This is a genomic window from Enterococcus sp. DIV0546 (assembly GCF_051712785.1).
Taxonomy (GTDB): Bacteria; Bacillota; Bacilli; order Lactobacillales; family Enterococcaceae; genus Enterococcus; species Enterococcus faecalis.
The window spans coordinates 1,068,187-1,183,529 of the sequence record NZ_JBIOPO010000001.1 but is presented as its reverse complement, the minus strand read 5'-3'; the positions used below and the strand labels follow the sequence as shown (position 1 = coordinate 1,183,529).

101 protein-coding genes, 3 tRNA genes, 1 pseudogene and 2 riboswitches (1 of these 107 running past the window's edge) are annotated in these 115,343 nt (G+C 36.9%); of the genes and pseudogenes, 23 read left to right on the top strand and 82 right to left on the bottom strand.

From position 1 onward, the window contains the following. Positions 1-60 precede the first annotated feature (60 nt). From IGJ24_RS05710 to IGJ24_RS05670, 9 genes are all read right to left on the bottom strand, one after another. Positions 61-1,089, bottom strand: coding sequence for a lysylphosphatidylglycerol synthase transmembrane domain-containing protein (locus IGJ24_RS05710; protein ID WP_002360426.1), 1,029 nt, complete (start codon positions 1,087-1,089; stop codon positions 61-63). Between the two features lie 19 nt (positions 1,090-1,108). After that, positions 1,109-1,375, bottom strand: coding sequence for a DUF1294 domain-containing protein (locus tag IGJ24_RS05705; protein WP_002377631.1), 267 nt, complete (start codon positions 1,373-1,375; stop codon positions 1,109-1,111). A gap of 145 nt (positions 1,376-1,520) precedes the next feature. Then, the gene (pepT, locus tag IGJ24_RS05700; protein WP_002384579.1) at positions 1,521-2,750 is read right to left on the bottom strand and encodes a peptidase T; all 1,230 of its coding nucleotides are present in this window, start codon (positions 2,748-2,750) and stop codon (positions 1,521-1,523) included. Between the two features lie 28 nt (positions 2,751-2,778). After that, entirely contained in the window at positions 2,779-3,897 is a 1,119-nt protein-coding gene (locus IGJ24_RS05695; protein WP_289865815.1) for a Nif3-like dinuclear metal center hexameric protein, read from the bottom strand. Then, a complete protein-coding gene (locus tag IGJ24_RS05690) occupies positions 3,881-4,597 on the bottom strand; it encodes a tRNA (adenine(22)-N(1))-methyltransferase (protein WP_096397727.1) in 717 nt (238 codons plus the stop codon). Before IGJ24_RS05690 ends, IGJ24_RS05695 begins: the two co-directional genes overlap by 17 nt. Positions 4,598-4,799: 202 nt before the next feature. Beyond that, a complete protein-coding gene (alaS, locus tag IGJ24_RS05685; protein ID WP_289865816.1) occupies positions 4,800-7,442 on the bottom strand; it encodes an alanine--tRNA ligase in 2,643 nt (880 codons plus the stop codon). A gap of 348 nt (positions 7,443-7,790) precedes the next feature. Further along, the gene (locus tag IGJ24_RS05680; protein WP_010712401.1) at positions 7,791-8,471 is read right to left on the bottom strand and encodes a helix-turn-helix domain-containing protein; all 681 of its coding nucleotides are present in this window, start codon (positions 8,469-8,471) and stop codon (positions 7,791-7,793) included. 547 nt (positions 8,472-9,018) lie between these two features. Next, on the bottom strand, positions 9,019-10,377 hold the full coding sequence (locus IGJ24_RS05675) for a DEAD/DEAH box helicase (protein ID WP_002385937.1): 1,359 nt from the start codon (positions 10,375-10,377) through the stop codon (positions 9,019-9,021). Between the two features lie 53 nt (positions 10,378-10,430). Further along, on the bottom strand, positions 10,431-11,612 hold the full coding sequence (locus IGJ24_RS05670) for a VanZ family protein (RefSeq protein ID WP_289865818.1): 1,182 nt from the start codon (positions 11,610-11,612) through the stop codon (positions 10,431-10,433). Between the two features lie 55 nt (positions 11,613-11,667). On the opposite strand from IGJ24_RS05670, the gene IGJ24_RS05665 reads away from it, so the two are divergent. Further along, positions 11,668-12,066, top strand: coding sequence for a hypothetical protein (locus tag IGJ24_RS05665; protein ID WP_002382283.1), 399 nt, complete (start codon positions 11,668-11,670; stop codon positions 12,064-12,066). A gap of 60 nt (positions 12,067-12,126) precedes the next feature. Here the strand turns inward: IGJ24_RS05665 and IGJ24_RS05660 are convergent, their stop codons facing one another. The 5 genes from IGJ24_RS05660 to IGJ24_RS05640 form a co-directional block, all read right to left on the bottom strand. Then, entirely contained in the window at positions 12,127-12,465 is a 339-nt protein-coding gene (locus tag IGJ24_RS05660) for a zinc ribbon domain-containing protein YjdM (RefSeq protein ID WP_002357741.1), read from the bottom strand. Positions 12,466-12,578: 113 nt separating this feature from the next. Continuing rightward, positions 12,579-13,532 (bottom strand): DHH family phosphoesterase, encoded by a 954-nt coding sequence (locus IGJ24_RS05655; protein WP_129193616.1) that lies wholly within the window; start codon positions 13,530-13,532, stop codon positions 12,579-12,581. A gap of 13 nt (positions 13,533-13,545) precedes the next feature. After that, positions 13,546-14,865, bottom strand: coding sequence for a DRTGG domain-containing protein (locus tag IGJ24_RS05650; protein WP_002357743.1), 1,320 nt, complete (start codon positions 14,863-14,865; stop codon positions 13,546-13,548). Positions 14,866-14,874: 9 nt separating this feature from the next. Beyond that, positions 14,875-15,549: a metal-dependent hydrolase gene (locus tag IGJ24_RS05645; RefSeq protein ID WP_002361745.1), complete on the bottom strand. Its 675-nt coding sequence runs from the start codon at positions 15,547-15,549 to the stop codon at positions 14,875-14,877. Between the two features lie 204 nt (positions 15,550-15,753). Continuing rightward, complete coding sequence (locus IGJ24_RS05640) at positions 15,754-17,187, bottom strand: MFS transporter (protein WP_002369482.1); 1,434 nt, start codon at positions 17,185-17,187, stop codon at positions 15,754-15,756. A gap of 191 nt (positions 17,188-17,378) precedes the next feature. Between IGJ24_RS05640 and IGJ24_RS05635 the strand changes: the two genes are divergently transcribed. The 5 genes from IGJ24_RS05635 (at position 17,379) to IGJ24_RS05615 (ending at position 22,114) form a co-directional block, all read left to right on the top strand. Beyond that, on the top strand, positions 17,379-17,729 hold the full coding sequence (locus IGJ24_RS05635; RefSeq protein WP_002357747.1) for a helix-turn-helix domain-containing protein: 351 nt from the start codon (positions 17,379-17,381) through the stop codon (positions 17,727-17,729). Between the two features lie 336 nt (positions 17,730-18,065). Then, positions 18,066-19,187 (top strand): baeRF6 domain-containing protein, encoded by a 1,122-nt coding sequence (locus IGJ24_RS05630; RefSeq protein WP_002365588.1) that lies wholly within the window; start codon positions 18,066-18,068, stop codon positions 19,185-19,187. A 296-nt stretch (positions 19,188-19,483) separates the two neighbouring features. Further along, entirely contained in the window at positions 19,484-19,684 is a 201-nt protein-coding gene (locus IGJ24_RS05625) for a cold-shock protein (RefSeq protein ID WP_002357750.1), read from the top strand. A 155-nt stretch (positions 19,685-19,839) separates the two neighbouring features. Then, entirely contained in the window at positions 19,840-21,045 is a 1,206-nt protein-coding gene (locus IGJ24_RS05620; RefSeq protein ID WP_002382277.1) for a YdcF family protein, read from the top strand. A gap of 16 nt (positions 21,046-21,061) precedes the next feature. Then, positions 21,062-22,114 carry an AI-2E family transporter gene (locus tag IGJ24_RS05615; RefSeq protein WP_289865819.1) on the top strand — a complete coding sequence of 351 codons (1,053 nt, stop codon included), beginning with the start codon at positions 21,062-21,064 and terminating at the stop codon, positions 22,112-22,114. Between the two features lie 20 nt (positions 22,115-22,134). On the opposite strand, the gene IGJ24_RS05610 is transcribed toward IGJ24_RS05615, so the two are convergent. Then, entirely contained in the window at positions 22,135-24,546 is a 2,412-nt protein-coding gene (locus IGJ24_RS05610; protein ID WP_002388077.1) for a hydroxymethylglutaryl-CoA reductase, degradative, read from the bottom strand. A 185-nt stretch (positions 24,547-24,731) separates the two neighbouring features. On the opposite strand from IGJ24_RS05610, the gene IGJ24_RS05605 reads away from it, so the two are divergent. Continuing rightward, positions 24,732-25,883 (top strand): hydroxymethylglutaryl-CoA synthase, encoded by a 1,152-nt coding sequence (locus tag IGJ24_RS05605; RefSeq protein WP_002357756.1) that lies wholly within the window; start codon positions 24,732-24,734, stop codon positions 25,881-25,883. Positions 25,884-25,955: 72 nt separating this feature from the next. Here the strand turns inward: IGJ24_RS05605 and IGJ24_RS05600 are convergent, their stop codons facing one another. The 5 genes from IGJ24_RS05600 to IGJ24_RS05580 form a co-directional block, all read right to left on the bottom strand. Further along, complete coding sequence (locus tag IGJ24_RS05600) at positions 25,956-26,738, bottom strand: hypothetical protein (protein WP_002394413.1); 783 nt, start codon at positions 26,736-26,738, stop codon at positions 25,956-25,958. A gap of 123 nt (positions 26,739-26,861) precedes the next feature. Then, a complete protein-coding gene (gene dhaL / locus IGJ24_RS05595) occupies positions 26,862-27,464 on the bottom strand; it encodes a dihydroxyacetone kinase subunit DhaL (RefSeq protein ID WP_010707623.1) in 603 nt (200 codons plus the stop codon). A 12-nt stretch (positions 27,465-27,476) separates the two neighbouring features. Further along, positions 27,477-28,460: a dihydroxyacetone kinase subunit DhaK gene (dhaK, locus tag IGJ24_RS05590; protein WP_016627135.1), complete on the bottom strand. Its 984-nt coding sequence runs from the start codon at positions 28,458-28,460 to the stop codon at positions 27,477-27,479. Then, positions 28,461-28,859, bottom strand: a complete 399-nt coding sequence (gene dhaM, locus IGJ24_RS05585; protein WP_002357762.1) for a dihydroxyacetone kinase phosphoryl donor subunit DhaM — start codon at positions 28,857-28,859, stop codon at positions 28,461-28,463. Positions 28,860-28,871: 12 nt separating this feature from the next. After that, positions 28,872-30,011 carry a glycerol dehydrogenase gene (locus IGJ24_RS05580; protein WP_002363858.1) on the bottom strand — a complete coding sequence of 380 codons (1,140 nt, stop codon included), beginning with the start codon at positions 30,009-30,011 and terminating at the stop codon, positions 28,872-28,874. A gap of 160 nt (positions 30,012-30,171) precedes the next feature. Between IGJ24_RS05580 and IGJ24_RS05575 the strand changes: the two genes are divergently transcribed. After that, positions 30,172-31,158 (top strand): PocR ligand-binding domain-containing protein, encoded by a 987-nt coding sequence (locus IGJ24_RS05575; RefSeq protein ID WP_002382271.1) that lies wholly within the window; start codon positions 30,172-30,174, stop codon positions 31,156-31,158. Positions 31,159-31,270: 112 nt separating this feature from the next. Here the strand turns inward: IGJ24_RS05575 and lpdA are convergent, their stop codons facing one another. The 9 genes from lpdA to IGJ24_RS05530 form a co-directional block, all read right to left on the bottom strand. Further along, positions 31,271-32,677, bottom strand: coding sequence for a dihydrolipoyl dehydrogenase (lpdA, locus tag IGJ24_RS05570; RefSeq protein ID WP_002357765.1), 1,407 nt, complete (start codon positions 32,675-32,677; stop codon positions 31,271-31,273). A 7-nt stretch (positions 32,678-32,684) separates the two neighbouring features. Then, positions 32,685-34,304, bottom strand: a complete 1,620-nt coding sequence (locus tag IGJ24_RS05565; RefSeq protein WP_002357766.1) for a dihydrolipoyllysine-residue acetyltransferase — start codon at positions 34,302-34,304, stop codon at positions 32,685-32,687. A gap of 142 nt (positions 34,305-34,446) precedes the next feature. Next, entirely contained in the window at positions 34,447-35,424 is a 978-nt protein-coding gene (locus IGJ24_RS05560; RefSeq protein WP_002357767.1) for an alpha-ketoacid dehydrogenase subunit beta, read from the bottom strand. 2 nt (positions 35,425-35,426) lie between these two features. Beyond that, positions 35,427-36,542 (bottom strand): pyruvate dehydrogenase (acetyl-transferring) E1 component subunit alpha, encoded by a 1,116-nt coding sequence (gene pdhA / locus IGJ24_RS05555; RefSeq protein WP_002357768.1) that lies wholly within the window; start codon positions 36,540-36,542, stop codon positions 35,427-35,429. 598 nt (positions 36,543-37,140) lie between these two features. After that, the gene (mgtA, locus tag IGJ24_RS05550) at positions 37,141-39,753 is read right to left on the bottom strand and encodes a magnesium-translocating P-type ATPase (protein WP_129193611.1); all 2,613 of its coding nucleotides are present in this window, start codon (positions 39,751-39,753) and stop codon (positions 37,141-37,143) included. A gap of 223 nt (positions 39,754-39,976) precedes the next feature. Continuing rightward, positions 39,977-40,144, bottom strand: a riboswitch (M-box (ykoK) riboswitch). An 81-nt stretch (positions 40,145-40,225) separates the two neighbouring features. Beyond that, positions 40,226-40,807, bottom strand: a complete 582-nt coding sequence (locus IGJ24_RS05545; RefSeq protein WP_289865916.1) for a TMEM175 family protein — start codon at positions 40,805-40,807, stop codon at positions 40,226-40,228. 169 nt (positions 40,808-40,976) lie between these two features. Continuing rightward, positions 40,977-42,590: a glycoside hydrolase family 13 protein gene (locus tag IGJ24_RS05540; protein WP_289865917.1), complete on the bottom strand. Its 1,614-nt coding sequence runs from the start codon at positions 42,588-42,590 to the stop codon at positions 40,977-40,979. A 1-nt stretch (position 42,591) separates the two neighbouring features. Beyond that, positions 42,592-44,217: a glycoside hydrolase family 13 protein gene (locus IGJ24_RS05535; protein WP_289865918.1), complete on the bottom strand. Its 1,626-nt coding sequence runs from the start codon at positions 44,215-44,217 to the stop codon at positions 42,592-42,594. Positions 44,218-44,244: 27 nt separating this feature from the next. After that, positions 44,245-46,011 carry a glycoside hydrolase family 13 protein gene (locus tag IGJ24_RS05530; protein WP_289865919.1) on the bottom strand — a complete coding sequence of 589 codons (1,767 nt, stop codon included), beginning with the start codon at positions 46,009-46,011 and terminating at the stop codon, positions 44,245-44,247. Between the two features lie 259 nt (positions 46,012-46,270). Here IGJ24_RS05530 and IGJ24_RS05525 point away from each other — a divergent pair, with 259 nt between their 5' ends. The 4 genes and pseudogenes from IGJ24_RS05525 to IGJ24_RS05510 all read left to right on the top strand — a co-directional run bounded on the left by IGJ24_RS05525 (position 46,271) and on the right by IGJ24_RS05510 (position 51,291). Then, the gene (locus tag IGJ24_RS05525) at positions 46,271-47,521 is read left to right on the top strand and encodes an extracellular solute-binding protein (protein WP_289865921.1); all 1,251 of its coding nucleotides are present in this window, start codon (positions 46,271-46,273) and stop codon (positions 47,519-47,521) included. An 85-nt stretch (positions 47,522-47,606) separates the two neighbouring features. Further along, the gene (locus IGJ24_RS05520; RefSeq protein ID WP_002357775.1) at positions 47,607-48,950 is read left to right on the top strand and encodes a carbohydrate ABC transporter permease; all 1,344 of its coding nucleotides are present in this window, start codon (positions 47,607-47,609) and stop codon (positions 48,948-48,950) included. Between the two features lie 3 nt (positions 48,951-48,953). Continuing rightward, on the top strand, positions 48,954-49,817 hold the full coding sequence (locus tag IGJ24_RS05515) for a sugar ABC transporter permease (RefSeq protein WP_002360454.1): 864 nt from the start codon (positions 48,954-48,956) through the stop codon (positions 49,815-49,817). Between the two features lie 71 nt (positions 49,818-49,888). Next, a pseudogene (locus IGJ24_RS05510) lies at positions 49,889-51,291 on the top strand (IS3 family transposase). Between the two features lie 79 nt (positions 51,292-51,370). Here IGJ24_RS05510 and IGJ24_RS05505 read toward each other — a convergent pair. Further along, positions 51,371-51,880: a MarR family winged helix-turn-helix transcriptional regulator gene (locus tag IGJ24_RS05505; RefSeq protein ID WP_002365578.1), complete on the bottom strand. Its 510-nt coding sequence runs from the start codon at positions 51,878-51,880 to the stop codon at positions 51,371-51,373. A 124-nt stretch (positions 51,881-52,004) separates the two neighbouring features. On the opposite strand from IGJ24_RS05505, the gene IGJ24_RS05500 reads away from it, so the two are divergent. From IGJ24_RS05500 to IGJ24_RS05490, 3 genes are all read left to right on the top strand, one after another. Further along, positions 52,005-54,344 (top strand): ABC transporter ATP-binding protein/permease, encoded by a 2,340-nt coding sequence (locus IGJ24_RS05500; protein ID WP_289865767.1) that lies wholly within the window; start codon positions 52,005-52,007, stop codon positions 54,342-54,344. Positions 54,345-54,462: 118 nt separating this feature from the next. Then, positions 54,463-54,963, top strand: a complete 501-nt coding sequence (gene camE / locus IGJ24_RS05495) for a plasmid sex pheromone cAM373 precursor (RefSeq protein ID WP_002358931.1) — start codon at positions 54,463-54,465, stop codon at positions 54,961-54,963. A 196-nt stretch (positions 54,964-55,159) separates the two neighbouring features. After that, positions 55,160-55,621 (top strand): phage tail protein, encoded by a 462-nt coding sequence (locus IGJ24_RS05490; RefSeq protein WP_116495049.1) that lies wholly within the window; start codon positions 55,160-55,162, stop codon positions 55,619-55,621. Positions 55,622-55,663: 42 nt separating this feature from the next. On the opposite strand, the gene trxB is transcribed toward IGJ24_RS05490, so the two are convergent. Together trxB and IGJ24_RS05480 are read right to left on the bottom strand one after the other, a co-directional pair. Beyond that, on the bottom strand, positions 55,664-56,578 hold the full coding sequence (trxB, locus tag IGJ24_RS05485) for a thioredoxin-disulfide reductase (protein WP_129193607.1): 915 nt from the start codon (positions 56,576-56,578) through the stop codon (positions 55,664-55,666). 238 nt (positions 56,579-56,816) lie between these two features. Next, positions 56,817-57,179 (bottom strand): cupin domain-containing protein, encoded by a 363-nt coding sequence (locus IGJ24_RS05480; protein WP_289865766.1) that lies wholly within the window; start codon positions 57,177-57,179, stop codon positions 56,817-56,819. 574 nt (positions 57,180-57,753) lie between these two features. On the opposite strand from IGJ24_RS05480, the gene IGJ24_RS05475 reads away from it, so the two are divergent. Both IGJ24_RS05475 and IGJ24_RS05470 read left to right on the top strand, forming a co-directional pair. Beyond that, positions 57,754-58,458, top strand: coding sequence for a LytR/AlgR family response regulator transcription factor (locus tag IGJ24_RS05475; RefSeq protein WP_002399975.1), 705 nt, complete (start codon positions 57,754-57,756; stop codon positions 58,456-58,458). Positions 58,459-58,736: 278 nt separating this feature from the next. After that, positions 58,737-59,768, top strand: a complete 1,032-nt coding sequence (locus tag IGJ24_RS05470) for a sensor histidine kinase (RefSeq protein ID WP_224785632.1) — start codon at positions 58,737-58,739, stop codon at positions 59,766-59,768. Positions 59,769-59,789: 21 nt separating this feature from the next. Here IGJ24_RS05470 and IGJ24_RS05465 read toward each other — a convergent pair whose 3' ends face one another. From IGJ24_RS05465 to IGJ24_RS05430, 8 genes are all read right to left on the bottom strand, one after another. After that, positions 59,790-60,524 (bottom strand): hypothetical protein, encoded by a 735-nt coding sequence (locus tag IGJ24_RS05465; protein WP_002382255.1) that lies wholly within the window; start codon positions 60,522-60,524, stop codon positions 59,790-59,792. Then, positions 60,496-61,209 (bottom strand): ATP-binding cassette domain-containing protein, encoded by a 714-nt coding sequence (locus IGJ24_RS05460; RefSeq protein WP_002378341.1) that lies wholly within the window; start codon positions 61,207-61,209, stop codon positions 60,496-60,498. Before IGJ24_RS05460 ends, IGJ24_RS05465 begins: the two co-directional genes overlap by 29 nt. Positions 61,210-61,217: 8 nt before the next feature. After that, complete coding sequence (locus tag IGJ24_RS05455) at positions 61,218-61,976, bottom strand: ABC transporter permease (protein WP_002382254.1); 759 nt, start codon at positions 61,974-61,976, stop codon at positions 61,218-61,220. Beyond that, positions 61,954-62,898, bottom strand: a complete 945-nt coding sequence (locus tag IGJ24_RS05450) for an ABC transporter ATP-binding protein (protein WP_002363836.1) — start codon at positions 62,896-62,898, stop codon at positions 61,954-61,956. Before IGJ24_RS05450 ends, IGJ24_RS05455 begins: the two co-directional genes overlap by 23 nt. Positions 62,899-62,920: 22 nt before the next feature. After that, complete coding sequence (locus IGJ24_RS05445; protein WP_010777592.1) at positions 62,921-63,793, bottom strand: hypothetical protein; 873 nt, start codon at positions 63,791-63,793, stop codon at positions 62,921-62,923. Continuing rightward, the gene (locus tag IGJ24_RS05440) at positions 63,757-64,890 is read right to left on the bottom strand and encodes a ThiF family adenylyltransferase (protein WP_002379387.1); all 1,134 of its coding nucleotides are present in this window, start codon (positions 64,888-64,890) and stop codon (positions 63,757-63,759) included. Before IGJ24_RS05440 ends, IGJ24_RS05445 begins: the two co-directional genes overlap by 37 nt. A 661-nt stretch (positions 64,891-65,551) precedes the next feature. Next, entirely contained in the window at positions 65,552-66,259 is a 708-nt protein-coding gene (locus IGJ24_RS05435; protein WP_002357800.1) for a GntR family transcriptional regulator, read from the bottom strand. 206 nt (positions 66,260-66,465) lie between these two features. Continuing rightward, positions 66,466-70,713: a 2-hydroxyacyl-CoA dehydratase gene (locus IGJ24_RS05430; RefSeq protein ID WP_289865768.1), complete on the bottom strand. Its 4,248-nt coding sequence runs from the start codon at positions 70,711-70,713 to the stop codon at positions 66,466-66,468. 175 nt (positions 70,714-70,888) lie between these two features. On the opposite strand from IGJ24_RS05430, the gene IGJ24_RS05425 reads away from it, so the two are divergent. Beyond that, positions 70,889-71,500: a TetR/AcrR family transcriptional regulator gene (locus tag IGJ24_RS05425; protein ID WP_002357803.1), complete on the top strand. Its 612-nt coding sequence runs from the start codon at positions 70,889-70,891 to the stop codon at positions 71,498-71,500. A gap of 55 nt (positions 71,501-71,555) precedes the next feature. On the opposite strand, the gene IGJ24_RS05420 is transcribed toward IGJ24_RS05425, so the two are convergent. The 8 genes from IGJ24_RS05420 to IGJ24_RS05385 all read right to left on the bottom strand — a co-directional run bounded on the left by IGJ24_RS05420 (position 71,556) and on the right by IGJ24_RS05385 (position 78,078). Further along, positions 71,556-71,735 carry a hypothetical protein gene (locus IGJ24_RS05420; protein ID WP_002357804.1) on the bottom strand — a complete coding sequence of 60 codons (180 nt, stop codon included), beginning with the start codon at positions 71,733-71,735 and terminating at the stop codon, positions 71,556-71,558. Between the two features lie 154 nt (positions 71,736-71,889). Further along, a tRNA-Gln gene (locus IGJ24_RS05415) sits at positions 71,890-71,961 on the bottom strand. 9 nt (positions 71,962-71,970) lie between these two features. Beyond that, positions 71,971-72,051: transfer RNA gene (locus IGJ24_RS05410), tRNA-Tyr, on the bottom strand. 96 nt (positions 72,052-72,147) lie between these two features. Beyond that, complete coding sequence (locus IGJ24_RS05405) at positions 72,148-72,381, bottom strand: DUF2969 domain-containing protein (protein ID WP_002357806.1); 234 nt, start codon at positions 72,379-72,381, stop codon at positions 72,148-72,150. A 146-nt stretch (positions 72,382-72,527) separates the two neighbouring features. Next, entirely contained in the window at positions 72,528-73,997 is a 1,470-nt protein-coding gene (locus IGJ24_RS05400) for a flotillin family protein (RefSeq protein ID WP_289865765.1), read from the bottom strand. Between the two features lie 16 nt (positions 73,998-74,013). Then, the gene (locus IGJ24_RS05395; protein ID WP_002357809.1) at positions 74,014-74,547 is read right to left on the bottom strand and encodes a hypothetical protein; all 534 of its coding nucleotides are present in this window, start codon (positions 74,545-74,547) and stop codon (positions 74,014-74,016) included. Positions 74,548-74,730: 183 nt separating this feature from the next. Beyond that, positions 74,731-77,367, bottom strand: a complete 2,637-nt coding sequence (locus IGJ24_RS05390; RefSeq protein WP_289865764.1) for an FtsX-like permease family protein — start codon at positions 77,365-77,367, stop codon at positions 74,731-74,733. Between the two features lie 9 nt (positions 77,368-77,376). Further along, positions 77,377-78,078 (bottom strand): ABC transporter ATP-binding protein, encoded by a 702-nt coding sequence (locus IGJ24_RS05385; protein ID WP_002363831.1) that lies wholly within the window; start codon positions 78,076-78,078, stop codon positions 77,377-77,379. Between the two features lie 160 nt (positions 78,079-78,238). On the opposite strand from IGJ24_RS05385, the gene IGJ24_RS05380 reads away from it, so the two are divergent. After that, positions 78,239-78,898, top strand: a complete 660-nt coding sequence (locus tag IGJ24_RS05380; protein ID WP_002357812.1) for a DNA/RNA non-specific endonuclease — start codon at positions 78,239-78,241, stop codon at positions 78,896-78,898. Positions 78,899-78,911: 13 nt separating this feature from the next. Continuing rightward, entirely contained in the window at positions 78,912-79,298 is a 387-nt protein-coding gene (locus tag IGJ24_RS05375; protein WP_002360464.1) for a hypothetical protein, read from the top strand. A 42-nt stretch (positions 79,299-79,340) separates the two neighbouring features. Here the strand turns inward: IGJ24_RS05375 and nagA are convergent, their stop codons facing one another. Then, the gene (gene nagA, locus IGJ24_RS05370) at positions 79,341-80,489 is read right to left on the bottom strand and encodes an N-acetylglucosamine-6-phosphate deacetylase (protein ID WP_002357814.1); all 1,149 of its coding nucleotides are present in this window, start codon (positions 80,487-80,489) and stop codon (positions 79,341-79,343) included. A gap of 100 nt (positions 80,490-80,589) precedes the next feature. Further along, on the bottom strand, positions 80,590-81,417 hold the full coding sequence (locus tag IGJ24_RS05365) for a helix-turn-helix domain-containing protein (protein WP_002381942.1): 828 nt from the start codon (positions 81,415-81,417) through the stop codon (positions 80,590-80,592). A gap of 177 nt (positions 81,418-81,594) precedes the next feature. Here IGJ24_RS05365 and IGJ24_RS05360 point away from each other — a divergent pair, with 177 nt between their 5' ends. After that, positions 81,595-81,771, top strand: a complete 177-nt coding sequence (locus IGJ24_RS05360; RefSeq protein WP_002357816.1) for a hypothetical protein — start codon at positions 81,595-81,597, stop codon at positions 81,769-81,771. A 65-nt stretch (positions 81,772-81,836) separates the two neighbouring features. Here IGJ24_RS05360 and IGJ24_RS05355 read toward each other — a convergent pair whose 3' ends face one another. The 20 genes from IGJ24_RS05355 to mgtA (IGJ24_RS05260) form a co-directional block, all read right to left on the bottom strand. Then, a complete protein-coding gene (locus IGJ24_RS05355; protein ID WP_002357817.1) occupies positions 81,837-83,054 on the bottom strand; it encodes a pyridoxal phosphate-dependent aminotransferase in 1,218 nt (405 codons plus the stop codon). Positions 83,055-83,354: 300 nt separating this feature from the next. After that, positions 83,355-83,438, bottom strand: a tRNA-Leu gene (locus tag IGJ24_RS05350). Positions 83,439-83,506: 68 nt separating this feature from the next. Next, a complete protein-coding gene (locus IGJ24_RS05345) occupies positions 83,507-83,968 on the bottom strand; it encodes a SprT family protein (protein WP_002365561.1) in 462 nt (153 codons plus the stop codon). 26 nt (positions 83,969-83,994) lie between these two features. Continuing rightward, positions 83,995-86,187, bottom strand: a complete 2,193-nt coding sequence (locus IGJ24_RS05340; protein ID WP_289865763.1) for a Tex family protein — start codon at positions 86,185-86,187, stop codon at positions 83,995-83,997. Positions 86,188-86,284: 97 nt separating this feature from the next. Further along, positions 86,285-87,019 (bottom strand): metallophosphoesterase family protein, encoded by a 735-nt coding sequence (locus tag IGJ24_RS05335; RefSeq protein ID WP_010819951.1) that lies wholly within the window; start codon positions 87,017-87,019, stop codon positions 86,285-86,287. Positions 87,020-87,151: 132 nt separating this feature from the next. Beyond that, positions 87,152-87,907, bottom strand: coding sequence for an ABC transporter permease (locus tag IGJ24_RS05330; RefSeq protein ID WP_002388066.1), 756 nt, complete (start codon positions 87,905-87,907; stop codon positions 87,152-87,154). Next, positions 87,879-88,580, bottom strand: coding sequence for an ATP-binding cassette domain-containing protein (locus tag IGJ24_RS05325; protein WP_438775365.1), 702 nt, complete (start codon positions 88,578-88,580; stop codon positions 87,879-87,881). The genes IGJ24_RS05330 and IGJ24_RS05325 overlap by 29 nt, the downstream gene beginning before the upstream one ends. After that, a complete protein-coding gene (locus tag IGJ24_RS05320; RefSeq protein WP_438775364.1) occupies positions 88,558-88,767 on the bottom strand; it encodes an ATP-binding cassette domain-containing protein in 210 nt (69 codons plus the stop codon). Before IGJ24_RS05320 ends, IGJ24_RS05325 begins: the two co-directional genes overlap by 23 nt. Next, a complete protein-coding gene (locus IGJ24_RS05315) occupies positions 88,751-90,001 on the bottom strand; it encodes a radical SAM/SPASM domain-containing protein (protein ID WP_002406332.1) in 1,251 nt (416 codons plus the stop codon). Before IGJ24_RS05315 ends, IGJ24_RS05320 begins: the two co-directional genes overlap by 17 nt. Next, complete coding sequence (locus tag IGJ24_RS05310) at positions 89,994-90,635, bottom strand: hypothetical protein (protein ID WP_010819950.1); 642 nt, start codon at positions 90,633-90,635, stop codon at positions 89,994-89,996. The genes IGJ24_RS05315 and IGJ24_RS05310 overlap by 8 nt, the downstream gene beginning before the upstream one ends. Continuing rightward, positions 90,619-91,149, bottom strand: a complete 531-nt coding sequence (locus IGJ24_RS05305; RefSeq protein ID WP_016615759.1) for a S16 family serine protease — start codon at positions 91,147-91,149, stop codon at positions 90,619-90,621. Before IGJ24_RS05305 ends, IGJ24_RS05310 begins: the two co-directional genes overlap by 17 nt. A gap of 62 nt (positions 91,150-91,211) precedes the next feature. Continuing rightward, positions 91,212-91,355 (bottom strand): hypothetical protein, encoded by a 144-nt coding sequence (locus IGJ24_RS05300; RefSeq protein WP_002384628.1) that lies wholly within the window; start codon positions 91,353-91,355, stop codon positions 91,212-91,214. A gap of 169 nt (positions 91,356-91,524) precedes the next feature. Continuing rightward, the gene (locus IGJ24_RS05295; protein ID WP_002419808.1) at positions 91,525-92,427 is read right to left on the bottom strand and encodes a helix-turn-helix domain-containing protein; all 903 of its coding nucleotides are present in this window, start codon (positions 92,425-92,427) and stop codon (positions 91,525-91,527) included. A gap of 104 nt (positions 92,428-92,531) precedes the next feature. Then, positions 92,532-93,698, bottom strand: a complete 1,167-nt coding sequence (gene dnaJ, locus IGJ24_RS05290; RefSeq protein WP_002361704.1) for a molecular chaperone DnaJ — start codon at positions 93,696-93,698, stop codon at positions 92,532-92,534. 54 nt (positions 93,699-93,752) lie between these two features. Next, a complete protein-coding gene (locus IGJ24_RS05285) occupies positions 93,753-93,875 on the bottom strand; it encodes a hypothetical protein (RefSeq protein ID WP_002357824.1) in 123 nt (40 codons plus the stop codon). Positions 93,876-93,989: 114 nt separating this feature from the next. Then, positions 93,990-95,819, bottom strand: coding sequence for a molecular chaperone DnaK (dnaK, locus tag IGJ24_RS05280; RefSeq protein ID WP_002357825.1), 1,830 nt, complete (start codon positions 95,817-95,819; stop codon positions 93,990-93,992). Positions 95,820-95,878: 59 nt separating this feature from the next. Beyond that, positions 95,879-96,418 carry a nucleotide exchange factor GrpE gene (gene grpE / locus IGJ24_RS05275; protein ID WP_002357827.1) on the bottom strand — a complete coding sequence of 180 codons (540 nt, stop codon included), beginning with the start codon at positions 96,416-96,418 and terminating at the stop codon, positions 95,879-95,881. A gap of 54 nt (positions 96,419-96,472) precedes the next feature. Further along, positions 96,473-97,516 carry a heat-inducible transcriptional repressor HrcA gene (gene hrcA / locus IGJ24_RS05270; protein WP_002357828.1) on the bottom strand — a complete coding sequence of 348 codons (1,044 nt, stop codon included), beginning with the start codon at positions 97,514-97,516 and terminating at the stop codon, positions 96,473-96,475. Positions 97,517-97,733: 217 nt separating this feature from the next. Beyond that, complete coding sequence (hemW, locus tag IGJ24_RS05265; protein WP_174125797.1) at positions 97,734-98,882, bottom strand: radical SAM family heme chaperone HemW; 1,149 nt, start codon at positions 98,880-98,882, stop codon at positions 97,734-97,736. A gap of 243 nt (positions 98,883-99,125) precedes the next feature. Further along, positions 99,126-101,786 carry a magnesium-translocating P-type ATPase gene (mgtA, locus tag IGJ24_RS05260; protein WP_174125737.1) on the bottom strand — a complete coding sequence of 887 codons (2,661 nt, stop codon included), beginning with the start codon at positions 101,784-101,786 and terminating at the stop codon, positions 99,126-99,128. A 113-nt stretch (positions 101,787-101,899) separates the two neighbouring features. Further along, positions 101,900-102,070: riboswitch (M-box (ykoK) riboswitch) on the bottom strand. 252 nt (positions 102,071-102,322) lie between these two features. On the opposite strand from mgtA (IGJ24_RS05260), the gene IGJ24_RS05255 reads away from it, so the two are divergent. Together IGJ24_RS05255 and IGJ24_RS05250 are read left to right on the top strand one after the other, a co-directional pair. Beyond that, a complete protein-coding gene (locus tag IGJ24_RS05255) occupies positions 102,323-103,198 on the top strand; it encodes a LysR family transcriptional regulator (protein ID WP_002382245.1) in 876 nt (291 codons plus the stop codon). A 23-nt stretch (positions 103,199-103,221) separates the two neighbouring features. Continuing rightward, positions 103,222-104,109, top strand: a complete 888-nt coding sequence (locus tag IGJ24_RS05250; protein ID WP_002357832.1) for a LysR family transcriptional regulator — start codon at positions 103,222-103,224, stop codon at positions 104,107-104,109. A gap of 61 nt (positions 104,110-104,170) precedes the next feature. Here the strand turns inward: IGJ24_RS05250 and IGJ24_RS05245 are convergent, their stop codons facing one another. From IGJ24_RS05245 to IGJ24_RS05190, 12 genes are all read right to left on the bottom strand, one after another. Beyond that, on the bottom strand, positions 104,171-105,319 hold the full coding sequence (locus tag IGJ24_RS05245; protein ID WP_104859697.1) for an FtsW/RodA/SpoVE family cell cycle protein: 1,149 nt from the start codon (positions 105,317-105,319) through the stop codon (positions 104,171-104,173). Beyond that, on the bottom strand, positions 105,285-106,460 hold the full coding sequence (locus IGJ24_RS05240) for an FtsW/RodA/SpoVE family cell cycle protein (protein ID WP_002377695.1): 1,176 nt from the start codon (positions 106,458-106,460) through the stop codon (positions 105,285-105,287). The genes IGJ24_RS05245 and IGJ24_RS05240 overlap by 35 nt, the downstream gene beginning before the upstream one ends. A 158-nt stretch (positions 106,461-106,618) precedes the next feature. Further along, positions 106,619-106,879, bottom strand: a complete 261-nt coding sequence (locus tag IGJ24_RS05235; protein ID WP_104859699.1) for a DUF2087 domain-containing protein — start codon at positions 106,877-106,879, stop codon at positions 106,619-106,621. A 25-nt stretch (positions 106,880-106,904) separates the two neighbouring features. Then, a complete protein-coding gene (locus tag IGJ24_RS05230; protein ID WP_142957195.1) occupies positions 106,905-107,246 on the bottom strand; it encodes a DUF1048 domain-containing protein in 342 nt (113 codons plus the stop codon). 3 nt (positions 107,247-107,249) lie between these two features. After that, positions 107,250-107,573, bottom strand: a complete 324-nt coding sequence (locus tag IGJ24_RS05225) for a PadR family transcriptional regulator (protein ID WP_010775788.1) — start codon at positions 107,571-107,573, stop codon at positions 107,250-107,252. Between the two features lie 391 nt (positions 107,574-107,964). Beyond that, positions 107,965-108,561, bottom strand: a complete 597-nt coding sequence (locus IGJ24_RS05220) for a GNAT family N-acetyltransferase (RefSeq protein ID WP_174125739.1) — start codon at positions 108,559-108,561, stop codon at positions 107,965-107,967. After that, entirely contained in the window at positions 108,561-109,511 is a 951-nt protein-coding gene (gene ribF / locus IGJ24_RS05215; RefSeq protein WP_002375028.1) for a riboflavin biosynthesis protein RibF, read from the bottom strand. Before ribF ends, IGJ24_RS05220 begins: the two co-directional genes overlap by 1 nt. Positions 109,512-109,536: 25 nt before the next feature. After that, on the bottom strand, positions 109,537-110,457 hold the full coding sequence (gene truB, locus IGJ24_RS05210) for a tRNA pseudouridine(55) synthase TruB (RefSeq protein WP_174125740.1): 921 nt from the start codon (positions 110,455-110,457) through the stop codon (positions 109,537-109,539). A 153-nt stretch (positions 110,458-110,610) separates the two neighbouring features. Then, positions 110,611-111,735, bottom strand: coding sequence for an SH3 domain-containing protein (locus tag IGJ24_RS05205; RefSeq protein ID WP_289865762.1), 1,125 nt, complete (start codon positions 111,733-111,735; stop codon positions 110,611-110,613). Between the two features lie 118 nt (positions 111,736-111,853). Beyond that, the gene (locus IGJ24_RS05200; protein ID WP_002357842.1) at positions 111,854-112,249 is read right to left on the bottom strand and encodes a phage holin family protein; all 396 of its coding nucleotides are present in this window, start codon (positions 112,247-112,249) and stop codon (positions 111,854-111,856) included. A gap of 23 nt (positions 112,250-112,272) precedes the next feature. Then, positions 112,273-114,042 (bottom strand): hypothetical protein, encoded by a 1,770-nt coding sequence (locus tag IGJ24_RS05195; RefSeq protein WP_289865761.1) that lies wholly within the window; start codon positions 114,040-114,042, stop codon positions 112,273-112,275. Between the two features lie 32 nt (positions 114,043-114,074). After that, positions 114,075-115,343, bottom strand: the 3' portion of a protein-coding gene (locus IGJ24_RS05190) for a phage tail protein (RefSeq protein ID WP_192411197.1). 189 nt of this gene lie beyond the right edge of the window; only the last 1,269 of its 1,458 coding nucleotides appear in the window; its start codon lies off the right edge, out of view; its stop codon occupies positions 114,075-114,077.

Below are 115,343 nucleotides of genomic sequence, written 5' to 3'. Positions count from 1 at the left end.
GTCAATTCCTTTTAAAAAAAAAAGAACGAGAAAAAGAGCGACTCTTTTTCTCGTTCTACCTTATTCATCTGTTTGACGTTTTATTTCTTCAATCTCAATGCGTAATGATTTTCGTTTCTCAATGGCGACATAAACCAAGCCAATCAAAAAGGGTAACACAAAGCTACCAAATCGATACAGTAAAACAGATGCTACAGCATCAACATTGCCGACCAATGGTTTAAACAACAATAAGTAAACAAATTCAAATGGGCCAATGCCAGCAGGTGTTGGAATAACTCCTGAAAGAATAACAGCAAAACTGGTAAAGGACATCACTAATAATAAATCAATATTCGGGTGATTTTCTACTAAAACAATGTAAGGAATAATGTACCAAAATAATAATTTAAATACATTCCATGAAAAGATTCGAAGCAACGCTGAGCGATCTTGTGTAATTGTTTGGACAGCCGCCCGCAAGGAATAGATTTGTAAATTACAATTATCCACCCAATCTCTTAGTTTTGGTCGTTTAAACCAACGATTGGCAAACTTAACCAATAAAACTTGCAACTTTAAGCTACTAGATAAAATAAGCAATGCTGCAATTATTACTAATGTTAAAATAACACCTGCTAAAATGAATGGAATCATCTTAGGCGCATTTTCATAAAACAGGGAAAATTGAATAATCAAACCAATAATTGCTAAAAAAATCACGGCTGCTTTGTACATAATCATATGTAATGCCGTTATCCCCACACTTTTAGAAACAGGAATTCCCTTTTTCTTATAAAAATAAATTTCTGAAAGCAAGGTTCCCGTGCCAAATGAAATAATCCGATAAAATGCTACATAACAAGAAGTAAAAAAACCATCCACTGTCGTAAAGTCTTTGTTAAAATAACGAGCTATTTCCTTGATTGAGCGCCCTTCTGCAAATTGATAAACTACACCAAAAAAAATAACAGCAATCAGCACCAGCCAACTCGTTTCCATCAGTTGAGCAAAAATATCACTTAATGAATTATCCATGACATAAAAGATTACGCCTAAAACGATAATCATTAACAACATATTTAAGCCAATTTTTACTTTTCCTTTCATCGCTTCTCCTTTTTTGTTCTTACTTAAATGTTAGATAGATGCAACTAATCATCGCGATTACGCCAATTGAATAACACAATGCAAAAACTGGTTTTTGGGTTTTATGATGAAATTTCTTTTGTCCCATTAGCCCACCTAGACCGCCACCGACAAGTCCTATCATCAATAAGCGGCGTTCCGGAATACGCCAGTTCCCACGTTTTGCTTGTTTTTTATCATAACCCATCATACTAAACAATACTAAATTAATGACGAGGAAATAAATGATTACTATCCACTGAAGCATTCTTTCTGGCCTCCTAACTAGTTACTGTACTAGGATACCTTGTTCTGATTCTAATTGCAAAAAAATTTTCAATGACTCATGAAACTACAACAGGAAAGTAAGCTCTCGGTTGCCCGTTTTCTTACTTTCCTATTGAGTACCTCATTTATTTTGCATTTAATTCAGCAATTTTAATAATCACATTGGTCGCTTTTTCCATGGCTTGTAATGAAACAAATTCAAAACGGCCATGCATATTTTCGCCACCAGCAAAGATATTTGGTGTTGGAATCCCTAAATAAGAAATTTTTGAGCCATCCGTTCCACCGCGAACAGGTTCAATAATTGGTTGAATTGACAATTCTTCCATTGCTTGTTTAGCAATTTCGACAATGGACATATCTTTTTCAATCACTTCTCGCATATTATAGTATTGATCAAATAAATCAACTTTGATTCGTTCTTCATCAAATGGTGCATTCAATGTTTGCTGAATTTCTTTAATTTTAGCTTTACGTGCTTCAAAAATCTCGCGATTGTGATCGCGAATAATATACGTCATTGTAGCTTCTTCTGGCGTTCCAGCAAACGCTGCTAAATGATAAAAGCCTTCTTCACCTTCTGTTTTTTCTGGAACTTCGTCAGCAGGTAAGGCATTATGGAAATCAATTCCTAATTGTAACGCATTAATCATTGTATTTTTTGCTGTTCCTGGATGAACGTTTTTCCCTTGAATTGTAATTTCTGCTTGCGCCGCATTAAACGTTTCAAATTGTAATTCACCTACTGGTCCGCCATCCATTGTATAAGCAAAATCCACGTTAAATTGAGCGACATCAAATTTGTCGGCACCTACACCAATTTCTTCGTCAGGACCGAAAGCCACACGAATGGTACCATGTTTAATTTCTGGGTGATTAATTAAATATTCCATGGCTGTCATTATTTCCGCAATACCTGATTTATCATCAGCTCCTAATAAAGTGGTACCATCGGTTGTGATAAGTGTTTCACCACGATAATTTTTTAAGTTAGGAAAGTCTTTCGTATTTAAAGTGAATTTGCCTTCTTTATCTAAAGGAATCGTTGATTCTCCGTCATAGTTCTCAACAATTTGCGGAGAAACATTCACTGCATTAAAATCAGCGGTATCCATATGGGCAATAAAGCCGATTGAACGAACATCTTTCTCCACGTTACTAGGTAACGTAGCAATCACAAAACCATTTGTTTCGTTATAAATAACATCGCTCATCCCTAATTCTTCTAATTCTTTTTTTAAGGTTTGTGCAAAGGCTACTTGTGTTTGTGTTGATGGTGTCGTTGTGCTTGTTGCATCTGAGCGTGTTTCTGTTTTCACATAGCGTAAAAAACGAGGTAATAAATTTTCATACATAAAAGAACACTCCTTTAATCTTCATTTTTTATTTAAAACGAAATGGGTTGGTATTCGCTTCTGATTCAAAAATGGATACATCCCACTCATTTTCTTGTTTCCATTGATTCATTAATTCCACAAGTTTCGGCTTACAAAGCGCTTCAATGTAATGACCAGGATCGATGACTGGTAAATCTTCAGCAATCATGTCATGTGCCTTATGATAATACACATCACCAGTAATATAGACATCGGCTTGTTTACGTAATGCATCATGATAGAATTTTTCACCACTTCCACCACAAATGGCTACCCGTTGAATCATTTTAGTGTCATCTTTTGCAATGACCCGCAAGCCATCCAATTGGAAAGCTTCCTTGACTTGCTGTACAAAATCAGAAAATCTCACAGGCTTGTCTAATACTCCAACCCGACCTAAACCAAATTCTTTTGATTGATTTTCAATGGTATAAACATCATACGCCGGTTCTTCATAAGGATGCGCCTGTAACATAGCTGCAAGAACTTGTTCTTGCTTAGTTTCAGGGAAAATCACTTCGATTTTTGCTTCTTGGACGACACTTTCTTGACCAATTTCGCCAATCGTGGGATTTGCTCCTTGTGTTGGTGTAAAACGTCCTGTTCCAATTAAAGAGTAACTTGTTTTAGAATAATCACCTTGAGCTCCAGCGCCAGCTAGACCTAAAGCTTCTCTCATTTGCGGAGCTTCATCAATTGGCACAAAAACGGCTAATTTTTTATAAGGAACAGTATGTGTTTTAGTTAAAAAGGTGGTCTGTTTAATTCCCAATAATTCACAAAACCAATCGTTTAAGCCATTGTCAATAATATCCATATTAGTATGCGCTGCGTAAACAGCAATATCGTGTTTTAATAAATCAGCGTACATTTTTTCTTGAAAATTATCTGTGGTTAATCGCTTAACTGGGCGGAAAATAGGTGGGTGTTTCGCAATAATTAAATCAACCTGCTTCTCAATTGCTTCTGCAACGACCTCAGGACGAACATCTAAGGTAACCATCACATTTTCAATTGGTTTATCTAACGTACCAATGTGCAAGCCCACAGGATCTCCCGTTTCAGCTAACCACTCGGGACAATAGTCATTGAAGCGTCGAATCAATGTCTTACCGTTCACAGCCATTGGCCAGCACCTCCTCAATTAATTGTTGGTCTTGCTGTAGTTTCGCTTGTTTTTCAATATGTTCTCCACTTGCTTTTGCTAGTTGTGCAAGAACAGTTTTGCGCTGTTTTAATTCTCGATGCCATTTTTTGGTAAAAACCGGTCCTTGTTTTTTAATTAAAACTGGCCCAAATAGTAATTCTCGGTCCGTATAAGAAACGGATTGCTCTGTTTTTTCGGCTACGATAATTTCATACAACTTACGGTTTTCTTCCACGATTGTTTCATCAACAATACTGTAGTCATTTGCCATTAACCAGCGGCGTAAAGTTGGTTCACCAATATTCGGTTGTAAAACAAGGCGTTCCTTCCCTGTTAAACGATTTTTTTTGCGTCCAGCTTCTAAAATATCTCGGATTAATGTGCCGCCCATTCCACAAATACTAATGACGTCTATTTGATCTTCAGGTTCAATTGCATCTAGCCCGTTCGCTAAACGTACGATAATTTTATCCGTCAAATTGGATTTACTGACTTGGGTTTTGGCAGATTGATAAGGGCCTTCTACCACTTCCCCAGCCACAGCAAAAGACAGTTTATTTTCTAACATTAAAGCAACTGGTAAATAAGCATGGTCTGAACCAATGTCTGCTAAGCGACTTCCTCTAGGGATTAAATCACCAACCGTTGCGAGACGTTTTGATAATTGATTTTCATTCATATTTTTGATTCCTCCGTTGCTTATTATACCATTGTCAATTGAAGATGAAAACTTACACATTCGTGCAATCTACTGTTTCCTCTCCTTAATCATTTATAAAAAAGAACCCCCTTCAAAATCAATTTCATAACTTTGAAGAGGGCTGTCATTATTGCTATAAAGAGCATTCTCCTTATATTAATAATAGGGAAAACATTTTTAATTAGGCCTTTGCCAACCAGTTTTCAACTTCTGCTAAGGCATCCGCAATACCTGCTGGATTTTTCCCACCAGCTTGAGCCATATCAGGACGACCACCGCCGCCACCGCCAACTTTTGGCGCAATTGCTTTGATTAAGTCACCGGCTTTTAGGCCTTTCCCGTTCATGTCTTTTGTCATAGCCGCTAACAAGCTTACTTTTTCATCTTGTGCAGTTGCTAGAACTAGTACATCAGACAATTCTTTTTGTTTCCATTGGTCGGCCAATTGGCGTAATTGATTCATGTCTTTAACATTGACTTGAGCGGTAATATAACGAACACCGTTGACGTCTTTGACATCTTTAAAAATGTCACCAGCTTGTTGGTTCGCTAATTTGCCTGCCAATTGTTCGTTTTCTTTTTGTAGATCACGTAATTGTTGTTGCAATTGCTCTGTTTTCGTAACCACTTCTTTTAATTGAGGTGATTTAACTAATGTAGCAATCTCTTTCAATTGACGTTCTTCTTCTTGTAAAAGTTGATACGCTTCTTTACTCGTCACTGCTTCAATACGGCGTACTCCTGCACCAATTCCAGATTCAGAAACAATTTTGAAAATCCCGATATCTTCTGTATTAGCAACGTGTGTTCCACCACATAATTCGATAGAGTAATCCCCAATATTAACTACACGGACTTCTTTGCCATATTTTTCACCAAATAACGCCATTGCGCCCATGTTTTTCGCTGTATCAATATCTGTTTCAATTGTGACAACAGGAATAGCTTCCCAGATTTTTTCGTTAACGATGGCTTCCATCCGCGCTAGTTCTTCTGATGTAACTTGCCCAAAATGAGTAAAGTCAAAACGTAGATGTCCTGGTGCAACTAATGAGCCTGCTTGGTTGGCATGCTCCCCTAACACATCTTTTAAAGCACGATGCAATAAATGGGTTGCCGTATGGTTTTTCAAAATACGTGTCCGCATCCGTTCGTCCACTTGCAATTGATAAATTTGACCTTCTGCTAATGGCGCCAAAACTTCTACTTTGTGTAAAAATTGACCGTTTGGTGCTTTTTTCACATCCACCACGTTGGCAACGACTTCCCCTGCGGTATTTTTTACATAGCCGCGGTCAGCAATTTGTCCACCCATTTCAGCATAAAATGGTGTTTCAGCAAAAATTAATTCGGCTGTTCCTGCAGATGCTTCATTTACTAGTGCGTCACCTTGAATAATAACAAATAATTCACTATCATGTGTTAATTCTGTATAGCCAACAAATTTACTTTCTACTTTAATATCTGTTAATAAAGCAGATTGAACACCCATTGAAGTTTCTTTACTGCGGGCAGAACGAGCACGTTCACGCTGTGCTTCCATTTCTGTTTCAAACCCAGCATGGTCGACTTTCAAGCCTTCATCTTCTGCAACTTCTTCCGTTAATTCTACTGGGAAGCCAAAAGTATCATAAAGTTTGAAGATAATTTTTCCATCTAATGTATCGCCTTTTGCATCTTTAACTTCTTTAATAACCTCATTTAACATGCTTAAACCTTCATTGATGGTTTCATGGAAACGTTCTTCCTCTGTTCGAACCACTTTTTCGATGAAGTCTTTTTGTTGTAATACTTCTGGATAGTAGCTTACCATGATTTCGCCAACAACAGGCACTAATTTGTATAAAAAGGCTTCATTAATGCCTAATTTTTTCCCGTGCATTACCGCACGACGTAATAAACGACGTAACACATAGCCACGACCTTCATTTGAAGGAAGCGCACCATCACCAATTGCAAAGGATAAAGCACGAATATGGTCAGCAATCACTTTAAAGGAAACATCCGTTTGTGGTGCATCTCCATATTTCACGTTAGTTCCTAAAGCTTCTACCGCATGAATGATTGGCATAAATAAATCAGTTTCAAAATTTGTTGGCGCATCTTGAATGATAGATACAACACGTTCCAAGCCCATGCCCGTATCAATGTTTTTATGTGGTAATGGTTCATACGTATCTTCTGGTGTATGGTTAAATTCAGAGAACACTAAGTTCCAAATTTCTAAATAGCGTTCATTTTCGCCACCAGGATAATTTTCTGGATCATCTTCTGGAATATCTAAAAATTCTTCGCCGCGATCATAAAAGATTTCCGTATCCGGACCACTTGGACCAGCACCGATATCCCAGAAGTTATCTTCTACATCAATAATATGATCTTCAGATAAACCAACTTCATCACGCCAAATGCGTTTTGCTTCTGTATCTTTCGGATAAACAGTCACATATAATTTTTCTGGGTCAAAAGCAAGCCATTCAGCACCAGTTAAAAATTCCCAAGCCCAGTGAATCGCTTCATTTTTAAAATAATCTCCAATTGAGAAGTTCCCTAACATTTCAAACATTGTATGATGACGAGCCGTTTTCCCAACATTCTCAATATCATTTGTACGAATAGATTTTTGAGCATTCGTAATTCTTGGATTTTCTGGCACAACAGAGCCATCAAAATATTTTTTCAAGGTCGCAACACCAGAGTTAATCCATAATAATGTTGGATCGTTTACTGGTACTAAAGAAGCGCTTGGTTCTACTGAATGTCCTTTAGACTTAAAGAAGTCTAAATACATTTGGCGAACTTGACTACTTGTTAATTCTTTCATTGATTTTCCTACTTTCTATTAATAATTAACTATTTATATTTTGTACCCTCTTAAGTGGCAGATTGTGAACACAAAAAACACCATTGCAGTCAAGGACGATTGCTCGCGGTACCACCTTGATTGCAATGATGTTGGATCATTACCTCTTAAGCTCTATAACGCAGAGTCGCGTTGATATTTCTATCAAGTCCATCTAAAGGGAGCAAGTAAATTTATCTGATGCCCTTCTCTCAGCAATGAACGGCTTTCTGTGATCAAAATAAGATTCCTCATATCCTTTAGCTTATAGTCAAAAGTATAAGAAAGATCTGCTAAAAAGTCAATTGTTTTCGTAGGAATCTTTCCTTACTAAGCTGTTTCAAACAACGTTTGCTCTAAATAAGGCAAAATTTGTTCATTTATTTGATACCCTTTTCCCCAAGAGGTCGTAATAATCTCTTCATTCATACCTGCATCACTAAATTTTTGTTTCACTCGTTTACATACAAAAGACAGCTGCGATTTTGTAGAAGCATCTGGTTCTTTCTGCCAAAGCAAGCGACAAATTTGATCACGATCCAACCCTTCGTGGGCATGCTGATACAAGATTTTTAAAAAGCGTTGTTCGTTTTTTGTAAAGCGAATCTTTTTTACTTGGTCATCAAGCAGCTCGGCTGTTACTTCGGCAAAACTTTGATCGACCGTGTCAATTTTTTCACGAATATCTTCCAATGAATCTTTGAGGCCTAACCACCGGATAATACCTCTTTCCTGCCAAATCTCCGCTTCACGTTTATTGCACATCGATTGTGAACGTCGATAAATCGGCTTCTCTAACGAGGAAAGACTTCCTAATAATCTCAAGCAATCGTTCTGAGAAAGTGTTTCGCTTAATACAATTGCATCAAAATAATTAAAAAAAGTTAACTCATGTTCTATAGTTTCTTCACAGCAGTTCGTACAAAAGACTTCATAATTTAAATGTTGTAATTGCTGCTGAAATGTTTGCTCAACTAAAATGTTCTTTGTTAATACCAAAATCCTTCTCATTTCTTCTTTCCTCCTAGAACTCTTTCTGCTACCAATAACTAAACGCACCAATCAAACTACGTTACCAAATCGCGTGTTTTCTCCATCGATTGGTTAATAAACACCTTTTTATCTTCATCTCTCTTCGCTCCTTTATTCTTTATTTTGGTGGTTATTTATATTATATTAGAAAATGATTTTTTTTGTGTGTAAAATTTTTTTATCCTCCGTAAAAAAAAATGAATTTCCTTTAATATCAACTAATAAAGCTGATTTTTTAACAAAAAAAGGGCCGAAACTTCCTACTTTTTGCTAAAACTCGCCAAAAAATCTGTAATTTTATTATTTTTTTCTCGAGAAAACATCAAAATGTTGGTTCTAAACACCAACATTTTGATGTTTTTAACAAAAATCTTTACAATTAATTGGTAAATTTCTCTACTTTTAGCAATAGTCACTTTAAAAAAAGAGTTATTTTAAAAGTGACTTAAATATTTATCATATAAAAAAGTAAGGGACGAGAATCGTGAAGATTCTCGTCCCTTACTTTAAATAATCCACAACAATGTTAGTTAGAAGAATTCTTTTTTGCTTTTCTAGCAGAACGATCTTTTTGACGACGTTCAATTTTACGTTTTTTCTTATTGCTGTCTTCAATTGCCCAATTAATTTTTTTCTTGTATCCTGGTTTAATTTTTTTCTTTTTCTTTTTCACTAAACCAATTAACGTTGGGTCTAATTCTTCTCGAGATTTTTCTCGTTTTGTTCGACGATTGCGATCATACGTTTCTACAATCTCACCATTTTTAATTTCTTTTGGTTTGAAAGAAACACCTAACTGCTCAATCTGAGTAATCGCTTCATCATCCGCTGGTGAATATAATGTTATGGCAGTTCCATTCAATCCATTACGTCCTGTGCGGCCAACCCGATGGATAAAGAAGTCCAATTCATGTGGAACTTCTGCATTGATGACATGTGAAACCCCTTCAATATCAATCCCACGTGCGGCTAAATCAGTAGCTACCACATATTGGTAGTCAAGATTTTGAACTTGACGCATCACACGTTTTCTTTCGCGTGGTGTAATGTCTCCATGAATTTTGGCAACTTTTAGGCCCTGATCTTTTAAGTAATCGGTGATTTCATCAACTCTTTGTTTAGTATTTGCAAAAACAATCGCTAAATAAGGATGCCCGATAGTCAATAATTGATAAATTATTTGATTGCTGTTTTTTCCTTTGGTGGAAATCAACCAATTGTCAATTGTTTCTGAAATAACTGCTTTTGGTTTGATATGTTCAATCACTGGATTTTCTAAATATTTTTTTAAAAATGGTCGTAATTTTTCTGGAATGGTTGCAGAAAAAACGAGCATTTGTAATTTTTCTGGCAAACGACCGGCAATTTGATCGACTTCTGCTAAAAAGCCCATATCTAATGTCATGTCTGCTTCATCGACAACAAAGGCAAAAGCCGTATGCACTTTCAAGGCTTGTTCATTCATCATATCTAAAATCCGCCCTGGTGTACCAATCACCACATGAGGTTGCTGATGCTTTAATTTATTTAATTGACGTTGTTTATCTGTTCCGCCAACAAAATTTGACACTCGAATTTCTGGTTGACTGAAACGAGCCAGTTGCTGCGCTTCTTGATAAATTTGATTGGCTAATTCACGACTAGGCGCAGTAATCACAATTTGTACTTCGTCGATAGTTGGCTTAACTTTATCCATTAATGGAAGTAAAAAAGTATGCGTCTTTCCACTTCCTGTTTGCGATTGTCCAATGACACTTTTCCCTTTCTTAATGATTGGGATTAATTTTTCTTGGACTTCTGTTGGTTCTTCAAACCCTTTTTCTGCGAGTGCTTCGTTGATAAAAGGTTGAAATTGAAATTGTTTAAATGAAGGCACTTGCCTCACCTCTTCTCGTTAAATTCTTTATGCACTTTGGCATTATAACACAAAAACAACTTTTACTCACCTGCTGATTCCTTTGTTTTCGCAACTTCTAATGTACTGACTGTATAAGTGTGGCTGGCTTTTTCATAAAACAAACGCCGTTTTTTACGAATCAAGGTTAACAAAACGTTGATCAAAAACAGTAAATATAAAATTAAACAGAACAAATACAGAAGCAGTGACACCATTTGCAACATCCGATTAGAAGAATTCAATAAATCAGTGGCATTAGCTAGATAAATACTAATTAAACCATACACAAAATACAAATAACCGTAGCGAACAAACAAGGCTTTTAAACGAATTTTTTCATGTCCTGTTTCAACCACCCGAATGCGAACAACTTTTTTCCCTAACGTTTGACCATTTGTCAGTTTCATCATGACGATAAAGACCGCAAACACCATGATAAAGAACCACATCCGATCTGAAAAAATCGGATAATTGGTTGCCCAATTTTTATAAGCTGGAATGAAATTTAGTCCTAAAACGAGCAGGCCTTGCACAAAGCCAATCACCAACCAATCAATCCCCCATGCAAAGAAACGTCTTAACAGGCTAACTGTCTGCCCTTTTTCATAAGAGGTGGCATCAATTTCTTCTCTTGTTGGCAATAAAAAGGTAAAGAGTGGCGTCAACCAATAACCGACCATGCCTCCGACGGTATTATTAATTAAATCATTGACATCCGCCAAGCGATACGAACGTGGATAAATAAAATAAAGGCCAGATAACTGTGTTAATTCAAAAAATAATGACAATAAAAAACTCGCAAGAACTGTTTTTAAAAATGAACATTTGAAATAATACCGTAAATACACACCAAAAGGTAAAACTAATAAAACATTAAACAGTGGTTCTAAAACGGCATGCTGTTTTAATGCTGGCAAATACGTACTAGGATCTTTGAGCGAAAAAACAGTTTCGTTTAAAATCCCTGAAATAAAATGAAAAGGCCGCAGTTCCATTGTCGGTCCTGTGTATTGAGCCACTTCTGCCCGAGATGGCAACGGTAAAATTACCAATAAATAGGCACATAATAAATAAAAAACAAATGAATACAAAATCATTGCTCGTGTCCAAACAAATGAACCATATTTGCGGTATTCATAGATTAATAATGCCCCAGAAATAAAAAATGCTAGAAACGGGAAAATAATGATTGCCCATTTAATTGGTTCGCTATATACTGCCATAAAAATTCCTCCAAGATAAACAATTTCAAGTATGAATGCCTCAATAACACTATACTTGTTTCTAAAAAAATGTACCAACAATAAATTTTATTTTGCAAATCCTCTCCTTTGCAGTATCATTAAGAAAAAGGAGGACGTTCTCATGTTACAGCCATATTTTGCGTTTGGAGTGCCGCTATTTTTACTTGTGCTCTACTTACTCTTTGCACTGATTCACCGTCAAACAACGATTCATTATTTACGGTTTATTTTGTTACTTATTTCAACATTTCTCATGGTTTTTAGTTTCCAAGTATTGCAAGAATCATGGACCATCAACCCTGAAACGTTAAAAGATGCCGCTTATTCTCCGCAATGGTTATGGATTCCTTTAGGTATCGGGTTAATCCTCACACTTTACAACGCTTGGCACGGCCTTCGTACAATGATAAAATACAAGACCGATAAACATTAGTAAGAGTCTAGGACGATGGTTGTGTCCTAGACTCTTACTGTCTCATCATTCAAATGAAATTTAATTTTTCTTAACAAACTCTGATTTTAACTTCATTGGACCAAAACCATCTACCTTACAATCGATGTTATGATCACCTTCCACTAAACGAATGTTTTTCACTTTTGTGCCTTGTTTAATTGCGCCACTGGCACCTTTAACTTTCAAATCTTTGATTACAGTAACACTGTCACCATCCGCTAAAAGATTGCCATTTGAATCCTTAACTACTAAGCCTTCTTCTGCAACTTCTTCTGTTGGTGACCATTCATGACCGCATTCTGGACAAATAAATAATCCGCGATCTTCATAGGCATATGCCGACCCACATTCAGGGCAGTTTGGTAATTGCTCTGTCATTAACGTTCTCCTTTGTAAAAAATAATTCTTTTTCATTTTACCTTATTTTCTAGTGAATGAAAAGTAGTCCTAATGATTTATCAACGTCCGATAACTACTTTCTAATTACTTATTTATTTTTGAGCCCACTCTTGGCAAGCTGCTTGGATTTCTTGGTAAATCACTTCAATTTCAGCCGCATCACGTGCATTAGCGCCACTTGCCAAAGGATGGCCGCCGCCATGATGTTTTTTAGCAATTGTATTAATGATTGGTCCTTTGGAACGTAACCGAACGCGATAATAACCTTCCGGCTGTTCAACAAAGATTGCCCATGAGAGAACATCTTCAATTTTTCCTGGCATTGAAACAATGGCTGCCGTTTCAGAATCGACAATATCATAACTGTTTAAAATACTTTGTGGTAAAACGACACGAGCAGCGCCATTTGCGTCGATTTCTAAATTTTGATAAATATAACCCGCTAATTTAGCAACCTTTAAAGGCATTTGGTCTAACTCACGATTTAAGTCTGCGGCATTAAAGTTAAACGTACGCAATTGCGCAGCGACAGCGAGTGTATGCGCCGAAGTGGAAGGATAAAGAAAACGTCCTGTATCCCCCACAATCCCAGCATACAATAAACGAGCTGCATTATCTGTCATCGTTAATTCTGCTAAATGCTGTTGCCAAAAATCAACAATAATTTCACTACAACTACTTGCATTTGTATTCACCCAAACTAAATCTCCATAAGGTTCATCATTCGGATGATGATCGATTTTAATTAATTGATCGCCTAAAGAAAAACGCGCATCACTAATTCGTGGAGCATTTGCAGTATCTGTTACAATGACTAATGCACCTCGATAGACATCGTCAGTAATAACGTCCATTTCAGCTAAAAACTCTAAGCATTCCACTGGTCCGCCTACTTGATAAATATTTTTTTCAGGAAAGCTCGCTCTTAAGAGTTCTGCTAACCCAACCTGTGAGCCAATTGCATCTGGGTCGGGCCTTTGATGTCTATGAATAATAATTGTTTCATATTGTTTAATTGCTGCCATAATTTCTTTTACTACGTCCATTCTTTGTAGCCTCCTACGTTCTCTCCATCACTTGGCAAACAACAATTGCTTTTGCCACAATGACATTTTCTAAATAAACTTCAATATCTAATTTTGCAGAGCGACGACCAATTTCTAAAATCCGTGGACGAATGTCCAATTCACTTTCCAACTGGATTAGCCGCAAATAATGTAGATTCACTTGTTCAATTAGTACATTTCTTTTTTGATTCATCAACATTGTTCGTTGTGTCACGTTAGAAATAATTTCACTTAGGACACCGAACGAGATGGTACCAACACTGTTAACCATTTGGGGCGCAACCGAAAAACGAAAACGGGTTGTTTCTTTGCCATTTTCTTCAACAGGCATCACTTCCCCGGAAATTTGATCTGAAATTGTATCTGCAATTTGTGGTTGTCGTTGCACCAATTGCATAGCTTTCATCACATCTTGGCGAGAAACAATCCCAACAAGCGCTAAATCATCTTCCACCACCGGCATGACTTCTAGACCATCCCAAATCATTTGATGACTGACACTCGCTACACTCATCATCTTTTTCACAACATTGGGGTCCTTTGTCATGACTTTATCCACGGTTAAATGTTCACTTTTACCAATGACATCTTTGGCTGTGACAATCCCCACTAAACGTAATTTCTTATTTACTACTGGGAAACGAGAATGATGGGTACTTTCAGATAATGCCTGATAATCTGCAATCGTCTGAGTTGTCAATAAATAATTGGTTTTTTCAAGCGCTGTATAAATATCACTGACGAGTAAAATGTCTTTTTTAATCAGCTGATCACTTAAAGCACGGTTAATCATAGTAGCCACAGTAAATGTATCATATGTGGTTCTCAAGACAGGCATACCCAGACGATCTGCTAACTGCGCAATCTCTTCAGATGTTTCAAATCCACCTGTAATTAAAACGGCTGCCCCATTTTCTAAAGCAAGCTTTTGCACGCCTTGGCGGTTACCAACAATCATTAAGGATCCGGGAGTAATATATCGCGTCATCGCGGTTTCTGTCATCGCACCAATTACAAATTTATTAAGGACTTTGTCTAGACCAGAGCTACCGCCTAACACATCCCCTTCAATAATCCGGACCACTTCACCAAATGTTAATTTTTCAATATGTTTTTTTAACTTCCGCTCAATTCGTATCGTACCAACACGTTGAATGGTGGAAACAAGCCCAATATTTTCTGCATCTTTGATGGCCCGATACGCTGTTCCTTCACTAACACTTAAACTTTTGGCAATGCTTCGAACAGAGATTCGATCGCCAATTGGTAATTCTTCAATATGTTTTAAAATTTGATCATGTTTCGTCGCCATAATTTCCTCCTAAACTAGGATCGTCTCTCCTGGGTTTAATACTTTCCCGCCAACTACTTGCTCTACGAATATTGCTGGATTTTGTTGGATAACAGGAAAGGTATTGTAATGAATTGGAATGGTTATTTCGGGATTTAAGTAAGAGACTGCTTCTAGCGCATCCTCTGGTCCCATCGTGTAATTATCGCCAATTGGTAAGAACGCTACATCAATGGATTTGTCTTTTGCAAAAAGGCGCATATCTGAAAACAACGCCGTATCACCAGCGTGATAAATTTTTTTATCTTCTGCTTCTAAAATAATCCCACTTGCTTCGCCCATGTAGGTCATTACGCCGTCTATTTCATAACCGGAACTATGCAAAGCTGGCACAAATTTAACCGAACCAAAAGGAAAGACATAACGCCCACCTAGATTCATTCCATGCGCTTTTACCCCTTGCGACTGTGCATACGTAGCCACTTCAGCTATCGCAATAATCGTTGCCTTGTTGGCTTGAGCAATTGCTAGCATATCGCCAATATGATCGCTGTGTCCGTGGGTGATTAAGATGTAATCAGGGTGTAAATCTTCAAGTGAAACGTCCGCTAAAGGGTTGCCATTAATAAAAGGATCAAATAAAAGGTTCGTGCCGTCGTTTAGACGAATTTCAATACATGAATGTCCATGTCCTATCAGTTCCATTTGTATTCCTCCTACGGTATTTTCTACACACTCTTATGATAATTAATCGTCAAATTCATTCTTAAAAGTAGTACAGTTTAGTACAGTTTACTTTCTTTATTGTAACAGAGAATTAGAAATATACAATCGCATTTGCTTATTTTCTTAGCTAGTAAAGAAACAGACGAGAAAAATCATGAATCTTTCTCGTCTGCTTCTTTTTACTTATTTGGTTGTTTTCCGAAAACGTAAAATCGTTAATATAAAGGCCGCCACACATAATAGAAAGGCGACAAAAAAGGTTTCACGCATTCCCACAATAAATATATCTGGGCGATTAGCCAGATACGTGGTTACTCGTTCACCATAGGCTTCGCTCATACCACGATATAAAATGGTCGTTGACAACGCAATCCCAATGACCATCCCTAAGTTTCTAGCAAAAGAATTCATACTTCCTGCTACACCTAAATCTTGCTTTTCAACACTGCTCATAACCATTGTATTGTTTGGAGACTGGAAAAGTGCATTTCCCAAGCCCATAATGGCCGTTGCAATCACATAATACCAGATGGGCGAATTCATATCTAAAAACATATACATTAACGACGTACAGCACAAAAGCAACAATCCGCCAAATGTTAAAATACCTGGGCCAATTTTATCCGTCAAATAGCCACTCAGAGGAGCCCCAACCACCATTAATAACGGAAATACCATCATTAATAGACCAGCATAACTAGCACTTAGTTTGCGTGCATCCTGCAAATAAAATGGAATGACAACATTTACAAAAAAGTTTGAGGCAAAAATTAAAACGGCGGACAATAAACTTAAAGTAAAAATTTTGTTTTTAAAAATTGCGAACTTAATAAGTGGGCTTTTTCTTTTTCGTTCAACCATTATAAATAATCCTAATGCGATTACTGCAATAATGAACAATAAATAGGATTGTAACGAGCCAAACCCGCTCTCTTGTCCGAGGAAAATCCCGCCGAAGAACGTCATAATCGCAATGGCAATACAAGCAAATCCTGGAAAATCGATTTTTTCTTTTGTTTTTGTAATATCTTTTGGTAGAAACTTTTCGCCAATTAAAATTGTAACTAGCCCCACAGGAACATTAATCCAAAAAATATACGACCAAGAAAAGTTTGATAAGATCAATCCACCAATCCCAGGACCAGCAATCGCGCCTAAAGAGACAAAGGCACCTACTGCACCAAGCGCCCGCCCTCTTTCATTTAAAGGGAATACTTCCGTAATAATTCCTGAATTGGTCGCCATGGTCATGCTAGCACCAATACTTTGAACGACTCGCGCAAATAATAGAAAGCTCAGCGATTGATTAAAGCCACAAAGTAATGAACCAATCGTAAAAATAACCGTGCCAATTCGATAAACTTTTATTTTTCCAAAACTGTCGCCAATTTTTCCAAATAATAATAAACAAGCACAGACAACCATTAAATAAATAGATACGACCCATTCCGCTTGATTCATGGGTACGGACATTTCTTTTGAAATAGTCGGTAAAGCAATATTTACAATGCTGGAATCTAATGTAGACATGAAGGTAAACATAGCCACAGAAACTAAGATCCACCAACGATTTTTCTGCACTTCAGAATCCTCTTGGTAACTTTTAATTTTCTCCATTGATTCATCCCCTCTCGCTCCAAAACAGTTTACTTACTAATAATAACTCTATTTCTTCTTTTTTTCATCGGAAATTTTCTAAAAAATCACTCATGAGATGTTCACCTTCTTATTACACGCTCGCAATTGACAACCATTCGCTTTTACGCTAATTTAAAATTAGCAAACGGAAAACGCAAGGAGGACTTGAAATGACCTTAATTTCTCGCATTAAACAACTAGCTCAGTCAAAGCAATTAACCCTCGCCCAATTAGAAAGAAATGTCGGCATTTCCAATGGACAAATTCGTCGTTGGGATACCTCTTCGCCTAAAGTAGAGAATCTTTTAAAAATAGCAGACTATTTTTCTGTCTCCTTGGACTATTTAATGGGCCGCACCCAACAAACAGAGATCAATCATCAGGCACCTATGACAAGCACACAAAAAGAGTTACATATTCACATTACTACGGAAGAGTTAACAGAAGAAGAAATTACTCAGTTAGAGGAAGAAGCAAATCGTTTCTTGCGGTTCCGTAAATTTGAAATGACAAATTCTTAAAGAACGTTCACTTCTCCTAGTCAATTGATAGCAAAAACTAGAACCTAAACAAAAAAAACCACCACGACCGTCGTCTGTGGTGGAAATGAAGGTTGTTATTTACTCTTGGTAGGAGTAAGTATGAAAAAACCAATTCGGGATAATTGGCATAACGTAAGTATAGTAGTTTGTGCCTTTTTTATCATGAGTTTCAGCTATATTTTTTATAAAACTTTTATTAGAACACCATTAACAGTCCTTTATTTAGATTATTTAAAGCGTTTTCTTTTATTGAACATATTGTTTTAAACATTCGATTTCCTGTGCTACACTTACTTTTAGAAGGGGGATTTTATTATGGCAAATCAAAAAAAAGATAGCTTATCAACATTATTTTCTGAAGAAGTTCATGGACCGTTTGTTACTTTCTTGTTTAACACCCATGTCGCTCATCAAAACGTAGAAAAAGATTCGCTTGTTTTGAAAAATTTTGCAAAAGCGGCAAAAACACGCTTTGAAAAAAAATTTCCTGAGGAAAAATGGTCTGTTTTCCAAGAAAAAATTGACGCACTTCTAGCTGATGCTTCCTTCTGGCGCAACGGCACAGCAAGTGTTTCAATCATCTTATCTCCAGAAAACACCTTTGTTCAACGATTAGATGTGCCCGTTGACGATCAATATTACGTGGACACGATTCCTTATTTACTTGGACTAGTCAAAGACAAACAATTTAACTACCATTATTACCTACTTGCTCTAAATCGCGATTCAATGAAACTTTACAAGGTTGATCATACGACTGTGACTCCTGTTGAATTGCCTAAAGACGCGCCAACAGACGTGGTCACAGCTTTAGGTGATGAATTAACGGGTGGTAATTTAAACTTTTCAACTCAAGGTAGTTCTAACGGTTCTAAAGAAGGTGTCGCTTATCATAGCATCAATACTAAAGATAAAGAAGTTGAAATTGATTGGGTGAACTACTATCAAGCAGTCGATACTTTCTTAAAAGATCAACTGGATAATCCTGAAAAATTACCGCTTTATCTTTATGCTTTACCAGAAAACCAAACACTCTTTAAAAAGATTGCTAAAAATCCTTATTATGATTGCTCAATTTCAGTTGCTGCTTCACCTGCACAAGCAACCATTCAAGATATCCGCAGCGCTAGTGAAAAAATAGCTGCAGAGTTAACAGAAAAAGAAACAGCTTCTTATAACAAATTACTAGATCGTAAATTCTTAGATCAATTTACAGATATTTCGCCAGCGGCAGCTGACGGCAAAATTTCCCATCTTTTTATTGCAACGTCACTCTTTGTTACTGAAAACAATGAAATGTCATCTGAAGAGTATGATCGTCGCAAACTTTTAAACACCATTGCTTACCAAGTCATTCAAAACGGCGGTCAAGTTTTTGTTTTAGACCAAAAAGCTGCACCAGATGAAAAATCTTTAGCGGCTATCCTCCGTTATTAAAAACAGGCAAAAAGCCCATTGTAAGAAAGCGCCTTACAATGGGCTTTTTTTCTGAGCCTTATTGAAACAGCACTATAACAGCCTTATCTTCACTTTCTAGTTTTTAAAAAACATCCGATAAAAAGAAAATAAGGTTATCGCTATACAAAAACCAGTTAGTATGCTATAGTAATAGATGTAGTTTTTGTTCGGTAATATGGGTAGCTGTTTCAAATAAACATCTTCCACATTTTTCACCTTTCAAGTAATTGCAAAATATGAATGTGTTATAACACACATCTAGGAGGATATTTATTATGGAAACAGGTACAGTAAAATGGTTTAACTCAGACAAAGGCTTTGGCTTCATCACTGCAGAAAACGGAAACGATGTATTCGTACATTTCTCAGCTATCCAAGGTGACGGCTTCAAAACTTTAGAAGAAGGTCAAGCAGTAACTTTCGAAATCGAAGAAGGTCAACGTGGCCCTCAAGCAACTAACGTTACTAAAGCTTAATTAAACAATACTGACTCAAAAACCTGACGTTAATCGTCAGGTTTTTTTTATAAAAAAAAGAACAAGAAAACTTTCTGAAACTAAGTGCTTCCTCTATTTTTTTTGAAGAGTTTTCGTTATACTGAAGAGGAAAAATGTTTTAAAGGAGTTTATTTATGCAATTTTATGGTGATTTAACCTTTTTAGGTGTTTATTTATTGGGTCTCTTTTTCATTCCCTCGTGGCGGAAAAAGAAAAAAGAACACGATTGGTTGCCGTGGATGTTTGGCTGGACCGTCTTTATGTTCTTCTCATATGTTTTATATTTAGAAATCATTCGTGGCACAGCCTTCTTTTTAATTCCCATTGCTTTTTTTGGCTTGTTTGCGCTCTTCTACTTCAAAGAAAAAAGGCGTTTACTGAATGGAACATTATTTAATATTTTTCTTGTGGTTCTAGCGACTTATTTAGGGATTACTGCGATTCGTACAAACAACTACTTTCTAATCACCTTAGCAATTATTGCCCTGCTGGCGATTTTTATCGCTTTGGCTTTAGGACTCTATGCCTTAATTATTTTCCTCTATTGGAATGCGGTCGTTGTTATGAGAAAAGAAGGTCGGTCTCTAGGGAACTTGTTGACGTTGTTGCTGGCAATTGGCTTAACATTACTATTAATTTATAATTTCTTTTTTCAATCGTTGTTACCAACTTGGCTCTCCTTACCATTAACTATTGCGCCATTTATTTTGACTTATTTCGCGTTTGTTTTTTATAATTTTTTAACTGTTTCTACGTTGTATCAATTTAATCAGCCAAAATATACACAGGATTATATTGTTGTGTTAGGTTCGGGGTTAATCAATGGTGAGATTGTGCCGCCGTTATTGCAAGCCCGCATCAACAAAGCCATTCAATTTTACAAGGCTCAAAATCGCGCAACGTTAAATCCGCCAAAAATCGTCATGTCTGGTGGTCAAGGCCCCGATGAATTACTTCCTGAAAGTGTCGCGATGAAAATGTATGCTTTGACACAAGGTATTCCTGATGATGATATTTTAGTAGAAGCTCATTCAAAAAACACACTAGAAAATATGCGTTTTTCCAAAGAAACAATGATTGAGGATTTTGGAAATGCTAATTTCCAAGCCATTTTTACTACAAACAATTATCACCTTTTCCGAGCGGGTCTTTTCGCTCGAATGGCTGGCTTAAAAGCTGATGGCATTGGTGCAAAAACCGCTTTTTATTTTTTACCTAACGCGTTTATTCGAGAGTTCATCGCCATTGTAGTGATGTACAAACGTCGCCATATTATTGTTTGCGGCCTAGCTGCCATCGGTATGGTTATGTTATTCTTAACAGGATTGATTATTCAGTAAAGAAGGAGTTTCCCCTATGAGTTTGTATCAAAAATTTATTCAAAATGAACGTTTGCGACGTTTTTGCGTCCTTGCTTTGATTATTTTTGTGCTTTATTTATCCAGAAGCATGATTACAACAATTCTTTTAACATTTATCTTTACCTATTTAGCTGTTCGTTTGGTCCATTTTGTTCAACGCTATATGAAAATCCCGACGATTGTCATCGTTCTCTTAACCTATGCATTGGTTGTTTTTCTAATCTATTTAGCGATTACTAAATATGTTCCCGTTCTAGTTAACCAAACGACTCAAATGATTAATTCTGTAGTTGATTTTTATCAAAGTCCACATACAGATACAAATCAAGTATTGCAATTTATTGATCAATACTTGGAAAAATCTAACTTACTCTCTCAACTCCAGAATGGCGCTTCAATGATTTTACGCTACATTCAAGATATTGGCGCTGTCGGTTTATCATTTGTCATGTCCTTTATTTTAAGTTTCTTCTTTATGATTGAGAAGAAGCAAATGACTGATTTTTCTAAGTTATTTTTAAAAAGTGATTTTGATTGGTTTTTTCAGGATATCTATTATTTCGCCAACAAGTTCGTTAACACATTTGGTGTCGTAATGGAAGCTCAGTTTTTCATTGCTGTGGTGAATACAGTCATTACTACCTTGGCCTTGGCGATAATCGGCTTTACTCAGTTACCTAGTTTAGCCATTATGATCTTCATTTTGAGCTTAGTCCCAGTTGCTGGTGTGATTATTTCTTGCATTCCGCTAAGTTTCATCGCTTATTCCCAAGGTGGCTTGAACGATGTGATTTATATCTTAGCTTTAATTACAATCGTCCATTTATTTGAATCTTACGTGCTAAATCCTAAATTCATGTCTAGTAAAACAGAGTTACCAATCTTTTATACGTTTGTCATCTTATTAGTTAGTGAGCGTCTCTTTGGTGTATGGGGACTTATTGTAGGAATCCCTGTGTTCACTTTCTTCTTAGATGTCTTAAAAGTAAAACCAATTCGTGGCCTGAAACGGCTACCTAATGTGAAAAAAAATAGTTCAGCAGAATAATTTCTGCTGAACTATTTTTTTTATTGTTTTCTTAAATCATTTAAAATAGCCATGGCTCGGTCTTGGTTCATCGTTTTTTGACGTTTTAATTGTTGAGCGACTGCCTCAACTTCTTTACCAGTAGCTCCGACCGTCATCGCTAAAGAACGTGCTTGTAGAGCCATGTGTCCTTTTTGAATTCCTTCAGAGACTAAGGCCCGTAACGCCGCTAAATTTTGTGCCAAACCAACAGCCGCTACTACTCGACTTAGTTCTTTTGCATCCGTCACTGCTAACAAATCAGCGGCTGCTTGAGATTTAGGTAAGACTTTTGTGGCACCGCCAACCGTGGCTAACGCAAGCGGAACTGAAATTTCACCAATTAGTTGTTCGCCATCCAGCGTCCAACTAGTCAAGCCTTGGTAGCGACCTTCCTTCACCGCAAAAGCATGACAAGAAGCGCTAACAGCGCGTGTATCATTTCCTGTAGCTAAAACTACAGCTTCAATGCCATTCATGATTCCTTTGTTATGCGTGACTGCCCGATAAGGATCTAATGAAGCATAGCGTGAAGCTAAAACAATTTTTTTAGCAATTTCCCGGCCATTGCTCCCCTTACTTAAACGCGAAACTGGAATAGCCGTTTTCATCGTAACAACCGACTCCGTTGCGTAATTGCTTAAAATACTGAATAAAATCTTTTGCTCCGCAAACCATTCACGGAACAACTCGGCCACACCTTCCAACATAGCGTTAACGATATTTGCCCCCATTGCATCCTTAACATCTACTAAAAAGTCGACAGATACAAACGATTCATCAAAAGCACGATACTGCAAATCTCTTAAGCCGCCGCCCCGTTTAACGATAGATGGATAACTTAACTCTGCTTGTTGAAAAATTTCCGCTTCTCTTACTTGTAGTTTATCAATCAATGACTCGGGATCTGCAACATCGTAAAAAACGATTTGTCCACGCATTAAGCGTTGTTGATTCACTGTTTTAAATCCTTGTGCTATTTTTGCACCATTACTCAAAGCCGCAATCACTGAGGGCTCTTCTGTCGCCATTGGTACCAAATAATCAGTTTCGTCCACTGTTAAATGTAAGCCAACGCCCATCGGCACTTCTGTTTCACTGATTTGATTTTCAATCATATGATTAGCAATCTGCGAAGATAAAGCCGTATTTTCAAATTCTTTTTTTGTATCAGCAGAAATCTGGCCTTCATTAAGAAGAGAAGCCAGGCGTTCCTCAGGACTCATTTGATAAAATCGGCTGTTTTTTTTTTGCTGAGGTCTCTCTAGTAGCATAGCGAGTCCTAAGCCACCGCCGATACATAAAGAAGCCACTCCATATTTCTTTTCTTTTTGATTTAATTGATAACTTAAACTCGTTAATAAACGAGCACCTGTGGCACCAATCGCATGACCTAACGAAATACCGCCACCATAAATGTTAACCTTTTCCTCTGGTAAAGCCAGTTCTCTTTGGACCACGATTGAAGTTGCTGCAAATGCTTCGTTGATTTCATACAGATCAATTTCTTCCGTAGTAAGTTGATTCCGCGCTAACAGTTTTTGAATGGCTTTAATCGGCGAAATTCCCATATAGGCTGGATCAATACCGACTTCCACACTGTCTCGAATAATAGCTAAATAAGGAAGACCGTGTGCTTCGGCATATTCTTGTGAAGCAATAATCAAAGCAGAAGCCCCATCATTAATGGTTGATGCATTCCCTGCTGTCACAGTACCGTCTTCTTTAAAAACTGTTTTAAGCGTTCCTAGCTTCTCAACGCTCGAATTAGGGCGAATCCCTTCATCTTTCTCCACAAGCGTTCCTGATACTTCTAATGGGGCTATTTCGTCAGCGAATATCCCTTCTGCTTGTGCTTGAGCTGCTTTTAATTGTGAATGTACAGAAAATTGATCTTGCTCTTCTCTAGTTACATGATACTTTTCGGCCACATTTTCAGCAGTTAAGCCCATTGCTTGACCACTAAAGGCATCCGTTAACCCATCGTACATCATACTAGAAAAAGGCGCATCATAGCTTTCTGTTTCGTAATTAAATCGTTGTAATTTAGGTGCTTGGGACATATTCTCAATCCCGCCAGCAATTAAAACTTCCGCTTCTCCTAATTGAATCAATTGTTTCGCCAAAATAACGGCCTTCATTCCTGATCCGCAGACCTCATTAACTGTCATTGCGGGAATTTCATGAGACAAACCGCTGTTTATTGCTATTTGTCGTGCGGGATTTTGGCCATTTCCAGCTTGTAAAACATTTCCAAAGATTACTTGATCAATTTCTTCAGAAATAGTGGAATGTCTTTTTAAAAGTTGTGTTGTAACATGTGTTCCTAAGTCTACGGCACTTACTTGACTTAAGCTGCCTTTATATTTTCCAATTGGTGTTCGTAATGCATCAATAATAACTACTGTTTTCAACTAAATGCACCTCCATCTTGAAATATATCATAAAATCCCAGAATCACAAGTGCCAATTACTGAATGTTAACAGACTTATAAGATATTTTTTAATAATCTATGAAGTTAATACAAAAATTCCCCATTTTGGTTCATTTCGTGCTATTTTATATAATGAATCTATTTATCGTAAAGGAGTTAAAGAAATGACAATTGGGATTGATAAAATTAGTTTTTTTGTGCCCCCTTATTATATTGATATGACGGCACTGGCTGAAGCCAGAAATGTAGACCCTGGAAAATTTCATATTGGTATTGGGCAAGACCAAATGGCGGTGAACCCAATCAGCCAAGATATTGTGACATTTGCAGCCAATGCCGCAGAAGCGATCTTGACCAAAGAAGATAAAGAGGCCATTGATATGGTGATTGTCGGGACTGAGTCCAGTATCGATGAGTCAAAAGCGGCCGCAGTTGTCTTACATCGTTTAATGGGGATTCAACCTTTCGCTCGCTCTTTCGAAATCAAGGAAGCTTGTTACGGAGCAACAGCAGGCTTACAGTTAGCTAAGAATCACGTAGCCTTACATCCAGATAAAAAAGTCTTGGTCGTAGCGGCAGATATTGCAAAATATGGCTTAAATTCTGGCGGTGAGCCTACACAAGGAGCTGGGGCGGTTGCAATGTTAGTTGCTAGTGAACCGCGCATTTTGGCTTTAAAAGAGGATAATGTGATGCTGACGCAAGATATCTATGACTTTTGGCGTCCAACAGGCCATCCATATCCTATGGTCGATGGTCCTTTGTCAAACGAAACCTACATCCAATCTTTTGCCCAAGTCTGGGATGAACATAAAAAACGAACCGGTCTTGATTTTGCAGATTATGATGCTTTAGCGTTCCATATTCCTTACACAAAAATGGGCAAAAAAGCCTTATTAGCAAAAATCTCCGACCAAACTGAGGCAGAACAGGAACGAATTTTAGCCCGTTATGAAGAAAGCATCATCTATAGTCGTCGCGTAGGAAACTTGTATACGGGTTCACTTTATCTGGGACTCATTTCCCTTTTAGAAAATGCAACGACTTTAACCGCAGGCAATCAAATTGGGTTATTCAGTTATGGTTCTGGTGCTGTCGCTGAATTTTTCACTGGTGAATTAGTAGCTGGTTATCAAAATCATTTACAAAAAGAAACTCATTTAGCACTGCTGGATAATCGGACAGAACTTTCTATCGCTGAATATGAAGCCATGTTTGCAGAAACTTTAGACACAGACATTGATCAAACGTTAGAAGATGAATTAAAATATAGTATTTCTGCTATTAATAATACCGTTCGTTCTTATCGAAACTAAGTATTTAAATCCCCCGATTCAATCAACAAAAGAGCTAGACATTCAAGTTTTTGCTTGAATGTCTAGCTCTTTTTATGAAAGCCAAACTTCTTTGACCCCGTCTGTCACGGCGATACCATCTGTCAAAGCTAAACGTTGTGAATAAGAAACGTAGCCATAATAAACATCAACACCGCCGCCATTGTTCCAAGTAACAGTGATTTTAACATTTGGAGTAATCGATTTTGTAGCTGGTTGGGTCGTCGGGCGATAACTAGTCGTATCATAACTTAAAATAGTGCCCGAAGCTCCACTTATTTCGGCTTTTCCTGTGTAAATTTCGCCATTCGTATTCGTCTGCGTGACCGCTCCATTCGCTTCAATGATTAAACCCGCTTGCTTTTGATCTCCTCGTGGATAATAAAAAAGATACGTGGTTGCCCATTTAGCAAATTCATCTGGAATTGGTTTAAGTGATTCCGTTGGTGCCGGACTCGACTTCGTTTGCTTTTCAACCGCGACTTCTTCTTGTCTTTTTAAGCCTTCATTATTTTGATTATTTAGTTTCTCAACCGTTTCTTTAACGATCGAATAGTGTGGTTTCCCTAAATCGCTAACAGGGATCGTAGCTAATTTTTCTTCTGATTCTTTATATTGCCCCTCTGCCGTTAACTTTTTAGCTTCTGTAATAATGGCATCATACTTGGTTTGGTCTACAGAAGAGGATGTGCTTTGTCCCGTAGCTTCGACTTGTTTTGTGACACTGGTTTTTTCCGTGGTCACGTCTGACGAATTTCCACAAGCACTTACAAACATTGAGCTAACGATTAATAAACATCCCACAATCACATGCTTTTTCATCTTTAAATCCCCCATTTGTCTATCTTTGTTATTTTTTGTTACTTAAATTATCCCATAGATGAACAAAAGAAACCATTATTTATAAAAAAGTTTAGCAAGCGCTTCAAGAGAGGCACTTGCTAAACTTTTTTCTCACTGTTATTGATTGATTACTTTGACTAGTTCTTCAAATAATAATGCACTAGATGCTGCTCCTGGATCAATATGACCAATTGCTCGTTCCCCTAAATAAGAGGCACGTCCTTTTTTCGCCACCCAATCTTTTGTTGCTTCAGCAAATTGTTCAATTTTTTCTTCATTAAATTGTTCCGTTCCAATTACTTCAGCAACAGGTGCCCAGACATCAACCATCGTTTTATCTCCTGGTTCAGCTTTGCCGCGCATCTGAATCCCAGCTAGACCTTGCTGAACAATTTCTTTTAATTGCTCTGGCGAACTGATGGTTTCCAAATCTTTTGTCGCTTTAGTCATATTCATAAACGCAGTACCATATAAAGGACCGGAAGCTCCGCCAACTTTTGAAATCAAAGCCATGGATAGGACTTTAAATGTCTCCGTGATTGTTGTTGGTACTTTTTTGTCAAACGCAATTTTGTATTCAGCCATACCACGAGCCATGTTGTTACCGTGATCCCCATCACCAATCGGCGTGTCTAATTCACTTAAATAGTCTTTTTTTTCTTCGATAACTTTTGAATAATTGTCTAACCATGTTTGAATGTCTTTTACTGTTAAGTCCATCTTTTATCACCCTTACCAAGAAATTGTTGTTACATTGCTTTCTAGCGCTGTTTGCCAGTCTTTTGTCGCCAAGTCAATCATCGTTAAAGATAATCCTTGCATGTCAATAGACGTCATATAGTTACCCACTTTATGGAAGGTCACTTGAACACCTTTATCTTCTAATAATGTTAGCACGTCGTTCATAAATACAAATTGTTCCATTAATGGCGTGCCGCCCATGCCATTGACAAGTACCCCCACTGTTTGTGGTTGTTGTTCATAGCTACTTAATATTTTTTCAACTAATTCTTTCGCTAACTCTTTCGATGGTTGGATTTTTTCACGACGATAGCCTGGTTCTCCGTGAATCCCTACGCCAAATTCAATTTCATCTTCTGGTAAAGTAAAACCTGGTTTGCCAACTTCAGGCACAGTGGCTGCTTTTAAAGCCACTCCAATTGTTTTCGTGGCTGCTACAATCTTTTCTCCTAAAGAAACGAGCTCTTCTAAAGAAGCACCTTGGCGGGCATGATGTCCTAAAATCTTATGGACAAGAACAGTCCCGGCAACACCGCGTTTTCCAGCGGTATAGGTGCTATCTTCGACTGCAATATCGTCATCGACAACGACCATTTCTACATGAATGTCTTCCATATCAGCCATATCTTTGGCCATTTCAAAGTTCAAAATATCGCCTGTATAATTTTTTACGATTAACAGAACACCGGCCCCTTGGTCTGCCGCTTGGATCCCTGTTAAAATTTGATCTGGTGTTGGTGAAGTAAAGACATCACCTAAAACTGCGGCATTTAACATTCCATCACCAACAAACCCAGCATGTGCAGGCTCATGACCACTTCCACCACCAGATACTAACCCAACTTGTTTGTTTGAGTCGTTGCGAGCAATCACGCGAGAATCTTCGACTTGATGAACAAGGTTTCCATAGCTTTTCACAATTCCTTGGAGCATTTCTTCGACAATTTTACCAGGTTCATTAATAATTTTTTTCATTTAGTTCCACCCTTTCTTACCAGCATTTTGAGCTTCTGCTAAAATTTGCGTCAAATCATCTGAGACACCTGCAGTAATTGCTGCCGCAAAGGCACCTTCAACCAATGGTGCGTCGACTAAATGATAATGTTTCTGTTGGTCTTCTTCTAGCATATCAAAAGCTAATTCTGAACTTAAAACGGCACTGCCTAAATCGGCAAAAATTAAAAATTCTCGGTCAGAGTCCGCTTCGTTAATCGTGTCAATGATTTTCATTGGATCTGAACCTAATGAACCATCTGATGTGCCACCAAGTGAATGAATCGTAATTTCTTCACTGGCATTCATCTGTTCAATCATCTCTTTAATACCATCTGTAATCATTTTGCTATGTGAAACGAGTAAAATATCTGCTTTCATGTGGACACTTCCTTAATCTAATTTATGTCTTGTTTTATATTCTTGTCCGACTTTATCTGCAACAATGATTGCATTCGCTACTTCTTCAACGACAATTGGGAATGGCATTGAATGAATTGATTCTTCTGGAATGCAAGCAATTTTGGCCACTTCCAACGCTTCTTCATAAGTGATTTCATCGACACCAATGTCTGAAAGCGTTAATGGTAAACCTACAGAAGCGCTAAAGTCTAAAACAGCTTCTAATTCGTCTTTTGCTGCATCTTCTAATACAAGTTGTGCAATCGTTGCAAAAGCTACTTTTTCACCATGTAAATAACTGTGCGCACCAGGTAAGACTGTCATACCGTTATGAATCGCATGCGCTGCAGCTAAACCACCACTTTCAAAACCTAAGCCTGAAAGTAAGATATTTGTTTCGATAATCTTATTCAATGATTCAGTAACCACATTTGCATCACAAGCTAATTTCGCTTTTAACCCATCTTCCTGTAGATTTTCCCAGCAAAGTTTTGCCATGGCTAAAGCTGCATATGTGCCGCTAGCAGCAGGCGTTAAGCCTTCTCTTGAACCCATTGGCAAACTAGCATTAACCCGAGAATATGAATTGTGTGTTGCGCGTGCTTCAAAATATGTGGATAAGGCATCCCCCATTCCAGCAACTAAAAATCTAGTTGGCGCTTTGGCAACCACTTTTGTATCAACCATCACGACGCTCGGACTTTGTTTAAAGTAAGCATAATCATCAAATGAGCCATCTTCATGATATAGTACAGCTGAATGCGAAGTTGGTGCATCTTGAGCCGCAATCGTTGGTACAATAATTAAGTTTTCACCTTCTGCTACGACTTTTGAAGCATCGATTGCTTTACCGCCACCTAAACCAATGATACAGTCTGCTTGTTCTTTTTGTCCAACGTTTTGCAAGCGCTTTGTTTCTTCACGCGTTACTTCTCCACTAAAGCCGCCCTCTACGAAGGTAATGTCAAACTTTTTCGCTGTTTCTTCCAATTGTGGACGTACACGATCAACGTCAGCAGGATTTGCAATTAGTAACGCTTTTTTTCCAAAAGTTGAAACGAAGTAACCTAAGTTTAGTAATTCATCTTCCCCTTGAACATATTTCGTTGGTAAAATCAATGCTTTTCTCATGTTGATAGCCTCCTATATTTTGTTTACATACATAGTATAAAACGCTTTCATACAAAAAGCATTGAACTTTTGGTATCGTTTTCTTGCAAAAAATGATAGAATTATTTTGTGAAATAATAAAATATTATGATTTTTAAACTTTAGATTGAAGGATTGCCTTATGACTGTAGAATTAAAAAATATTTTAGATTTGGAAAAGTGGGAAAAATTGCAAGAATCATTGGCCTTAAGCACTCGTTTAGCCATTATTTTAGTCGATTATAAAGGTCGTCCTGTGACGAAACATAGTCAAGTTCAACCCTTTTGCCAACTGGTACGTCACTCCCCTGAGCTCTCGAAACTTTGTGAAAAATGTGATGCTCGTGGTGGCTTGGAAGCCGTTCGCACTGGTCAGCCTTTTATCTACCGTTGTCACTTTAACATCGTTGATATGGCCATCCCCATTATTGTTGATGACCAGTATGTAGGAGCCATTATGGCTGGTGAAGTTTTGCTCGAAGATCACCAAGAAGAGTTAGAACAGGTTTTAACCATGAATGATGCCTTCATTCAAGAATTTTTAGTAACACACCAAGAGCTGTATCAACAATACCCTGTTTTAGAACTAGCAGACTTAGAAAAGAGCGCGACATTAATCGCAGATTTAAGCCAATATATTATTTCTGAAGCCATCAAAAAAGATTATTTAATCAATACGTACAAACAATCCTTACAGATTAGTTCGCGAAAAGAAGAGCTGGAGCCATTGAATATGATCCAAAAAGATATTCAACAAACTTTATTAACTGCTCAATTAACTCCTTCAAGTGCCTATCAAACTAAAAATAAGCAATTACAACCGGTTTTAGATGCCCTTTGGGAAAACAAATCGCTGCGTTTAAATTTACAAGAACTGGCAGACCTTGTTCATTTGACACCGACGTATTTAAGTCGTTTATTAAAAGAGGAGTTTGGTATTCCCTTTAGTCAATTTTATCGACAATTAAAAATCACATGGGCTAAACAGCTTCTTTTAGAGACAGATAAAACGATCGCCCAAATCAGTGAAGATTTAGGATTTGTTGAAGATAGCTATTTTGTCCGTATCTTTAAACAAGAAACGGGTGAAACACCTCTTAAATACCGTAAAAGAAAGAACAGAGCATAAAAAAACAACGACTCCTAAAAGTCGTTGTTTTTTTACACCTTTTGCTCTTGCTGTGGCTAATGCAACAAGTGCAAAAGACGCATTATATCTGTCGTGCGACAAAGTGATACTATTAAATATGAATTGGTAAACCTAAAGCCAATTCAGCTGTATCCATAGTAATTTCGCCCAATGATGGATGTGGGTGGATTGTTAAAGCAATGTCTTCTGCATTCATGCCAGACTCAATAGCTAAAGCTAATTCAGAAATCATGTCACTTGCACCGACACCGGCAATTTGTGCACCGATGATGACATTGTCTTCTACAGTTGTAACTAAACGCATAAATCCTTCAGTTTTATCTAAAGAGATTGCACGGCCGTTACCAGCAAATGGGAATTTGTAACCTTTTGCTTCGATTCCCGCTTCTTTTGCTTCTGCAACAGTCATACCAACGCTTGCCAATTCTGGATCAGTAAAGGCAACAGCTGGCATTGCTTTGTAATCAACTGCAACTTTCTTACCAGAAATTGCTTCAGCAGCAATTTTTGCTTCGTAGCTTGCTTTATGCGCTAACGCAGCACCTGGTACGATGTCGCCGATTGCGAAGATGTTTTTCACGTTAGTACGTCCTTGGTTATCAACTGGGATTAAACCACGTTCGCCAATTTCAACGCCCGCTTGTTCTAAGCCTAAGTCGTCTGTGTTTGGACGACGTCCAACAGTGACCATTACGTAATCTGCTTCAACACTTTCTTCTTTTCCGTTAACTTCATATTTAACAGTGACGCTATCGCCATTGTCAACAGCTTCTTTAGCCATTGCTGAAGTCACGATTGTTACGTTTTTCTTCTTGAAGTCGTCTGTGACAACTTTAACCATATCTTTTTCATAAGTTGGTAAAATTGATGGGCTACCTTCTAAAATTGTTACTTCTGAACCTAAGTTAGCATAAGCGCCACCTAATTCAGCACCGATGACACCGCCACCGATAATAACGAATTTTTTAGGAACTTCTTTTAAGTTTAAACCACCTGTAGAATCTAACACACGTCCGCCAAATTTGAATCCTGGGATTTCAATTGGACGAGAACCTGTTGCTACAATAGCATTATTGAATGAGTAAGTTTGTGCTGAGTCTGGGTGAATAACACGCAATGTATTTTCGTCAACGAAGAATGCTTCACCTTCAATAATTTCTACTTTGTGTTTTTTCAATAACATGCCAACGCCGCCTGTTAATGATTTAACAACTGTGTTATCTTTCCAGTCTTGTGTTTTGGCAAAGTCTAATTCGACTCCTTTAGCTGTTACACCAAAAGTTGAAGAATCTTGTGCTTCTTGGTAATGATGTCCAGCAGCAATTAAAGCTTTTGAAGGAATACATCCAACGTTTAAACAAACGCCTCCGATGTATTCACGTTCGATAATCGCAACTTTTTGACCCATTTCTGCGGCACGAATTGCAGCAACGTATCCTCCAGGTCCAGCTCCGATTACGACTGTATCTAGTTCAATGGCGAAATCTCCTACTACCATTTGTTAATCATCCTTCCATTAATAGTAATTCTGGATCAGCTAATAAGCGTTTAATGTTGTTCATTGCTTTTTGAGCAGTTGCGCCGTCAACGATACGGTGGTCAAAGCTTAATGATAATTTCATCATGCGTCCCACAACGATTTCGCCGTCTGCATTAACAACTGGTTCTTGTGCAATTGTACCAACGCCTAAAATAGCAACTTCAGGGTAGTTGATTACTGGTGTAAACCAGCCGCCACCGACTGAACCAATGTTACTAATTGTGATTGTACCATCACGCATATCTTGTGCAGTTAATTTACCTTCGATAGCCAATGCTGCTTTTTCGTTGATTTCATCAGCGATAGCAAACATGCTCTTCGTATTAGCATTTTTAACATTTGGTACATATAAGCCATGATCTGTATCAGTAGCGATACCAATGTTAAAGTAATTTTTGTAAACAATTTCTTGTGCTGCGTCATCAATTGATGCATTCAAGATTGGGAATTTTTGAACAGTTGAAGTCAATGCTTTTACAACGTATGGTAAGAATGTTAATTTTGTACCATTTGCAGCAGCAACATCTTTAAATTTCTTACGGTGATCCCATAATTTAGAAACTTCTACTTCATCATGTAATGTTACGTGAGGAGCAGTGTGTTTGCTGTTAACCATTGCTTTAGCAATTGCTTTACGTGTTGGTGTCATTTTTTCACGTGTTTCCATTTCGCCTAAATCAGAAGTAAAGGCTTTTGGCGCTGCTTTAGGTGCAGCTGCTTCCGCTTTAGGTGCTGCTTCTGTTGCGGCAGCTTCAGTAGCTGGTGCTGCTTGAGAACCACCAGAGACAAAGGCATCAATATCCGCTTTAATGACACGGCCACCTTTACCAGTTGCAGTTACTTGTGTAATATCAACGTCTTTTTCACGCGCATACTGACGAACAGATGGCATTGCTAAAACGCGTTTGTTTGGATCAGCGGCTGCAACTACGCCTGTTGAAGCGGCTGGAGCTGATGCTTCCGCTTTAGGAGCGTCAGTAGCTGGTGCTGCGGCTGCCGGTGCTGCTGAATTATGACCAGGTGCGTCAATTTCAACTAACACGTCACCAACGTTTGCAACTGTTCCTTCTGGTACAACGATATTTTTTACAGTACCTGTTACTGGTGATGGAATTTCTTCTACTGATTTGTCATTTTGTACTTCTAATAATGAATCATCTTCATTAATTGTGTCGCCAGCTTTAACGAACCATTTAACGATTTCGCCTTCGGCAATTCCTTCACCGATGTCTGGTAATTTGAATTGGAAAAATCCGCCAGCTGCTTCGGTTGTTGGTACAGCAGCAGGTTGTGCTGGTGTTTGTTCTTGTGCAGGAGCTGCTGGTGCTGCATCGTTATCTTCGTGACCAGGTGCGTCGATTTCGATTAACACGTCACCAACGTTTGCAACTGTTCCTTCTGGTACAACGATATTTTTTACAGTACCTGTTACTGGTGATGGAATTTCTTCCACTGATTTGTCATTTTGTACTTCTAATAACGTATCGTCTTCGTTGATTGTATCGCCAGGTTTTACAAACCATTTAACGATTTCGCCTTCGGCAATCCCTTCACCGATATCCGGTAATTTAAACTGATAAGCCATTTTTTAAGTCTTCCCTTCTTCGTTGGATCTGTCTATTTTCTTAGGAGCAAAACGCGGGGAAACGACTATAGTAGCTGAACATTTCATGCCTATAGCCGTATTCCACCTGTTTAATTCTTCGTTTATCTACTTCGAATAACTATTAAAATTCGACGATTTCTCTAGCTTTTGCTTCGATATCTTTCGCATTTGGTAACCAGATATTTTCTGCTTGTCCGAATGGGAAGATTGTATCTGGAGCAGATACACGTCCGATTGGTGCTTCTAATGATAATACGGCACGTTCAGAAATTTCAGAAACAACCATAGCGCCAACGCCAGCTTGTTTTTGTGCTTCTTGAACGACAACCACACGGCCAGTTTTTTCAACAGAGTTAATAATTGTTTCCACATCTAAAGGAGCCACTGTACGTAAGTCAATGATTTCTGCTGAAATATTGTCTTTCGCTAAGCTATCAGCTGCTTTAATCGCTTCACGAACCATAGCGCCGTAAGTGATGATTGATACGTCTGTTCCTTCACGAGTTACAGCCGCTTTATCTAAAGGCACTTCATAAGCTTCGTCTGGCACTTCCTCACGGAATGAACGGTATAATTTCATGTGCTCTAAGTAGACAACTGGATCGTTGCTGCGAATAGATGAAATTAATAGTCCTTTTGCATCGTAAGGGTTTGATGGAATAACAACACGAACACCTGGTGATTGTGCGATTAATCCTTCTAAGTTATCTGAGTGAAGTTCTGGTGTATGAACACCACCACCAAATGGGGCACGAACAGTAATTGGCATATTACGAGTTCCACCCATACGGTAACGCGTACGAGCCATTTGACCAACGATTTCGTCAAATACTTCAAAAACGAAACCAAAGAATTGGATTTCAGGAACTGGACGGTAACCTTGCAAGGCAAGACCGAAAGCCAATCCACCGATACCAGATTCAGCTAAAGGTGTATCGAAGACGCGGTCTTCACCAAATTTTTCTTGTAAACCTTCAGTTGCACGGAAAACCCCACCGTTGTTACCAACGTCTTCACCGAAGATTAAGACATTTTCGTCTTTCTCTAATTCAAGAGCTAAGGCATCTGTAATTGCTTGGATCATAGTTTTTTGTGCCATTTTTATTTCGACTCCTTCGCTTCATAAAATGCAATTTGTTCTTTAATTGTTTGAGGTTGAACTTCAAACATATTTTTCAAGAAATCAGAAACTTTTTGTTTTGGCGCTTTATCCGCTTCTGCAATCGCTACTTTGATTTCTTCTTTTGTTTTTTCAATAATTTCTTCTTCTTTTGCTTCAGACCATAAGCCTTTATCTGTTAGATATTTACGGAAACGAGTCAATGGATCTTTTTGTACCCATTCGTCATCCATTTCTTTTGAACGGTAACGTGTTGGATCGTCTCCAGATAAAGTATGTGGACCATAACGATAAGTTAATGTTTCAATTAAAACTGGACCATTTCCTGCAGCTGACCAATCACGTGCTTCTTTTGCAATTGCGTAAACTGCTAATGGATCCATACCATCAACTTGAATACCAGGAATTCCTGCTGCAACAGCTTTTTGAGCTAAAGTTTTAGCCGCTGTTTGTTTTTCACGAGGTGTAGAAATCGCAAAACCATTGTTTTGGATAATGAAGACACCGTTTGCTTGGTAAGCACCAGCAAAGTTAATTGCTTCATAGAAGTCCCCTTGTGAAGAACCGCCGTCACCAGTATAAGTGAAGACAACATTTTCTTTTCCACGTTTTTTCAATCCTAAAGCAACACCAGCTGCTTGGATGTATTGAGCACCAATGATAATTTGTGGTGGTAATGCATTTAAATCTTCCGCGTAGTAGTTCCCTGCTACGTGACCACGAGACCATAAGAAAGCTTCTCTTAATGGTAAACCATGTTGTACTAATTGAGGTACATCACGGTAACCTGGTAGTAAGTAGTCTTCTTTTTCCATTGCAAATTGACTTGCCAATTGGCTTGCTTCTTGTCCAGCTGTTGGCGCGAAGAATCCTAAGCGTCCTTGACGGTTTAATGCAGTAGAACGTTGGTCTAACACACGAGACCAAACCATGCGTGTCATTAATTCAACTAATTCCTCATCCGATAAATCAGGTACTAAATCTTCATTCACAATTTTTCCATCTTGATCCAAGATTTGGAAAGTTGGGAAATCAGCGTCGACTTTAGCCATTAGCTCTTTAAAGTCAATAGGTTTTTGTTTCTTAGCCTTTGCCATTTTGTCACACAATCCTCTCTATTACGTTTCTTTAATTTCGATAAAAGTAAAACAGAGTGCGAAACTGTATTACTTTTTATCGACTACACTTAACAAATTATCACTAAATTCGAAAAAGCGCAAGAAAAAAACTCTAATTTCTTCATTTTTTCACAAAAGAGCAAAACCGCATGTTTTTGCGGTTTAGTGATAATTTTCACAAACAAGAAAACGGTTTCTGTTCCACACTTCTTCTGTACTATTTTTCTCCCAACTGTTATATTCTATTTTGAAAATATTATATAACAGTTCTATTAATTCGAGCCCCCTCATCCCCGAGCTGGCTAGTAATCTGATTTCCGAACTTTACGTTTTCATGAAAATTATCTTGAAAAAACCAAAAAATAAAAACCGTCAGCCGAGTAACCTACTCAGCATGCGGTTTTTTATTTTTTAGAGAACAAAGTTTTTTTCGTTAATTTTTATTTTTTTTGGCTCGTTTTTTTGCCAAATACTTTACCTTAGGTTTTATCACGAACATTCATTGCTTAAAATCACCAAATTTTCGCAAAACGAGTAATACAGCTTAGCAAATTCTTTTCTCTTTCAGTAGATTTTACTAAATCCATTCCTTGGTAATTTTAATATATAAACGTTTAGCTACTTCAACAGTTAACATGTACGCAATGATGATTCCAAAGAACCATGGCCAGTAGTTAGCCGGAAGTTTCACAAAGTCAAAAACCTCTCTTATAGGCGTTGCTACAATCAAGAAACCGAGTAAAATTGCGCCTAAACTACTTAACATCACAGGCATTGACGCACGACTTTGAATGAATGGTATTTTCCGCGTCCGGACCATATGAACAACTAACGTTTGACTAACAAGTCCCACCATAAACCAACCTGTTTGGAATAAATGTTGAGTGGCCAAACTATTGGCGCTAAACACAAACCACATGACAAGATACGTTAGAATATCGAAAATACTACTTACCGGGCCAATACATACCGTAAATTTGGCTAGTCCGTTCGTTTCCCACCGAACAGGGCTTAATAACTCTTCTTCATCGACATTATCCCAAGGAATTGTCAACTGAGCCACATCATAAATCAAATTTTGAATCAAGAGTTGTAAGGAAAGCATTGGTAGAAATGGTAAAAAGGCACTGGCTACTAAAATTGAAAAGACATTCCCAAAATTAGAACTGATGGTAATTTTAATATATTTCATCATATTGCTAAATACTTTTCGTCCTTCAATCACACCAGATTCCAGTACATTTAAACTTTTTTCCAGTAAAATAATCGAGCTAGCATCTTTAGTAATATCAGCTGCAGTATCTACTGAAATGCCCACATCAGCTTTTCGTAATGCCGGTGCATCATTAATGCCATCCCCCATAAAACCAACCGTATGACCTTTTGCTTGTAGCAATTCAATAATTTTAGATTTTTGCATCGGATTTAATTTGGCAAATAAATTAGTTTCTTCTACTTGCGCCCGCAACTCTTCATCTGTCATTGCTTCAATTTGAGAACCTAATAACACATGGGAAACTTCAATGCCTACATCTTTACAGACTTTTTTGGCGACAATGTCATTATCGCCCGTTAGCACTTTCACGTTGACACCATGTTCATGTAAGGAGCGGATAGCGCTGACGGCTGACTCTTTTGCTGGATCAAGAAAACCCATAAATCCAATCAATGTCATCTCTTTTTCATCTTCAACTGAATAAACTGCTTCTTTGTGGACATCTTTTTTTACAGCTACCGCTAACACACGCATCCCTTGTTTGTTCATTTGAACATTCACTCGGCGTAGTTCTTCTCGTACAGCACTGCTTAATGGTACAATTTCGCCATTAATTTGCGCATGCGTGCACACTTCTTCCATTTCTTCCACGGCGCCTTTCGTAATCATCAATTGATGATCATCTGCATTCACGACAACCGTTAAGCGGCGTCTGGAAAAATCAAAAGGAATTTCATCAATTTTAGTGACATTTTTAAACGGCGTTTTCCATTGATGCCCTTCATAAAAATTAATAACGGCAATATCCATTAAATTTTTCCAACCTGTTTGATAAGAAGAATTTAAGTAGGCTAAATTTAGAACCTCGTCACTCAAATCACCTAATGGATTCAAATGTTGAACCAAAACTACACGATCTTCGGTAATCGTTCCAGTCTTATCTGTACAGAGCACATCCATACCACCCAAATTTTGGATAGCCGCTAATTCTTTAACAATGACTTTATGTTTCGATAAGGATAATGCACCCTTGGCTAAGTTACTCGTAACAATCATTGGCAACATTTCTGGTGTCAAACCAACTGCAACGGCAATCGCGAAGAAAAACGCTTCGCCCCAAGCACCTTTAGTTAAACCATTAATCAAGAAAACGATTGGAAACAAAATCATTACCATTCGTAATAAAAACTTACTGACTTTTGCTAAGCCTAAGTCAAAACTAGTTTTTCCTCGTTGTGTTGTAGCATTTTTAGCAATATCACCAAAAAATGTATGTTGCCCAGTTTTTAAAATAATCGCTTTTCCTTGTCCACTCAAGACATCTGTGCCCATAAACACTAGGTCTTGCATATCTAATGCAGAAACCTCTGTTTGTTGACGATCCACACCTGCATCCACAAATTTTTCGACAGGCATGGATTCGCCTGTTAGCGACGATTGATTAACGAATAAATCTTTGGTCCAAATCAACACGGCATCTGCAGGAATCATGTCTCCTGTAGCTAAAGTTACAATGTCTCCTGGAACAATTTCGTCCATTGGAATTTCTTTCGTAATCCCTTCCCGTGTCACTGCAGCGGTGTTTTCAATTAATTCTTTTAAATCCAAACTCGCTTTTTGAGAACGATATTCTTGTATAAAAGCAATCAAGACACTGGCTAAAATCATCACGCCCATCACGATAGCGGCTTCGAAATCTTTCGTTAAAGTTGAAACGACCATCAATAAGGCTAAGACATAGACAAACGGATCTTTGAATGCACTTAAAAATAAAATAATTGCTGGGGTTGGCTTTTGTGCAGAAACTTCGTTTGGTCCAAATTCCTCTAATCTTTTTTCGGCATCTTCATTCGAGAGTCCTTTTTCAGATGTCCGTAATTCCATCATTAATTCCCGTTCAGAAAGCAAAGCCAATTTACGTAATTCTTGATCTTTGGTTGCTTTTCTCATATCCATTGTTTTTTTGTTCATCATTTTCTTTTCCTCCAAGGTTGTGGTCACCTGCCGAAAAGAGTGCTAAAATCTTCTCCTTTCATTGGTGACTGTATTTTGTTTCTCTGTTCACTTCCAGGGTCTTCCATGACAGTCATCCTTTCTTTTTCTTATTTATACTTCCAGTGAATAATTGCTTTTTTGCCAAACACACAAAAAAGGACCTACTCAACAATAGAGTACGTCCCAAAATACCATCTTTAAATAAGATTCTCTATCGTTGAGCTTTAGCACTATAGGGCGTAGATAACATGTATCAGCTACATTATGAATAACCTTCACGATTATTCCTGTTCAACCAACTAAGGGTCTCTCGATCCTTTCGCGGCAGCAGCATTTGTCCAAATAGGAGCCTCACCTAACAATTATTCAGTTTTTATCCACTTCTTATAATAGAGGAGTTTGACATTCTTGTCAAAAGATTTATGACTTTTTTGTTATAAATAAAAAATAACTACTTTAAAATTTCCTTTATTTCTGCTTTTCGCTCAGGAATAAACCACATGACTAAAACAATCGTATCAATAATCAGGACAGCGATTGGCGCTACCAGTTTGCCTACAATCAACGCAATAATATTCAACACAATCGAAAGCGTTAATTTTGGATAGTGGTCAAACAAACGTTGTACTTCGGATTTGGGCCCATTTGCCTGAATCAATGCCCACACCACTAGATAATAAGCAACATCAGCTCCTAATACTACTAAGCCATACAAAGCTTGTGGCGGCCAAGAAAACGGATGTTCACCTACCCAACCAGTAACAAACGGGAAAAACGTCAACGTCAAAATTAAAAAATTATTCATCCAAAGGACACGTCCATCAATTTTACGGACACTTTGAAATAAATGATGATGATTGTTCCAATAAATTAATAAAGTAATAAAACTAATTAAATAAATAATGATTTTGTGTCCAGATTGGGTCAGAGCAGACCAATCTGCTTTTTCAGGAATTTTTAATTCTAAAATTAACAACGTTAAAATAATCGCAATGACTGCATCTGTAAATGCTTCTACACGTGTTTTCGGCATCATTTCCCCCTACTTTCATAAAATTAAATAACTTACCCAAAGTAAGTATAACGCATTTCTGCAAAAATTCAATTATTTATGAAGTCTCTCGGTTGTTGAAGTTCCTAAAAACGAGTGCAAGAGCCCCACTTAAAAGTAAGCCTTTTGCACTCGTTATAGAACAAATCAGTTATTGGAAGACCCCTGCTTGATAAGGTGCTAACTGCATCCGTTTCTTCACCGTAAAATCTTGATTCCCTAACAATTGTTGCCACTTTCTGCCTAGTAATTTATTCGGCAAGTCAAATTGGCACTTTTCTCCACTTAAATTGACAATCACTAATGCTGTTGCCTCGGTTGTTTTTCTCAAAAAAGCAAAAACAGACGGATGATTGGGCGCTAATAGTTCAAACTGTCCATCTGTAAATATTGGATTTTCTTTCCGCAGCGCAATTAACTTTTTATAATAATTCAACACGGATTGTTCATCCGTTTCTTGGTCAGCCACATTTATTTCTTTGAAATTGGGATGAATTGCTAACCACGGATGCCCCGAGGTGAATGAACTTGCCTCTTGACTCGTCCACTGCATAGGCGTACGCGAATGGTCCCGCGTCCAATGCGCCACTTCTTTTAATGCTTGTTTCGCATCGTAGCCATTTTCTATAAGCAAACGATAATGGTTATGGGAATCTTTAGCATCTAACTCGTCAATCTGTTGAAACGGATAATTAACCATGCCGATTTCCTGTCCTTGATAAATAAACGGTGTTCCTCGCAAGAGCAAGGCGATTGTTCCAATCGCCTTAGCAGAATGAGAGGTTTCATTGCCTAAAATTGAATTGATTCTGGGATTATCATGATTTTCTACATATAATGCATTCCAGCCTTCTGTCCCTAAATGCTTTTGCCAGCGAGCCATTACTTTTTTATAGCCTAAAATATTTAACCGTTCTTCTCCTGGCTTTCCTTCTCGAACATTGTGCTCTAATTCAAAAATCATATTCAGATAGCCCGCATCATTGGTCCATTCCACCGCTTTTTTACTTGAAACGCCACTAGCTTCCCCCACTGTCATGATGTCATACTCAGCAAAAATAGCTTTCAAATCCAACATATAGTCTTCAATGCCTTTTACATTCATAAAGGGAGCCCATGGATTCGTGGTAATCTTAAAATTCCAAGGTTCTTTTTGGATATGACTAATCGCATCTAATCGGAAACCATCAATTCCCAAATCTAACCACCAGCGAATCATCGCATAAATCTCTTCACGAACTTTAGGATTTTTCCAGTTCAAATCAGGTTGCTCTTTTGCAAACACATGAAAATATGCTTGCTTTGTATCCTCGTCATACGTCCAAGTCGAGCCACCAAAAAAGCTTTGCCATTCATTCGGCATACGATCTGGTGTCGCATCGGCCCATAAATAATACTCACGATACGGATTATCTAAACTTTTTTTCGCTTCAGCAAACCACGGATGTTGATCACTTGTATGATTGACCACTAAATCAAGAATAATCTTCAAACCTAATTGATGCGCTTGGTCCAAAAGTTCTTGAAAATCTTCCATCGTACCAAATTCTGGCTGAATCCCTTGATAATCCGCAATATCATAACCATTGTCAACGTTTGGCGAAGTGTAAATCGGATTTAACCATAAAAAATCGACCCCTAGTTCTTTTAAATACGGTAATTTCTCAATAATTCCCTGCAAATCACCAATGCCATCCCCGTTGCTATCTTTAAAACTCCGAGGATAAATTTGATAACCGACAGCATTTTTCCACCATTGTTCCATCTTATTGACTCACTTTCACAACAAATGCTTGCCAAGGCGCTAACGAATAATCTGCTAAAGCAGTGACATCTGTCGGCATATTTTCAATCATTACTTGTTCTACATGAACGTCTGCAGAAAATGGCTGAACTTTGTCAGAAAAGTTCGTTACAACAAGCCAGCGTTCCTCACCATAGGTACGATAAAAACTGATCACTTCGTCCACTGTTTCCAGCAATTCAAAGTCGCCCCAAACAATTAAAGGATGTTCTTTTCTCAAACGAATCATTTCTTGGTACGTATAGAATAGTGAATTTTTATCTGCCAAAGCAGCAGCGACGTTAATCGTTTGATAATTGGAATTAACATCAATCCAAGGTGTACCCGTCGTAAAGCCAGCATTTTTTTCAGCGGTCCACTGCATAGGCCGGCGTGCATTGTCGCGACCTTTAGTATTAATTTTCAGCAAAATTTCTTCTTTAGAATATCCTTTTTCCAAATACTCATGGTACATGTTAATTGTTTCGATATCCCGTGCTTCACGAATATCTGTAATCGGCGTATTGGTCATACCAATTTCTTCCCCTTGATAAATATAAGGTGTGCCTTTCATCATGTGCAGTAAAATAGCGAATAACTTACTACTTTCCAACCAATGTTCCTGATCATTTCCCCAACGTGAAATCATTCTCGGTAAATCATGGTTATTCCAAAATAAAGAATTCCAGCCATCATTTCCTAATTCTGTTTGCCATTTTGCAAAAATCTGTTTCAACTTGGCAACTTCCATTGGCTGAAGGTCCCATTTCTCTTTACCTGGTTGTTGATCCAAGCTCATATGTTCAAACTGAAAAATCATGGATAATTCATGACGCTCTGGACTAGAGTACATTTTTGCAATTTCAGGTGTGGCCCCCCATGTTTCACCTACAGTTAACAGCTCTTTGCCGCCAAATGTCGCGGCGTTCATTTCTTGTAAATAACGATGTAAATGAGGTCCATTCGCGGTGATCTCTTCTCCTGGAATTTTACCCACTAAGTCAATTACATCTAAACGGAAACCGCCAATTCCTTTATCAATCCAAAAATTCATCATCTCGTAAACCGACTGACGCATTTGTTGGTTTTCCCAATTTAAATCTGGTTGTTTTTTACTAAACAAATGCAAATAGTATTGCCCACTTGCTTCATCAAACGTCCACGCCGAACCCGAAAAGGCAGATTTCAATCGGTTAGGCACACCGCCATCTGAAGCAGGATCAGCCCATACATAATAGTCTCGGTAGGGGTTCTCCTTGCTTTTTTTTGCTTCAATAAACCAACGATGTTCATCTGAGGTATGGTTAACCACTAAGTCCATAATAATTTCAATCTTTCGCTTTTTCGCTTCCTCAATTAGACGATCCATATCCGCCATCGTCCCAAACTCTGTCATAATCGCTTCATAATCAGAAATGTCATAACCATTGTCATCATTGGGTGATTGATAAACTGGTGATAACCAAATAGCCCCAATGCCTAACGTTTCCAAATAATCCAATTTTTCAATAATTCCTGGTAAATCTCCAATGCCATCTCCATTGCTATCCTTAAAACTGCGAGGATAAATCTGATAAACCACGACTTCTTGCCACCAATGTTTTTCCATTCTTCTTCACATTCCTTTGCTTAATTATTATGCTTGATATAAAAGAAAACCTTTTGGTAAAACCATTATCTGTTCTGAAGCAATTTCGATAGAAGAACTTAGCAAAACTTCTCGATCAGTTCTATCAACAAATTGTGTCTCTTGGCCAGTATTAAAAATCCCATAAATCATCTGTTCCTCCAAACGACAAGCGAGTCTAATCAACCCCGTTTCAAAAGAAGTGCCTGTCCAATCGATTGTTCCACCAGAAAAAACAGCCGCATACTTTTTGCGAAGGGCAATCAATGATTTTACAAATTCCTTCAAATCCAAATCTTGCTGATTTTCCTCCCAAACCATACAACGACGACAATCAGGATCCATATCACCTGTCATACCAATTTCATCACCATAGTAAAGACAAGGGACACCTGGTTGAATATACGTAAACGCTAATACTTGGCGCATCAACTCTTTATCCTCTTTCGTTTCATGCAATAAGCGTGGTGTATCGTGGGAATCTAAAACATTAAACTGCATTTGATTCGTTTGTTGTCGATAGAGCATTAACTGGTTATTCATTTCAGAAAGCATCTTTTCCAAGGTCAGTTCTTGCTTGACAAAGTAGCCCATAATCGCATCTGTGTATGCATAATTCATCACTGCATGAAATTCGTCTCCTTGGAGCCAGCTTTGCGACGAGTGCCAAATTTCTCCTAAAATATAAAAATCTTCTTTTGCGTCGTCGCATGTTTGCCGGAATTTTTTCCAGAACGCATGATCCACTTCGTTTGCCACATCTAAACGCCAGGCGTCAATATCATATTCCTCAATCCAATAACGAGCAATTTCTAAAAGATAGGCTTGCACTTCTGGATTTGCTGTATTTAATTTAGGCATATGCGGAGTGAATGCAAAAGTATCATAGGTAATGTTGCTTGCTTCTTCAAAATCAGCACTTTCTTCATAGCTAGCTGGAAACTCATTTACGTGGAACCAATCGGCATAAATTGAGTCCTGGCCATTTTTTAACACATCTTGCCATTGAGGCGAAGTGTCCCCCATATGGTTAAAAACGGCGTCCAACATAATCTTAATGCCCCGTCGATGACACTCTTCGACTAAACGCTTAAAGGTAGCGCCATCACCAAAAGCTGGGTCAATTTTTAAATAATCAATCGTATCATATTTGTGATTAGAAAACGCTTCAAAAATTGGGCAAAAATATAAGCCGTTAACACCTAAATCTTCAATGTAATCAAGATGATCTAGCACCCCTTGCAAATCCCCACCAAAAAAATCTTGTCGATCTGGTCTTTTAGATCCCCACGGCAACGTCCCTTCAGGATCATTGGCGGGATCACCATTTGCAAAACGCTCTGGAAATATTTGATACCAAACCGTTTCTTTTACCCATTCAGGTGCTTTAAAACGATCGATTTCATGAAAATACGGCATCCGAAAATAATTATTCGCCATCGCTAAATACTTTTCTTCTAAAGGATAAATGCCGTGTTCGCCATAAAACGCCGTCAAGCCATCCGTCCCTACTAAAGTAAAAGCATATGAAAGGCGTTTAAATTTTGCACTTAATGCAATAAACCAGTAATCATATAACTCCGTAGATACTAACTTCTCCATGGTTAACGACTGTTGGTACCACTTTTCTTTCCCTAAAAGATAAGGATCTCCTTGCACTAATTGGACAGAGGCAATGTCGCCTTTTGCCGTACGCAAACGAATATGCATTGTTTCTTCTGTATAAAGATAAGCAAATTCACTTTCTGGACGATGGTAGATTGCAGCAGTGTTCATTTAATTCTCTCCTTTAATTGTCGCTTTTCGTGTATTTTCTAATACTCGAACACATTTTAGCGCAAACGATTGCATTTGTATACCCTTTTTTATTTTTTTATTTAAAATGCTTAATTAGTGGTATACACCACTTTAAACAAACAGTATGTTATTTATAACAAAAAAACTTTTTTAACTTTCTCGATGAAAAACACTTGATTATTTCCGCAATCGGTTGCATAATAAGACTTGTAAAAAATAATTTTTGGAGGGTTCAAAAATGAAAGCGAATTGGAAAAAGATTTTAATGGGCGGTATCCTTTTAAGTGCTTCTGCGGTTTTACTTACTGCCTGTGGTGGCGCAGAAAAAACGAAAGCTGAAAATGAAAGCGGTTCAGCAAATAAAGCAGCTGGTGACGTAAAATTATGGGTTGATACTGAATATATGGGCGTCTTTAAAAAAGTTGTCGCCGATTTTGAAAAAGAAAACCCCGATATTAAAGTTAACTTAACTGCTGGAAATTCGGCAGATGCTAAAAAAGACATTGCAAAAGATCCTAAAGCTGCTGCAGATGTTTTCATGATGCCGCATGATCAAATTGGTCAAATGGCAGAAGCTGGTCTGATTTACCCTAACACAAAATATGAAAAAGAAGTCAAAGAAAACAACATCGACTCGGCAGTCGCAGGAGTCACTTGGAAAGACAAAGTCTATGCCTACCCTTATGCTGTAGAGTCACAAGTTCTTTATTATAACAAAGATACGTATTCTCCAGAGGAAATCAAAACTTGGAAGTCTTTAACTGAAAAAGGAAAAATCGGTACCAATTTTGGCGAAGATGGCGCAAATTATATCTTCGGTCCTCTATTTATGAGTAACGGCGATTACTTATATGGTGAAAATGGCGAAGATCCAAAAGGTACCAACTTTAACAACCAACAAGGTATAGAAGTATTACAATGGATTGCCGATCAAAAAAATAATTCTGGTGTGATCCAATCAAATACAGAAGCATTGTCTAATCTAGGTTCTGGCAAAACGGATGCCTTCCTTTCTGGCCCTTGGTCTAAAAACGATGTAGAAAAAGCTCTTGGCGACAAAATGGGGGCTGCTGCCTATCCAACCATTGATTTTGGCAATGGAGAAAAACAAATGAAAGCTTTCTTGGGCGTTCGTAGTTTTGCTGTCAACCAACAAACACAAGCACCATTGGCCGCAATGACATTAGCAAACTATTTAACCAGTGAAAAAGCACAAATGACTTACTTCAAAGAAATCGGCTTTGTCCCTTCAAACAAAAAATTACAAACAAACGAAGAAATTACACAAGATACTGTTGCAAAAGCTATCTTAGAAATGGCGCAACCAACCCACTCTGTGGTAATGCCAAAAATCCCAGAAATCGTTTCATTCTGGCCTGCAATGGATGCAGTGATCAATGATACGTACAAAGGCAATATCAAACCTGCGGATTATCAAGCAAAATTAGATAAATTAGTCCAAGACACATCAAAAGAAGCAAAAGAATAAAAAGAGTAAAGAAATGGGACGAGCTTCAATCTGCTGTCCCATTTCCTCTATCTTTTTTATTTAAGTAGAAAGTGAGTGAACGAAGATGTTCAAGAAAAAGAAAGCCCAGACGTCATTTCGAGAGGTCTTTAAAAAAGGCGACTTCGCTACAAAACTATCTTTTTTAGTTATGGGTGCTGCAAACTTTGCCAACAAGCAGTGGTTAAAGGGAATCATCTTTTTAACAGCTGAAATTGGCTTTATCTATTGGTTAATCCGTAATGGTTTCCACGCATTAATGATGCTAGGAACACTAGGGACCCAACAGCAAGGATTAGTATATGATGATTCTTTAGGGATTGAAGTTCTAAAAGAAGGCGATAATTCAATGCTCTTATTATTATTCGGAATTGCAGCAATTTTAGTCTGTTTATCGCTAATCATTTTATATGTAATCAATTTAAAAAGCGCCCGTCACCTATATGAATTAAAGACAGCCGGCAAAAAAATTCCAACAACTATGGATGATTTACGTAGCTTGTTAAACGAACGTTTCCATGCAACTTTAATGACGATCCCCTTACTAGGCGTTCTTTTCTTTACCATCTTGCCGTTGTTATATATGATTTCAATTGCCTTTACCAACTACGACCATAACCATCTGCCACCGAAAAACCTTTTTACTTGGGTTGGATTGGCAAATCTAGGTAATGTAATCACAGGCGATATGGCTTCAACGTTCTTTCCAGTACTTGGCTGGACCTTGATTTGGGCTGTTTTCGCAACCGCAACTTGTTTCTTTTTTGGAATCATTTTAGCCTTGCTTATCAATACAAAAGGCTTAAAATATAAAGCGTTTTGGCGGACTATTTTTGTTATCACGATGGCCGTACCTCCGTTTGTTTCACTTTTAATTATGCGAAACCTCTTAAATGGTTCTGGACCTATCAATGCTCTGTTGTTAAATTGGGGCTTAATCGATTCTTCTATCCCCTTCTTAACAGATCCGAATTGGGCAAAATTAACCATTATTGTTGTCAATATGTGGATTGGTATTCCTGCTACGATGTTAATCTCTACAGGGATTATCCAAAATCTTCCTGAAGATCAAATCGAAGCCGCTAGAATTGACGGCGCCAATAAATGGCAAATTTTTAAAAGTATTACGTTTCCACAAATTCTATTTGTGATGACCCCGGCGCTGATTCAACAATTTATTGGCAACATCAATAATTTCAATGTCATTTATCTATTAACAGGTGGTGGGCCAGCCAATTCTAACTTCTACGGTGCAGGCTCAACTGACCTTTTAGTTACCTGGTTATATAAATTGACTGTCGATACAATGGATTACAATTTAGCCTCTGTGATTGGTATTTTAATCTTCATTCTCTCCGCAGTCTTCAGTTTAATTGCCTATACACGGACGAATTCATTTAAGGAGGCGTAACTTATGGCTAAAGCAAAAAGTTACCAGAAAAAACAACGCACTGCACTTACCAGCGTTTACATCATTCTAACCATTTTAGCAGTTTTTTGGATGTTCCCCATTGTGTGGATTATCTTAACAAGTTTTCGTGGCGAAGGCGGTGCATTTGTTCCCTATATCATTCCCAAAACATTCACTTTAGAAAATTATAAAGTATTATTAACAAATCAGACTGGCAACTTCCCCTTTGTCCGTTGGTTTTTGAACACCTTGTTCGTCTCCATCGCAAGCTGTCTGTTATCAACTTTTATTACAATCGCAATGGCTTATGCGCTGTCCCGGTTGCGTTTCCGCTTAAGAAAACCATTTTTAAAAGTGGCGCTCGTTTTAAATATGTTCCCTGGTTTTATGAGCATGATTGCCGTTTACTATATTTTAAAAGCCTTAAATTTAACTGAAAGTTTATTCGCTTTAATTCTGGTTTACTCTGCAGGCTCGGCGCTAGGTTTTTACATCGCCAAAGGGTTCTTCGATACCATTCCGATGGCTTTAGACGAATCGGCTATGATTGACGGTGCCAACAAGTGGCAAATTTTCACAAAAATTACGTTGCCATTGTCGAAACCAATTATTGTCTATACTTCTTTAACCGCCTTCATGGGCCCTTGGATGGATTTTATTTTCGCAAAAGTTATTATGGGTGATAAAGTTGAAAATTACACCGTTGCGATTGGTCTCTTTTCGATGATGACCAAATCAACAGCCAATTCACTATTCATGGCTTTTACAGCTGGATGTGTGCTGATTGCCATTCCAATTACTATTTTATTTATATTAATGCAACGTTTCTATGTAGAAGGCGTGACTTCTGGCTCTGTCAAAGGCTAGAAAAAACATCGTTTGGTGAGCCGACCCCCAAAAGTTAGACCTAGAAATCTAACTTTTGGAGGTTTTTTTGTATGGCAAAATACAGTTTTGAATTTAAACTTAAACTTGTTCATGACTACTTATCTGGTCAAGGAGGTCTAAGGTTTCTCGCAAAGAAGTATGGGTTTAAAGATAGTTCTCAAATAAGCAAATGGATAAATGCCTATAAAGAACTTGGTGAAGAAGGCCTACTTCGCAGTCGAAAAAATAAGAATTACTCTGTTCAATTTAAGCTAGATGCGTTAGAGTTATATTTAACAACAGAGTTGTCCTATCAAGAAGTAGCTAATCTTCTAAAAATGAACAATCCATCATTGATTGCGAATTGGCTTAGAACGTATCAGAAGTTTGGTATAGAGGGACTCTCTAAACAGAAAGGACGTCCACCTACCATGTCTAAAAAGAAACGAAATGAACCCCAACCACTACCAAGTGAACGATCTCAAGTAGAGAAACTAGAAAAAGAAAATAGAATGTTAAAAATTGAGAATGCCTATTTAAAAGAATTGAGGAGACTGCGTTTAGAGGACGAACAAAAAATGAACGAATCGCACGAATCATTCACAGTCTCCGAAGACACTTTCGATTAAAAGATATTTTGGAAACCCTAAGGTTTCCAAAATCTACTTACATGTACTGGCAAAAACGCCTCGACAGAACAGCTTCAACACAAATCATTGAAGAAGAAATTCAAGCGATTCGTAAAAAACATCAACATTATGGCTATAGAAGGATGACCCAAGAATTGAAACGACGTGGATTTCAAGTGAATAAAAAGAAAGTCCAGCGATTAATACAAAAGTTAAAGTTACAAGTCAAAGCTTTTACTAAGAAATCCAGAAAATATAATTCCTATAAAGGAACCGTTGGTAAAATCGCTAAAAATTTGATTCGTCGCCGATTTAAAACTTCTGTTCCTCATCAAAAAATTACAACTGATACAACTGAATTTAAGTACTTTGAAGCAGATAACGCAGGCATCTTTCGTCAGAAAAAACTATACTTAGATCCATTTATGGATATGTATAATAGTGAAATTCTAAGCTATAGCCTTTCTACTCAACCAAATGGTAAAACAGTTATGGGAGGTCTGAAAGAAGCAATTTCTCAAACAAATGATTGTCCCTATCGGCGCACCTTTCACTCTGATCAAGGCTGGGCTTATCAAATGAATGTCTATATACAAACATTAAAGGACAACAATATCTTTCAAAGTATGTCTCGAAAAGGAACCTGTTTAGATAATTCTCCTATGGAGAATTTCTTCAGTATCCTAAAACAAGAAGTGTACTATGGAAAAATCTATCAAAGTCAAAATGAATTGAGAGAAGCAATTGAGAACTACATTTATTATTACAATCATCACCGAATCAAGGAAAAACTTAACTGGAAAAGCCCAGTAGAATTTCGACAATTCAATCAAAAAACTGCATAAAAAATAGAGTGGAAAAATCCACTCTATAAAAGTCTAACTTTTTGGGGTCACTACATGGTTTATAGCCAAACGATGTTTTTTATTTTTTGGCGTTGTTTTCCTTACACGTTTTTCTTCGTAGCGCTTGATAATTGGACAAAATTTTCATGACCGCCAAAAAGTGTTGATTGACTTCTTGATAATCCTCTAACGAAAGAACACTAAGCGTTTCAGATAGTTGCTGTTTTACTTGATTTTCTTTTTGCTTAAAGAGCTTCTCGCCTTCTTTTGTCGTATAAACATTAACCACGCGGCGATTTTCCTGATTATGGCGACGTTGAACAATCGCTCGTTCTTCTAACCCCGCAATAGAGCGACTCACTTGAACTTTCGACGTTCCTACTTGGTTGGCTAACTCTGTCATACTGATTCCTTCATTCGTTGCCACAATTAATAAAATTAACATGTCTAACTTTGTTAATTTTAGATCCTCCAAGTCTAGGTCTTTAAAAAGCAATTGGCTCATATATGAAAAAATTTCAGTAAAGACACTAATATCTAAATTTGATGAATGCTTCTCTTTATCCATATGTTCTCCCTCGTTTCCCACCTAGTGTATACTAAATTCACTTGATTATCAAATGGTAATGATTGATTTTTGTTAACTATTATGTTACGTTATACACTAACTTAAGGTTGTGTTGTTGATAAATTGGAAGAAGGATGCGAAAAATATGCTAGAACTCAAAGAGATAAAAAAATATTATACTGTCGGCGGAACGACCACTAAAGCTTTAGATGGCGTCTCTGTCGCTTTTCGAAAACAAGAATTTGTAGCCATTCTGGGTCCCAGCGGCTCTGGTAAAACGACGATGTTGAATGTGATTGGCGGATTGGACAATTACGATTCTGGTGACTTAATCATTAACGGCAAATCAACAAAAAATTTTAAAGAAGCCGACTGGGATGCTTATCGGAATAACTCAATTGGTTTTATTTTTCAAAGTTACAACTTAATTAGTCATCAAGGGATTTTGGATAATGTCGAGCTTGGTATGACACTGAGTGGTATTTCAAAAGCAGAAAGACGCCAAAAAGCCGAAGATGCACTCATCCGTGTCGGTTTGAAGGACCATATCCATAAAAAACCTTCCCAATTATCTGGCGGTCAAATGCAACGGGTTGCCATTGCTCGCGCTTTAGCTAATGATCCCGATATTTTACTTTGTGACGAACCAACTGGTGCATTGGATTCAGAAACCAGCCTGCAAATTATGGCACTTATCCAAGAACTTTCGAAAGAAAAATTAGTCATTATGGTGACCCACAATCCTGAATTAGCTCACGAATACGCTGATCGAATTATTGAATTTTCAGATGGCCAAATTCGTCATGACTCGCGTCCTCATATTGAACATGAAAAAAAAGAACCTTTCGAATTGAAACGCACCAAAATGAAATTCACGACTGCGCTGCGTTTATCTTTTAATAATATCCGCACTAAAAAAGGGCGAACTTTTTTAACCGCCTTTGCTTCAAGTATCGGAATTATCAGTATCGCGATTGTCCTTTCTCTTTCAACAGGATTCCAGAAACAAATTGATAAAACTCAGTCGGAAACGTTAGCGCAATTTCCGATTACCATTTCTAAAATAGCGACAGATCAAGATCCAGAAAGTTTCAATAATCAGGACAAAAAAGGCACCTTCCCGAAAGAAAAAGAAGTGACTGCTAAAATTAGCGATGCGGACCGTGCGCAACACACGAATTTAATTGATCAAAAGTTTATTGACTATGTCAATCACATTGATCCTGAATTAAGTAATAATATCGGCTATACTCGTCTAGTCAATATGAACTTATTAAGAGAAATCAACGGGAAAGCACAAGCTGTCAAATTTTCAAACGATGCACCCGACGGCCAATCAAACGCGATGGCTTCTATGATGGCCGCCCAAACTGGCGTCGGCGTTTCTGCTTTTCCTAAACAACTAGAAAATGGAAAAAACAATTTCTTAAAAGACAATTACTCGTTGCTTGAAGGAAATTATCCAGAAAAAGAAACCGATGTCGTTTTAATCGTCGATAGTAACAATACCACCAATATTAATGCTTTAAAAAATCTTGGCTTTGACGTGAAAGATAATCAAAAGATTGCCTTTTCAGACATTGTTGGCACAAAAATGAAATTAGCCAATAGTAATGCATTTTACACCAAATTACCGACAGGCAACTTCATTCCTAACCAAGATTTGCAAGCTGTTTACGATAACCCAGAAAATACTGAATTAACAATTTCAGGGATTTTGCGAATTAAAGATTCTTCAACAATGAATCTATTAGCACCTGGAATTGCTTATAGCGATGCACTTTCAACTAATATGATTGCCAAAAACAAAACCTCTGATATTGTTAAAGCGCAAGAAGCCAGCAACACTAACGTTATGACTAACGAAACATTAGATGCTTCCGCGAAAGAAAACCTGTTGTCTTATTTAGGAGCGAACGAAATCCCTTCAAGTATTATGATTTATCCAAACGACTTCAAATCAAAAGATAAAATTCTTGATTATTTAGATGCTTATAACAAAGGAAAAGATAAAAAAGACCAAATCATCTATTCTGATTTAGCTGGAACAATGACCCGCTTAACAGGTGGTTTAATGGATGCCATCACCTATGTGCTGATTGCATTTGCTGGGATTTCCCTTGTTACAAGTATGATTATGATTGGGATTATCACCTATACTTCTGTCATTGAGCGGACCAAAGAAATCGGTATCCTGAAAGCGTTAGGAGCTCGTAAAAAAGATATTACCCGGGTGTTTGATGCCGAAACTGCTATTTTAGGCGTTGCCTCTGGTATTCTTGGTGTTGTGATTGCCTTTCTCGCAACATTTCCGATCAATGCAGTGCTCTATAACCTGACTGATTTAGAAAATGTTGCCACCTTAAATCCAATTCACGGGATTATTTTGATTGTAATTAGCACAATCTTAACCATGATTGGTGGCCATATTCCTGCCCGAATGGCAGCGAAAAAAGATGCGGCAGTTGCTTTACGTGCAGAATAAATAACAAAAAATAATCCTTTAATTTCTCTTAAAGGATTATTTTTTGTTTGTAATTTTTATAAAACCTCCGTATACTAAATGATTGTGAATACTTAATAAAAGGAAACGAGGTAATTTCATGTTAAAAAAACCATTTTTACTATTTTTTTCACTTTTAGGAGCTATTTTTATTTTAGCTAGTTGTGGCATAGGAAAAGATGCTGTCACAGATACTAAGTACAAAGTTAGTTTGCAGCAAGCTGCTGAAATCTACGAAAAAGAAGCTGGCAACAGCAAACCATTAGTAAATGTCCAATTTGATACAGAACCAGCAAGTGACTACAGCTATATCTTTACCAACGATACAGAAACACTTTACGTGAATCCTGAAACAGGAAAAGTCACCAAAAATACTGAAGCAAATCAACTTGGCGAAAACGAGACAGCCTTTTCAGCTGCTGAAGTCAAAGAATTAGGCGCTGTTAACGACGTTTTAGCCAAAGCAAAAAAAGAAGTTGGAGGACTTTCTCCACGTATTTTGACTTGGAAGTTAACCAAAAATAACAATAAACTTGTTTATACAGTAGATGTTAAAACGACTACGGCAGATGAAAAAGTTACCTTAGATGCCAATAAATAAGCACAAGCGTATAACTTATCACGAAATAACCAAATCTTAAAATACTCTTTGGGACAGAACCTACGCATTCGGAAACCTTAACATTTTCCGAAGCCGATCGTTCTGTCCCAATTTCATTCTTTTAAGTAATAATAATTGTTCGTTACCCCTGCTACCGTTATACTTAGTTTAAAAGAAAAGATGGGAGTATCAATTCATGGTTTATACAGTTGATTTTAAAGAAGTAGCCACTATTGGTTTAGAAAGTTCACCAGTGGCACCTGCCCTTGCTGGACTAAGAGCGAATGAAGCTCGCTATTTTTGGAATAAATACAAACATCTCTTTACGACCGTCCCTGCCTCTGAAGCTCCAGAAAAATTGGCCTGGATTGAAAAAATTTTATTAGAACGAGAATTACATTTCCCTTACAAGCCACTTGAAATTTCTTCTTTCACTTTAGATGGCATAAAAATGGCCTATGTATTTTATGAAAACGGCTTAGCAGTTAACGTGATGTACACATTAGCTGAGGAAGGCAAACGCGCCGTTGGGTTTAAACTTTCAGATGGTATGGCAATCCCTGCAGAATTTGAAGGAAAATTCAAATTTGCTCGTCAAAAATCAAAATTAGCTGGAACCATTCGCGGCTCTTATTTTGTCATTAAAGGAACCTATTAAAAAAATGCTTTTGCCCTTATTCTTAAAGGCAAAAGCATTTTTTTATTTTAATTCTTCAATATAGCTAAATACTTGTTGTCCAGCAATACCGCCTTCACCGACCGCTGTCGTGATTTGACGCAATGTTTTTTCACGGACATCACCAATGGCATAAACACCAGGAATTTTTGTTCTCATTTCTTGGTCTGTTTCAATCCAACCAGCCTCATTCGTAATACCAGCTTTCTTAAATGGTTCTGTTAATGGATCTAGCCCCACGTAAATGAACACGCCGTTTGCTTCAATTTCAGAAACTTCATCTGTTTTGACATTCCGGGCTTTCACACCTGTCACAACCATTTCATTGCCAACAATTTCTTCGACAACTGTATCCCAAACAAAGGAAATCTTTTCATTTGCAAAGGCACGATCTTGAATGATTTTTTGCGCACGCAATTCATCACGACGGTGAACAATCACTACTTCAGAAGCAAATTGCGTTAAATAGATTGCTTCTTCAACTGCAGAATCGCCGCCGCCAACGACTACTAAGCGTTTATTTTTAAAGAAAGCACCATCACAAACGGCACAATAAGAAACACCACGGCCAGCAAACTCTTCTTCGCCTTTTACACCCAATTTTCGGTGTTCACAGCCTGTTGCAATAATTACCGCTTTAGCTTCATAAGATTTGTCATCACAAATCACTTCTTTATAGGATCCGTGGTCTTCAATGCCCATCACAATGCCATACGCATTTTCCGTACCAAATTTTTCTACATTTTCATACATTTTATAGGCCAATTCTGGACCCATAATAGAATCAAAGCCTGGGTAATTCTCTACCTCAGCAGTGTTGTTCATTTGCCCGCCAGGCGCACCACGTTCAATCATCAATACAGAAAGATTGGACCGTGATGCATAAAGTGCTGCCGTCATCCCAGCAGGACCGGCACCAATGATAATTACATCATACATTTTATTTCCCCCAAAATTTTAAGTAAGTTTACTTTACTCCTTAAACAATTTCTTGTCTACTTTTCTGCCCTTTTTTGACATTCGGAGTAGGTGCGTCTATTACGTAAGTTATTGTACCACGGTTTTGTGTTTTCTAGGAGGGGGAAAAGAAAAGTTTAAAAATAACGATCACCACGAATCATTTATTTTTTAGAAGCCGTTGTACTGTCGCATCAGAGAATTCTTCTTTATCATTTTTTTAGCATTCCTGTTGATTTTGCCCTTGTGGAACAAAACGAAATACAGTGAATGATGCAGATAACGTATCAGGATTACTAATCCGATGAAGACTATTATGCATCCGAATAAGTTCTCCTTCTGCACAAATTCTTGAAACAATTTGCTGATTTTCTACCTCTTCTACTTTCACTTTTCCCGACTGCACAAGTAAAACTTCTTCGATTTCGTGATGTTTATGCCAACCTTGCACAGTTTTTCCTGGCAAGCTATTTATATGTATTTCAAACTCTGGAAATAGAAAATAATTTACTTCTGTTCCATTTGGCTTTTTACGAAAGATGGCCTCGTCTCTTGTTAAAATTTCTATATATTTCTGTAACATGGCAGGCTCCTTTTAACTTTTTTTATAGCCGAAAGCTATTCTTTCAAACTAAGTTTGAAGCTACTTTCTGAAAATTCGAGTTCCTTTAAATATACTTTTATCACCATTTGAAAATCACTTTTTTTAAAACAATTGACTGCTCAGCATCAATCTTCACTAATCCATCTGTTCACCAGAAAAAATATAGTATTTTCGATTATTCACGAACTTATTATTCAACTTCAAAGGAAAATCAGTCAACACACAGCCCACATATCTAACATCAGAAACACTTCTACTTTTCTCAAGTACTGCTATGGTATACATTGACCTTACTAGTAACATTATAGCATCAAGTTTTAATCATATGTAGATTTTAAAAAAATTGATAGCACCCTAACAGATGTTTTCGTTGCTCATTTAATTTACATGATTATTTTTTAGATGCTAATTAAATGTTTGTCAGTAACCTGAATTTTTGATATTTTTATCCAGATTACTTATGTCGGTTTATCAGTTGTGCTAACAAAAAATGATTGTTTTTAAAGATAATTTAATTCATAATATATATAATGAAAAAAAGGAGGTTTTATTGTTGAAAGTTGCTATTTGTGATGACAATCCAACGTTAACCGAAAAAATAAACACGATGCTATTTAATTATAACCCAAATATATTTGAAACCTATACCTACTACAATCCTCTCAAGTTAGTCAATCAACTTGACCAAGAAAATTTTGACTTTTTTATTTTAGATATAGAAATGAGTGAAATGAGCGGAATAGACTTGGCAAAAAAAATCCGAGAACGTGATATTTTATCACCTATCGTTTTTTTGACGAGTTACAAAGAATACATGGAAGAAGTCTTCCAAGTACAAACTTTTGATTATTTATTGAAACCGCCTACGGAAGATCGGTTGCACCAAGTTTTGGAAAAACTGAGACAACAGCTAGAAAAAAAAAGAAATTACTTTGTATTTTCTAGTAACAAAGTTACTTATAAAATACCAACCAAAGATATCATTTATTTCGAAAAAGATAAAAGACAAGTATTGATTCATACAGTTGGAGAAATCTACAAACCCTATATGTCAACGAATCAGATAAACGAACAACTTGATACGAATTTTGTGCAAGTCCACTCTTCTTTCATAATAAATTGCGCTTATATAAAAGAGTTAGGAAAAAATTTCCTATTAATGGATTCTAAAGAAAAATGTATTGAAATACCAATAAGTAGGCGCTTCAAAGCCGCCGCTCATAAAAGTATAGTTATGTCCATGAGAGGAAAGATATAATGCTTGATATAACATTACGAAGCCTAAGTTTGTTAGTTTATTTATTTCTTATCTCTTATTTTTTTTCTAATTGGTCAACAGCTATTAAAAGTCATAGAGAATTTTATAATGTCATCTGGATTGTTATAATCATATCAGCCATGGTTACGATTATATTATCCAATGCTTACATACCGAACATTTATTTACCGTATCTTAACTTATTACTAAGTTTCATTTTAACTTACACTATTGCTATGCTACACTCGGTCCCTTATCTCGACTCGGCCGTATGGACAATGACACTTATATCAATAAATTTAATCTGTGAAGTATTGTCGTTACACTTTACGAAAATAATTTTAAATGCAGAATTAACATCCTATGGTAGCCCTACTTTTTTCATAACTTCAATAACAATTACAACTTTGATTGGGGTAGCCTGGATAGTCATACTTAAATTTTCAATAGTTAAAGAAGCAAAGTCTGAATTATCGACAAACTTATCATTTATTGTGATTTTATTACCTATTCCCATACTATCAATAATCATTTTATTTGGGCTTTTAATAGGAAACAACAATGACAAAATTTCTGAGATTACTATTACGATTAGTGTCATATTTTTAAACATCTGTGTAATTTTTCTTTATAAAATCACTATAGAATATCAAAAAAATCAATATGATCTTACTTTGAGAAAAAAAAATATCGAAGTGGAGTATAGAATTTTAAATGAAATAAAGAGAAACAGAACTAACGTTTTAAAATTAAAACATGATTTGAAGAATCAATACTTAACAATCCTCGGACTTATCGAAAATGAAGAAGTTAATGAAGCTATCGATTATATTAAGAGTAGTTTTGATATTTTAGAACCACCAACAAAAACTTATGCTGCCGATGGAGTATTAAACTACCTATTGAATGAAAAGCTTGCTGAAGCAAGAAAGAATCAAATTAATGTTGATCATCAGATATTTGTCTCTAAAAATATAAAAATTAATAATGACGTTCTAACTATTGTAATTGGAAATATAATTGATAACGCCATACAAGCATCGAAGAGAATCAAGCCGATTGACAGATATGTCAATATAATTATCAAGCAAGTCAATAATGATTTATTTATTGAAGTATCTAATAACTATAATTCTGAAGAAATTTTTACAAGAAAACATAGAAAAGATAAAGGTTTAGGAATGAAAAACATTGGTGATCTCTTACAACAATTAGGTGGTATTCAACGTCACTGGACGAAAGAACGTAGATATTTTGTAACTATAGTTATATTTAATGTATACAAAGGAAACAAATGCGGTGATAACTAATCAAGTAAATCACCGCATTTTTTAGTATACTTCCATGTCGCATAATTTATCAGAAAATTTCAAAAATAACCAAACAAGCATCAATCCCATAATCGTTGAAAATAGGAACGTTATAGTTGGAAAATTCATAAGACCCATAGCAGAAAAATTCGAATATATTAGCATTAGTACCACTGACGTTATTATTGAAGCAATTTCCGATTGTTTCCAAATTGAAATTATTTCTGACAATATCAAAATTACGAATAGTAGACTACAACTTGTAACTATGGTAATAAGACCAAGGTAAATTTCAAAAAATAAATTTGAACTATGAAACTTCAAAATTAAGTTAAGCAAAACCTCAGTCACAAATGAAATAAGAAGCGCACTTCCAAAGCTAGATAAGATTATTACGTAAAAAGAACTTGTTTTTTTTACGAGAAGCTCTTTTCGATCAATCGGAAAAAGAAACGTTCTATTCCGGTGATTGCCAACATAAAATCGTACAAGCTCTTTCCTTAGTAATACAGCTCCATAAATTGATATGCCGCACATAGAAACAGTGTTCGATAATGCTATAATTCCTTGAAATGACGAGATCGTATCAGCACTTTCATCAAATATTCCCACAAATGAGAAAAACATAAAAAATAACATTTGGATTACCAGTGTAATTAAGAAAACTTTAAACCAAACATTTTTAATTTTATCTAATTCATATCTATAAACATTCAATTTTGAGTCACTAATCATGTTTTCTCTTTTGTTCATCATAATACTCTTTCAACCCCTCTCTATACTCTTCTCGAATCTCAACCATTGATTTTGGTTCTTGTACATTGCCTTTCTCTATAAATATAACGTCATCAAGAAATGTTTCCATATCTCTCAATATATGACTACTAATTATCAACACTCTATTTTCGGACAAGGTCTTAACATTCTCAATAAATAACTCTACACCATCAGGATCTAAACCGTTAAATGGCTCATCTAATAATACTAATGAAGGGTTGTGAGCTGTAGCAAGACCTAGCAAAAACCTTTGTTTCATTCCTAAAGACATTGTATTAAACTTTCTTTTTTTATTTACATTTAGACCAACATCCATTAATAGAGTCTCTATCATTAACAAATTTTTTAACTTGTAATAAAAAGCATGGTCATTGTATATATCTTCAAGCATAAATCCATTTAAACTATCTGAGTTAACAAAGTTAGTACCCACCTGCAATAATATTTTAGGGTCTGCTATTTCTACTTGCCGATTGTCTATTTTAAGTATTCCACTATCAGGTCTAAGCAAACTACATAGACATTTCATCAAAGTTGTTTTACCTGCACCATTCGGACCAACTAATCCATAAATTTTCCCTACTTCTAAATCTAATTGATCAACCTTTAAATTGAATGTATCACTTACTTTTTTATATAAATTATTTATATTTATTGTTTGCATTTTGCAATTCAGTCCCTTCTTGACAATGAAATAAGTGAAAGTAATGTAGTTAACACGAACCAAAAACAAACTACAATAATATTAGAAACATTAACAGTATTCTGTTCATAAAACAGTGATCTTATCAAATTACTCGATGGAACAAATGGTAAAAATTCAAAAAAGTTCACTAAAGCAGAAGGCAATCTATCTGTTGGATAAGTAATAGGCGAGAATAAAAGTCCACCTATCATAATTATTTGAGTTGCTAATCCTACTACATTAGGTGTTAGCCAATATGCCAAAGCAAAACCTATAGAGATCATACATAATTGAATTAGACTAAGAATAGCTAGGGCCTTCATTGAGAATCTAATTTGGACATCGAATCTTAAATATGCCGCTAAAAATGACATAAACACCCCAGGTAGTGAGGCCATTCCCCAAATTATAAAGTCGGAAATTAATATGTTCAACCGAGAAACTGGCAATGTCCTTTGATAGTCCACAATGCCCTCCTGTTTTGCTGTACTTACTATTTGAGCAGCAAGAACGCACCCTACCGCAATAATCCCAAGAGTAGTTGCTCCAGATGACAGATAGATAGCTGTCTGATTATTCACATCTGGTATTAGAAGTGCTAACCCGTAGACAATTGCTAATGATAGAAATACTTGAGTTAATGTAAAAACAGGCAATAAGTATTTATGTCTTAATAAACTCCACCCTACTAAAGCAAATAATTCCTTAATCATTGATTTTCTTCTATAATTTTTTATCATTTTCATCTATTAACTCTCCATAGGTTTCATTTAAGGATTTTGGGGAAACTTTATAATTTTGAACTTTTCTTTCTATTACTAATTTCATAACCCAGTCAACTGCTTCTAACACTTGACTGTTCTCTAATTCCATTTCTATCATTAATTCCTCATCGTTTATGTTAGTCTGAATTGCACTCGGTACTATTACACTCTTCAAATCACTTAGATTAAGAAAGTTAACAGTCATATAATTTCGATCGTTTATTTTTATAGACTGTTTTTTTAAGTTCTTATCCTCAAGAACCTTTCCATGATTCATTAAAATATATCTATCAGCATATTTTTCAACTTCTAAAATATTGTGTGTGACCACGATGATTATATGCCCCTTATTAGATAATTTTTTCAGATATCTCCATATTTTTTGCCGTCTAATAGGATCCACATCATTAGTAGGTTCGTCAAGGACTATTATTGGAGAAGGATATACAACGGCCATTGCAAATGAAGTGAGCCTTCTAAGTCCGCCTGAAAGTTTCTGTCCTGGTATATCTTTCCATCCATCTATTTTTAATTCTTTTAAAATTTTAATACACTCTTCTTCAGCTATTTTCTGACTGCCTCCTCTTATTCTTATTATTGACTCGACAGATTGAGCCATCGTTATACCTGCCAAGGGAGCATGTAGTTGAGGCATCATAGAGACATATTCTCTTGCAATTTTACTATCTCTCGCAAATGATAGACCATTAAATGTTATAGAGCCCTTTGTTGATTTCGTTATACCTATAATCTGATTCAACATTGTTGTTTTACCAGCGCCGTTATGTCCAGCTATGGCAGTTATTTCACCTTTATTAAAGCGCAAATTTATATTATCATTTGCACAGCTCTCTGATTTCTTGTACTTTTTACTTAGCGAATGTAATTCTAACTGTTGATTCAAAGCAAACCTCCTATATTTAGACTTAATTAAATTGATTGATAACAGGTTGGAACCATAACCAAATTATCATTGCTAGCACACTTATGCTTATTACTTTAATAATGATTAATTTCATAATTGCGACCTCTTCAAAGTAGAAAGGATTATCAACCACAAAAGAAATCAAAATGTTAATATCTGTTTTTTGTATAATGATAAATTGCCACAATATCCTTGTTATAAGTATTGATGCCGCAATAGAATTAACTCCAACACTTTTATTATTCATAATCAAAAAAAATAACAAGAATATTGCATCCGACGACATTCCAGAGGTGATCGCCGTGATTCTACCAAACCTACTCCACGTCCATACATGAGTCATAGGTATCGTAGCAACGGCTTTAACTATGTTTAAATTGATTTTCCTTGAATTCCTTGAAAATATAATGTGCATAAATTCATGAAAAGTTGTAGATACGATTGAGACAAGAATAGCAATTAGAAGAAATTTTAAAGGATTTGTAAACAAAACATTTACTGCACTTCCAAAAGGAGACCCCTTGATTACGAATAAAAATATGCTAATCGTAAACGCAACAATACCGTTAACATCAATCAGGAAAGAGGAGCTTTTAAATAAGATATTCTTAGGCTCGACAAATAGCGGCTTATAATCATCTCTCTGATCGGCTTTTTTTATCATAATTTTATTTTCAACTAATTCATTGAGTACCTCTTCTTCGATTAGTTCGGATGAATTAATTTGTCTCGCCACTTCATCACTCAACACTAATAGTTGATTTTCTTCTGATACATAAACCCAATCGCCATTGTTTAGCTTACGTTTTAACGTACGAGCTTCGGTATAGTCTCGGCCTATTTCTTCTCTTGATAATATTGAAATATTTCCCATTGGGAGACATCTCCTTTACCACAAGTTGGACATTCACTCTCAAACCTTGGCCAAGTTTTATGCGTGAACGAGTTTCCGTCCTCATAGTTAATTTCATATTGCGTTCCCAAACTTTTTGGCTCAGCATATCTTGTTACCACTCTTATTAACTCATCTACAATTGATGCTGTTAATTGAAAGATACCAGGACCATAAGCTATGGATGGGGGAGCAAATTGAATATTTCTAAAACCTACAAATTGTTCAACAAATTTAGGGTCATTTTTACTGAAGTTCAAATTCATGCAATCAAAGCATCCTGTTTTCTGGGGTATTACAGTGTATACTCTTCCTCGGCTAACCTGTGAGGCACCAAACACGCACGGCAAACCAACTTTTACAATAGCTTCATTCACAATTCTATGTATAAGGAAAGGGGGTTCATCAATAGCGCAAACAATGATATCTATTCCTTCTGTCAATTCAACAACATCATTCACATCTATTATTTTTTTATCTACAGTTTCAACGTTAATATTTGAGTTCATTTCATTAATGGCTCTTTTAGCAACTACAGTTTTCTTCTCACCAATATCTGCTTCTCTATATAGTAATTGACGACCTAAATTACTTGCTTCAACTCGGTCATAGTCCACCATTCTGATCATCTTGGGGCCAAGACCCGCTAGTAACGTTAGAATATTTGATCCTCCTCCACCAAGACCTAATAATAGTATTTTCAAGTTATTTATCTTTTCCTGTATTTCAAATCTATCATCATCAGCTTTACAGTACCTACTAAAGTAATTCACATTAGCTAAGTATCTATCTTCAATCATTCTACCAGGAAACGTCTCCTCGATTAGACCTTCATCATTTAAAAAATCTATCCCTTCTTCGATATCTTTTACTGTTAATTCCGGATATTTCCTCTTCATTTCTGTGACAACTTCATCAAACGATCTAACTCCATCGAGTAAATTAGATAATGTCCAAAATTGACCTTCATCATCATCAAATTCAATAGTGATCCCTAATTGGGCCCCAACTCTAAATCTCTCTTTATTTAATTGATATAATGGATAGATTGGTTTTATTCTGGGATATTTATACTTCATTTTTTTCACTCCTTATTAAAAAATGACGAGATATTTCTATCTCGTCTAACCGTTATTTGGTTATCAAATTAGATAATAATCCACCATGCTGTTGCATCAACTGTATCGGCTTTACGTACGTTAATTTTTTTCATTCCGCATCACTCCTTCCGCTAAACTTTTTATTGAAAAAGAAAATAAATTTCTCTTTCAGTATATCTATATAATAACTTTGACAATCATAAGTATTACTGATTGGTAATAACTAACAATTTCAATGTAACAATTTGCAAAACAACTGCTGATTTTGCAACTATTTGATTAAAGCGTTGAACGGGTATATCTTATATTAGATTACAGTTTAAAAAAGAAATGTAAAAAATGGACAAAAATGAACTACAGCCAAAAAAAGAATAAATCAAATAAACTAGCAGCTATTATAAGTTTATTTTTAACAATATTTATAGCGGGACAAACCATCTCACTTTTCTGGTATTCAGACTTGCTACTCTATTCAATATTTATTTGAATTGAGATGCTTTCACTAATTTTAATTTGAATTCTACCTGATAAGTTCATAAAAAATAACCTCCAAAAATTGTATTTTTCAGATACAACTTTTAGAGGTTAAAACATCTTATATCAGCCTATTCCTCAGTTTTTTCCATACTTAACTTTTTCTCTACTTCTCTAAATAAAACTCAAATCGACTTCCTGCATACTGCGTACGAACATATTCAAAAGGTAGTCCGTTTTCAAAATAGGATACTTGGCGCACACGCAGAATCGCATCGCCTCGTTTAATCTCTAAATATTCTGCGATCTGTTCCGATGCTTGAACAGCAGAGATTGTTTGGTTAGAGTGGCCAATTTTGTGGCCAGATTTGGCTTCAAGTGTTTTATAAAAAGAATTCGTGATTTCAGATTTGCCATATTGCGAGACCAATGAATAAGGAATGCTCGCCACCTCAAAACAAATCGGAATGTCATCCGCAAAACGAATTCTTTCCATTCGTAAAATTGAATCTTCTGGACCTAGTTGTAATTTTTCCATCTCACTAGAACTAGGTTTCGCTACAAAATAAGACACCGTCCGACTAGAAGGAACGCGATTTTGAGACAAGGTAATTTCTGTAAAACTAGTGGTACCTGTCATTGTTTCTTGAACTTTCTTACGTGCTACATACGTTCCTGAACCAATTTTTCGTTCTAAAATCCCTTCGTCTGCTAAAGTCTGAATGGCTTGGCGTAAGGTCATTCGACTAACATCAAATTTCAAGGCTAATTCTCGCTCAGAGGGCAAACGATCCCCGATACTCCAGACACCTTTTTCAATATCTTCTTTGATTTTATCGTGAATTTGAATATAAATTGGTATATTTTGAACCATTTACGCTTCCTCCTCTTCGTTCATCTCCTCTTCTATTATAACTGGTATAGACCGTGTAAACAACCAAAAAATGATAAATAAAAGAGGAATTGGAATTTTTATCAAAGTTGGTCTAGTTGCATGCTTTCTTTTTATAACAAAAACATTTGGCTTAGTCAGTAAAAAGTGACCAAGTCAAATGTTTTTAAACGAATTTCTATTAGTTATTATCTTTTTACATTTTCTTCTTTCAACAACTTGTTCGCTGTGGCCATCATCAAACGGATTCGGTTCAACTGATTGACCAAAGATACCCCTGGATCATAATCCACCGCCGCAATGTTTGCTTGCGGATATTGACGTCGTAGCTCTTTCACGACCCCTTTTCCAACAATATGGTTTGGTAAACATCCAAACGGCTGCATACAAACGATGTTATTCACCTCATGTTTTAAGAGCTCAATCATTTCAGCTGTTAAAAACCAACCTTCACCCGTATGATTGCCAATTGATAAAATTTTACTTGCGTCTGCTGCCATATCATAAATGGAATGAATGCCATCAAAACGGACCGATTTTCTCAATGCCTTATCCATTGGTTTTTCTACCAATTCAATGATTTTTATCGCAAATTCTGCTAAACGTTTGCTTTGTTTTGACATGCCCATATTTTCGTATTTCCAAATTTGATTGTACAAAGAATAGTTCATAAAGCCAACAATATCTGGCACAACTGCTTCAGCACCTTCTTCTTCTAACAAACGCACAATATCATTATTCGCTGTCGGCGAATATTTCACTAAAATTTCCCCGACCACACCGACTTTTGGTTTTTTTATCTCTTGTAAAGGAATTTCATCAAACGTCCGAATAATTTTTTTCATGAAGTGATTAAATTGTGTCAGCGAACCATTCCGGACATTGGCTTCCACTCTTTTTAGCCAATCTTGGTGCAGTTGATCCACCATTCCTTTTTTTGTTTCATAAGGTCTTGTTCGATAAACTACTCGTTCGAATAAGTCACCATATAAAAAGGCAACTACTAAGCGTTTGATCATCGGCAACGTAAATTTAAATCCTGGATTGGATTCGACTCCTTTATTGCCCATCGAAACTGAAACTACAGGAACTTGAGAAAAACCAGCATCATTTAAGGCTTTTCGTAATAAGGGAATGTAATTCGTTGCGCGACAACCGCCCCCTGTTTGTGTCATTAAGACACTGACATTATCCAAATCATATTGACCACTTTCCAAAGCTTCAACTAGTTGTCCGATGGAAATAATTGCTGGGTAACACGCATCATTATTGACATATTTTAACCCGACATTCACAGCTTCTTTGTCTTGCGCAGGCAAACAGACGACATGATAGCCAGAAGCTTGTAATGCTACATCGACTAATCCAGATTGATGAATCGGGCTAAGCATTGGTAACAGTAAGGTATGTGTTTTTTTCATTTGTTTTGTAAACACAATTTTCTCTGGCTCTTCCATTTGCATATGCGGAACAAACTGTTGCTTCTCCCGCTCATTGACAGCCGCTTTCAAGGAGCGCAACCGAATACGAATTGCACCCAAATTCGCGCCTTCGTCGATTTTGAGGACTGTATAAATTTTGCCAGACCGATCCATGATTTCTTCTACTTGATCGGTTGTCACAGCATCTAAGCCGCAACCAAAGGAATTCAGTTGGACAAGTTCTAAATTTTTCGTCTTAGCCACTACTTTAGCCGCCGCATATAAGCGAGAATGATAGACCCATTGATTCACCACACGTAAATTCTGCACGTCTCCAAGATGCGAGATACTGTCTTCTGTCAAGACATGGAATCCTTCCTGTGTAATGACTTCGGCAATGCCGTGATTAATCTCTGGATCCAAGTGATACGGTCGCCCCGATAAGACAATCCCTCTCTGGCCTTTTTCAGTTAACATGGCTAACGTTTCTTCGCCTTTTTCTTGAATTTCTTTTTTAAAAGCTGCTAATTCTTGATAACCATGATGCAGCGCTGTTTGAATTTCTTCTAAGGAAATCCCTAAATCAGCAAAATTTTCAGCTAAAACTTTGGCAACTGCAGCTTCATTCGCTAGATTAAGATAGGGATTTCGATAATCCACTTGGCCCTCTCTGATGGCATCCACATTATTTCGAATGACATCTGGGTAGCTTTGCACAATTGGACAATTAAAATGATTATCCGCTTCCAATGTTTCTTGCTGTTCAAAAACGACACCAGGATAAAAGATGATTGGCACTTGCGCATCAATTAATGCTTGAATATGTCCATGCGCCATTTTCGCTGGGTAACAAACCGTATCACTGGGAATCGTTTCAAGGCCTTGTTCATAGATTTGTTTATTAGAACGTGGCGATAATTCGACCCGAAAGCCTAAGTCAGTAAAAAATGTATGCCACAAAGGATAATTTTCATACATGTTTAGGACTCTAGGGATACTCAAGCGCCCACGAAACGCTTTATTTTCCCGCAAAGGTCGGTACTTAAATAACTTGCGGTACTTATAATCAACCAAATTTACTTTGCGTTCTTCTCGTTTAATTTTAATTCGTGCACCACGTTCACAGCGATTTCCCGTAATAAATTGGCGCCCGTCCGAAAACACTGTGACCGTTAATTGACAATTGTTTTCACACAAACCGCAATGAGTAAATTCCTTTTCAGAGGTAAATGCCGCTAACTCTTCTAAAGAAAGAAGCGTGGTTTCTTCCCCAATTTCATAAGCGTCCAAAGCAATCAGCGCTGCTCCATAGGCCCCCATCAAACCAGCAATAGATGGACGAACCACTTCACGACCGCTAATTTTTTCAAAAGCTCTCAAGACCGCTTCATTGTAAAATGTTCCTCCCTGGCAGACAATCTTTTCTCCCAACTCTTCAGGTCGGCGAACCTTAATGACTTTATAAATGGCATTTTTGATGACTGAATAAGATAGTCCAGCAGAAATATCGCCGACAGAGGCCCCTTCTTTTTGAACTTGTTTCACTTTTGAGTTCATAAAAACAGTACACCGAGAACCTAAATCAACAGGCGCTTGCGATTCTAAAGCCGCCAAAGCAAAATCCTTCACATTATATTTTAAAGATTGCGCAAAGGTTTCGATAAAAGAACCGCACCCAGAAGAACAAGCTTCATTTAATTGAATGGAGGAAAGCACGCCATTTTTAATGGTCATCGCTTTCATATCTTGCCCCCCGATGTCCAAAATAAAATCCACACCTGGCTGAAAATGGTTGGCTGCTTTGTAATGGGCCATCGTTTCAACTTCACCAATATCGACTTTTAACGCATTTTTTATTAGCTGTTCTCCATATCCTGTAACAGCCGCTTTTCCGATAAAAACTTCTTCAGGCAGTTGTTGATAAAGTGATTTCAGTACTGTCATGGTGGTTTCTAAAGGTTGCCCTTGGTTATTACCATAAAAAGAAAACAACAAATGGCCATCTTCATCAATCAATGCGACTTTTGTCGTTGTGGAGCCTGCATCAATCCCTAAAAAGGTCACGCCAGTATGTTGAGATAAAGGTTTCTCCTTTGCTTGGGCTTGCGCGTGTCTTTCTCGAAAATCTGCTAAATCTTCTGCGCTGTTAAATAACGGTGGTAACGTGTCGCTCGGCTGTAAATCAGTAGCCTGGCTGTTCACTAAGCGCTGAATTAATTCTTCCAATGTACATTCGGCTGCATCTTCTGAATAAAGTGCTGCACCCATTGCTACAAACAGTTGCGGTTGTTCTGGAAAAATAACATCTTCTGGCTGAATTGCTAAGGTTTCAATAAACCGTTTTCTCAATTCTGACATGAAAAATAAGGGTCCCCCTAAAAACGCTACTTTACCTTTAATTTTGCGACCAGCAGCTAACCCAGCGATTGTTTGATTAACTACCGCTTGAAAAATACTCGCCGCGATATCTTCTTTCGCTGCTCCTTCATTGATTAAAGGTTGAACATCCGTTTTGGCAAAAACCCCACAGCGGGAAGCAATCGGATAAATAGTTTGATAATTCTTCGCCAATTCATTCACTCCATTGGCATCCGTTTTAAGTAAAACAGCCATTTGATCGATGAAGGCGCCTGTCCCACCTGCACAACTACCATTCATTCGTTGCTCTAAAGCACCATCAAAAAAAGTGATTTTTGCATCTTCTCCGCCAAGTTCAATAGCAACATCCGTTTCTGGGATTATTGTTTCAACAGTTCGTGTACACGCGATAACCTCTTGAACAAAGGGAATCCCCAATACCTCAGCCAGCCCCATACCACCAGAGCCAGTTATGCTCATTGTCACAGGTTGGTCTGCACCGATCCTTGATAGTCCTTCTTTTAAAATGCGTTCCGTTGCTGCTTTGACATCGGAAAAATGGCGTTCATATTTTGTAAAAATAGGCTGATTTTGTTTATTTAAAAATACTAATTTTACTGTCGTTGACCCAACATCAATCCCTGCTCTCATAACCATCAATTAAAATACCCCTTCATTTCCCAACAGTTTGTTGATTATTATACAAACTGTTTGTTATAATAGATATACCTATTTTAGAAAGGTTCTAAATGATTTGCAACAAGCAATTTACCCTATTTTGTGAGATAAACAACAAAGTTTCCGAGAATGTTGACTATCTCGAAAGGAATTTATGATGGCAAAGAAAACAGACCTTAGAGTACAACGAACCAGAAAAATGATTATTGAAGCTTTTTTTAAACTTGTAGAAACGAAAGGCTACGAAGCGGTGACGATTCAGGATATTGCTGATGAAGCTATGATTAATCGTGCGACTTTTTATGCTCATTTTAAAGACAAACAGCATTTATATGATGCAATCTTCACCTTTACGCTTAGTGCTTTTACCGCTATTCTTGATTCGCAACAACTGGTTAATGGCAACCGTGTCCGCGTGAAGCACATTGAAGAACTTCTGACGCAACTCTATATTAATATTCAAGAGAACAAATCTTTCTTCTTAACTATCATGGACAATAATTTCAACGAACACTTTCGAAAACGCTTAGCTGAAATTATCGAAGAAAAATATGCGACGATTTTTTCGCAGTTGCGTATTACCGAAAATGATATTGACGTACCGATAGATTTTGTTATTGAATACATGACCTCTATCTTCATCGGTACCCTTCATTGGTGGATTACTAGCGAGACGGATATGACACCCAACCACTTAGCCCAATTAGTTATCAAATTAGTTGGTAATGGTCATTTAACTGTCTTAGGCATCGAATTAGAAAAATAAAAACACCGGAGTAGACAATAATGTTGTCTGCTCCGGTGTTTCTGTTAAAGACGAGTTAGTTTTTTGAACGCCATTTGATATTGTGGGCTGTATTTCTTGAAGAAGTGACTTTAACACCACTTTTGATGTTGCCTTTTTTACGAGGAATTAAGTCAACTTTGACATCATACTTACCATCGCGTGCTAAATCGTAAACATTTTCAACCATTTCTGTAATTTTTTCTTTAAAGTTCATTCTTATCAACTCCAGACCATTCTTTCTTAATACTTTAGCATATTCTTATATAAATGAAAACTTTTCTAGCCTGTACATGAGGAAAATCTTACCTCATTTTTGTTATATAATTATACAAAAAAAGAACATCTCTCTACCAGAAATGTTCTGAAAACTGGGGTAGCTGGATTCGAACCAACGCATGACGGAGTCAAAGTCCGTTGCCTTACCGCTTGGCTATACCCCAAAAAGAAAATGGAGGAAAGTGGATTCGAACCACTGAACCCTAAGGAACGGATTTACAGTCCGTCGCGTTTAGCCACTTCGCTATTCCTCCAAAAAGTCATTGTCGCTGTAACGACCTGACTTAGTTATAATACAATCTTTTCCAGAAAAAAGCAACCCTTTTTTTAAAAAAATTGTTATTTATTTTTTATTCACTTAAATTCCATTGACGAATAATTGTTTCAAAGGCTTCGTCCAGATTTTTTGCTGTACCTTCTTGCTTACCATCAATTTCAATGATGAATTTTTTATCATTTTGCGGAATGACACGACCGATTTCTTTTTTACCAATAAATAATTTGTTCATTAAAACATTTGCTCCATTGTATTGGGCTTTTTCTTCTTCAACACGTACTTCAATATCTTTATTCTTTTTTGACATCTCTATCCCTCCAAGAACTCTATGTTATCAGAATCTTTGAAACAAAACAAGCACTCGCTATTTCTCTGTCAGCTTGTTCGTTTATCGTTTCAATGCAGCATTAAGGAGTAACGAAATGCGATTCGCTACTCCTTAAAGGCTGATTTCTATTCTTTTTCTGAACCTTCTGTTACATGATAGTTCACGCTATTTGAGGTACCTTTTTTAGAAAAGTTTTCAATTAGCTCTTTCACGTCGAGGCCCGTTGTTTCTTTTAGTGTTTCTTGTGTACCAGCCAACAAGTTTGTTGCATAATTGGTAATACGGTTGGCGCCAGAATTTTCGCCACCTGCGCCTGTATCTACCACTGAAATCTTGTCGATGTTGCCCAGTGGTTGTGCTGCTTCTTTCATTAATTGTGGCAACATTTCCATCACCATACTTAACACAGCTGCTTCACCATATTCTTTGAAGGCATCAGCAATCTTTTGTTTGGCTTCGGCTTCCGCTGCACCACGAGCTAAAATAGCTTCGGCTTGCGCTTGACCTGTTAAACGCGTTTTATTGGCTTCCGCTTCGGCTAATGCTTCAACTTTGAAGCGTTCTGCTTCAGCTTCTGCTACTTCGCGTGCTTTTTGAGCAAGAGCTTCTTGTTCGCGTGCGTAACGATCTGCATCGGCTTTTTTCTTCACTTCTGAGTCGTATTGTTTTTCACGACGCGTAATTTCTTTTTCTTCTAACTCAATTTGTTTTTGACGTTCAACGACTTTGACTTCCATTTCTTGTTCCACCACATGTTGTTGTGCACGCGCACTTTCCAAGTTATAGGCTTGGTCTGCTTTGGCTTTGGCAATATCTTGTTCTTGTTTGTATAACGCTAATTTCAATTCTTTTTCTTTTGAAGCTTCTGCAATTTCTGTTTGACGTTGCAATTCCGCTTGTTGTGATTCTTTTTCAGCTTCCGCTTTTTTGATACGAGTTTCTTTCAAGGCTTCTGCTTCAGCAATATCTGCATCACGTTTAACTTGAGCGATTCTTGGTTTCCCTAATGAATCCAAGTATCCATTTTTATCACGAACTTCTTTAATTGTGAACGACACAATAACTAAGCCCATTTTAGCTAAGTCAACACTGGCAACTTCTTGTACACTTTGGCTAAATTTATCACGATTTTGGTAAATTTCTTCCACTGTCATTGAACCTAAAATCGAACGTAAATGTCCTTCTAATACTTCACGTGCTTCATTTTCTAATTCTTCCGTTGTTTTTCCTAAAAATTGTTCCGCTGCTGTCGCAATTTCTTCAACTGACGAACCAATTTTAATGATTGATGTCCCATCACACATCACAGGAACCCCTTGTTCTGTGTACACTTCTGGTGTGGAAACATCTAATTTACTTGAAAGCAAACTAATTCGATTTGAACGTTGGAACACTGGTAAGACAAACGCACCACCGCCACGAACGATTTTAATTTTGTTGCCACCTTCGTCTACATGAACATTTTTAGAGCCTAGATAGCTCCCGCTGATAATTAACGCTTCATCAGGTTTGGCTGTCTGATATTTAGAAACAAACACAATTAATAACATTAATAATACTAAAACTGCAATAATAATCGGTAACAAAATCCCCATTTTCTTCTCTCCTACTCTATATTTTTAGACTGCCTTCGTAAGGAATGACATAACAAACCCGTTCTTTCAATTCAATAATCAATACCTCACTACCTCTTGGCGCAGCCACTTCTTGTGGCACATAAAATGCTGCTGGTCGACTTAACGAACCTGTGACACTCTTCAATTGAATCTCGCCCATTCCCCGGACAGGAATTGGGGTAATCACAGTAGCAACACGACCCTCCATGTCTTTTTCCGAAATAGAAATTGTGGCCTCCGAATTTTTCAAAGGGACCAACACATAAAAATTTAGGAAGAAAACAATAATGGTTGAAAGAATACCACTGACAATTAAAATAAGCCAACTATTCACCGCTGTTAACTCTTCCCCAAGGTACCCAAACAGCGAGGTAAAAGCAATCCATGGAATAATCAGCATTGGGTCCACCGGTCCATCAAAATTAAAAACATCCCCAAAAATAATTAGTAAAAAAGCGAGGACCGCGCTCCCCACTAATGCATAAAAATAAACCGTTTCCAATGGTAGACCTTCTAACACTTTTCCCACACTCCTTTCTGTGCTATAACCTAGTAATAGTGTACCAATTTTTAAATAAAAAGAGTAGTAATTTCCAAATAAATCTCAAAAGATACATCTTAAGACCTATTTTTTCTTAATAAAAGAAGCAACAATAAACGAGCAGCCCTAGAATTATCGAACTTCTACGGACTCCTCGTTTTTTAAAATGTGCTATTCATTTGATTTTAACGCTTCAATCATATTGATTTTCTTCAATTTCCGATGCATAATGACCATCACAAACAACGTGAAACACATGGTGATGACTGCGGAATATAGATAACTTGGCCAATGAATAATTGGCGAAAACATAATTAAATCAACTTCAACGGTTGCTAAAATATACTGATGCAAAATTTTCCCAAAGAAGCAGCCAACAATAATACCAATGAACGTTAAAATAATGTTTTCACGGTAAACATAGGTAGTGACTTCACGATCGTAAAACCCTAAAACCTTAATCGTGGAAAGTTCTCGAATCCGTTCAGAAACATTAATGTTGGTTAAATTATATAACACAATTAACGCTAAAGAACCAGAAACAGCAATTAGTACCCAAATGACAATATCAAGGCTTTTCAGCATATCATCAAACGAACCTTTCATCGCAGTTAAAAACGTAATGTTCAACACTTTCGGCTGTTTTGTCAACGCCTCTCCGATTGAGGTTTCTTGTTTTGAGGATAACTTTTTGTCAAAAAGTAGGAATTCTGTATTATACTCCGGCTTCTGTTTCGTCATCGTCTGGTAGAGTTTCGGCGTCATATAGACAAAATGACCCGTATAGTTTTCTGCAATCGCGGCAATTTTCACGTGATAGGTTTGATTATCACTATTTTCTAAATTTAATTGATCTCCGACTTTATAGCCAAATAATTTAGCTAATTTTTCATTAATGATTACACCGTCATCGTTGAGGGAATATTTTTCTCCAGTGACTCGATCATTAAATAATTGAAAATCAGCCATTTTCGAAGGATCTTGTGGCACATAAAGAGTAATATTTTGAGTTGGTGCGCCTTGGCCCTTCGTTTTAAAGATTTCTGAATATAACGGAATTGTTTTATTCAAACCATCCAGTTTGCGCAACGTTTCTTGATACTCTTTTGTCTCTTCAGCTGTTGTTTGCTCTTTAAAAGTCACGACTGCTTGGTAATGCCAGATTTTATTAAATTGAATTGTAGCGACATCCACAATTGAATCGCGTAAACCAAAACCAACAATTAACAGCCCCATACAACCAGCTATTCCGATAACGGTCATCAGCATCCGTCGTTTATAGCGGAACAGATTTCTAGCGGTCACTTTTTGAATAAAGCTCATGCGTTGCCATAAAGGGCGGATTCGTTCTAGTAAAATCCGTTGTCCTGCTTTCGGCGCTTTGGGTCTTAGCAAGGTAGCTGGTGTACTTAATAAATCGATTCTTAATGTCACTAAGGCCGCTCCCACAGTACAAGCTAAGGCTACAATGATGCCCCATAAACTGTAATTTAAGTACCACGGTGTAACTAAATCAGGAATATTGTACATTTGACCGTAGGCATCAAAAATTATTTTAGGGAATAGATAATAGCCAACTGCCAATCCTAATAATGCACCTGTTAGGCTAGCAACCGTTGCATAGGTAATGAAAATCGAAGCAATTTCACGATTACGATAACCTAAAGCTTTCAAACTACCAATTTCCATTCTTTTTTCTTCAACCATACGTGTCATGGTAGTTAAGCTGACTAATGCCGCAATTAGGAAAAAGAACAACGGGAACAGCGTGGCTAAAGAAGAAATCCGATCAGCGTTATCTTGATATTCAGAAAATCCTGGATTGTCTTCCCTAGTAAAATAATAATACGTTGGGGCTTTCAAATTGGCTAGCTCTGTTTCTTTTTCAGCCAACAGTTGTTCTTGTTTAGCCAATTCGTCTTTTTGCTTTTCAAGCATCTCAGCTGGAATTCCTGGTTGTTGCTCCAACTGCGCAAGTGCTTGTTTTCCCGTTTCCAGCGCTTGCCGACCTTGGTTAATGTCCGGCTGAGCCGAATCACGCAGAGCCGCAACCTGTTCTTCTGGCCGATTTTTCAGTGCCTCTTTTACTTGATTTAAGGCCTGCTCTCTTTTCTTTTCATAATCAGAGGAATACGTATTTTGATGTTTTAATGAACGAAATGAGATTAGCAATTCTGGATACCGTTGACTGTCAAAGGCTTTTTCCGAAACCACGCCAAAAAAGTTTAACGTTCCAGACCCGACCGTTGTGGTTCCCCTGGATGTATTATCAATATATTCTGGTGAATTGATAAATCCAACAACAGTAAAATGAGTTTGTTTCAGCCCTTTTTCTTTAATCGCTGCATCGTTTAAAGTGATTTTATCACCCATTTTATAGTCATATCTAGTTTTCGCTAATGTATCTAATGCAATTTCATTTGTTTGTTTAGGTAACCGACCGTCAACTACTTGATAGTTAACCGATCCTGCTTGATTTTTTCGATAGCCAAACAATTTTACTGCATTATTTTGCGGCCCAATCGTGGCATCTATTGTATACCGCGGCACAACTGTTTCGACATCTTTTAAAGACTGTAGTGTTGTTAAATCTTTCTTTTCCAGTCCCATTGTAGAAATTATTCGCGCATCTGGAAGCTGCTCTTTCTGGTAATAATTATTCGCGGTTTTAATCATATCTGGTCCAGTAGCTTTCAAACCAACAAAGACCATTACACCAAGGAAAATAATCCCCATAATCGATAAAAATCGTGTAGTAGATTGTCTAATTTCACGTAAGCTTGTTTTAATTAGCGCTGTTTTCTTCATTTTAGGCACCTACCATTCAATTTCAGCAACCAATTTAGGCTGATCATTCACAGTCATTTCGCGAACTTTCGCATCATTAATTCGAATTACCCGATCGGCCATTTCTGCAATGGCTGAATTGTGGGTAATAATTAAGACGGTCGTTCCAGTTTCACGAGCAGTATTTTGCAAAATAGTTAAAATTTGTTTCCCTGTTTCATAATCCAGTGCTCCTGTCGGTTCATCACATAAAAGTAACTTGGGCTTTTTAGCAATCGCACGGGCGATGGTTACTCGTTGTTGTTCACCACCAGAAAGTTGCGCTGGAAAATTATCTAAACGTTCCCCTAAACCCACCGATTGTAAAACATTGGTCGAATCCAACGCATCCGCAACGATTTGCGAAGCCAATTCGACATTTTCTTTTGCCGTTAAATTTGGGACTAAATTGTAAAATTGGAAAACAAACCCGACATCATTTCGTCGATAAGTGGTTAATTGTTTCTCTGAAAACTGAGCGATATCTGTGCCATCAATAATAATTTCCCCTTCATCACAGCTGTCCATTCCACCAAGAATATTTAAAACAGTTGATTTTCCAGCACCGCTGGGGCCTAAAATAACCGCTACTTCTCCTTTTTCCACTTCAAAAGAAATGCCGTCATTCGCAGTAATAGTTGTCTCTCCCATTTGGTAACGCTTGTATTCATTTTTGACTTCAATATAGGCCATCCACTATCCCTTCCCTTCTACATTAAAATAGTAACATATCTGAGAAAACAAGTCTTTCAAAGAAAAGCCTTTTTTGATTTTTTAGCAAATTTACGTATAATAGAAAAGATGGTCCACTTAAATTTGGACTATTGCAAGTATAAAATTAGAGGAGCACGTTATGGCAAACAGAAAGAAGAAACCACCATTTAATTCAACCATCATGCTGATTGGCGCATTAATCATTTTAATTTTAGGCGCGGTTGGCGTTAAAGTTCCTGATGCTTTACAAGATTTATTTAATGTTCAACCACAAACAACCACCCCTTCAAGCACACCAGCACCAAAAGGAGATAATCCCGGACCAATTGAAAATGGTAAAGCCACATTTTCAGCAGAGGAATTAAAGGATAACTCAAACGGCTGGATTACTTATCATTCTCTAGATCGTCTAAAACGAGCGACAGGCGCTGATGCGCTATTAAAACCCGCAATGGTCAATACAGGAACTTCCGCTAATAAAGATATTCGACCAGCTGGTTTCATTTCAGGAAAAGCTAATCATTCGCGTGGCCACCTAATCGGCCGTCAAATGGGAGGCAGTGGTGATGATCCACGTAACTTAACCACCTTGTATCAGAATCCTGTCAACACTCCTTATATGACGAAATATGAAAATCAGATTCGGGCAGCTCTTGATCGCGGCGAAACCGTTCGTTATCGCGTGACACCTGTATATAACGGAAACGATTTGTTGGCTGAAAAAATCATCTTAGAAGCCAAAAGCCTTAAAACAAATTCACCCATTGATTTTTCAGTAACTATTTTAAACAAACAATAAGGAGGAACTTTCATTGGATTTTGAACAGCTAAAAGAAACATTACCCGATGCAAAACCACAAACATTTTTGCAAGCAATCCTCTCTCAACCTCAAGAAGAGGATGCTGAATTAACTTTCAGTGAAGAAATTGATGAACAGTTTGTCGAAAATTGTAAATTTTTAGCCTCTCCAGAAACCATTTCTGAAACAGATGTGGAACATTGGCGCAAACAAGAATTTTTAGTTGTCGCCCAAAGTTTAGATGGCGATTATCTAGCAGGTACTCTAGAGCAAACCTTTGTGATTCCCAGCTCCCTTTACAAAGAGGATATTGAGCAATTTGACAAGCAATTAATCGATTTTTTTATTGCCTACGAGAACAAAGAAATCACTTCTGCGATTTTACCAAAAGAATTATAAAAAAAGCTTGCGGATAAATTTCCGCAAGCTTTTTCTTGTGTCTTATGCTCGATAACGTTCAACGCCATCTAAATAAGTAGCTGCTAATTCCATGGTTGGTTCTAATACGATAAAGTCAGCATCACGACCATTTGCAATCATGCCGCATTGATCATCAATTTTACAGCTAATCGCAGGAACTAATGAAGCCATCATAATTGCTTGTGCAGGTGTTGCAATACCCCAATCAACTACATTTTTAATTGCTTCTTTTAGTTTTAAAATACTACCTGCTAAGTTCCCAGTATCCAAACGAGCCGTTCCTTCTGCTACCACAACAGGAAATTCACCTAAATTGTAGTTGCCATCTGGCATACCGCCAGCCATCATGCAGTCTGTAATTAACGCAACGTGATCATGGCCAGCTTTTTCCATCAATACTTCAGCCGCTTGCGGATGTACATGGTGTCCATCACAAATTAATTCAGAGAAAACGTGTTGTAACGTTAACAATGCACCAACCATCCCTGGTTCACGGTGATTTAAGCCACGCATCCCATTATATGCATGAACAAAAACGCTAGCGCCTGCTTCAACTGCCACATCAGCTTCTTCTAAGGTCGCATTACTATGGCCTAAAGCAACAACGACACCTTCATCTGTAACGGTTTCAACAAATTCTTTCACCCCATTACGTTCTGGTGCCAACGCAATTTTCTTAATAATTCCGCCTGAAGCTTCTTGCCATTCGTGGAATGTATCAAGGTCTGGATCTCCAAAATAACTTGGATTTTGTGCGCCTTTATGTTCTTCAGTAAAGAAAGGTCCTTCAAAGTAAATCCCTTGAATTTTTGCACCAGGTACTTCTTGGTAGACTTGACCAATCGTACGTGCAACGTCTGTTAAACGTTCTTTACTTGACGTTAACGTTGTTGGTAAAAATGAAGTTACACCACAAGATAATAAGCCTTCAGACATCACTTTAATGCCTTCTGCATCGTTATCCATTACGTCATGATTCATGTAACCATGAATATGAGTATCGACTAAACCCGGGGCAATCCATTTGCCTTCCTCACGAATAATTTTTACGTCCCCTTGCGGTTCATCTTTTGTATAATTACCAAAGATACCATCCGTGATTTCTAAATAACCAGGTCCTTTAACATCGCTTTTTAAAAAGAACTTGTCTGCAAAGATAAATGTTTTCATCTTCATCCTTCTTTCTTTATTTTACTTACTTCAAAAGTACTCTTAATCAGTACAAAAGTCAAGAAATGGTGTAGACCTTTTAAGCAATTCTGAGGATTTTTTAAAGATTGCCACTTTCCACATTTTTCATTTGTTGTGCTAAGTTCAGATAACGTTCCGCTTCTTCATGTTTATTCTTTCTCATTAAAACTAAATATTTTAGATTTAATAATTCACTTAAATAATAATAACTATTTTTTTTGCGAGCCCAAGTAATTCCTTGATCCACATAAATTTCGGCATCTTTTTCTGTATAATTTTTAAATAAGAAATCAGCATAATTAAAAAATATTTTCGTTAACTCTGCATTACTGCGTTCATTTGGCAATTGATTAAAATAATGAATACTCAAACTTAAAAATCGTTCTGCTTCTACTCGATTGCCCATGTAACCATAAGTGGCACCTAGACAACTAATTAATTGAATCTCTAAATCAGAAACATTTAACTTATCGGCTTTATAGGTGAAAGATAACCCTTTACGCAAGCTAGCAATAGCTTTTTCATAATCATTTAGAACAAACAATTCACAACTACCTAAATAATAATAATATTTTTGCCAGTCCGTATCTAAATACAATTGTTCTTCAATACGATTTTCCTTTAAATAATTTAATAATAATTGATATTTTTTATGGCGAAAATATTCAGCCATTTTTTCAAATGAATACGTAACAACATGCACATCACCAGATTTATAACGCATAATCTGGTCAACAGTCACACCTAAACGATCACAAAGTTGTTGCATTACGAGAACGTTTGGCAACTCTTCATTGTTTTCAATGCGACTTAAAACACTTTGCGAACAGATGTCTTCTGATAACATTTTCTGTGTCAATTTTCTATTTTTTCTAATTTCTTTAATAACTGCACCTAAAGAATTCATCACAATAGCTCCTATTTATATCGGCCATTTTCCTTGCAAAATGGGGATTTTGTCAAAATATGCGAATTCGCATTATGCTTTTATTGTACTTTATTGCATAATATACTGCAAGAACATTATCTAAGGTTTTCTTAGAAAATAAATAGGTTCATTTTTATTAAAAAGGAGTGTTATTGTATGGCCGAAGAGAAAAAGGTTCACTTCATTTGGGAAAAAACAAATTATTCAGGCTTTGTGGAGAAGGAGTATGAAAATTCTTATCTCATCGTAGTAGCAAATCCTAGTCCTGATATGGAAGAAAAATATACCAACCGAATGATTATTAGTAAAAAAGCATGTGAAACCGCAGAATAGTATTGTTGATAAAACAAGAACTACCAAAAAATAGCTTCGTTAGAGGCTATTTTTTGGTAGTTCTTTTATTTTTGTTTGTAGGTACTTAAAAATTCACGCATTTTATCTGCTGTAGTTTTTAAGTCTTCCATTTTCGGTAAATAAACAATACGGAAGTGATCGGGTTGTTGCCAGTTGAACCCACCACCATGGACTAATAAAATATGATGTTTGTGTAAGAAATCTAAAACAAATTTTTCATCATCATAAATGTCGAATTTGGCCGTATCAATTTTCGGGAAAATATAGAAAGCTGCTTTAGGCTTCACGGCTGATAAACCAGGAATATCATTTATCGCATTGTAAATAAATTCTCGTTGTTCGTAAATTCTGCCACCTGGTAAAAGTAAATCATCGACACTTTGATAGCCGCCTAATGCGGTTTGAATGATTTGTTGTGACAACACATTCGAACATAACCGCATGGAAGCAAGCATATTTAGCCCTTCGATATACCCTTTTACTCGTGATTTATCTCCACTTAACACCATCCAACCGCATCGGAAGCCTGCCACTCGATGTGATTTTGACAAACCATTCAATGTTACGACAAATAAATCAGGTGCTAATGTAGCAATCGGTACATGAACCAAACCGTCCATGACCAAGCGATCATAAATTTCATCGGAGTAAATAATTAAATCATTTTGACGTGCCACTTCGACAATTTCTAGTAATAACTCTTTCGGATATAAAGCACCAGTCGGATTATTTGGATTTATAATAACGATTGCTTTTGTATTCGAAGTTATTTTTGATTTTATATCATCAATGTCTGGATACCATTCTGCTTGCTCATCACAAATATAATGGACGGGCGTACCGCCTGCCAAAGAAACAGACGCAGTCCATAAAGGATAGTCTGGCATTGGCACAAGTACTTCATCGCCGTTATTTAACAAGCCTTGCATACACATGGTAATTAATTCACTCACGCCATTACCAGTGTAAATATCATTAATCGTTACATTAGGAAATTTTTTTAATTGGCAATATTGTTCAATCGCTTTTCTTGCAGAAAAAATACCTTTTGAATCGGAATAACCTTCTGAATCGCGAACATTTACAATCATGTCGCGCACAATTTCATTTGGGGCATCAAAACCAAATGGCGCTGGATTCCCTGTATTTAATTTCAAAATACGTATGCCCTCTTCTTGCATGCGTTCTGCTTCTTCTAAAACAGGACCACGGACATCGTAACTTACGTTATTTAATTTATCGGATTTTTTAAAATTTCTCACACGGACTCCCTCGCTTCACAAATTTATACTCTAAAGTTACGCCAACTATAATGAAAAAGCAATAATAAATATCAGAATTTAATAAAAAATTGATGGTTTTTCCGTAATAAACAAGAGCGTGGGACAAAAATCACTTTGGATTTTTGCTCCACGCTCAAAAACTGATAAACGGCGGGAATAGAAGCAACTTCTTCGGAAATAAGCCGAAATTCTCCAAAAATTAAAGAACAATTTTCGGAAATTCCTTCTTATTTCTCGGAGTTAAACACTTCTGTCCCGACATTTTGTTATACTAGTTGATGCAGATGATGGGACTCGAACCCACACGGACATCTGTCCACATGACCCTCAATCATGCTTGTCTGCCAATTCCAACACATCTGCATTTTAAGAGCACTTATTTATCCTAAAATAATTACTGGTCTTTGTCAAGATAACAAAGACCAGAATCGTTAGATTTGTTCTTTTTTCGCTTGCCAGGACAAACGCCCATGACATTTTCCGCAGACATATCGTGTCGTATCAATTCGTCGTTTTCTGAGGATGACTTCTCCACAAGACTGACATTGGTACTGATGGAAAACTGCTTTTTTCCGTTCTACCAGAGGCGGTGCGTAACGGGCACCGCCAGTCTTAGCCAATAACTCTTTAAAGTCCTTATCTTTATGCTGATAGCCTTTGCCAGCTAAATGTAAATGATAGTGACATAACTCATGCTTAATGACTTTTTCCAGTTCCTCTTGTCCATACTTTAAAAAGACAGTTGGATTAAAATCCAGGTGATGCGAAGCTAAATGATAGCGACCGCCCGTAGTTTTTAACCGCCGATTAAATGTAGCTTGATGCAGAAAAGGTTTCTGAAAAAATACGATTGAAATTTTTTCCACTAGCGTTTGAAGCGCTTGATCTGTCATCAAGACTGGTTGAGACTCTTTCATTGTTACTCTTTTCTATCAGCACGAGGCAACATGGTTAAACTAATACGCCCCTTTTTCAAGTCAACATCTTCTACCCAAACTGTGACTACATCACCCACCGCAACAACATCCGTTGGGTGCTTAACAAATTTAGTACTTAACTTAGAAATGTGGACTAAGCCATCTTGCTTCACACCAATATCGACAAACGCACCAAAGTCAATTACGTTTCGAACAGTCCCTTGCATTTCCATTCCTGGTTTCAAATCTTCCATCGTCAACACGTCTTTACGTAAAAGTGGCGCTGACATCTCATCGCGCATATCACGACCTGGTTGGATTAAACTAGCAATAATATCTGTGAGTGTTTCTGAACCTACTTCTAACTCAGTAGCTAATTGATTCACTGGTAACTGTTTCAATTTTTCGATAGCTTCTGCTGTCCCTAATTCTTTAGAAGCAATCTCTGCTTTTTCTAAAATTGCTTGTGCTACTGGATAACTTTCTGGGTGAATGCCAGTGTTATCTAACACATTTTTGCCATTAGGAATTCGTAAAAAGCCAATTGCTTGTTCAAATGCTTTTGGTCCTAAACGAGGTACTTTTTTGACTTGATTTCGTGCTGTGAAGACACCATTTTCATCACGATAAGTGACTAAGTTTTGCGCCGTTGTTTTATTTAAGCCAGAAATATGTTGTAAAAGTTGAGCACTCGCTGTATTCACATCAACACCAACTTGGTTTACCGCAGTTTCTACAACAAAATTCAATTGCTCGGCAAGACGTTTTTGCGATACGTCATGCTGATATTGACCGACCCCGACTGCTTTGGGATCAATTTTTACTAATTCTGCCAACGGATCTTGTAAACGACGTGCAATGCTGACCGCACTTCGTTCTTCGACTTGTAAATCAGGAAACTCTTTACGAGCCACTTCACTCGCAGAGTAAACGGAAGCCCCTGCTTCATTAACGATCACGTAAAAGACGTCACGCTTCACCGCTTTTAATTGCTCTGCCACAAACAATTCAGATTCACGACTTGCCGTTCCGTTTCCAATAGCTACCATGTCCACTTGATAGTCTTCAATGATTTTTTTAAAGGCTGGACCAGCGGCTTCACGTTTCGCAGCAGTCGCTGGTTTATGTGGATAAATCACTTGAATTGCTAAAACTTTACCCGTTTCATCGACAACTGCTAATTTACAACCTGTCCGATAAGCCGGGTCAAATCCTAGAACAACTTTTCCTTTAAGTGGTGACTGTAATAATAAATTACGTAAATTTTCACCGAAAATTGCAATCGCTTGTTCATCAGCTTTTTCTGTTAATTCATTGCGGATCTCCCGTTCAATCGCTGGCCCAATAAATCGTTTATAGCTATCTAAATAAGCAGCCTCAATGTATGGAGCAGCAAAACTTGTTGCTTGTTTGCCGATTAGTTGACGTTGGAAATAATCATTAATTTTTGTTTCATCAGCGACAAGGGAAACCTTTAAAATGTCTTCTTTTTCACCACGATTCGTTGCTAAGACACGGTGCGGCACCATTTTGCTAACTGGTTCTGCAAAATCGTAATACATTTCATAGGTCCGCTTTTCGTCTTTTTCTTCATCCTTAACTACGCTAACGTATTGCGCATGTTTAACCATATAATCACGTAACCATGTTCGGTATTTTGGTTCATCGCTAATACGTTCTGCTAAAATTTCATGAGCACCTTGCAAGGCTATCTCGGCGGTTGCAACTTCTTTTTCTTCATTAATAAAAGTAGCCGCTTTAGCTAAGATATCCGCGTTTTCAGGTAAAGAGAGCAACCAATCTGCTAATGGTTCCAACCCTTTTTCTTTCGCGATAGTCGCTTTAGTCCGACGTTTTTGTTTATATGGTCGATATAAATCTTCCACTTGTTGCATTTTTACTGCTTTTTGAATATCTGTTTTGAGTTCTTTTGTTAGTTTTCCTTGCTCTTCAATTAAACGGAGAACTTCTTCTTTCCGCTTTTTCAAGTTTTGTAAATAATGATAACGTTCTTCTATTTCACGGATTTGGACTTCATCTAAACTTCCAGTCATTTCTTTCCGGTAACGGGCAATAAAAGGAACTGTATTTCCTTCATTTAATAAAGTTAAAACCGTTGTTATTTGTTTTGAACGATACGTTGTCAATTCTTTTTGAAGTAGCGCTACTACTTCTTCGTTATAAGCTTCTGCCATTAACTAGATACCTCTTTTCTTATGCATACTTATCTATTTTAGCATATTTTTGCTTCTAAATATAGAAGTGAGGTAACTGATTCGTGCGATTAAGGAATCAAAATTCTGGTTGCCACGCAGGGGTGCGTTTTTGATATTCGATATCTTGGACAATGCCTTTTTCATTAAAAATCACACCATGTACAGAACCGCCAAAAATAGCACCACCATCTATCCCAATTTTTCCATCACTTTGCCAAAGGTCCGTGGTCTGCATATCACCATGTAACATCGGAGTAATGGTATGACCAAAAACAATGGTCTTGCCTGTATTATTTTTCCCTTGATGAAAGGGTTCACGAATCCACAAAAAATCCTTAGGTGCTGTTTGCCGCCAATCTTCCATCGTTAAATCAACCCCAGCATGCACAAATAAGTAATGCTGCCATTCAAAATAAAGCGGTCGTTTTGTTAAAAAATCAATTAACTCTGGATAGCGACTACGGATCATTAAGGCCATTTCTGTTGGTGAGTATTCTGCAGTAGCTCCTGGATGCAAGAGGCTTTCAATTGTTTCCTTGCCACCATTGCGAACATATCCTGCAAACCAGTCCTCTGGATTTTGAAGAAACTGCAAAAAATATTCTTCATGATTGCCTCGTAAATAAACAGCGTCGTGTTGCTCGACAAGTTCTTTTCCTTTGAGAAAACAGGCTTTAGAATCCGGACCACGGTCGTTTAAATCACCAATTAAAACTAGCTGATGCTCGACTGGGTCATAGTCTGTGAGTAAGGCATCAAACAAATCTGCTTGTCCATGAATATCACTGATTACATAAACATATGGTTTCATAAATAAGCCCTCCTAACTTGCTTATATTAAGTATACGCTAAATTTTAAAATATTCTCGTAAAATGTTTGGAAATAAAAAAGCTCTTAAAAGTTTACTTTTCAATAAACTTTTAAGAGAGTCAGCTTATTCTGTTAATATCTACGATCTACACCTGCAGATTTACTCTTGTCATAAATACTATCAAACGCTAAAATTCCTAAAGTCAGATAACTAACAGAAATAATAATAAATAATAGATATTCTCCACTAGAAATTGCTTCACCTTGAATCAAGGTTTGACTAATTTTGATTCCTTTAGTAATAGGTAGTAATTGACCTATTTTTTGAAGCCAATTAGGTAATAATCCCAGAGGAAAAATCGCACCTGATAAAATCATTATTCCATATGAAATAATCGACTCAAAAGAAGCTGTTTTAGTAAACTTTAACGTTAGGCCACACAAAAGCATCGTAAACCCAAGAATTCCGAGACTTGCAATAAAAAAAATAGGAACCAAGAGCATATGGAAGCCTAAAGTTAAATTTAAAATCACTTTTAAAATAATAAGTGCTACAAGAACTTTCACTAAATTAACGACACCCCAAATACTCGAACGAATTAAAATTAGTTTTTTCAAACCGATTGGTTGAATCATTAATTGTTCCAAAACACCCATTTGTTTTTCACTAGAAGTTGAAACTGAGGCTTCGCCAATTAAACTACTTAATAAAAACCAATAGACAAATCCAATATAAAAAGAGCTTTCCGACGTGTTTCCGCTCATTAATCCCATACCAATAAAAATAAAAATCGTAATCACTGTACTCACAATTTGGTCAGGGTAATACATTTTAATTTCAAATAAATATTTACGAAGTTCACCAACGAATGCTTGTAGAATTTTCATGATAAACCTCCCTTAAAATTTCTTCAATGTTTTTCTTACGTTTTTCAAATCTATTAATTTGGTACCCTTGTTTGATTAAATTTTGTAGTTCTAGCTGTGCTGTTTCCTCTCCTTCAAGAATTATTTCTTTTGAGGGTTCTCCTAAAAAATTAAAAACTATTTCATACATATCAGATTCAAATTGTTTTATAAAGGTCGAATAGCTACCATAATATAATTGCTTACCGTTATTTAACAACAAGACTCGATCTGACAAGGTTTCTAAAACATCCGCTTGATGGGAGGTTAAGACAATTGTTTTTTGCTCTTGGTGCGCTAATTCTTCAATAATTGCCATAATTTCTTTATTTGACTGAAAATCTAAACCTAAGGTTGGTTCATCTAAAAATAAAATATCTGTTTCTTTAACTAACGCACAAATAATGGCTAATTTTTGTTGCATACCTCGTGAATAAGCTCCTGCCGGTTTGTGAATAGCTTGTTGCAACTGAAAGCGTTGGACCCATTGATGAACTTTTTGTTTTTCCTTCTTGTATGATTTTCCAGATAAACTTAGAAAATAACGAATATTTTCTATCCCGGATAAAAAAGGGTAGATATTGTCTACTGATTCCAAAACTGCTCCCATTTTGCTATATAGCTGAGCAGAATTATTTTTTTTTAATTCCAGCATATTTTACTTCTCCCTTGGTCGCATAGATCATTCCCAACAGAATTTTAATCAAGGTTGATTTACCTGCGCCATTCTTACCAAGAATCACAAAAATTTCTCCTTTATTAATTGCAAAAGATAAATCTTCAAAAATGAGTTCTTGTCCAAATTTTTTAGTGAGGTTCTGACATTTAATCACTTCTTCCATTAAGATACATCCTTTCTGAAAATTCATGCACTAGAGGGATAGAATTACTCTCAAATGAATTTTTGGGGCATTTAAACGTTTTACTGAATCTCTTATAATAGCAACCCCCATCACAAACAGGTAAAAACTTACATTCTATACAGTCCTCTAAAGATTCATTTTTATTAATCTCTTGCGAACGGATAAAATCAAACATGAATTCACCATATTCTCTTACATGTACTTGTTGAAATTGTTTTAAACCTACTGCTTCTATACATGAATAAAGATAACCATTTGCTCCAATAATAAAATTATTTTTTTGAAACATGCTGCATCCTAAAAATATATCTCTATAAAATGGTTCGTATGTATATCCCTCTTCCAGTGCTATTTTGTGTACTTCGTACCAATGAGTATCTTCTTTTAAAGTATATTCATACTGTTCATCTTTAGTATCTATGACATCACTAAATATAAGTGGATAGGTAATATTTTGTACTTTTAATTGTTGAATTAATTCAGGAATAGAATCTACATTTTCAGCATTTAGATTACAATTAATTTGAATGTTAATATCTGGATATTTTTCATTTAATAATGCTATGTTCTCCAAAATTTTATCAAAGCTACCACTTCCGTGTTTCGAAACACGAAAATTATCATGTATTAACCTCGGACCATCTAATGTAATCATAAGCTCTTTCAGACCTAAATCGTACAATCTTTGGTATTTTCTCCCCATTATAGTACCGTTAGTAACCATATTGAAATGAGTTCGCTCCCTAGGTACACTCAAAGTTTTCATAATATTTTCAATTGATTTTGAATGAAGCATGGGTTCCCCTCCGATAAAACAAATATCCACTTGTTCTGGTTGGATGTCGTTTACAGAAACATTTATAAAATTAACAACCTCGTTAACTGTAACTTCTGTCATTACTTCTTTCTCTGGAATAACATTCTGATAACAATAACTACACTTTAAATTACAATCATAATTTAAATGAACGACATATCGTGCAACTTTGTCTGAAAATAAATATGAATTTCTTACAGGATTCAACAGTTCTTCTTTGTCAGATTTACATGTTTTATTCATATAAAACTGATGTTCTAATTCTGGATACATGGAGTCTCTATTTTCGTTATCAATGAGCATATGTTGTTTTGTTAACATATTGTAAAGCGCAGTCTGACTTTTATTTATCCTAGTTTTTACAACATACTTACTAAGTCTTTCCAATTTATTCATCCCTCTCCAACACAGCTTTATATTCATCCCTTATATTATTGTATATTGATATTTTACTTTCATTAAATTCTTGACAAATATCTTTATTGCTAAGCATAGTTTTGAAAAAGCCAAACGTTACTTGCAATGAAGGAAACATACCAAATAAAAAAAGTAATTCCTCAGGGTAATCATATATTTGCTTGCAGTCATTATATTTTTTTACAAAAAAATTTTTATTGTTTTTCAGTTTTAATGTAGAACTATTTCTGATAAATAGATTAAAGTTTTCAAAATGATATTCATCAGTTTCAAAAGTCATTTCTATGCATATATTTTTATATAAATTATATGTTTTACAAATTTTATTCAATTCTTTCAAATCATTGATATTTTCAATTTTTATGAAATAATTATTTTCAAAAAAGCGAGAATTGTATATGTACTCCAAATAATTTTCTTCTTTATATTTTTTTTGAACTAATATACCATTTGCAACTAGCTTCTCCACTAATTCCAAATCATATTTCACCCAATCATCAATTCTATTCCATAGTTGATAAGGAACTTCAAAAACAGTGAGAGAAAAATAATTTATTATTCTTACAGTTTCTTTTCCTCTTTCTACAAATATATAATTAGATTTTTTCAACATGAGAAGCCCTCATTTCTATTATAGACAAAGTGTCATAAATATTATCACAACTTAATTCATCGCTATAACGTAACACTTCATTACCTTCTTTAGGTATAACAAATAAAGAAAAATTTTCTTTTCTAAAAAATTTTCTTTTCTCCTCCAAACCACCAATTTCTTTGACATTTCCCCTCAAATCAACATCTCCAGTTACTAAAAATGTAAAATCGCTATTTATTAGCTTCATTTTGGTGTGATACTTCTGATAATATAATATTGCCATAAAAATCCCAAGAGACGCCGAAGGTCCATCTTTAAATATATCATTATTAGTAAAATGGATATGAAAGTCTTTTATTTCATTTAAACCAAACTTCTGTTTATTATTTTTAAGCAATGTTTTCGCTATAAATACTGAATCTTTTATTTGCGAACCTACTAACCCTGTAATTACAGTAGTATCTGACTGGGCAATCTGAATTTCAAAATATTCTACAAATCTATCTTCAGAAATTGCAGGAACATAAAACATTTTTAATTCCTCCTTTAAAAAAAACTCACTATAAAATAAAGATTTTATAGTGAGTTTTTTGATTAAATGTGTATATTTACTTGACGTTGAGTTTTTGCGCAGCAAGAATATACTTTCGAAAGATTACTTACCTCTTTCTTGACTTTACTTTTTGTGTTTTCCATCACTTTCTTTTCTACCATCGAAATTTCTGACATTTTTTTCATTACCCAATCCTCCTAAAAAAATATATTTTAATTAGGTTAAATACCTAATTATTCAATGTATAAACAATCCACCATTCATTTCCCATAATAAATCTCCTTTCTTTGTAACATAATACACAAGAATGATTTAATTAAAAATGACTTTTTTGTCCTTGACTATAAACACAATTTAAGGCATAATTATTTTTTTGTCTTTCTCCCATTCATCTAATATTTTTTCTTTTAATAGGTAATCACTTAATAACTCAGCTATATTTATTGCAGTCAAGTATTTATTATCAGCTTTGCCCAAATTTTTGTTAACAACTACTTCATATTTTCCTTCTAACATTTCCCATATTGCCCAGTTATTTAACCAGTGAGCCTGCTTTCTTATTTGCTTAGAAAATTTGATTATATTGTATAAATCCTCATATCTTTTTTTTCTAAAACAAATACTAGCAACGGAAGTGAAAACTCCATCCAAAATAACAAGCTCTAAATCATACAAGTAATTGATACTACAGATTAATTTTTTTAATATTTTACTAAATTCACCTTCATTCCATCCGTAACTATGGAGCATCTCAAAATATATCTTTGAAAGTAATAATTCGTTAATACCATAAACTTCAGGTTCTATTAATCTTTTAAAATTATTTTTCAAAAGATTTTCCATGTAGTCTACATTTTTAGTTACTACAGTACTTATTATTGAACTTTCTAATTCAATAGTTAGTTGTTCTTCTAACGGAAGATCAAAAAAATACTTTTCATATATTAACTCTAAAATCCCTTCTTTATATTCTAACCTTTCCAAGCTACCTATCACAGGGTACGTTTTAAAAACTTTATGTTTTAATTTTAAATAGTCTCTAGGCAGTTCACTTTTTTGTTCAATTAAATTTACTACAGCCACATTTAATTGCTTCGCTATAAAGTTTAGTACACTAATCGTAGTGTTTGCGTTTTCATTTTCTATTCTAGTTAATTGCCTGACAGAAAGTTTACTTTCATCTTCACAGAGGGATTCTCTAGATAATCCTTTTTTACACCTCAACATCTGGATATTTTTACCAATATCTAGCACCATAATATTCACCCTTTTTTCTCATCGTAATATAACTTTATTCAAATGTAAAGGAAAAATAAACCCAGCAAGCCACGAAATATTCATGACTTACTGGGTTGTCTCTTTTATTTTTTCTTCTTACCGCCAAACGCATCTTTCATTTTATCAAAGAAGCCTTCTTCTTGTTGTTCAGTTACATTTTGTCCGCCAGCTTTTGCAAAAGCTCGTAGGGCATCCTTTTGTTCTTCATTAAGATTTTTTGGTGTTATTAATTTCACTTTCACGTGTTGATCACCATTGCCCCCACCACGTAAACGTGGCGCACCTTTGCCTCTTAAGCGGAAGTTTGTGCCAGTTTGTGTTCCAGCCGGAATTTTTAATTTCACGTCACCATGAACAGTTGGTACAGTTACTTCGTCCCCTAGAGCCGCTTGGACAAAACTTACTGGTAAATCATAGTAGATTTCTGCGCCATCTCGATCGAAAATATCACTATCTTCAACACGAAAGACTACATATAAATCACCATATGGCCCACCATTGGTACCCGCTTCTCCTTGGTTAGCTAAGCGCATTTGTTGGCCGTCTTCTACTCCAGCAGGCACATTTACTTTGACAGTATGTGCTTTTTTCTCATGACCTGTGCCATGACAAGTTGGACATGGTTCTTTAATTTCTTTCCCTGTGCCATGACACACATCACAAGTTTGACGACTCATCATACGACCTAATGGCGTTTGACGTTCAACATTGATTGTTCCAGAGCCATGACATTTATGACAAGTTTCTGGGTGTGTGCCTGGTTTGGCGCCATTACCGCCACAGGTTGCACAAGTATCTTCTCGATTGTACTTAATCTCTTTTTCGACACCGAAAATAGCTTCTTCAAATTTCAATTGAATTGTATATTGTAAATCGGCGCCTTGTCTTGGTGCATTTGGATCAACAGAACGGCCACCGCCGCCAAAGAATGAATCGAAAATATCTTCGAATCCACCAAAACCACTACTGCTAAATCCGCCGCCACCGAAACCGCCAAAGCCACCAGCGCCGCCACCGTAATTAGGATCAGTTCCTGCATGGCCATATTGGTCATAGGCCGCTTTTTTCTGTGGATCACTTAATACTTCATACGCTTCAGAAACTTCTTTAAATTTTTCTTCCGCATCGGCTTCTTTGTTAATATCTGGATGGTACTTTTTGGAAAGTTTGCGGTATGCTTTTTTAATTTCATCATCTGAAGCACCTTTTGCTAATCCTAGCACTTCATAATAATCTCGTTTCGTCGCCATTGACTTCCCTCCAACTTTCTTCAAACTTTACAATGTGTTTAGAACCAGCCAAATTCATCGATTGCTTTCGGTCTCTCTGGTTGGATTATCTGTCACACCTTGAATCAGTGTTACTAGCTGTGAATAGGTATTTTCAGCTTGTTTAACATCGTTGTAATCATACCACAGTTCTTTCAAAACCTAAATAGTTTCTTGCAAACTTGATTGTGGTTGATTTTCTCACAAAAGACAAGGGACTGGGACATTAGTCATTGTACTAATGATCCAGTCCCTAAAATCAATTGTTATTGATTATTTGTCATCACCATTTACTTCTTCAAAATCAGCATCAACAACATCATCAGCGCCACCTTGGGCAGCTTCAGGATTTTCTTGTGCTTGTTGTTGCGCAGCTTGTTCGTAAAGTTTTACTGTTAAGTTTTGGACGATTTCATTCAATGAATCACGTTTTGCTTTCATTTGTTCGATATCGTTTGCTTCGATGGCTGCTTTTAATTCATCACGCGCATCTTCTGCTTTTTTCACTTCTTCAGCATCTACTTTGCCTTCTAATTCTTTCAATGTTTTATCAACAGTGAATAATAAAGCATCTGCATCGTTACGTAAGTCAACTTCTTCTTTACGTTGTTTATCTGCTTCAGCGTTTGCTTCAGCATCTTTCACCATACGTTCGATTTCATCATCAGATAAACCTGAAGAAGATTTAATCGTGATTGTTTGTTCTTTTTGAGTGCCTAAGTCTTTCGCACGAACATTTACAATCCCGTTTTTATCAATGTCAAAGCTTACTTCAATTTGTGGCACACCACGAGGAGCCGCAGGAATATCTGTTAATTGGAAACGACCTAATGTTTTATTATCAGCGGCCATTGGACGTTCACCTTGTAAAACGTGAATATCAACAGCTGGTTGATTGTCAGCAGCAGTTGAGAAGACTTGTGATTTACTTGTTGGAATCGTAGTGTTACGATCAATTAATTTTGTAAATACGCCACCCATTGTTTCAATCCCTAATGACAACGGTGTTACGTCTAATAAGACGACGTCTTTAACATCACCAGTGATTACGCCACCTTGGATGGCAGCACCCATTGCTACTACTTCGTCAGGGTTAACTGATTTGTTTGGTTCTTTGTTTGTTTCTTTGCGAACAGCTTCAACTACAGCTGGAATACGTGTTGAACCACCAACTAGGATAACTTCGTCGATTTCAGAAGGATTTAATCCAGCATCTTTCAAGGCTTGACGTACTGGTACTTTTGTACGTTCAACTAAATCACTTGTTAATTCATCAAATTTTGCACGAGTTAAGTTCATTTCTAAGTGCAATGGTCCTGCTTCGCCAGCAGTAATAAATGGCAAGCTGATTTGTGTGCTTGTTACACCTGATAAGTCTTTTTTCGCTTTTTCAGCAGCATCTTTCAAACGTTGTAATGCCATTTTATCGTTAGCTAAGTCAATGCCATTTTCTTTTTTGAATTCTGCAACCATGTAGTCAATAATCTTATTATCAAAGTCATCCCCACCTAGGTTGTTATCACCTGCTGTTGATAATACATCGAAAACGCCATCGCCTAATTCAAGGATTGACACGTCGAATGTACCACCACCAAGGTCAAAGACAAGAATTTTTTCATCTTTGTCTGTTTTATCTAAACCATAAGCTAAAGCTGCTGCTGTTGGTTCGTTAACGATCCGTTCTACTTCTAAGCCAGCAATTTTACCAGCATCTTTTGTTGCTTGACGTTGCGCATCGTTGAAATATGCAGGAACTGTAATAACTGCTTTTTCAACTTTTTCACCTAAATAGTCTTCAGCAAAACCTTTTAAATATTGTAAGATCATTGCAGAAACTTCTTGTGGTGTATATGATTTTCCTTCAACATCAACTTTGTAGCCAGCTTCACCCATGTGACGTTTAATAGATGAAATCGTGTTAGGATTTGTAACAGCTTGACGTTTTGCTACTTCGCCCACTTGAATTTCACCGTTTTTGAATGAAACGACCGAAGGAGTTGTGCGGTTACCTTCTGGGTTTGCAATAATTTTCGCTTCGCCGCCTTCTAGCACTGCGACAGCTGAGTTTGTTGTTCCTAAGTCAATACCAATAATTTTACTCATAGTGAATATCTCCAATCTGTATTAGTTTTCTATAATAATATATTTTTAATTAACATTTGTTATTGTGCAACAATGACCATTGATGGTCGTAACACACGATCTTGTAATTTGTACCCTTTTTGTAGAACTTCAACAATGGTATCTGCTGGGGTTTCTTCAGAAGCAGGGACTGTTTGAACGGCTTGATGTAAATTTGGATCAAAGGTTTCACCCATTGCTGGGATTTCTTCAATTCCTTCTTCTTTTAAAGCCACAGTAATACTTTCTAGCACCATCGAAATACCTTTTTTCAAGCTTTCACCTTGTTCATCTGATACTTCAATGGCCATTGCTCGTTCTAAATTATCAATAGATGGTAAAATCTTTTTACCTAAATCTTGTGAGCGGTAACGAACTAATAATTCTCGTTCGTTTTTATTTCGATTGCTCATATTAGCAATTTCGGCTCTTGCCCGCAAGAACTTGTCTTCCATTTCGGAAAGCTCTGCTTTAAGATTTTCAATCTCTGTTGCTTCAACTTCTACTTCAGAAACGCCAGCAGCATCAACAGCTTCCATTTCTTCTTGTAATTCTTCTTGCTTCTCTTCTTTTTTACTCACTTCAGCAACTTCCTTTCTCTTTATGCATCTACTTCTTATCCTAACAAGGTTTGCTTAATTACCTAAAAAACGGTAATAGTCACCTAGTTGTGAAGCTAGCTCATGTCGAAACGTGTCTACCAAACCGAATATTTTTGAATACGGCATACTGGTTGGTCCTAGCAGGGCAATTGTTCCTTTGCCATGTCCTGATACTTCATACGTAGCAGTGATCATGCTCATATCTTCTAAGAGATTGTTGCCAATTTCTGAGCCGATACGAAAAACAATTGGATTTTCTGTTGTTGCAGAACCATTTAATAAATGCGTCAGCTCATCAGAATTTTGCATAAAGGAATAGACAGATTTCAATTGTTCAATATCTTGTTTGATGCCAAAATCTAACAAATTCATGCGACCACCGACAAAGACTTTTTCTTCAAAGGCATGTCCTAACATCTCATCGAATAAGTTCATCATTCCTTCTGGCGTTTGGAAATAGCGATGTAAAATCATCGGAATCTCCGTCCGCAAACGATGATAAACGGTCAACAAAGGTTGTCCAACCAACTTATCATTGATGATTTGTGTCATTTTTTCAAGATCTTGGCTAGAAACAGCGGCAGGAATGGCAAATACTTGGTTTTCAACATTGCCTTTATCTGTCACTATAATAGCAAGGACTTGCCGATCATTCAAAGGAACCATTCGAAAGCCGGTTAATTTCCGTTCTTTCACTTCAGGTCCTAATGAAAAAGCAGTATAACTTGTCAATTCTGATAGAATTTCAGCTGATTGTCGAATAATATCATTAATCTCATGAAATTCTTTTCCAAAAGATTGACGGATTCTTCTAAGTTCGTTCTCTTCTACTTGTGTTGGTTGTAAAAGATGATCCACGTAGTAACGATAACCAGCCATTGAGGGGATTCGCCCTGAAGAAGAATGGGTCTTAGCTAATAAGCCGTATTCTTCTAATGCTTTCATATCATTACGAATTGTGGCAGAACTAGAGGCAATGCCATCCTCCATCAATTTCTTAGAACCGACAGGTAAGCCCGTGTTCGTGTAATTTTGGATGATAAGTCTCAAGATATTTTGTTGTCTTTCTGTAATCATCGTTATTACCACCCTTCATTAGCACTCTTAACATCTAAGTGCTAACTACATATACTAATATAACAAGTCCTTACCTTTTTGTCAAGGGAAATACGCAACTTTTTAGCACTCTTCACGCAAGAGTGCTAATCGCTGCAAACCACCTTCAAAAACCATCAATACCAACTTTTGTAATAAAAAAACCATCGAAATGCTTTGTCACACTTCGATGATTTTTTTACTCTTTTTCACTTAACAAAAATGCTTCAAAAACATTATTCCCCACAAATAGTCCTTTTTTCGTTAAACGTAAGATATCTGCTTCTTCAATTAATAATTCTTCATTGATTAAGCGTTGAATGACCTCTCCATAAATTGCTTCAATTGGTTCATGAAATTTTTGTTGGAATTTTTGTTTAGAAATGCCTACTTTTTTACGTAAGCCTAAAAATAGCTCTTCTTCTATTTGATTTAGACGAGTTAATTCTTCAGTCTCCACAATTGGCAATTGATTTTCTCGCAAGGGTTTCAAATAATGTTGGATTGGGCCGTGATTTTTGTAACGAGTTTGCCCAAGATAGCCGCTGGCACCTGCGCCAAATCCATAGTAGTGGTCATTATTCCAATAAGCTAGATTATGCTGGCTTTCTTTTCCTGTTAAAGCAAAATTACTGACTTCATATTGGTGACGTCCTTTTTTCTCCATTGCTTCAATCGTTTCGTCAAACATTTGTGCTTCGATTTCTTCTTCAGGCAGCTGTAAACGCCCTTGACGAACCCAGTTCATGAACATTGTTTTATTTTCAAGAATTAATGAATAAAGCGAATAGTGTGGCAAGTCCAATGCTAAGGCTCTTGTCAAAGTATCGCGAAAACTTTCCAATGTTTGTCCAGGTAAAGCATAGATTAAGTCAATACTGACATTGGTAAAATTTTCTTTTTCTAAAAATTTCATTGTTTCATAAACATCTGCGGCGGTGTGCTTGCGACCGATTTTTTTGAGCAAACGATCATCAAATGTCTGAACGCCCATCGAAAGACGATTGACGCCATAGTTTTTCATGACTTGTAATTTTTCTTGGGTTAAATCACCAGGGTTTGCTTCCACCGTAAATTCATTTCGGTCATCAAATGTTAGCTGTTCGCGAACCCCATTTAGTAGCACATCTAACTGTTTCGCTGATAATGAAGTTGGCGTGCCTCCGCCAATATAGATTGTTTTCATTTCTTGTTCTGGATACAATGCTTGCGTAAGTTGAATTTCTTTTAATAAACTCTGAATATATTCATCAACTGGTTGTCCTTCTAAAAAGACCTTGTTAAAATCGCAATAATAACAAATATGCTCACAAAATGGAATATGAATATAGGCCGACCGATCGAACATCGGCGTTGAAGTTGAAAGTTGGTTTGTTTTGGTCATTAGCTCGTTTTATCTCCTTATTACCAAAAAGCTCGTTCTTTTTGGAAAGTCTCTACTAGCCATACTAACTGTAAATGACAAATAAATCCATAAAAAAATTCGCACAGTCACTTAAAACAACAACGAGGAGCTGTCATAAAAACCGACACCTCCTCAACCTTGAAAGAAAAGTAAAAAAATTTTTCTATATATAATAGTACAAATCAGTTACAGTAATTGACCGTAACGTTTGACGTATATAACTTTAATGAACGCAACCAGTGCTAAATAAGCAACAATTGTCGGGATTAAATACAAGAAATAGCTTGGTGATAAACCGACAAATCCTAGTTCTGCACCGAAAGCGGTAAAAGGTAAAACAGTTCCGAGAACAATCCCTGCTGTAGTGACTAACGTCATAATTCCAGAAGCACTACTTTGAAGGAAAGGCATTTTTTCTGTTCGTAGGAAATGCAAGACGAGCATTTGGGACCATAAGGACTCAATGAACCACCCTGCATGGAAAATACCGATAAAGAGCAATTGATCTGCTCCATTTAATTCAAAGAATGAGCCACCTAGGATAGCCGGACACACAATGAAATACATAAATAAATAGGTAACAATATCAAAAATAGAACTCGTTGGGCCAAACCAACGCATAAAATTACCAATTGATTTTGGTTCCCATTTTTTTGGTTTTTCTACGTATTCTTCATCTACTTTGTCCCAAGGAACTGACATGCACGAAGTATCGTAAATTAGATTTAATAATAGCGATTGAATCGGAGCAATCGGTAAAAATGGTAAAAAGATACTTGCTGGGATCACGGAAAAAACATTGCCAAAATTAGAACTTGCTGTTAATTTGACGTACTTCATCGTGTTCGTAAACACGCGCCGTCCAGATAAAATTCCTTTTTCCAAAACCATTAAATCTTTTCTCAATAAAATTACATCCGCCGATTCTTTCGCCACATCGACAGCTGTATCAACAGAGATTCCTACATCAGCAGCACGCATTGCTCCAGCATCATTTATTCCATCACCTAAAAAGCCAACAGTTTGACCATTTTCAGTTAACGCATTTACAATACGAACTTTTTGGTCAGGCGTAATTTTGGCGAAAATATTATACGCTTGAACGGTTTTTCTTAATTCTTCTTGGTTTAATTGTTGAAGTTCATTTCCTGTAATAATTTTTTCGCCAGCCAGACCAACTTCTTTACAAACAGAATGCGTCACATACTGATTGTCCCCCGTTAATACTTTCACAGCTACATTATGTTGATGCAAGGCGTGAATAGCTGCCGCTGCTGTTTCTTTTGGCGGATCCAAGAAGGCAAGATAACCTTGTAAAATCAACTCTGATTCATCTTTAGTTGTATACTCCCATTCAGCCGCTTCGACTTTTTTATCGGCAATTGCTAGAACGCGCAAACCATCTCGATTTAAAGCTTCAACGTCTTTGGTAATTTTTTGACGTAGCGTCTCTGTTAAGGGCACAATTTCGCCATTTAAAAGTACCTGTGTGCAGACCAAGAGCATTTCTTCAACCGCCCCTTTGGTAATTAAGCGTGTTTCTCGCGTTTTAAACTCTTTGATAATCACACTCATTCGACGTCGATTGAAATCGAAAGGAATTTCATCTACTTTATAAAAATCATCTGATTGTATATCACTTTCTTGCGTCGCCGCTTGAATAACGGCGTTATCCATTAAATTACGCAAGCCCGTTTGAAAATAACTGTTTAGAAATGCTAAATCCAAGACTTTTTGATCTTCTTGGCACCCAATATTATAGTGGTATTCTAAAATTACTTTATCTTGTGTTAAGGTACCTGTTTTATCCGTACAAAGTACATCCATCCCGCCAAAATTTTGAATGGCATTGACATTTTTCATAATCGTGCCTTCTTTAGCCATTTCTCGAGAACCTTTGACTAAATTGGTTGTTACAATCATAGGTAACATTTCTGGTGTCAAGCCGACAGCTGTGGCAATCGCGAACATTAATGCTTCCACCCAATCGCCTTTTGTTAACCCATTAATTAGAAAAACAGTCGGCGTAATGACCAACATAAAGCGAATCAGCACCCACGTTGTTTTATTAATTCCTGTTTCAAAACTCGTCTGCTGCTGCTCTTCTCCGTTATCAGAAGCCATCCGTCCGAATAAAGTTTGATTACCAACTTTAATGACAATGCCTAAACCAGTGCCACTAATTACATTTGTTCCTAAAAACAAAAGATTGTCGTATTCTGTATCAATTTGATCACTATCTTTTTGATGAGTCGCGTGTTTTTCAATGGGAAAACTCTCTCCAGTCAGGGATGATTGGGAAACAAATAAGTCCTTAGATTGGATTAAACGTAAATCGGCTGGAATCATATCGCCAGCGGATAGTTGGACTAAGTCGCCACACACAACTTCCTCAATAGGAATTTCCATTTGCTTCTTGTCACGAATGACTGTCGCTGTAACTTTAATCATATTTTGTAATTTTTCAACTGCATTGCTTGATTTGACTGATTGAACAAAACTCATCGTGCCGCTTAAGATGACCATCGCTAACATAATTAACACGCCAGTAACATCTTTTTCCTCTGGCGCAGCATAGACATATTCTGTAAAAAATGAAATCGTGGCTAGTGCTAATAACACCAAAGTAAACGGCGTGATATACGATTTTATAAAAAGTCGCAGCCGTGAAGCTTTTTTTTCATTCATAATTTTGTTGCGGCCATAACGTTCTTGTAATTCTTCAATATCTTGGTGTTTAATGCCATCCCAAGTTGAGCCGAAACGTTGTAAAACTTTTTCTACTTCTGAATGGGCAAACTTTTTGTAACTATAGTCATGGCCCAAGTGACGCATTTTCTTTTCCATTTTCTTTCACCTCATTTATCTGTTGTTGACTTGAATTGACGATCGGTTCATCTTCCATTTTCCTCACCCTTTCCACAAAAAAAGACACGCTGAAAACTCAACGTGTCAAAGAATAATCGTTCTTATCGTTGAGCTTTAGCACTATACAACGTAAAAAGCGATTGCTTTTAGCTACCTTAAGAAAAGCCTTCATTCGACAGTTCCTGTTCTACCCATTGGCGTCTCTCGACATTTTTGGGCAGTAGCCTATGTTTGTATAGGAGCCTCACCTAACAAATCTTATTTAATTACAACAGCAAGTATAATTCTTCCTTGAAAAAATAACGATATAGAAAAAGTTTTTAGCAGATAACTTTTTGTCCCTTCAGTAACAAAAAGAAAAATAATCCGCTTATTTACTATGGTTTTCTGGTATGATTCGTATTTATTCATAGAATCATAACTGGTTAAATTAATCTAAAGACCGTCAGATAGCCTTGTCGAGAAGCTTTTCTTCTGCTATTTTTTGTATAGTTAAAGAAACGGCGGTGAGGAAAATGAAATTACAACAACTAGAATATTTTATGGCAGTTTCAAAGTATGCGAGTTTTACTTTAGCTTCTCAAAAGCTCCATACGAGTCAACCTTATTTAAGTACCCAGCTCAAGGAGTTGGAACGTGAATTAGGTGCTTCATTAATTTTAAGAGACAAGAAACATTGTCGGCTTTCTCCAGCAGGCGAAGTCGTCGCCAAGCGAACAGAAATGATTTTTGCACTCATTAAGGAAGCGCAAGAAGAGATTAATGAATTAGTGACCCAAGGATCGACAACGACCATTCGGATTGGAACAAACTTAATTGATATAGATAAAGCATTTGGTGAAGTCTTGTTGTTATTTAATCAATCCTATCCGTATGTAAGTATTGATTTTAAGTATTATTACGATCTTGAAACAGCCTTGGAAACAGATTTAATTGACATTGGGATTGGGATATTTTTGGATACCTCGATTCCATTAGAGAAAGAATTAATTTATACAGAAAGCTATCTCCTTTGTGTCAATAAAAATCATCCTTTAGCCCATGCCGATAGCGTAACGATTGACGAAATTCGTTCTTTACCTTTTGCTGCATATTCCGATCAAGTATATGAAAAAAAAGTGTTTAAACGTTGGGAACGTAAAATCAATTGGGAAAATCGGCAAATCGTCATCGAACTTCCTTCTCTTCATTTAGTCTTAGACATGGTCCAACGAGAAAAAGCCTGTAGCATCCTTCCCTATTCACTCACTGATGAACTAAACAGACGTAACTTAGTTGGTATTCCTCTGGAAGATAGTCCAGAACGAGCCATCTATTTAGTTCAGAATAATCATCACGGACATTGTGAAGCACACCGTTATTTATTTGAACAATTACGTTATTTATTCTAGGAATAGAAAAAGGAGGAATTCCCATGGAACTATTTCGTTTACATTATTTTTTAGAGTTATGCAAAGTGAAACAATTTACTAAAGCAGCCGAAAATTTAGCAATTTCTCAAGCTGCATTAAGTAAGCAAATAAAAATTCTTGAAGCAACGTTAGGCGCGGAACTTTTTAATCGCCAAGGTCAAACTACCACCTTAACACCAGCTGGATTAATTTTAGAAAAATATTGTTGGCGCATCACCAATGAGTTGGTCTCAATTGAAGAAGAGCTAAAAGAAATTAATCATTCTTCCAACCATATTTATGTAGCCACTTATCTCTGTGATTTAGAATATAAATTGAATGACTTACTAATGACAACATTAACGGATCGTTCATCCAACTTACAAGTCCATACTATTATTACAGAAAATATTCTTCAATCCTTGGAAACAATGGATGCAGATTTTGGTATTTCCTTTGCTGACTTACCATTACCTGAACATATTGGTAAAATTGATTTATTTACAGCAAATTATCAATTCATTTTAAGAAACGATCATCCAGCTTTGGCAAAAGCTACGACGGAAGAAATTTTAAAAGAACTAACAATGTACCCCTTCGTCCGTTTAAATACCGAATTTTCCGAGCAAAACAAATTAACCAATTGGCTAGATACTACGTTTTCTAATTTTTCTCCAGAGAAAGTCATTCAAGTGGATACTCTTTCACTTATTACTCACTTGGTGTCTCATTCCGATAGTTTCGCTATTGTCCCCGAATACACAAATATTCAACTTTTAGACAATTCGATCCATACACTAACTTACCAAGAACTACCTAAACGAAACATGGCAGTTTATTATTTAAAAGAACGTTACATGAGTCGACAACTTCAACAACTTTTGGCTGAATGCCAAAAACAATTTCAATAGTAAAAACCAAGACTAGAGCTTGTCGGCAAGCGAGTTCCAGTCTTGGTTTTTATTTGTGTTTTCAGGTAGTGGCTTCTCTTCCTTTGACAAATCCTAAAGAAGTGATAGCCATCACTAACGAAGTGCCTCCTTGACTTAAAAACGGAAGCGGAATACCTTTTAACGGCAACAGTCCAATCACCGCACCGATATTCTCCACCGTTTGAAAGACCAGCGAAAAAATAAGAGCGACACAGATGTACATACAGAAACGCGAATTGCTCCGCAAGCCAGCTACTAAAACTTGATAAAACAAGTAAAAATAGAGAAAAACAACGGTGGCACTGCCCACAAAGCCCCAGGCTTCCCCAATAAAAGTAAAAACCATATCAGACTCACGAACAGGAACATACACTTCAATCCCATGCACACCCTTGCCAAATAAACCACCCGAACCAATTGCCAATAAGCCTTGTACTTGTTGATAGGAGATTTTATCGACATAATCATAGGGATGAATCCATGCTAAAATTCGATCCAATTGATATTGTTTAAAATGTAAAAAGAAGAGTACTTTGTGCCCCCACTCTGTAAAGACTAACAGAATCAAGACCACGCCTAACGTTGCTAAAGCACTGAAAATAATGATTAAAATTTTGCGATCAATTCCTGAAATAACTAAAAGAGATAGAATAATCGTTACGAAAACAAGGGATGTCCCAAAATCTTTTTGTACCGCCATCAAGAAAAAAACAGGGACACTAACCGCAACGATTTTTTTTAGAAGTTGCTTGTCTGAACGCCATTTATCGGACCAGTCTTGTTGCTCATGTTGGACAATAATTTTTGCCAACATTAAAATAAACGCAATTTTCGCAATTTCTGATGGCTGAAATTTAATAAACCCTAAATCTAACCAGCGCTTTGTGCCCGTCAATAAATACATTCCTTTGTCATAGGAAAAATACAAAGCACTCATTAAGATTAATGAAAACCCATAGAAAAAAGGAGCTACTTTCCAAATAAACTTCTGTGACAGCCGACTAGCTAAAAACATGCCTGCATAGCCAACAAAAATAAAGAAGAGTTGTTTTAATGCTGGCACAGTTCCGTCTTTTCCTTCATTAACGGCAATCCAATATTGCACACCAGAAGATAAAAGTGTGAGTAAAAAAATGGGCAATAATAAATCATAATTAAGATGTAAGTTGAATTTTTTTGTATTGACCATTTAACTGCCGCCTTTCGTTTGCAATAATTTTAATGACGATTCCTAATGCCACTGAAAAGATTAAATAACTTGTCCCACCGTAACTAACAAACGGTAAAGGAATTCCCGTCATTGGAATCAAACCCAAAACGCCACCAATGTTAATCGCCGTTTGAGCTAAAATCAAGGTCCCGACCCCTAACAAAAACAAGCCGTAACAATGATTTTTTATTACACAACTACTCCGCAAAATCGAGGCCGCTAAAAATAACAAAAGAAATAGCAATAGTAAGCCGCCAATCAAACCAAGTTCTTCCACAATCACCGCAAAGATAAAATCGGTTTGACCTTCTGGCAAGCCACCTTTTTTTACCATACCATTGGCTAGTCCGGTGCCCCAAAACCCACCGTTATACATCGCCAAATAGGCCATTGAAGGCTGAAATCCGCGATCATGAAAGGATAAAAACGGATTTTTCAAAACAACTAAGCGGTCATACACATGCGCAAAAAAATGTGGTAAGTACTGGTGATCCCCTAGAAAAATAATTATTTTAGAAAGAAGCGCCGCGCTAGCAACGACAATCCCCGCAGCAATTACACTAAATTTTGCATGAATACTTGCTGAGAAAATCAAGACACTGCCAATAACTAAAATAAGAATAGCCCCGCCAACTTTGGGTTGGATCAAAACTAAAAATGCAACGACCAAAACAAACAGCCATTGTTTCCTTAACTGCTTCGTTGTCAAGCCATTTTCTTTTTCACCTAAATAACAACTCAAGTAATAAATAATCGCAAAATTACAAAGCTCTGATGGCTGAAATTGGATTCCAAAGAGAGAAATCCAACGTTGTGCGCCATTCGCTGCTACACCAAAAAAAGGTAGTCGAACCATTAACAGTAATAGTACCGAAACTAAAAGCAGTCCAATCGCAATTTTCTTATTAAATAACACTTCTAGTCGAACTTTGTAGATCACGAACATTAGCACCCAGCTGAGACACATAATAATACCTTGTTTAATAAACACAGCAGTGGGCTTCACGCCTTGCATCAGCAAGTCATAGCTACTGGCGCTATAAATCATTAACGCGCCAATAATACTTAATATAATAAAGGTCAAAAGAATTTTTGTTAGACCTAAAGTACGTAGATTCATTCTCTCACCTCTATCTTTTTCTAATTAAATCAATCTTACCAGTCTGAGTTAGAAAACAAATAGAGAGTTTTTTATAGAACTATTACTAAGCTTACATAACAAAAAGTAGCTAGACTTGGTTCATTTCACCTAGTTTCGCTACTTTTAAAAAAAGACATTTATATAATTTTTGTGTGTTGCTCACATTTCTGATAAATTTTTCCAAACTTATCTCTTTCTAAATACTGATAATCTACTAAATACCGTCTCAAAAGTGCATAATCTTCATAGATTTCTCTAAGTCGCTGATTGACTTCTTTTTCCGTATATTCTTTCCCAAATTCAAATTGGTTGGCCACACGTTGAAACTCTTGGACTTTTTTCGCATTTTTCTTGGGAATAACCAGCAACTTTCCTTCTTTAAAAAAATTTTCAACCATGTTTATTCTCCTTTTTTTGTTTTGACTATTGTTTAGAAAATTGATGATTCAGTTTTTCTTTCTGTTTATCAATCCATTTGCCAGCGACTTCATTGACAATTGTTTCAGCAAAATCACCTACTTTTTCTCCCGTAATATTTTTGATAGGTGTTCCGTTAGCAGCTCCTTCTTCAAACAAATCAAGTAAATCAGTCAACGCATTGAACATATTGGCTCCGCTATGATCTGAAAAATGCCATGCATATTTTTCAATTTCTTGAAATACTTGTCGATACTCTGCTGGTAATGCTGCAATCCGTCGTTTATATTCTTTGTACTCTTTTTTATCCCCAACAACTTTTTTGATCAACGCTTTAAAATTTGACATGCTCTATCCCTCCATTTTTTTCATCTTGTTTACTTGTTTTGAAAGCAACGTCCACCGCTGCCAAAAATCAGCGAGTTCTGCTTCTCCTGATGAGGTTAAGCGATAGAACTTCCGCATTGGTCCTTTTTCTGAAGGCTTTTTTTCAGCTATAACCCATTGATTTTTTTCTAAACGCAGTAAAATCGTATAAATGGTTCCTTCAACAATTTCAGTAAAACCTTGGTCATTTAAAATTTTTGTAATTTCATAACCATATGTTTCTTTCCTTTGGATGATGGCTAAAACTAAACCTTCTAAAATGCCTTTTAGCAACTCTGTCTGCTTCACTGCTTTTCCTCCCTAAACTACTCTTTAGTACTATGTACCACTACATAATAATACTGAGTACCGGTTCTGTCAACTACTTTGTAATAAAAAGTAGTAAAGGAGCGTGGGACAAAAATCACTTTGGATTTTTGCTCCACGCTCAAAAACTAATAAACGGCGGGAACAGAAGCAACACTACGCGTTGCTCCGATCTCAACAACTTCTAAGAGCTAAAGCGCTAAGAGTTGAAGGTCCTTCGGAAATAAGCCGAAATTGTTGAGAATCACGAAGAACGTAGTGATTCGATGATGAACAATACCTACTTGGTCTCCAAAAATTATAGAACAATTTTCGGAAATTCCTTCTTATTTCTCGGAGTTAAACACTTCTGTCCCGACCTCCTTATTATTCTTTATTCATTTATTCCGAGTTCTGCTTCAAAGGCTTCTAATTCTGCAGGGTGTGTTTCTGGATAAGCAAAGCATGTTGAAAAATGCCACTCCCCACCACTTGTGCCAAAATAACCTGGCAGTAATTCCAAAGCCAATAATGCTTCTGATGTTTCTTTTTCCGGTAACGTAATCTGAAAAGTAGTCGCTGGAACAAAACCGAACTTCGTATAGTAAGTTGGATGGCCCAGGATAATCAATCCGCCGATGCCTAATTCTTTGGCCTTCTGCACAGAATGCTTAATTAACGCTGAGCCTACGCCCGTGTTCTGTGCTTCTGGATGGACACTTAGCGGCCCAACGGTCAAAACAACCTTTTCTGTATGATCAGGTAATCGTAGTTTGGCTTTTGAAGACATAATATGACCCGTTAATTTTCCTTGATCAGTTTCTGAAACTAAGGACAACTCCGGAATAAAGTCGGCACTTTCTCTTAATAAATGCACGATAAAATGCTCTGTGGGACGCCAGTTTTCGGTCAAGTTTAATTCCTTGAACGCTTGATACGTTAAACGCTCTACAGCTTGATACTCTGCAGGTTTTTCTTGACGAATCTTCATTATTTGTCCTCAGATTGTTGGAAATAGTCAGCCGTATCTCGTTCATCTTGTTTTAATTGGTCGATCAAGGCTTCAGCCCCATTGAATTTCACTTGGTCACGTAAATAATGATTCCAACGAACCACCACTTGCTCACCATAGATGTCTTGATGGAAGTCCAAAATATAGACTTCCACGGTTAAATCGCGTCCTTCTCCAAAGGTGTCATTATGACCAATTGAGCCCATGCCGACATACCATTTGCCACCAACTTCGATTTGCACAGCATAGACGCCAATTCTTGGTAAGCGCACGGTGCTTTTCACTTTGACATTAGCGGTCGGGAAACCCAATAAACGGCCACGAGCATCGCCATGGACAACTGTTCCTTCTGTTTCATAAATATATCCTAACAACTCCGTGACCTCCTCCATTTCGCCGGCTTCCATTTTTTCGCGAATTCTTGTTGAGCTAATTTTGGCACCAGTCATTTCTTCTTTTGGTACTGTCACCACTTCAAAACGGCCTTGCGCATAAGTTGGTAACTGTTTGACTCCAGCGATTTCTTTAGGACCATACGTATAATCAAACCCAGAGACTGCCACTGCACTATTTAAATTAACGATATACTGATCGACAAAATCTTGCGGTTTTAATTGAGCAAACGCTGAAGTAAATTCGACAATATATAAAATATCAACGCCCAAGTTGGCCATTAGGCGTTCTTTTTGTTCCAAGCTAGTTAAATATTTCATATTTTCTGGTAAAACTTTTTGAAAAACGATTGATGGGTGTTGGTTGAAGGTCATCACAGCTAACTTCAAGCCTTTTTCCTCAGCAATCTTTTTACCTGTTTCAATTACTTTTTGGTGGCCTTTGTGAACACCGTCAAAGAAGCCTAGGACCATCACGACTTCGTCATTAGGAATTTGATTGGGTTCATAGGGATGATGTAGTTGAATAACTTGCATGTGCAAAAACTTCCTTCTTTTTTATTTAATTGTTCCGTAGAACTTTACTTGGTTTCAATAATTTATCATGCGTTGGGTGTGGCATGTATAAACTAACCACTTGATTTTGGTAAAATAAGGCGACTAAGGATTCTGGCATTGCCTTTATTCCTAATTCTTTTTTGTGCAAACGCATGCCATTTTTTACTTTTTGATACAATTCATCTGATAAATCAATTCGTGGGAATTGTTCTACTGCTGTCTCAATGGGCAACAGGCATTGATCGATTGTTTCAGCAGCCATTTGTTTGGCTACTTCTTCTAACGTTAAGCATTGCTCAGCTTGCAAACCGCCACTTGCCGTTCTCGTTAAATCCGACATATGGGCAGGATAGCCTAATTTTTTGCCAGTATCCACAGATAATGTCCGCACATAGGTTCCTTTGCCACAGACCACTTTAAACCGCCAACTTTGTGTTTGAGCGGATTCGTTAAAAATTGGTTCACTAGTACGTTCAAATGAATAAATCATAGCTTTTCGTTGGGGCCGTTCAACTTCTTCCCCATTCCGCGCATATTCATATAAACGTTTGCCATTGACTTTCACCGCAGAAAACATCGGTGGGATTTGTGTGATTTCACCTGTCATTTCGGCCATTGCTTGATCAATTTGTTCAGTTGACAAAGGTGTTGTAACTGGTTTTTTTTCAACAATTTCGCCACTAACATCTTCGGTTGTCGTAGCAAATCCAAGTGTAATTTCACCTTCATAGGTTTTGCCAGAATCTACCATGTATTCGATCACTTTCGTTCCTTTGCCAACGCAGATGGGTAAGACCCCTTCGACATCTGGATCTAGCGTACCACCATGACCAATTTTTTTGGTATGTAAAATTTTTCTCAATTTAAATACGCAGTCATGACTTGTCATGCCACGTTCCTTCCATAACGGTAAAATGCCGTCCATTATAGTTCCTCCAGTTCCGATAATACTAACTTTGTCATTATAGCATAAAAGTACCTAGCTTCGCAGTCTCCGTTGCTTATTCCCTTTGGCAAAATCTCTGTTAAATGCAAAAAAAGCCACAAACTCTGCTTTTATCAGAGTTTGTGGCTTTTTTTAGCTAGTAAATGATCCCCATGTATTCTGTGCGTTGCCATCGTTTGGTCCGATTGGCAAATAAATTCTCGCGCCTGTTGTATCTGTCCCACCAATAAAAACATACCCATCTGCAATATAAAACGCATCGTAATAAAAGCGAGTATTTTTGGGCCAAATACCATAAATGGGTGCTGACAGACTAGGTTGTCCTGCTCTTAAAACAATACCTTCGTCCACACCAATTAGAAATGATTTCTTCGTTTGCGGGCGCCAAAGTTCAGCAATGTCGCCGTCGTTCACATAACCTAACAAATGTCCGCTATTTTCAATACGGTAAAGGTTTTGTCGGTCGGGTAATTTCGCTGTAATTGTTCCTACTTGTGTCCAAAGTGCCTCTGCTGATAGATGTTCATTGATTAAAGCATCTGGTGTTGGATAGATTGAAGTGAAACGAATTGCTTGTCCTACTTGATATTTTGGCGCATTAGGTTTACCCGGCTGAATAATGACAGTCTCACCTGTTTCAGAAACGCCTGTTTGTAAATCTTGTGCCAACTGCGCTTTACTAATCCCCCAACGCGCTAAATAACCATAAGGATCTGTATGATCTCCCCACCAATTTTTTGTAATCCAATCATGAGTGACTATTCCATAACCTGTTCCATCGTCCAGCGAAAAATCAGCACCAATGTTCTGAGCCAAATCACGGGCCAAATTAACATAGGCAGCATAATCTTTTTTAAATGTCGCCGCATTATTCGTTCGAGCCAATTCGATTTGTGCATAGGCTTTTTGATTAGCTAAAGAACCTGCGCCATATTGAATTTGGCCAGCAGGAGCTAATTGTTTCACTCGTCCACCAGATCCGACAAAATATGAGACATAAGCATTTGACCAATTTCGTTTCATATAGGCTACTTCATTGTCTAAACTGTGTGGTCCTAGGTTCCGCTCGTTTCCTGATTCATGTAAAACAATTAATTCATTGCTTGCAGAGCCTGGAAAATAAGTAAAGTTGATTGGATCCGCTTCGATGGTGTAAGCGCAAGCCGTCATCGGAATCGTTAAACTTAAGCCAATCACTAAAGCAAGTTGAATCATTAATTTTTTAAACATAGCATACTCCTTTCTAAAAAAAGCCATGAAAGGAAAGTCAAAATAACTTCCCTTTCATGGCTTAAACCTGCAGATAAATGGCGGGACAGAAGTAATTTCTTCGGCAATCAGCCGAAAGTTCTACGTTTGTCCCGACCACTTCTACTTAATCATCTTTATTTTTTAACTGAATAAATAACTCTTTTAACTTTTTCGGCATAGGAATAAAGGTCGCAATATTTTCAAAAAAAGAAAGTCCTTCGTTCGCAATGTAAAAAATCAGAACCATTTCCCGAATTGGCAAATTGTTCCCCACAACTTTTTCAACACGAACCGCTACGGCAACCACAAATAACATCGTCACTTTTTTCGCAATTCCGAGCATACCAATCCGACTGGACAATTCTTTTGTGGCGATTGCCTTAATCCAACCTGTGATGAAATCGACAATAATTAAAAAGAGGAAGACATCCAACAATTGATCTAATCCGCCTAATAAACGTACGACAATCCCACCGAAAATGCTTAAAAGCATTGTTATTGTGTTGAGATAACGTTCCATAAAAAGTCTCCTAAACTAGCTTGTTATTTTGTCGGAAACGGATCGTCCGTGTACCAACTTCCTTGGAGGTAAACATTTCCGGCTCTGCTTGAGGCAAAAATTATCCCTTGATTTCCAATTTCATATAGTGCATTACAATTAGGATACGGAAAAACGTAAGGTGCAACTGAGAGCGGAATATTCCAGACACTAGCACTTATTTTTGAGGACATTTTGTACCCAGTTGGTATGTTAAATACTTTAGGCATGTGGTTATTCAATTTCGTTGGATCACTCAAATTACATCTTACAAATGCATCGACACGATTTCCCACCCTAATTAATACAAATTTCATATTATCCTTATTAAAGGCCGCCTGATATTTTGCCTCGACTTCACCGACTCCACTAGCTTCATAAATGGCCATTCTAGAAGATTCCAAAGGCACACCATTGACGGTTGGCATAGTTACAAAATTCTTCACCCCAGCAATCTCTTGATCACCTGTTTGTGTCACAGCTTGACCTTTAATCGCTTCCGCAACGTTTTTCGGGTGCATATATTTACTCGTTAAAGTTCCCGCGACTGCTTCGCTGTCTGATGCGAAGCCATAATTTTCTACATTGCCTAGCCCCACTTGTTCAGCGGTTACTTGGTGCGGATTATCCTGATTTTCCACATGGGTATTGAGTTGCTCTGCTTGAACAAAACCACTCTTCGCTAAAACCGCTTGGGCATCAACAGACAGACCAATATGAAGCCCCACGTAATCAACTTCTAAGCTAGCTGGCGTTACCCCATTCGATGAATCTGTATAGCTCATTAAATAAATGAAACCTTCATCTGTGATAAAATTCTGATCATTGATTTGAATTGAAAAATCGCTGAACTCTTTTGCTGATTCTTGGATTTGAGTTACCCAATTATCCGTAGTTGGTAAATACGCAGCGATTTTAATCGTTTGATTATTGGGCGCAGCGGCTTTCACGCGTTGATTAATCGTAAAAAATTGAACGTTCTGGCGAATAAATGCCACCGCCTCGTCAGTTGTGAATGTTTCAAACATTTGTGGAATTAATTTTTTTGCGGCTTCAACGAGATTGAAGGCCGCTAATTGTTGTGGAATCACACCACTTTGGGTGGAACCTGTTTTCACACCCTCATCATCACGGCTGGCCATTTTATTGTAGTCCGCTTGGGAAACTTCCTCCCAAACGTCTGTTGGCTTCTTAAGAATTTTAGCCGTAAAATCAGTGGAATAACTGTTTGCATTGGTGGCTGTATTGCCGGCCGTTTTACCGTTAAAGTCTAACTTCAATTTGACAGTGGTTGGCTTAGCCAATAAAGAAATACCATCTGCTTTTGTCATACGGTCATTCAAATCAATTTGAAGACGATTCGCTAAGGTAGCTTGTTTGATGCCTTGTGTATCTGTGCGTGCTTGGACAATTTCTGGATTACTATCACCTGCTTCTGCTACTAATTGATCGAAATCATTTCGCAAAGTATCAAATTCTTGTTTATTATTATTTGCCGTTGAAACTGCATTTCCTGCCATCGTGATGGCTGTTTTGGCATTGTTCATCGCTTGGTTGGCTGTTTCATTTGCTTGATTGCCTGCATCGGTGGCAATTTGTACGGCTTCTTTGCCAGCTTCATCTGCGATGTTTTTCGCTTCAGAAATTCCATTCGTTAACTGGACTTGGTAAGCATCAACTTTCTCAGCTGATGCATTCGACTGATCCAAGATTGCATTGATTTTAAGGCGACCTTGATTCAGGGTATCTAATTCTTCAATATGTTCTACTGACATTTCGTCACACTCCTCTAGTTTTCATTATTTTATTAAAACTGGCCACCCAATTGGGATTGAATATACACACGACAGATGACCGAAGCATCCAACCATAGTGGCTGATGAGAGAAAAATTGAAGCGTGTGATTGCCGCGTTCGATTTTTCCATCTGTTGTTTTTCGTAAATAACTCAAAATATTTAGCCGTTGTTGTTGCAATGATAGTTGGGGTAATTTTTTGCCATCCACTACCAAATCAATATTCGTTACAGAATGCGAAGGTCCTTTAGCAGTTGCCTTGAACGTTAATTCTGCGGTGTTTACATAAAGAATGTCCTCGTCAAAGTATAAATTCAGCTCCACTGGCTGTGTCTTGCTAAGTTCTCCTTGTATTGAACGATTTAAAAGTGTCGTCGCCCCTTGTGCGTAAGTTTCGCTAATCTCTTGTTTCCGACTGAAAGCTGTCATGGTACTATGAATTGTTTCTTGCAGATTTCCCAACTCTAGCTGAATGTCTTGGGGGGCACCAAAGACATCTTTTTTACTTTCTTTTTTGATACGAAGGTTGACACTCCCAAACTCATTCGTATTAATCATGATAACCGTGCCCAACCGCAAACGATCGATTGCTAAAGGTTGATCTGTTAATTTAATTAAATCAGCTGCAGTCACTACCCAAGAAACTTGTGGCTTGGTCCATTCTTCTAACATTCGCAAAGCATTTTCCTTTAATGCCTTGGGATCAGAAAAACGCTGTTCCACCCAAATTGACTCCAATAAACCATAACGGTCAATTGCGGCCTTGTTCTCTAAATACGGAACCCCTTGATTGACCGAGCGAATATTGACTTTGTTAACACCTTCGCCTGAACCTAATGGATAAATCCGATTGATTAGCATCTTGGGATTACGTTCTATTTCAAATCCTTGCATGTTGTAACCTTCTTGAATTCGCGCAACTGGTTCTGTTGGCGGTTTGACTAATGAAAGTTCAAAAGGATAGACCTCTGTATTCCATTGCCAAAGATATTCCTCTTCGAAATCGGCTGGGATGTTAAATAAAGGCTCGACTAGCCCGTTTTCATTCTCCCATTTATAGGTTAATTTCCTTGAAAAATCACATTTTTTCAGGACCCAATGCTTTGTTTTTTGTTTATTCAATAGAAATTGAATGGCCTCTTTCGTTGTTTTGTTTTTAATTTCGTGACAACCAAAAAGGACAGTATCGCCTAAGGTACATAGTGCTTCTGTGGCAGAGTAGTGAATTTGATTATTGTTCGCATCTTTCTTAATTGTGGTTGGCATCACGCGATATAAACC

What these genes read in the sequence shown, in the direction of transcription:
- pepT (WP_002384579.1), bottom strand. Translation starts at nt 2,750, where the DNA reads ATGTATGAAAATTTATTACCTCGTTTTTTACGCTATGTGAAAACAGAA.
- IGJ24_RS05470 (WP_224785632.1), top strand. Translation starts at nt 58,737, where the DNA reads ATGACACTTATATCAATAAATTTAATCTGTGAAGTATTGTCGTTACAC.
- camE (WP_002358931.1), top strand. Translation starts at nt 54,463, where the DNA reads ATGTTAAAAAAACCATTTTTACTATTTTTTTCACTTTTAGGAGCTATT.
- IGJ24_RS05695 (WP_289865815.1), bottom strand. Translation starts at nt 3,897, where the DNA reads ATGGCTGTGAACGGTAAGACATTGATTCGACGCTTCAATGACTATTGT.
- IGJ24_RS05705 (WP_002377631.1), bottom strand. Translation starts at nt 1,375, where the DNA reads ATGCTTCAGTGGATAGTAATCATTTATTTCCTCGTCATTAATTTAGTA.
- IGJ24_RS05435 (WP_002357800.1), bottom strand. Translation starts at nt 66,259, where the DNA reads ATGGTTCAAAATATACCAATTTATATTCAAATTCACGATAAAATCAAA.
- IGJ24_RS05480 (WP_289865766.1), bottom strand. Translation starts at nt 57,179, where the DNA reads ATGTTACAGAAATATATAGAAATTTTAACAAGAGACGAGGCCATCTTT.
- IGJ24_RS05625 (WP_002357750.1), top strand. Translation starts at nt 19,484, where the DNA reads ATGGAAACAGGTACAGTAAAATGGTTTAACTCAGACAAAGGCTTTGGC.
- IGJ24_RS05615 (WP_289865819.1), top strand. Translation starts at nt 21,062, where the DNA reads ATGAGTTTGTATCAAAAATTTATTCAAAATGAACGTTTGCGACGTTTT.
- IGJ24_RS05710 (WP_002360426.1), bottom strand. Translation starts at nt 1,089, where the DNA reads ATGAAAGGAAAAGTAAAAATTGGCTTAAATATGTTGTTAATGATTATC.
- mgtA (WP_174125737.1), bottom strand. Translation starts at nt 101,786, where the DNA reads ATGGAAAAGAAAATGCGTCACTTGGGCCATGACTATAGTTACAAAAAG.
- ribF (WP_002375028.1), bottom strand. Translation starts at nt 109,511, where the DNA reads ATGCAAGTTATTCAACTACATCATCCCTATGAACCCAATCAAATTCCT.
- pdhA (WP_002357768.1), bottom strand. Translation starts at nt 36,542, where the DNA reads ATGGCAAAGGCTAAGAAACAAAAACCTATTGACTTTAAAGAGCTAATG.
- IGJ24_RS05310 (WP_010819950.1), bottom strand. Translation starts at nt 90,635, where the DNA reads ATGTTGAAAAAATCTAATTATATATTTGTAGAAAGAGGAAAAGAAACT.
- IGJ24_RS05580 (WP_002363858.1), bottom strand. Translation starts at nt 30,011, where the DNA reads ATGAGAAAAGCATTGATTTTACCAACGAAATATGTTCAAGGGGAAGAT.
- IGJ24_RS05425 (WP_002357803.1), top strand. Translation starts at nt 70,889, where the DNA reads ATGATGGCAAAGAAAACAGACCTTAGAGTACAACGAACCAGAAAAATG.
- dnaK (WP_002357825.1), bottom strand. Translation starts at nt 95,819, where the DNA reads ATGAGTAAAATTATTGGTATTGACTTAGGAACAACAAACTCAGCTGTC.
- IGJ24_RS05690 (WP_096397727.1), bottom strand. Translation starts at nt 4,597, where the DNA reads ATGAATGAAAATCAATTATCAAAACGTCTCGCAACGGTTGGTGATTTA.
- lpdA (WP_002357765.1), bottom strand. Translation starts at nt 32,677, where the DNA reads ATGGTAGTAGGAGATTTCGCCATTGAACTAGATACAGTCGTAATCGGA.
- IGJ24_RS05520 (WP_002357775.1), top strand. Translation starts at nt 47,607, where the DNA reads ATGTTCAAGAAAAAGAAAGCCCAGACGTCATTTCGAGAGGTCTTTAAA.
- IGJ24_RS05500 (WP_289865767.1), top strand. Translation starts at nt 52,005, where the DNA reads ATGCTAGAACTCAAAGAGATAAAAAAATATTATACTGTCGGCGGAACG.
- dhaL (WP_010707623.1), bottom strand. Translation starts at nt 27,464, where the DNA reads ATGGACTTAACAGTAAAAGACATTCAAACATGGTTAGACAATTATTCA.
- IGJ24_RS05250 (WP_002357832.1), top strand. Translation starts at nt 103,222, where the DNA reads ATGGAACTATTTCGTTTACATTATTTTTTAGAGTTATGCAAAGTGAAA.
- IGJ24_RS05535 (WP_289865918.1), bottom strand. Translation starts at nt 44,217, where the DNA reads ATGGAAAAACATTGGTGGCAAGAAGTCGTGGTTTATCAGATTTATCCT.
- IGJ24_RS05405 (WP_002357806.1), bottom strand. Translation starts at nt 72,381, where the DNA reads ATGTCAAAAAAGAATAAAGATATTGAAGTACGTGTTGAAGAAGAAAAA.
- IGJ24_RS05380 (WP_002357812.1), top strand. Translation starts at nt 78,239, where the DNA reads ATGGCAAACAGAAAGAAGAAACCACCATTTAATTCAACCATCATGCTG.
- IGJ24_RS05315 (WP_002406332.1), bottom strand. Translation starts at nt 90,001, where the DNA reads ATGAATAAATTGGAAAGACTTAGTAAGTATGTTGTAAAAACTAGGATA.
- IGJ24_RS05300 (WP_002384628.1), bottom strand. Translation starts at nt 91,355, where the DNA reads ATGAAAAAAATGTCAGAAATTTCGATGGTAGAAAAGAAAGTGATGGAA.
- IGJ24_RS05680 (WP_010712401.1), bottom strand. Translation starts at nt 8,471, where the DNA reads ATGAGAAGGATTTTGGTATTAACAAAGAACATTTTAGTTGAGCAAACA.
- IGJ24_RS05340 (WP_289865763.1), bottom strand. Translation starts at nt 86,187, where the DNA reads ATGGCAGAAGCTTATAACGAAGAAGTAGTAGCGCTACTTCAAAAAGAA.
- mgtA (WP_129193611.1), bottom strand. Translation starts at nt 39,753, where the DNA reads ATGATGAACAAAAAAACAATGGATATGAGAAAAGCAACCAAAGATCAA.
- IGJ24_RS05525 (WP_289865921.1), top strand. Translation starts at nt 46,271, where the DNA reads ATGAAAGCGAATTGGAAAAAGATTTTAATGGGCGGTATCCTTTTAAGT.
- IGJ24_RS05385 (WP_002363831.1), bottom strand. Translation starts at nt 78,078, where the DNA reads ATGGCCTATATTGAAGTCAAAAATGAATACAAGCGTTACCAAATGGGA.
- IGJ24_RS05565 (WP_002357766.1), bottom strand. Translation starts at nt 34,304, where the DNA reads ATGGCTTATCAGTTTAAATTACCGGATATCGGTGAAGGGATTGCCGAA.
- IGJ24_RS05200 (WP_002357842.1), bottom strand. Translation starts at nt 112,249, where the DNA reads ATGGAACGTTATCTCAACACAATAACAATGCTTTTAAGCATTTTCGGT.
- IGJ24_RS05490 (WP_116495049.1), top strand. Translation starts at nt 55,160, where the DNA reads ATGGTTTATACAGTTGATTTTAAAGAAGTAGCCACTATTGGTTTAGAA.
- IGJ24_RS05420 (WP_002357804.1), bottom strand. Translation starts at nt 71,735, where the DNA reads ATGAACTTTAAAGAAAAAATTACAGAAATGGTTGAAAATGTTTACGAT.
- IGJ24_RS05195 (WP_289865761.1), bottom strand. Translation starts at nt 114,042, where the DNA reads ATGTCAGTAGAACATATTGAAGAATTAGATACCCTGAATCAAGGTCGC.
- IGJ24_RS05305 (WP_016615759.1), bottom strand. Translation starts at nt 91,149, where the DNA reads ATGTTTTATGTTCCTGCAATTTCTGAAGATAGATTTGTAGAATATTTT.
- alaS (WP_289865816.1), bottom strand. Translation starts at nt 7,442, where the DNA reads ATGAAAGAATTAACAAGTAGTCAAGTTCGCCAAATGTATTTAGACTTC.
- IGJ24_RS05605 (WP_002357756.1), top strand. Translation starts at nt 24,732, where the DNA reads ATGACAATTGGGATTGATAAAATTAGTTTTTTTGTGCCCCCTTATTAT.
- IGJ24_RS05330 (WP_002388066.1), bottom strand. Translation starts at nt 87,907, where the DNA reads ATGAAAATTCTACAAGCATTCGTTGGTGAACTTCGTAAATATTTATTT.
- IGJ24_RS05220 (WP_174125739.1), bottom strand. Translation starts at nt 108,561, where the DNA reads ATGAAGATTCGTCAAGAAAAACCTGCAGAGTATCAAGCTGTAGAGCGT.
- IGJ24_RS05445 (WP_010777592.1), bottom strand. Translation starts at nt 63,793, where the DNA reads ATGGGAAATATTTCAATATTATCAAGAGAAGAAATAGGCCGAGACTAT.
- IGJ24_RS05530 (WP_289865919.1), bottom strand. Translation starts at nt 46,011, where the DNA reads ATGAACACTGCTGCAATCTACCATCGTCCAGAAAGTGAATTTGCTTAT.
- IGJ24_RS05430 (WP_289865768.1), bottom strand. Translation starts at nt 70,713, where the DNA reads ATGGTTATGAGAGCAGGGATTGATGTTGGGTCAACGACAGTAAAATTA.
- IGJ24_RS05255 (WP_002382245.1), top strand. Translation starts at nt 102,323, where the DNA reads ATGAAATTACAACAACTAGAATATTTTATGGCAGTTTCAAAGTATGCG.
- IGJ24_RS05660 (WP_002357741.1), bottom strand. Translation starts at nt 12,465, where the DNA reads ATGACAGAGCAATTACCAAACTGCCCTGAATGTGGGTCGGCATATGCC.
- dhaM (WP_002357762.1), bottom strand. Translation starts at nt 28,859, where the DNA reads ATGAAAGCAGATATTTTACTCGTTTCACATAGCAAAATGATTACAGAT.
- IGJ24_RS05360 (WP_002357816.1), top strand. Translation starts at nt 81,595, where the DNA reads ATGGCCGAAGAGAAAAAGGTTCACTTCATTTGGGAAAAAACAAATTAT.
- IGJ24_RS05640 (WP_002369482.1), bottom strand. Translation starts at nt 17,187, where the DNA reads ATGGAGAAAATTAAAAGTTACCAAGAGGATTCTGAAGTGCAGAAAAAT.
- IGJ24_RS05560 (WP_002357767.1), bottom strand. Translation starts at nt 35,424, where the DNA reads ATGGCACAAAAAACTATGATCCAAGCAATTACAGATGCCTTAGCTCTT.
- IGJ24_RS05600 (WP_002394413.1), bottom strand. Translation starts at nt 26,738, where the DNA reads ATGGGGGATTTAAAGATGAAAAAGCATGTGATTGTGGGATGTTTATTA.
- IGJ24_RS05635 (WP_002357747.1), top strand. Translation starts at nt 17,379, where the DNA reads ATGACCTTAATTTCTCGCATTAAACAACTAGCTCAGTCAAAGCAATTA.
- IGJ24_RS05515 (WP_002360454.1), top strand. Translation starts at nt 48,954, where the DNA reads ATGGCTAAAGCAAAAAGTTACCAGAAAAAACAACGCACTGCACTTACC.
- IGJ24_RS05620 (WP_002382277.1), top strand. Translation starts at nt 19,840, where the DNA reads ATGCAATTTTATGGTGATTTAACCTTTTTAGGTGTTTATTTATTGGGT.
- IGJ24_RS05460 (WP_002378341.1), bottom strand. Translation starts at nt 61,209, where the DNA reads ATGCAAACAATAAATATAAATAATTTATATAAAAAAGTAAGTGATACA.
- IGJ24_RS05575 (WP_002382271.1), top strand. Translation starts at nt 30,172, where the DNA reads ATGACTGTAGAATTAAAAAATATTTTAGATTTGGAAAAGTGGGAAAAA.
- IGJ24_RS05390 (WP_289865764.1), bottom strand. Translation starts at nt 77,367, where the DNA reads ATGAAGAAAACAGCGCTAATTAAAACAAGCTTACGTGAAATTAGACAA.
- IGJ24_RS05245 (WP_104859697.1), bottom strand. Translation starts at nt 105,319, where the DNA reads ATGGTCAATACAAAAAAATTCAACTTACATCTTAATTATGATTTATTA.
- IGJ24_RS05295 (WP_002419808.1), bottom strand. Translation starts at nt 92,427, where the DNA reads ATGGTGCTAGATATTGGTAAAAATATCCAGATGTTGAGGTGTAAAAAA.
- IGJ24_RS05365 (WP_002381942.1), bottom strand. Translation starts at nt 81,417, where the DNA reads ATGAATTCTTTAGGTGCAGTTATTAAAGAAATTAGAAAAAATAGAAAA.
- IGJ24_RS05320 (WP_438775364.1), bottom strand. Translation starts at nt 88,767, where the DNA reads ATGGAAGAAGTGATTAAATGTCAGAACCTCACTAAAAAATTTGGACAA.
- dnaJ (WP_002361704.1), bottom strand. Translation starts at nt 93,698, where the DNA reads ATGGCGACGAAACGAGATTATTATGAAGTGCTAGGATTAGCAAAAGGT.
- IGJ24_RS05655 (WP_129193616.1), bottom strand. Translation starts at nt 13,532, where the DNA reads ATGGACGTAGTAAAAGAAATTATGGCAGCAATTAAACAATATGAAACA.
- IGJ24_RS05240 (WP_002377695.1), bottom strand. Translation starts at nt 106,460, where the DNA reads ATGAATCTACGTACTTTAGGTCTAACAAAAATTCTTTTGACCTTTATT.
- IGJ24_RS05325 (WP_438775365.1), bottom strand. Translation starts at nt 88,580, where the DNA reads ATGCTGGAATTAAAAAAAAATAATTCTGCTCAGCTATATAGCAAAATG.
- hrcA (WP_002357828.1), bottom strand. Translation starts at nt 97,516, where the DNA reads ATGATTACAGAAAGACAACAAAATATCTTGAGACTTATCATCCAAAAT.
- IGJ24_RS05545 (WP_289865916.1), bottom strand. Translation starts at nt 40,807, where the DNA reads ATGCCGAAAACACGTGTAGAAGCATTTACAGATGCAGTCATTGCGATT.
- IGJ24_RS05650 (WP_002357743.1), bottom strand. Translation starts at nt 14,865, where the DNA reads ATGGCGACGAAACATGATCAAATTTTAAAACATATTGAAGAATTACCA.
- IGJ24_RS05645 (WP_002361745.1), bottom strand. Translation starts at nt 15,549, where the DNA reads ATGGAACTGATAGGACATGGACATTCATGTATTGAAATTCGTCTAAAC.
- IGJ24_RS05235 (WP_104859699.1), bottom strand. Translation starts at nt 106,879, where the DNA reads ATGGTTGAAAATTTTTTTAAAGAAGGAAAGTTGCTGGTTATTCCCAAG.
- IGJ24_RS05630 (WP_002365588.1), top strand. Translation starts at nt 18,066, where the DNA reads ATGGCAAATCAAAAAAAAGATAGCTTATCAACATTATTTTCTGAAGAA.
- nagA (WP_002357814.1), bottom strand. Translation starts at nt 80,489, where the DNA reads ATGAAAACATTTATCTTTGCAGACAAGTTCTTTTTAAAAAGCGATGTT.
- IGJ24_RS05205 (WP_289865762.1), bottom strand. Translation starts at nt 111,735, where the DNA reads ATGGCTTTTTTTAGAAAGGAGTATGCTATGTTTAAAAAATTAATGATT.
- truB (WP_174125740.1), bottom strand. Translation starts at nt 110,457, where the DNA reads ATGGACGGCATTTTACCGTTATGGAAGGAACGTGGCATGACAAGTCAT.
- IGJ24_RS05440 (WP_002379387.1), bottom strand. Translation starts at nt 64,890, where the DNA reads ATGAAGTATAAATATCCCAGAATAAAACCAATCTATCCATTATATCAA.
- dhaK (WP_016627135.1), bottom strand. Translation starts at nt 28,460, where the DNA reads ATGAAAAAAATTATTAATGAACCTGGTAAAATTGTCGAAGAAATGCTC.
- IGJ24_RS05455 (WP_002382254.1), bottom strand. Translation starts at nt 61,976, where the DNA reads ATGAAAATGATAAAAAATTATAGAAGAAAATCAATGATTAAGGAATTA.
- IGJ24_RS05400 (WP_289865765.1), bottom strand. Translation starts at nt 73,997, where the DNA reads ATGGGGATTTTGTTACCGATTATTATTGCAGTTTTAGTATTATTAATG.
- IGJ24_RS05540 (WP_289865917.1), bottom strand. Translation starts at nt 42,590, where the DNA reads ATGGAACAATGGTGGAAAAATGCTGTCGGTTATCAAATTTATCCTCGG.
- hemW (WP_174125797.1), bottom strand. Translation starts at nt 98,882, where the DNA reads ATGTTCGATCGGTCGGCCTATATTCATATTCCATTTTGTGAGCATATT.
- IGJ24_RS05670 (WP_289865818.1), bottom strand. Translation starts at nt 11,612, where the DNA reads ATGGCAGTATATAGCGAACCAATTAAATGGGCAATCATTATTTTCCCG.
- IGJ24_RS05230 (WP_142957195.1), bottom strand. Translation starts at nt 107,246, where the DNA reads ATGTCAAATTTTAAAGCGTTGATCAAAAAAGTTGTTGGGGATAAAAAA.
- IGJ24_RS05465 (WP_002382255.1), bottom strand. Translation starts at nt 60,524, where the DNA reads ATGATGAACAAAAGAGAAAACATGATTAGTGACTCAAAATTGAATGTT.
- IGJ24_RS05335 (WP_010819951.1), bottom strand. Translation starts at nt 87,019, where the DNA reads ATGAAACCATATGTTTATGTAATCAGTGATATTCATGGACAAGCAGAT.
- IGJ24_RS05345 (WP_002365561.1), bottom strand. Translation starts at nt 83,968, where the DNA reads ATGACAGATCAAGCGCTTCAAACGCTAGTGGAAAAAATTTCAATCGTA.
- trxB (WP_129193607.1), bottom strand. Translation starts at nt 56,578, where the DNA reads ATGTATGATGTAATTATCATTGGTGCCGGTCCTGCTGGGATGACGGCA.